The sequence below is a fragment of the Acinetobacter sp. GSS19 genome, assembly GCF_028621895.1.
Lineage (GTDB): Bacteria > Pseudomonadota > Gammaproteobacteria > Pseudomonadales > Moraxellaceae > Acinetobacter.
The window spans coordinates 2,075,234-2,190,576 of the sequence record NZ_CP117520.1; the positions used below are offsets into that span (position 1 = coordinate 2,075,234).

A 115,343-nucleotide genomic window follows, 5' to 3' on the forward strand; every position below is an offset into this window, starting at 1 on the left:
TGCACTACGTCAAACCCCATCCGCAGTGGCAGCCGAATCATTTGAGTCAAACAGCTCCCGCGAATGAACTGTTGAGTGTTCCTGCGGGTGAAGTACGCCTGCAGAAAACCCATAAGGACACGATCTACGGTTGGGACAATGAGTATGGACAGCATCACAGCACGGTGAATGCCTTTATGGCCAGCCGTTATCTGGTCAGCAATCAGGAATATCGCGCTTTTGTGGAGGATCAGGGCTATAGCACTGCCGAGTATTGGGAAACGGAAGGCTGGCAATGGCGTGAATATAGTCAAGCGATGTATCCGACGTTCTGGCGGCAACGACAAGATGGATGGTATCTACGTCTGATGACCGAAGAAGTCCCGATGCCCTGGGACTGGCCAGTCGAGGTGAATTACCATGAAGCCAAGGCGTTCTGCAATTGGAAAGCCCAGCAAACAGGACAGAAAGTACGCTTACCCACTGAAGATGAATGGTACAGGCTCTATACCGTTTCCGGCCTAAACGCGATTGACCTCAGCCAACAGGCGAATATTCAACTCAACTATGGTGCTTCGTCCTGTCCAGTCAATCACTTCCAGCACGGTGAATTCTTCGATGTGCAGGGCAATGTCTGGCAATGGACGGAAACCCCAATTTATCCGTTTTCCGGTTTTGTGGTGCATCCAATCTATGATGACTTTAGTACCCCGACTTTCGATGGACGGCATAATCTGATCAAGGGAGGTTCCTGGATTTCCTGTGGTAATGAAGCCCAAGCCTCCTCACGTTATGCTTTCCGTCGGCATTTTTTCCAGCATGCCGGTTTTCGTTATGTGGTGTCTAATCAGGAACTGCAACCGATGGTCTCACAATATGAAAGCGACAAACTGGTCTCGGAATATCTGGAATTTCAGTATGGCGCTGAATATTTTGGTGTAGCCAATTTTGCCCAGCGTGTGGTGCAGTTGGCACTCAACACGCTGTTGGATCAACCAAAACGTAAAGCACTGGATCTCGGCTGTGCCACTGGACGGGCCAGTTTCGAACTAGCACGCAGCTTTGATGAAGTCGTGGGAATTGATTTTTCTGCACGCTTTATCCAGAACGGCGTACGGCTGGCCCAAGGAGAAACCCTGCATTACACCATCCCGACCGAAGGTGAACTGGTCGAGTACAAGGCCTGTCATTTAGATGATTACGGCCTGCTCGACATTCGGGATAAAGTGCAGTTCTATCAGGGGGACGCCTGCAATCTAAAAGCCATCTTCCGGGGTTATGACTTGATTCTGGCTGCCAATCTCATTGACCGCCTGCATCACCCGGCACAGTTCTTGAGCAACATTCATGAACGTCTGAATATGGGTGGTGTACTGATGCTGACCTCACCATATACCTGGCTGGAGGAACACACCGCACGCAGTGAATGGATCGGTGGCTTTAAAAAAGATGGGGAAAGCCTGACCACCCTCGACGGGCTCAAGCTCTTACTGGCACCGTATTTCCGTCTAATGGCCGAACCTCAAGAGCTCCCTTTTGTGATTCGGGAAACCCAGCGTAAATTTCAGCACACCTTAGCACAAGTCACCTTTTGGCAACGTATTGCTTAACTCTAAGCAACAAGCCGGTTGTCGATTACAAACCGCTCTGTGCTGCAACAAAAAACGGTGCCTCAGCACCGTTTTTACTGACTGTACTGACCCTTAATGCTGATTAAATCGACCAGTCCTGAATTTCCCAACCCTGCTGCTGCGCCAGTTGTGCCAGCTGTTCATCAGGATTCACGGCAATCGCATGCGTGGCATGTTCTAGTAAAAAACGGTCATTAATTGAATCAGAATAGGCCCAGGATTCACAAACCTGACGACCTTCGAGCCACTGGTCTAAACGGTCCAGCTTACCTTTTTGATAACAGGCAAGCCCCGCAACCTTACCTGTATATTGACCATCAATGACTTCCGCATTGGTGGCAATAATTTCACTGATGCCAAACTCCCGGAAAATCGGTGCGGTAATAAAGTCTGAGGTGGCTGTAATACCCACAATTTCATGACCCAAATCTTTATGTTTCTGAATCGCTGCAAAACCCTTCGGACGCATTTTGGGACGAATCACTTTTTGCATGAACTGGTTGTGCAAATCGCTCAGATAATCATTGTCATGCTGGGTGAGAAACTGGAAAACAAATTCGTTATAGGCATACGGATTCAGTTGACCGGCTTTGTAGTCTTCATAAAACTGGTCATTGATTTGACGGTGTCGAACCGGATCGACCAAACCTTCGCTGACCAGAAACTCGCCCCAAGAATGGTCGGAATCGGTATTTAACAGGGTATGATCTAAATCAAACAAAGCCAATTTCATGAAAATTCTCGTACAAACTGAAAATAAAGAAAAAAAATGTAAATCTATCTCCGCTAGTCGATAGAAATTCGTTAAGATCATAGCAATTTTTTCACATTTTACTTTGATCTTTTTCGAGCTGGAGACAGATATTGGTTCTCCCCGATTTCAAAGTCAACGAAATAGATAAATTTTAGGTAGCCAGATGATCGACTCCGAAGGTTTCCGACCCAACGTCGGGATCATTTTGGCAAACGATGACGGACAGGTTTTATGGGCAAAACGCATTGGTCACAATGCTTGGCAATTTCCACAAGGAGGTATCCAGTATGGAGAAACCCCTGAACAGGCACTTTACCGTGAACTGAGAGAAGAAGTCGGCTTGTTGCCCGAACATGTCCAAATCATTGCGCAAACCAAAGGCTGGTTGCGCTATCGTTTGCCGCATCGATATATCCGGTCTGATTCAGATCCGGTATGTATTGGACAAAAACAGAAATGGTTTTTATTAAAGCTGACCGCCTCAGTAGGTCATATTCAGCTGGATCTGGCCGATCCGCCTGAATTCGACCAGTGGCAATGGGTCAGTTACTGGTATCCACTGGGCCAGGTGGTCAATTTTAAACGTGATGTTTACCGCCGCGCCATGATGGAACTCTGTATGCAGTTACCGCAGCAATCGTATTAAGAATCATCACTTTGGTGAATGCTTTTTAAAACAACTGCTGCTATAACTACAGTATAAAGAATAGGTAAAAATTGGAGCGCGCTTCGATGTCGAATATGCAACTAGACACCCTCAGACGCATTGTCCAAGAGATCAATGCTTCGGTGAGTTTGCATGAATCTCTCGACATTATGGTCAACCAGGTGGCGGAAGCCATGAAAGTTGATGTGTGCTCCATTTATCTGCTGGATGAACGCAACCAGCGCTATCTGCTGATGGCATCAAAAGGTCTGAATCCGGAATCTGTCGGCAATGTCTCGTTACAGGTCGGTGAAGGTCTGGTCGGCCTGGTGGGTCAGCGTGAAGAAATTGTCAACCTCGACAATGCGCCAAAACATGAACGCTTCTTATATTTACCGGAAACCGGTGAGGAAATTTATAATTCCTTCCTCGGTGTCCCGGTGATGTATCGCCGTAAGGTGATGGGCGTGCTAGTCGTGCAAAAGAAAGAGCCACAAGATTTCAGTGAAGCGGCTGAATCTTTTTTGGTGACGTTGTGCGCGCAGCTCTCTGGCGTAATTGCCCATGCTCATGCTGTGGGTAATATTGACGTATTCCGTAAACCGAGCAGCTCTCCCCTGTATAAGACCTTCCAGGGTGTTTCCGGTGCCGGTGGTATTGCCCTCGGTCGTGCCATGGTGCTCTATCCCCCTGCAGATTTGGCAGCGGTTCCTGACCGTGAAGCCGATGACATCAGCGAAGAGCTCGAATTGCTCGATCATGCAGTCGAATCCGTACGCGAAGAAATCGCTTCCCTCGATGACAAAATGCAAGACTCTTTGATGTCTGAAGAGCGTGCCCTGTTCAGCGTGTTCTTGCGCATGCTGGATGAAAATGCACTACCATGTGAAATCAAAGAACTGATTCGTGCAGGCAACTGGGCACAAGGTGCGGTGCGCCGCGTCATCGACAAACATATTGCTCTGTTTGCACAAATGGAAGATGACTATTTACGGGAACGGGTCTCGGATTTAAAAGATCTGGGACGCCGTATTCTGGCCTATTTGCAAGAAGCCGATGCCAGCCATCGCGAACTCAGTGTGGACAGCATCCTGATTGGTGATGAAATCAGTACTGCTGCGCTGGTCGAATTACCCGTAGATAAAATTGCCGCGATTGTCACCTCAGAAGGGGCAGCCAACTCGCATATGGTGATTGTGGCACGTGCCTTGGGGATTCCAACCGTAGTGGGTGTAACGGAACTTCCTGTGAACACCCTGGATGATGCGGAAATGATTGTCGATGCCTATCAGGGGCGTGTATTTGTCAATCCGCCACGGCGTTTACGTCAGCGTTATAAAGAGATCCAGAAAGAAGAAGAACAGATCGCCAAAGATCTGAAACAATACGAAAGCAAAGATGCGATCACGCCGGATGGTGTTGCGGTACAACTGTACGTTAATACTGGCTTGATGATTGATGTGGTGCGTGGTGTACAGCGCGGCGCCAAAGGAGTCGGCCTGTACCGCTCAGAAATTCCGTTCATGCTGCGCGATCGCTTCCCGGGTGAAGAAGAACAACGTGCCATCTACCGGCAGCAGCTCAGTCACTTTGCCAATAAACCGGTGGTGATGCGTACCTTGGACATTGGCGCGGATAAAGATTTGCCCTACTTCTCGATCGAGGAAGAAAACTCGGCCTTGGGCTGGCGTGGTCTACGCTTTACCCTAGATCATCCGGAGATTTTCTCCTCACAGATTCGTGCCATGCTAAAAGCCAGTATTGGCCTGAACAATCTGCATATTTTGTTGCCGATGGTGACCAGTGTCAGTGAAGTTGAAGAAGTACTGTATTTGCTGGATCGAGACTGGCATGCGGTGCAGGAAGAAGAACAGGTCAAGATTAACAAACCGAAACTCGGCATCATGGTTGAAGTTCCGAGCGTCTTGCTGCAGATTGATGAATTTGCCCAACTGGTAGATTTCTTCTCGGTCGGTTCCAATGACCTGACACAATATTTACTCGCGGTAGACCGTAACAATCCGCGTGTGGCCAACGTCTACTCGCATTTCCATCCGTCGGTATTACGTGCCTTGCAACGTCTGGTCGGCGAATGTCACAAGTATCAAAAACCTATCAGTATCTGTGGAGAAATGGCCGGTGATCCATTATCAGCGGTTTTATTGATGGCGATGGGCTTCAATACCCTGTCCATGAGTTCGAGCAACATTCTGCGGGTACGTAAAGCCATCTGCCATGTGCCGATGAGTGATGCCAAACAACTGCTAGACCATGCCTTAACAATGAATAATCCACTGATTGTGAAGAGCTGGATTGAGTATTACTTTAAAACCCATGGCTTGGGTGACATGGTGAAGACCTCACGTCTGGTCAATGCCTAAACCTTAGCAAGATGAAATGACAGAGCATAAAAAAGGGCGATCTTCCATGGAATCTCGCCCTTTTTTATGTTTTTCATAACCGCGTTTCAGGTTCTTTTTGCGATCCACAAAGACCTGACTGCGCTGGACTTCATGCATGTGTTTCGCGACAAAATTCGGAAGTGGTTGCGGCCCAACGGACTGACGTTTTGCCATCTTTCGGTTTCTCCTCAATCAGCAAGCGTATTGATAAAGCAGGATTGCTGAATTCAATATGCGCTCGGCTGCTGAATTTTAAAGCATCTGAAGGCAATTTTTACAATAATTCGCTCGTGGATGAGCTGCTCCTATCTACATTCCCTACAAAGATCAAATCAGCAGCGGTTAAAATATTGTCGTTTCCAGTCTTTCCAGAAATACATCACGATGCCGAGCATCACGATACTGATGCCGATAAAGGCGCCTGAGGTAATTTTTTCCTGATTTAACATCGCACCCAGTACCAGTGCGATCAGAGGTGTCATCACGTTACTCAGGGATACCGTGGAGGCGTTCAGACGTTTGATCAGCCAGAAATAGCACAGCATCGCCACAATGGACGACATGACCATGGTAAACAGAAAACCGATGATGGTTTTCATGCCCGGCATCTCCGTTGGCATGTGCTGATAGACAAACGGGATCAGCAGGCAGGAACCCAGTGCCGAAACCATCAATGAACCGGTCGATTGCGTCATCGGGCTTAACGGGGCATTGATCTGTTTCACCCAGAAAATCGAGCTGATATACGACACCATACTGATTAGCATCAGCACAATCCCCAGCGGATTGACCCGACTATCCGCTGAATCGGCGAAGACAAAACTCAACCCGGACACCGCCACCAGCATGCCCAACCATTGCAGCGCCACCAGCTTTTGGGTTTTCAAGATCAAATGCCCCATCAGTCCGGCCACTAGCGGTGAAAAGCCGAACATCAATGCCATCAAGCCCGAAGTCAAATAACTGGCGGCCAGATAAATAAATAACTGGGCACCAATCAGGTTCAGGCTGCCCGCCAGATAACTTTTCAGGGAAATCCGGTCAAAAGGCAAAGGCTCACGCAGCAGCTTCAGGATTAGCAAAGCCAATAAAGAGGCACCGAAATAACGGATGATCAGCACCCACATGGCATGCACTTCCGCCACACTCCAGACAATCGCCAAGGGAGTGGTCGCCCAGATCAGCACCAGCAAGGCATAAATGGAAGAGGTAAACACCATGGAAGGAGAGGTTGATTGCATAAAAATACTATGGAAAACGAGACTGAATAAAAAACAGACCTATAACGCGAGGCTATAGGTCTGTTCAGGAATGGATTGAAGCAGTTTAAGCGGCTTTACGCAAATCCAAACCTAAATCCAGATGCTTTTCAACTTCAAACGATGCAGCTTTAGCAATCATTTTTTTTAAATGACGCATGTCTTTGGCAGAATTTACGGTAATACCTGCAACAATCACGCCATCGGTCACACCAAACAGCACGAATGAAGCGGCAGAACCTTGCGCTACATCCATATCACCACGAACGTGCCATTCTGCTGCAGCCATATCACCAACAAACTGGAAGTTGATGTCGAGCTGATCGGTCCAGAACCAAGCTGGATTAGCTTTTGGCTGTTCAACGCCCATCACATGACGTGCAAACACACCCGCCTGGTTGTTGGCATTTTCCCAGGTTTCGATACGACGGTATTCACCATCTTCACGCAGTTGCGTCGCCACATCCCCGGCTGCATAAATATCCGGATTTGAAGTCTGGCAGTTTTCATTCACTTTCACCGCGAAGTCCACATCCAGACCTGCTGCAACAGCAAGCTGAGCGTTTGGCACAATACCGATTCCGTAAATCACCGCATCTGCCACCAGCGCTTCACCGCTGTCCAAAGTGATCACCACTTCTTCACCGCGCAGTTCTGCTTTTTGCAATTTGGTTGACAAACGAACGTCGATGCCACGTGCACGGTGCTGTGCCAACAGGAATTCACTCAAGATACTTGGTGAACTGCGACCCATCACCATCGGGCCCTGTTCCAGAACAGTGACCTGGCACTCTTTATAACGTGCACTAGATGCCAGCTCCAGACCGATCACGCCACCACCCACAAGGATGATGCGTTTGCCCGGTTGCAACACCGGAACGAGGGCTTGAGAATCTTCCAGATTGCGCAAGGTATAAACGTGTTTACCCAAGGCATCAAGCTCTGGTAAACGGCGCGCTGCACCACCTGTCGCCAGCAATAATTTGTCATAGGCCACAACTGTACCGTCTTTCAGCACGATGTTGTGTTGTTCTGCGTTGATTTGCTCAACACCATTACCTGTGATGACCTCAACACCAAGATCCGCCAATTTCTCAGCCGATAAAATTTCGATCTTGGTCTCGGAAGGTTTTAAAATCACGTCTTTTGACAAAGGTGGACGTTCATATGGCAGGTGATTTTCATCACCGACCAAAATGATTTTACCTTCGTATTTGTTAGCGCGAAGCTCTAGAATCGCACTTGCACCAGCTTGACCAGCACCAACGATTACGATGGTTGAAACGCTCATTTGCTTAAATCCTTATTACTTCAGTTCAGCAGAAACGATGCCAAAGCCCGCGATCCATTCACTGATCGCTTCGTAGCAATGGGTCGTCATTTCGTAAGCCCCGAGCTCATCGAGTGCGGCAAATGCTGCCATCCAGGCACGAACTTCCTGGCCACCACGACCGCCATCACGACGGATTTCAGCTTCGGTCATGGCTTCAAGTGCCGCAAAGTCGGCATTCTTGAATTTTTCCAGCAGTGCGATATCCCACTCTGGATTCAACGGTACAGACACTGATGTATCACCCGCTGCCAGCTTTTGACCGACCGCAATCACTTTGGCCTGACGTGCAGTACGTGCTTCAGGGGTTGGGTTACGACCACAGATCAGGAATTCTTCCACTTCTGGTGGTACTGAACCCATTTGTGGCGTTGGTGGATCATGTGATAAACCGCCGGTACCCAATACCAAAACGCGCTCGTTTTCCAGGTTCAGTGACTTGATGAACTGACCCACGGCACGACCTAAAGCGATGGTGCGCTTGGTGGTTGGCATTGGCGCAGCGGCACCATTGATGAACACGGGAATGGTTGGATAACGATCCAATTGGCCATCACACAAGAAGTGCAAAGGTTGAGTCACACCATGGTCGGCCTGCATGCGGTAAGAATAGGCAGTATCCACACCTTCATCCAGTACACGACGAACCATTGCCAAAGCAGTTTGTTCCGGCACATTCAATGCGCCCGGACCATAATCCCAGTCCCCTGCCGCAGTCGCGCGAATGCCCACGCAGAAACTTGGCATCAGGTCGTAGAAGAACCCATTGAAATGGTCTGGACCAAAGGTAATGATCAGTGTCGGATCAAAGGCTTTGACTTCTGCAGACAATTTTTTGAAGGCTTCACGAACTTTTTGTTCTTGGGCAGAATCTTGCGGTGAGGCAAATTCCATCAGAGGGCTGTGCGATGCACAAATAAGTTTAACGGCCATAGGTGACTCCTAAACGGAAGGCAGCCCAAAGGCTGCCGAGGATAGTCCTTTCAATGTTAAAGGCGTTGCTTACTCGTCAAAGAAACCGGCACGAGGCTGACGTAGGCCTCGAATACCCAGACCACATTCCGCATTAATCAGAACACCAGTCAAAGGACGGTTATTTTGGCGAGAAGCCAGTAACACATAGGAACCAGTCATTTCTTCAGGTTCGGGTAAGAAGTTCAGCGGCATACCGCGTGCGATCTTCTCGGGATCACGCGCATCCAACAGGCCAAGATTTTCCTGACCCAAGGACGCAGCGCCTTTGATGTTCACATTCATACCCGATGGGGCAACCGCGTTCACTCGTACTTTAGGTGCAAGTTCATAAGCCAGTTCTTTCATAATCCCGACACCCGCATGCTTGGATGCTGTATATACGGGGCCTCCACCGGCTGAGTACAGCGCGGAATTAGACAAAGTAAATATGATAGAACCTTCAGAAGCTATCAATGCATCCAAAGCCGCCTTTGCACCCAGGATGAGCGCCTTGGTATTAATGCCCATGATTTCATCAAAGGCCTTATCCAGTTGCTCACCCGAAGTGTTGACGATATCGGCATAGTGATCCCAGATCCCGGCATTGCCGATGAAGCAGTCCAGTTTCCCGAAACGCTCCACAGTCGCCTGAACGGCACGGACGTTGTCTGCATAGTTGGCAACATCACCAGCGACAGCCACAATTCGATCACCAAAACGTTCTTTCAGAGCATCGACTTTTGACTGTGAGCGCTGTAACACGCCCACATGTGCACCTTCTTCAAGAAAGCGCTCCACCAAAGCCCAACCGAGACCTGAACCACCACCGGTAATCAGGGCAACTTCGCCTTCTAGCCAACCCATGATTACGCTCCTGCCATCTCGACGTACAACGCACCATCTTCAACCACTACAGGGAATGTTTGAATTGGATCCGTTGCTGGTAAACATAATGCTTGACCAGTTTTTAGACAGAAACGGGCGGCATGTAATGGACATTCAACGGTGCCATCTTCTTCAAGATAGCCTTCAGACATCGATGCATTACCATGGCTGCACTTATCATTCATCGCGAAGAATTCACCGCCATTGTTAAATACAGCAAGCGCTTCGATACCGTTTACGCCGCAATCCACTTTCAATGCTTCGCCTTCGTCTAATTCGTCAACTTGGCAAACAAAAATCTTTTGCATTAGAAAAACACCGTAATGTTGTGGGAAGTTAAAGTTGCCTGATCGAGCGTGATGTCACGTTTGGCAATCGTCCAACCTAGACGGCTCTCGTCATTTTTACGGATCAAATCAACCCGTTTCCCCACATAAATCAATACGTCTTTTTCTTTTTGCGAGCGATAAAGCATGTAGTTGCTATGGACTACATATTCATCTGCCTGCTCTGTTGGCTCGACACGAATATTGGTAATCAAATGACGGGTACGTGACGGAGGCTCTTCCGACCATGACATCCCGGTTTCAACTTTCGCAATACGGCGCTCTAATACCGCTTTCGTATCGTGGAAGATCCAGGTTGAAGGCGGTGCGATACTTTTACGACGGTCACGCGTCTGTGCATTGGTCACCGTTTTAAGGGTGTAGAGCATCTCTTCACCCAAAATATCGAGCCAGTCACGGAATTTCCAGTCATCTAACAATTGTGCTTCAGCATATAAGAACTGGCTAATGTCATGGTGGAGTTCCAAGCTAATCGAACGCCATGCTGGTTGTGGTTTTACTGCATCAACGGCATGATTCATTTCGCAATCTCCTTCTCATCTGCCATAGCGTCAGCTGAACGACCTTTCTCTAAAAGCTCTTGCTCATAGGCTGCTGTAGCTTTTTCTACATCTTCCCATTTTTCATGGATCAACAAGTTTGCCCAGTGGTTATACAAACTACGTGCTGCAGTTTCTGAGAAAATGTGGTTGGTAATGCCTGGCACGTCATCGCGTAGCTTTTCATTGCCCATACCCATTTCCATAATGAGTTTGCTATTACGTGCTTTGTAACCACGAAGAACTTTCTGAATTTCAATCCAGTTTTCGCCATCATCTGCTTCAGCAAAACCTGCAGGACCAAATGCGCGGCAAGCATTCAGCTCCATCGCTTCTTTAATGTGCTGTGGTGCAGCTTTGTCGGTAATACAGAATGCCCAAACTTCAGTTTTATCTGGACCACGTGGATGCCAAACGCGCATAGTGGTCATCCCATTGAGCCAAGATAAAGTTGGGAACATGGTGTTATGACCCGCTAAACGTAACGCGCGAATATCGCCCAAACGTTCTTTGGCTTCTTCATAAGTTTCACGGAAATAATCAGCAACCTGACCATCTACCCAGAAGTTAGCATCTGGCTTCTCGGTCAAGAAGAAACCTGAACCATGTCCACGTTGACCATATTGCACACAGTTTTTCACGGTTTCCCAAACTGGACGCGCAGTTTGCGCTGCACCAAGTGCTTTTGATGAATCATCACCCGGTTTACCACCTAACACTTGAACTGCAGAGGCATGTGAATACGGTGCATGGTATTGGTCTGAGGCAAACTGTTCTGCTGCGAATTTCCAGTTACAGTTGATTTCCCATTTATGGATCCCGCCAATGACTTCTGAACCACCTTCACGACGGTCAATCAATGCATCCAGATACCAAGCGATATCACCCATATAGGTGCGTAAATCAGGGGTGTCTTCTGCCCAGCAACCAAAGATCAAACCTTTATAGTTTTCAACACGGTTAACTTCTACTAGACCCCATTGCTCTTTGCATGCGCCTTGAGGGAAGGCAACATTTTCTAACGGGATGTCTTTGAGTGAACCGTCGATACCATAAGACCAACCGTGGTATGGACAAGTAAAGGCACGGGTATTACCGCAGTCTGCGTAGCTCACACGCATAGAACGGTGACGGCACTGGTTCAAAAATGCTTTAACTGAACCATCTTTTTGACGTGCCACAATAATCGGGTCTTCACCCATATAGGTATTGAAAAAGTCACCCGCCTTTGGAATTTGGCTTTCATGACAAAGGAACAACCAGGTACGGCCAAAAACACGTTCTAGTTCTAATTCGTAGATATCTGGATCTGTATAAATAGATGGTGAAATGCGACCATGTTGTGCATCGACGAGTGCATCGATTTCACGTACATCAATTTTTCCACTCATGAAAAGCTCTCCTGTGACCGTTAAGACAGCACAAAGTAAAGTGACTCAACTTGAGCAGGATGATGATTTTTTCACGGATTTTAGGGAAATATTTATTTTGTTTTAATTAATATCTTTTATGAATTATTTTAAGCATACAAGGCTATATTTAATCACTCTCTCTTCACATTGATTCATTTATTTTCTAAATGACAGAATAATCTTCACGCGATAGTTGTTTATAGATTATACTCCCTCTAAATGATAGTAAGACATTTTTTGGATTAGTCTTATGGAATTACGCCACCTGCGCTACTTTATTACGGTCGCTGAAGAATTAAATTTCAGCAAGGCCGCATTGAAACTTTACACCGCACAACCTTCGCTGAGCCAGCAGATTAAGGATCTCGAAGAGGATGTGGGCGTCAAGCTACTGCATCGCACCAAACGCAAAGTGGAACTCACGGAAGAAGGCGCGGTTTTTTTAGAGCAAGCTCGTCTAACGCTGGCTCAGGCAGATAAAGCCGTTGCCATGGCACGCCAAGTTTCTAAAGCCAAAGAACAATTGCTACGTATTGGCTTTGTGCCTGTGGCGGAGATGAAGATTTTTCCGTATGTTTTACCCAATCTGCGAGTACAGAATTCGGATTTGAAGATCGAATTGCTCAGTATGAACAATTCCGAACAAATGCGTGCCCTGAAGAAAGGCGAGCTGGATATTACCTTTACCCGGCACAACTTTCACAATGAAGAAATCGAAAGCCAGTTTGTATTACGCGAACCGCTGATTTTTATTTTGCCAAAAGATCATCCCTTGGCAAAATATGAGCGTATTCCGGTGAAAGCCTTAAATGGCATTGATTTTATTATTCCGGCAGCAGAACAGTCACACACTCTGCATCATGCGATTTTAGACTTTGCCAAAAATAATGGCATTGAATTCAATATCGTGCAAAAAGCGGATAATATCCTGTTCAATATCAATTCAATCGGGATCGGTCTCGGCTGTACCATTTTGCCGGGTTATATTGCACCGCTCACCATGAACAATACGGTCATCCGTCCCCTAGATGTTGAACTGCCGTTCCTCGACCTGTATGTCAGCTATCGCAAGAACAGCAATTCTGTTGCGGTACAAAAATTCATGGAACTGCTGACCAAAGTATTTTATTTGGACATTAATCGCGCAGAGTAAATGCTACTTTGTGCTATTCCTTCCCTAGCGATGGCCCACCATTATTTAGCAAAAAAATAATGGTTGTTTTTTCTTGAGTTGAATCCCCTACTTTTTGCAAGGTTATTGCTCAATTGGGCCATCACCCTCCATTCTTCAAAATGCAGAAACTTTCAACGATTTTTTCAATTTGATGAAATGCTGCAAAATTTGCACATAAATCCCGCAGATCTACAACTTAAGTCTAATAAGGCCGGATTGATATTTTTATGCTCTGAGTCTGGTTGAGCATCCAAGGTCACATCATCATTTTCAGGATAAATCCAAAGAGCTCACTACAGCCTATCCGGCATTCATTCGTCCGGAATGATCTATATAAAAAAAGGATGACCGAAGCCATCCTTTTAAGTCTTAAAACACGTGTTTAAGCAACGCCACGCGCTTTTAAATACTCTTTAATCACGGTGTTAAATTCATCTGCTTTTTCAACCTGTGACCAATGGCCACATTGGCTAAAGATGTGCGCATCCGCATGTGGAACCGTATTCAAGATATCCCAAGTACGCGATACTGGAATCACTACATCCTGTACACCATGAATCAATAACACAGGGACAGTGATGTCTTTCATTTTCTCAAAGTCTAACGGGAACTCAAAACGGTCACGGTCACGCGCACCTACCACTTCCATCAAGCGATCAGATGCATAGTCATTTTTTGCCGCTTCAAAACGCACTTTGACCAATTCATCAGTCACAAGATCTTTGTTCACAACAAACATCGAAAGCGTTTTCTTGATGCCTTCAACGGTCAATTCTGGATTCGCATGGGCTTTCAATGCCGCAGTTTGCTTGGCACCACCTGTACCCATGGAAACAATCCCTAAAACACGCTCTGGATAATCCAAGGCCAACTGGAATGCCAACCAACCACCGAGTGAGTTACCCACTAACCAGGTTTTTTCGATGTTCAAAGCATCCAATACACGGATCGCATGGTCTACCCAGGCACGAATACCATATTGTGTGCCTGGAGCAACCACAGTCTGGCCATAACCAATCGAATCAATCGCGATACAACGTGCCTGCTCACCAATTTGTGGCAGGTTGAGCCACCAGTTTGCCGCAGCAGATACACCTGTACCTGAACCATGCAAGAATAGAATTGGGGTACCTTGACCAATTTCATGGTAATGGGTTAATTCGCCTTCTGCAGTTTCAAGCCATTTGTCTTCCAAACCAAAAAAAGAATCCGTTGTATAGTCAGGGATCTGAACTGTGCTCATACTTGCTCCTCGTACAGCGTATGCTGCCTTCAAAGCCCAGCAAAATCGGGGCTTGTATCCGGCCAATATTGAATAAATCGACTTTTATGCTTGCTCATATTAACCGTTCAGAAGCCGCAAACTGATACAAAATTACGATGATTTTAAATAAAAAAACGATAATTCAAACTATTGTTTTATAATGATTTATTTTAAATAAAACCACTTTATCCCCTTTGAGTTTTATGAAGCTGTATTGTAAATAAAAAGAGCGGTCATCAAGACCGCTCTCTTCACAACACATAGGATTAGAATTTATAAGTATAAGTGGTTGCAATACGGTGTTCTTGCAGATCACTAGTTTGTCCATTGATATTGTCAAAGTTGACATCAATAAACATCCATTGGAATCCGAGACCTTTTAACTTCCCTTCAGGAACGACATAATTCAAAATAAAGTTGAATTCGTTTTCCTTTCCTTCACCAGTTAAAGTATTTACAGATTCATAAGCTGAATCCACATTCCAGCCATACCAGTATTTCGCTGTCGCTTTTAATCCATTGATACCTGCATCCTTAAAGTCATAACTATAGGTAGCTCCCACGGATTGCTCATCCTTACGGATAAAGCTCGCTACACCCCAGTTATCCAGATAAGGCTGCGGCACCCAACCAGCTAATGTAGGGAAGTAAGGCTCTCCCGTCTTCGCGCTTGGATTAGAGCCATGATCACCAAACATTTGCTGGTAGCCCAAACCAAAACTATGTGGACCATAATTCAGATTCGCACCCAGTGACAACGCCTGGTTATCAATTTCACCATACAATGCATCACCATTTTCACGGTTATCAAATACGCGCACATGGGTATCAAACTTAGCCTGGTTCTTGAATGCTGTTTTATAATTGATTCCTAAATAATTTTGGCGATAAAGGTTATCAACATCAGCATAGAAATAGCTGGCTGACCAGTTTGGATTGAATTGATAATCCACACCCGCCACGTACATGCCATCGACCTTACCATCATTGTTTAATGCTTTTGGCCAAAGCCCCAAATCCATTGGCTGGTTTTCATAACGTGCATTAATGCTATCGATATAACCTAGGGTTAATTTAGTGTTTTTAATATCTTTTGATTCTAACCATGCACCATTATAGGTTGTGAGTAATTGACGTGATGGATCAAAGAAGAGTACCGGTGTCATCGGCAACAATTCACCAATGCGTAACTCAGTCTGACTCACTTTGGCTTTTAACGTTGCACCCACTTTACCAAACTGGCGCTCTTGTTTTTTCTCAGCCTTATTATATGGAAGCACATAGTCATCAGTATCACGACCATCCAAACGAACCGCATACTGTGCCAACAGATCAACCCCTACCTGGATACCAGTATCACCAATTTCGCTATACCCAGATTTAGCATCCAGAGTCACTGCTTGTGACCAGCTTCCCCAATTCTTAGCAGGAAGATCATCATATTGACGGTCTAAATAAAAATTCTTAAATTTTAACTGCACATTGCTGTCTTTCACGAAGTCTGCATGAGCCGCTGTTGCCAATGTGGCTGAAGTGCAAACCATTGCTATCCATAATGAGTGACGACGCATCGCTAAATTCCCTAATGATTGAAACAATACAGGACGACATGATGCGCAACTCAAGTCTTTGAAAAAATCCGACCACAGTCTGAAGATTTGGCCAATTCCCCAGTGAGAAGCTCTGATTTTCTTTTTACGAATTGTTTTTAAGTGTTTTTAACAATAAGAATTTTTTATTTTTTAAAAAAAAATATTTACAACATACTGTTTAATATTAATTTTTATAAAAAATCACTATATTTTTCACACTTTATGACTTCCATTAAGTGTTTTTAAGTTTAAGTCAAATTTTAAGCTTTAATAGCCAGAACTTAGCTTCTTTATAAAAAAAAACTACTAATTAAGTCACTAAATTTAAATAAAAAAATCGTAATTCAAAGAAAAAAAGCACCCCTTCTCAGGAGTGCTTTTTATCAAATTGTTTGCACTTAGATTAGGCTTGCAATTCTTTAGCTTTTGCCATGGTTAATGCCAAATCTTCAATCATGTCTTCCTGACCGCCAACAGTACCACGGCGGCCCAATTCCATCAGGATTTCACGCGCAGATACGCCATATTTGGCTTCAGCACGTTTGGCGAATAACAGGAATGAAGAATACACACCCGCATAACCTAATGTAGCAGCATCACGGTCGGCACGAATCTGATGCGTCATCATTGGAATAATCAGGTCTTCAGCCACGTCCTGAACCTTGAACAAGTCCACACCGGTTTCAATCTGCATACGATTGGCAACCGCAACGAACAATTCAAGTGGTGTATTGCCTGCACCTGCACCCAAACCGGCAGAAGCTAAATCGACACGTGTAGCACCCGCAGTCACTGCAGAAACAGAGTTGGCAACACCCATACCCAAGTTATGGTGACCATGGAAACCAATTTCCACTTCAGCAGGCAAGTTAGCACGCAAGATACCAACGCGATCCGTCACATCTTGCGGCAACATGTAACCTGCTGAATCCGTCACATAGATACAGTTTGCACCGTAGGACACCATTTTTTGTGCTTCTTCGAGTAGTTTCTCCGGGGAAGCCATGTGCGCCATCATCAAGAAGCCCACGGTATCCATACCCAATTTACGTGCAGCGGTAATGTGCTGTTCAGAAACATCGGCTTCCGTTGAATGGGTTGCCACACGAATCGTCGCGACACCCACATCATGTGCCATTTTTAGATGATCAACAGTTCCAATACCTGGCAGTAACAGTGCAGATACTTTGGCCTGTTTCAGGTTTGGAATGACTGCTTTTAAGTATTCTTCATCGGTAGCAGCAGCGAAACCATAGTTCACTGAGTTACCACCCAGACCATCGCCATGGGTGACTTCAATTAAAGGAACACCTGCATCATCCAGGGCAGTTGCAATCGCAACCATTTGCTCTGGTGTGGTTTGATGGCGCATTGGATGCATACCATCACGCAAGGTCATATCATTAATAATAATCTTAGACATGTGGTATTCCTTTTAAGCTTCAGCGGTTTCGAGTAAACGTTCTGCAAACATTTCTGCGGTACGTGCAGCGGCTGCAGTCATGATGTCCAGGTTACCGGCATATTTCGGCAGGAAGTCACCCAAACCTTCCACTTCAAGGAAGATGGACACACGGTTGCCATCAAAGACTGGGCCATTCACCAGTTTGTAACCCGGTACATATTTCTGTACTTCTTTGATCATGGCGTCGACTGATGCAATGATCGCAGCCTGATCCGGCTCACCTTCCACTAGGCAGTGTACGGTGTCACGCATGATCAATGGTGGCTCAGCCGGGTTAATGATGATGATGGCTTTACCCTGTTTAGCACCGCCAACTTTCTCGATCGCGCCTGCAGTGGTACGGGTAAATTCATCAATGTTTTTACGCGTACCCGGACCCACTGATTTGGTCGATACGGTCGCAATAATTTCGCCGTAATTCACTGGTTGTACCCGTGAAATCGCAGCGACCATTGGAATGGTTGCCTGACCGCCACATGTCACCATATTTACGTTTGGCAAATCACCCGCTTCAAGCAATGCTTCAAGGTTGACAGGCGGTACACAGAAAGGGCCAATCGCTGCAGGCGTCAAGTCAATCATTTGTACGCCAAGTTCATTTAGCTTGCGGCTGTTTTCCGCATGTACATAAGCAGAAGTTGCATCAAACGCAATCTTGATGTCATCGGCAATTACGTGTGGCAATAAACCATCCACACCTTCCGCTGTGGTTTTTAGGCCCATTTTCGCTGCACGCGCCAAACCTTCTGAAGTTGGGTCAATCCCCACCATCCAAACCGGTTCCAAAAACTCGCTGCGTTGCAATTTATACAGCAAGTCTGTACCGATGTTACCCGGTCCGATCAATGCACATTTAATCTTTTTCATGAACAATTCTCTTAAAAGCGTTCTGGTAAAATTCAGACTTATTCCGCAGCAAAAGCAGCTGTCACTGAACCAAAGCCTTCAATTTCCACTTTGAATTCGTCACCCGGTTGCGCCACCACCATTGGGCCAAGCGCACCAGTCAAAATAATGTCACCCGCCAACAATGGACGGCCGCGGCGTACCATTTCATCTGCCAGCCAAATGGCTGCATTCAATGGATTGGCTAGGCATGCTTTGCCGACACCTTGTGAAACCACTTCTTCACCACGGGTCATGACCATTTTGCAGTTCACCAGATCCAGATTTTCCAGTTTTACTGGACGTGAACCTAAAACAAAGGCAGCACTTGACGCATTATCAGCCACGGTATCGATCAAGCTGATTTTCCAGTTCTCAATCCGGCTATCCACGACTTCAATCGCTGGCAACGCATAATCGGTCGCGCTGATAATGTCGGCATAAGTATGTTTGTCTTTGGTCAGATCAGATTTGATCACCAGGGCGATTTCAGCTTCAACTTTCGGTTGAATCAATAAACCGGCAGGAATGGCTTCTCCATCGCCATAGGCCATGTCGGCAAACAACATGCCAAAGTCCGGTTGATCCACACCCAATTGCGCCTGAACCACTTTAGAAGTCAGACCAATTTTGCGACCCACCAGGCGACGGCCTTCAGCCAGCGCGCGCTGGGTATTGATTTCCTGAACCGCGTAAGCAATATCCACATCTGCGCCTTCACCACCCAATTGCGGGCGGATTGGAGCAATCGCAGTTTGTGATAATTCAGCATCCCGTAGGGCTTGAGCAACTGACTCAACAACAGCAGAATTCGACATCAATGTTTCCTTAAACTGCAAAAAACGAGCGTATACCGTTCCAGATGGCGACATGATTACACTAGAGCATCAAGAAAAGATCTGACAGATTGGATCCACCTGTACAGCTGTACTGCACCGGACCATCGTGGGGAAACGTGTATCTATATAAACTGATTAAGGATGAAAAAAACCGGCCTTGAATGCCAATACTTATTTTATTTTTTACAATAGCTAATACCTATAAATTCTCTGGCACATTTTGACTCAAAATCAAACAACCAGAAGCATTTAGCCAGTATTTCACATTTGGACCATAACAGATCATTTACTGTCAATGGCTTTAATTTAAAGCACATAAGACCAAAAGACGACACAGATCTATTTTACTGAAGGGAAATAGAGAAATGATCCGGCACTAGCCAGATCACCTAAAAAGCTTATAACTCACGATGATTTTCCATCAAGGGGATATTGCTTAATCGCTTTATTCCGCCAAAGCCAGACTGGCAACGGATTGGAATAACTGCTGCTGTAACGCCGGGACATCATCCACAATCGCAATCGGGGCGAATTGCTGCAATACTTCCCGGCTATGCACGCCATAACTGACCCCTATTCGTGGCATGTCAATCGCCTGAGCCATTTCGAGGTCATAAGAAGTATCCCCGACCATAATGGCTTGGGCACTGTGCAGACCGGTGTACTGTAAAATTTCTTGCAGCATCAGCGGATGCGGTTTGGATCGGGTTTCGCTCGCTGCACGGGTAATGTCGAACAGGTCATGGCTGTTGGTCTGGCTCAGGACACGGTCAAGTCCCTTACGGCTTTTGCCTGTAGCCACTGCCAGTTTAAACCCCTGCTCTTTCAGACCATAGAGTAATCCAGCGATTCCATCAAACCAAGCATCGGATTTTGAGTTGGCCACATAGTGATCGGCATACACCTGCAAAATCTCCTGCTGCAAGTGTGGCACCTGTGGGAACAGAATCTGCATCACTTCCGGCAAGCCCAAACCGATAATGCTTTTTGCCGCCTCATCGGTTAGCGGTTGCTCAAACTGCTGCGCTGCATATTGCAAACTGGCCACAATCTGACCTACCGAATCAAACAACGTGCCATCCCAATCAAACACCACCAATTCTACATTCTGACTCATTTCGATTGTGCTCGCAGTTGGGCAACTAGACTTTGCATATCTTCAGGTAAAGGCGCTTCAATCGGCGCATAACCCGGGATCTCCAGACGCATCGCATGCAGACATAAGCGACGTGGTGCCGGACCTTTATATTCAGTCTGATGACCGTATTTATCATCACCCACCAAAGGATGACCAATACTTAAACCATGCACACGGATTTGATGGGTACGACCGGAAAGCGGTGATGCATAAACCAATGTTGCATGCATAAAACGCTCTGCCACATTCCACTGGGTCTTGCTGTCTTTACCTTCTTTCGATACGCGAACACGACGCTCGCCATTGGCCAGCTCATAGCGGTGCAAAGGTGCATCAATCAACTGTTGATCCAGACTCACCTGACCTTTCACAATCGCGGCATAGGTTTTTTTAATCTTGTGTTCACGCAGTAAATCTTGCAGATGCTTCAGGGTACTGCGTTTTTTACTGACCATCACCAAACCGGAAGTATCCCGGTCAATACGGTGAATCAGCTCCAGGTATTTTTTCCCGGTTGCCGCACGCAAACCTTCAATCAGACCGTAAGCCACGCCACTACCGCCATGCACAGCAATGCCTGAAGGCTTATTGACCACCATCAGGCCTTCATCCTCATACACCACGCGCGACAACAAACCTTGTGCCACTTTATCTGACACCGGTGCCGCGGTTTCATCTTTTGGCTCATAGCGGATCGGTGCGACACGAATCTGGTCGCCAATCGCCAGTTTGGTTTCTGCCTTAATACGCTTTTTATTCACCCGTACCTGACCTTCACGGATCAAACGGTAAATCCGGCTTTTCGGTACGCCTTTGAGACGGCTAAACAGAAAGTTATCAATACGCTGTCCCGCTTGATGCTCATCCACGTCAAACCAAGTGACACTTTGCCATTGTTGTGTAGAATTCATACAGTTACTTCGATCCCAAAAACACGAAATTCGATTAAAAATTGATCATTTAGGCTATTCGTTTCACAAGAAACATAAGCTTAGCCCATAGGCAGATGATGCAAGGTTTGATATAGTCAGCGCACGGATACCGCCGTTCAGTGGACGCCAAGAGGTTCCAAGCAGTCTTAGATTGCAGCCGAACATGGATTGACGCTTCTACTCGCGCGGAAAGGTCCTAAAGGATTATGCCGACGCCGAAGGCTTATTATATCGGCAAAACAGCAAACTGTTGCGTTTAATTGTGCTTTTGTACAGAGATCAGTTTGCTGAAAAAAATATGTTGCCAACACTGTGTTGGCTTTTTAAACGTTAACTGATACACATCAGACCAGTCGCACCCTGAGGTCGTATTCAGGCTAAAGCGTTGATGTATTTGGAACTGCACCTCTCAAGCAGCGATACGATGATCATTCCGTATCAAGACCTCTAAAGAAGGATCTTCCAGCGATGTGACAGTGAAAGCTCTCCATCCAGTACACCGCTAGTTTGCCAGTGAATCACCCGGGAGACTTTAATCGTTTAAAGATTAAAGCGTATTGCCAGCATCAATACGAGAATCAAAACCGTTGCCTTTGGCCGGTCACAAACGCTCAGACCACAATCGGTTTATTTGAGATCTGAGCATTGATCCGTTATGTTCGATGTTCGCCGGGCAATCTCTCGCGACTTGTTGATGTGGGTCACTATTAGGTGTTACACCCATGAAACGTATGTTGATCAATGCGACACATGCTGAAGAAGTACGCGTTGCCCTCATTACCGGTCATCGTCTTTACGATTTCGACCTTGAAAACCGCACCCGTGAACAAAAGAAATCCAACATCTACAAAGGTCATGTGACCCGTGTAGAACCGTCTTTAGAAGCGGTGTTTGTTGAATATGGCGCCAATCGCCAGGGCTTCTTGTCCATGCGTGAAATTGCCAGCTCTTACTTCCAGGCCGACCCACGCCAAACTTCAAACATTCGTGAATTGATCACTGAAGGCACTGAATTGTTGGTTCAAGTTGAAAAAGAAGAACGTGGCAACAAAGGTGCTGCGCTTTCGACCTTCATTTCACTTGCTGGCCGTTATCTCGTTCTCATGCCAAACAACCCGAAAGGCGGTGGTATCAGCCGTCAGATTTCAGGTTCAGTCCGTGAAGAACTGAAAGAAATGCTGGCATCTCTTAACGTGCCACGTGGTATGAGCGTGATCGTACGTACTGCCGGTATTGGCCGTTCACAAGAAGAATTGCAATTGGATTTGCAACACTTGCTCGACCTATGGGCACAAATCCAAAATACGGCTAGCTCGGGTCCATCACCAATGCTGGTGCATCAAGAAGCCGGTGTCGTGACCCGTGCGATCCGTGACTATCTGCGTGATGATGTTGCTGAAATCCTGATTGACTCTGAGCAAGCTTATAACGAAGCGTATAACTTCGTGAAAGCCGTGATGCCACGTCAACTCGACAAGCTAAAAACCTACACCCTGAATGAACCTCTTTTTGCTCATTTCGGGATTGAAAGCCAAATCCAGACAGCTTACGAACGTGAAGTCAAATTGCCATCGGGTGGCTCAATTGTAATTGACCAAACCGAAGCACTGGTTTCAATCGATATCAACTCAGCCAAATCGACCCGTGGTCATGACGTTGAAGAAACTGCGCTTTCAACCAACCTAGAAGCAGCGGAAGAAATTGCTCGCCAGCTACGTTTACGTGATATTGGTGGTCTGGTAGTCATCGATTTTATCGACATGACCAAAGACCGCAACCAGCGTATGGTTGAGGCAAAACTGCGTGAAGCAACACAAAGTGACCGTGCACGTATCCAGTTTGGCCAGTTGTCACGTTTTGGCCTGATGGAAATGAGCCGTCAGCGTCTACGCCCATCGCTTGAAGAAGCCACGGGCTATGTCTGCCCACGCTGTCATGGTACCGGTATGGTACGTGACTTGCGCTCTCTTTCTCTTTCGATCATGCGTAAAGTGGAAGAAATCGCACTGCGTGAACGTCACGGTGAAGTTCAGGTTGAAGTGCCAGTGGAAATCGCAGCCTTCTTGCTGAATGAAAAACGCCATAGTTTGGTCTACCTGGAACAAACCTCGAAAGTGCGTGTGACCGTATTGCCTCACCCACACTTGGAAACACCACACTACGAAATCTCCTATAATCCGGAAGGCTTTGCACCAACCAGCTACGAACGTACGGAAGCCACACGTTCAAGTGAAAAAGAACTGGGTTATGAATCTTCTGAATGGCATTTAGAAGAAACGGAAGCCGCTGCTGCTCCAGTTCAAGCTGCACAACCAAGAAGAAACGGCGATAAGAAAACCCAAGCACCAGCCGCTCCTGCGATGGTCGCTGCGCCAGTCGCAGAAAAATCAGCCAGCCCATGTGCATGGCTAGAGAACCTGTTTGTACAAAAACAGGCACATACCGTCGATCAAGCACGTACTGCCAACAATGCAGCAGCTGCGATTGAACAGATGGTCAATAATGGCGCAGTAAGCCGTGGCCAGTTTGGGCAGGTCAACCACACTGCAGAAGTCGCTGTCGCTACAGCACCCGCTAGCAGCAATGTCTACCTGTCGAATGCACCTGTTGTCACCAAACAAGAAGTGCGTGAACCGATTGAGAAAGAAGATCGTCCACAGCAACCACGTCACAACAAGAAACGCAGTAACCGCGACAAGAATCGCGAACCACGTGACAATGCTGTAGAAACCTCGACTCAGGTTCACGAAGAAGTTGTACAACTGTCGCGCCAGGAAATCCGTGAACAGAAACGTCAGCAAAAACGCCAGCAGCCAGAGCCTGTAGCTGAAAGCCAAAACGTCGATGCACCTGTTCCACGTCGCGACCGTAACCAGCAGCAACGCCCACAACGACCAAACCGTCATCGTGACCAGAGCGTTTTAAATGAACAACCAGCGGCACCGACACCGGTCGTAGTTGATCAGCAACAGGTTAAAGTTGATCTTGTCGATGTGCCACATGATGAATTCCTGCCAACAGCTCTGGTGGTGAATGTTGATCAAGCCAAAAGTGAAATCGTCACTTTAGCAGCAACTGCAGCGACCGAAGCCAGTGTGGTTGAAACAGCTGCAAGCGCAGTTGAAGCAATCAGTGAACCTGTTGCACCCGCTGTGGTTGAAGTAGAAGTCGCTGAGGCACCTGTTGTAGAAGAAAAGTTGACTCCAGCAGTACAACAGCAGCCAAAACGTGCCAGCAACGATCCGCGTATGCGTCGTCGCCAACAGCGTGAGGGGCAACGTGCAGCACAACAGTCAACACCGAAGCTCAACCCGTCTCAAGTGCCTTTACTGGCGCAATATACGATCGGTAGCTTGATTCGTCATGTCTACGGTGAAGACTGTAAAGTCTTGATCGAGCAGTTTGGTTTAGTGCCAACCTTCAACCGTGCCTTGATGAAGTTCACTGAGCAGTATGCAAATAGCCTCGTGCAACAACCTGCTACTGTTGAGCAGGAGAAAAAGCCGGTCACGCGTGATGTTGAGTTACCAAGTAAGGCTGTAGCAGAAGCTGAGCCGGCTCCGGTACTCCCACTCACACCACCGCAGGCGCCTGCTCCACGTGTAGCCAACGACCCGCGTGAGCGTCGCCGTTTAGCCAAGCTTGCCGCTGAGCAAGCACTCGAACAGGCAAAACAGGCTGCACAGCCTGAAGAGGCAAAAGAGCAAACTCTTGCTGCCCCTGCAGAAGTCGCTGTAGTAGAGCCGGAAAATACGGCACCTGTGGTGGAAAGTGTAAGTACAGCTCAAGTGGCCGAACCAGCACTCGAGGCATCACCGGAAGTTGAAGTTGCAGCGCTTGTAGAGCAAGCACCTGTGGCCGTTGAACAACTGACGCTCGATACAGAAAGTACAGAAGTTGCAGCAGAAGTGGCCGTGCCTGAGCAGAGCGACGATGCTGCATCTGCAGAGGCTGCTGACAAGGACAAACCGGTTCGCCCGCGCCGTCCACGTGGCCGTCCACCGAAAAAAGCCAATCCTACCGCTGAATAAGCTGTAGATCTAAAAAAACCTAGTCTTGATGGCTAGGTTTTTTTATGTCTCATTTTAATGTCTAATCTTTCTCAGGATTCATGAACTCAAGCCGCTCACCAGAGTTAAGCAATCAACGCTTTTAAATCACTGTACCTTCTATCATTCCTGAACGCGATTCTGGGTTGATGTCGCAAACTAAACCCTTTAGATTTTAAAAAAATAGGAAATCAATGATCGAGAACGTCTCAAACATCATGATATTTCTCCGATAAAACGTCTCTCGATTCCAATTTTGTTCCGGGTAATTTTGACAAGCGTTTGACAAACATGAGGCATCGCCCCCATTTTTCGCTTATTTTTTAGCTCAATCTGCAAAAATCGCATTTTTTATAAACAGTCAGGTGAAAGTTTTTGAATTTTCGCTTGTGTTAGCTGAAGATCTTGCTAGAATACGCTTCATCAAAACGAGATGGGTCGTTAGCTCAGTTGGTAGAGCAGCGGACTTTTAATCCGTTGGTCCCGCGTTCGAGTCGCGGACGACCCACCACTTATTTTGATCCCCGATGGGTCGTTAGCTCAGTTGGTAGAGCAGCGGACTTTTAATCCGTTGGTCCCGCGTTCGAGTCGCGGACGACCCACCAGATTCTAGAAAAACCTCTCAATTTGAGAGGTTTTTTTATGCCTATTATTCAGTACCTTTTTCAATCCTGTTTTGATTCTTTCAAATGGCTTAGTTTAAGCAGAAAACAACACTACAGCTCCAAATGCCATGAAATTATTTGTGCTCAGCCTCAACCGGATCTTTCAGTAACACATAATCTTGTGAAGGTACAAAAAGTGGTGGATTAAGTACAGCGGGTGAATTTTCAGCGACAGATAGAATTTTTTCCACATTCATTACCAACCGCTGGTTATTTTCAATCCGGTAAAAAATCGGATAACTGTCTTTCGGATAAACCACCACTTCATTCAGTTCACGGTTGACGGTCCAGGTGGCTGCACGATTATAGCGGCTACTCTGCTGTGAAGTATTTTCCGCGTACACCTTGCCGTAATGCACAATCATGCGATGTGCCGTACCATCCGGGAGTAAATTAAGAATATATTCAGAATTCCCATGTTCACAGTCAGTCAGACTGTCTTCACAAGACATTTTAGTATGATAACGCCCAACAAACTGCTGTTCATATTCGCTGAGCCGCGTGGCGCCGCTATCAATTGAGATCCGTTGTCGTGGCAAATTGGCCTGACCGGCAACATCTGACAGTTTGCGTCCTTCAGATGAAGGAGTGGCTTGCGGGGTTTTCTCTTCATCAGAATGAACAGCCTCACTAGACATCAACTGTTCGTGGGGTGGTTGCCCGGTATCACAGGCGATCAGCCCCAGGCTCAACCCAAGACTACACCCTAGCGTCAATACACTTCGCTTTATACGCATCATACCACCATCCTTATCACGCCGGACGCTACCCGTACCACACCTGAACCGCTATTCGACTTCAGATCAACTCTTGTTGCTATTCTAGTTTTATATAAGCTTTGCTTCCGTTTGCTTTTGTATTCATTGCTCAGAGATATTAAATAAATCGCCTACAAATTGTGTATTCAATAACCCGCTTATTTTAAGCAGTGATTGGATTACATAAATTAACGGTTCCTTGCCCCGACTCCCCTTTAAAAAATAGCTGCAGCGCCCAATAAAAGATTAAGACAGTGGATTTTTTTCTTTAGGAGAACGCAATGGCTACTTCCGGTTTGTATCGCTCAAATCGTCAATCCATGATTGCCGGAGTGATGGGAGGCATTGCGGAACGCTTTGGTTGGAATCCCAATTTACTGCGGATTATCTTTGTGTTGGTTTCTGTTATGAGTGCCGCATTTCCAGGCATTTTGGTGTATTTGGTGTTATGGCTATTAATCCCTAAACAAGCAAATACGTTTAGTTTTTCCGAGCAAGCAGAACCGCCGGTGATCCGTACCATCAAGGATGACCGCGAAATCCAACGTCGCTAACACAATATACTTTTTGGTCGCTACGGCTGTTTCCCTAATGCAGCCGTAGCTTTTTTTTACATATTGCGCTGCTGATGAAGCGCTTGTTGTAATGCTGCGATCATATCGGCACGGCTCACAATACCCACCAAATGCTGCTGTTCCACCACGGCAATATAATTAAATGATCTTTCGACAAAATAAGGCACCAGATCATCAATCGGCTGTTGAGGCTGAACAGTTACGACTTGCCGGTTCATAATTTGTTGCACTTCATGTTCCCACGATGCCCGCGGATCTGCTGCCCTCTTGAACCACTCGACGATTTCGTACAATGCCAACGTACCGACCAGCTGATTCTCTGTATTCACCACCGGCAAACTCATCAGATTAACCTGTTTAAATTTATCCAGTGCCAGATGGATATCATCCTGTGCATGTAGCCGGATCACATCTTTACTCATAATGTCCTGACAGGTAAATTCACTCACAGCACGAGCATTGGCCTGTTCCTGAGCCTGCAAGATGATGTTTTGTAAATCGTATTCGCTAATGTCGAGCAGTTGGGTTTGATGTTCCAATACATTCTGGATGTCTTGTGGCTGAATGGTAACTTTCTGGGTCGGTGTAGGATCGGCAGAACGCGGATTGAGTTGCCCGGGATGCGGATAATGTTTGCCACGTAAATGATTAAAACCGATGGCAAATAATAATAACAATACGGAATTGAGCAATACGGGATAAAAAACAAAGTGATAGCCCAAGGCATGTACCGCATCGCCACCTAAAACGGCGGTAATTGCGACGGCACCACTCGGTGGATGCAAAGAATCCGTACTGAGCATTAGAAAAATCGCAACGCCAACTGCCACACTAAATGCAGCGGTCAGATCCGGCAACCATAAAGCACAGCTGACACCGAGGATTCCCGCCAAGGTATTGCCGACCAGCACATTCCAGGGTTGAGCCAGTGGACTGCTCGGTACAGCAAACAGTAACACCGAAGACGCGCCCATCGGTGCGATATACCAGACATTCAGACCATCCAGTGCATACCAGCTGATCAGGGACGAAATCGCCAATCCCAGTAAAGCACCCAGCGCACAGAGCAATCGCTCCCGAAGCGGCAAGATTTTAAAATCCGGCTTAAGCCGATTTAACCACTCCCAGTCTGCTGTACGCATGCTGATACTGTCCCGTTATGCTGACCTCAATTTATGGTTCAGTATAAAGCGATGGCTTTATAAGGTGTATTTATTTTACATCTTTAAAATATTAGCTTTGCTGTTATAGCCGGCAATAAAAAAGAGCTGCCCAGATGAGAAGAAAATACCCTCGTAAATGCTCCCTATCCATGCAGGAAAACTTTGTCATTGCCATGCAAATTCCCTATACTTAGCAGCAATTTTTTCTCATTTTTAATGGATGCACCATGAGTCGCGCCATATCTCATATTGATACATTTCAAGGCTTAATTCTTGCCTTACAAAATTACTGGGCCGAACAAGGCTGCGTCGTTTTACAACCTTACGACATGGAAATGGGCGCAGGGACGTTCCACACAGCAACTTTCTTGCGCGCACTGGGACCTGAAACCTGGAATGCCGCTTATGTGCAGCCTTCACGCCGTCCAAAAGATGGCCGCTATGGCGAGAACCCGAACCGTCTACAACATTATTACCAGTTCCAGGTGGTGCTCAAGCCAAACCCGGACAATATCCAACAGCTGTACCTCGACTCACTAAAAGCCATCGGCATTGATACCCTCACCCATGACATCCGTTTCGTGGAAGACAACTGGGAATCTCCAACGCTAGGCGCTTGGGGTTTAGGTTGGGAAGTCTGGCTGAATGGCATGGAAGTGACCCAGTTCACCTACTTCCAGCAAGTGGGTGGTGTGGAATGCTACCCAGTGACTGGTGAGATCACTTACGGTCTGGAACGTCTGGCCATGTATCTGCAAGGTGTTGATTCCGTATATGACCTAGTATGGACCAAAGGCCAATTTGGTACTGTGACTTATGGCGATGTGTTCCATCAAAATGAAGTGGAACAATCGACTTATAACTTCGAATATGCACCAGTCGACAAGCTGTTTGAACTGTTCGATTTTTACGAAACTGAAGCCAACCGTTTAATGGAAGCAAAACTTCCACTGCCAGCGTATGAGCAAGTGATCAAAGCCTCGCACAGCTTTAACCTGCTCGATGCGCGTGGGGCGATTTCTGTGACTGAACGTCAGCGCTATATCTTGCGTGTACGTACTCTGGCGCGTGCCATTGCACAAAGCTATGTACAAGCGCGTGCTGAACTCGGTTTCCCAATGGCAGAACCTCATTTGCGTGATGAAGTCTTGGCGCAACTCAAAGCACAAGCGGAAAGCGAAGCAGCCCAAGCAGAAAAAGCAGCGGAGAGCAAATAATGTCGAAACATACTGTTTTATTCGAACTTGGCTGTGAAGAACTGCCTCCTAAAAGCCTAAAAACCTTACGTGATGCATTAAAAGCAGAAACGGAAAAAGGCTTAAAAGATGCAGGCTTAAACTTCTCTGCAATTGAAGCCTATGCAGCACCCCGCCGTTTGGCCCTGAAAATTATTGATGTCGATGCTGCACAAGCTGACACACAAAAACGCTTCGACGGCCCTGCCGTGCAAGCTGCCTATGATGCCGAAGGCAAACCGACCAAAGCGCTTGAAGGCTTTATGCGTGGTCAAGGCATTACGGTTGATCAGGTTTCAACTTTCCAGGCAGGTAAAGTCGAGAAAATCTGCTACCTGAAAGATGTGAAAGGTCAAAGCCTCGATCAATTGCTACCGCAAATCTTGCAAAACGCATTGGATAACCTGCCAATCGCGAAACGCATGCGTTCAGCCGCCAGCCGTACCGAGTTTGTACGTCCGGTGAAATGGGTAGTATTACTAAAAGATGACCAAGTCGTTGATGCAACCATTCAGGACCACAAAGCAGGTAACGTGACTTATGGTCACCGTTTCCATGCGCCAGAAGCCATTACTTTGGCTAATGCCGATGCTTATCTGGATGCACTACGTGCTGCAAAAGTCATTGCCAATTTTGAAGAACGCCAGGCCATCATTGATACACAAGTGAAACAGCTTGCTGATGAAGTAAATGCCACGGCGATTGTACCAAGTGACTTGCGTGATGAAGTGACCAGTCTGGTTGAATGGCCTGTGGCATTACGTGCAAGCTTCGAGGAACGTTTCCTTGCGGTGCCACAAGAAGCGCTAATTACTAGCATGCAGGACAACCAGAAGTATTTCTGTCTGGTCAATGCTGAAGGCAAATTACAGCCTTACTTCATTACCGTATCCAATATCGAATCGAAAGATCCGCAGCAGATTATCGAAGGTAATGAGAAAGTGGTTCGTCCACGTTTGTCGGATGCCGAGTTCTTCTTCCTGCAAGACCAGAAACAGCCATTGGCTTCACGCAAAACTAAACTGGCCAATATGGTTTTCCAGGCACAATTAGGTACGCTTTGGAACAAATCTGAACGTATCGCCAAACTGGCGGTTGAACTGGCAAAAATCACCGGTGCAACGGCTGCCGATGCTGAAAAAGCAGCACTTCTAGCGAAGTGTGACTTGACCTCTGAGCTGGTTGGCGAATTTCCAGAACTGCAAGGGATCGCGGGCACCTATTACGCACGTCTTGAAGGCGAAAATGATGAAGTCGCTGAAGCCTTGGGCGAACAGTACTTGCCAAAATTCGCCGGTGATATCTTACCAAAAACCAAAACCGGAACCACGATTGCCCTTGCCGACCGTCTCGATACCTTAACCGGTATTTTCGGTATTGGTCAGGCACCAACCGGTTCAAAAGACCCGTTTGCGTTACGTCGTTCTGCAATTGGTATTTTGCGTCTAGTCACTGAAAACAATCTGGATGTCTCGATTGAAGCACTCATCAAACTGGCGCTTGCGGCGTATGGCGATGTACTGAAAGATCACGACAAGACTTTAGCGGATGCAGTGGCATTCCTTGAAGGTCGTTACCGTGCCAAGTATGAAGACCAGGGCGTTGCAGTAGATGTGATTCAGGCCGTTCAAGCCTTGTCACCAAAATCGCCACTGGATTTTGACAAACGTGTGAATGCGGTGAATCACTTCCGCAACTTGCCAGAAGCGGCTGCATTGGCTGCTGCCAACAAACGTGTAGCGAATATTCTAGCGAAAGAAGCCACACCTGAAGGTGCGGTGGTTGAAGCCAACCTGGTTGAAGATGCTGAAAAAGCATTATTTGCTGAACTTGCGAAAATCACACCTGTGGTTGAGCCATTATTGGCAGCCAAAGACTATACCGAAGCACTTTCTAAATTGGCTGCCCTGCGTGCACCAATTGATGCTTTCTTTGATGGCGTGATGGTGATGGCAGAGGATGCTGAACTGAAAGCCAACCGTCTGCGTTTATTGGCACAGCTCCGTGGCTTGTTTACTAGCGTTGCGGATATTTCAGTGTTGCAGCACTAAGACGAATAATTGCAATATAAACCCGCTTTAGAGCGGGTTTTTTATTTAAAAACAAACAAATACGTTTATTAAAAATTATATTTATAGTATAAATCACATTTTTATTTGATCATATAGATGAGGGGAAAATATATGAAAAATTATATACTTGCATTATCCATTTGTATTTTATCTGTTGGACAATATGGTTGTGCTGCTGTTATGGCAGCAAAACAACCACCGAAAAAAGATTTATCTGTTTTTGCAACTGGAATGCCAAGAAATGCAATTATTGCAGAGATTGGTGCACCAGTCGCCTCAGAAGTCAAAGCTGGGAAGCGTGTTGAAATTTTTACATTTAATCAAGGCTACAGTACAGCCAATCGTGTGAGCAGAACCATTTTTCATGGTGTAGCAGATGTAGCGACTTTAGGTCTATGGGAAGTAGTCGGAACACCAACTGAAGCTGCTTTTGATGGTAAACAGAAAGCATTTGAAGTTACTTATGATCATAACGATCGGGCTGAAACAATCATTCAATTACAATAATTACATCATTTAAATTTGATAAACCGTAGATTGAGGTTATCTACGGTTTTGATAAATTTACTTTTATTCAACAGCGTTATTTTACTTTTGTTTTCTATACTAAATTCTATTAGATCTAAGAAAAATTGTATTATGAAATTTAAAAAACTCCTCCTTTTGAGCCTTTCTTGCCTCACCTTCACCGCCTGCACCCAGCTTCCAACCCAGTCCCAAAATGCACAACTCCTGGCACAAGTGCATAATATCGAAGCCTTCCCTGAAGCACATAGCAACCAGGCCAATCTGCTAAAATATACCAACCATTGCACCATCGAATTTAAAGCCAATCTGGGCACCGGTCAGGCCACCGAGCACTGGTCCTTTAAAGGCAATCAGCTACTCTCTGCAAGCACCCAGGTCACCACAGAAAATGGCCTGCGCAAGGTGACACATTTTGATCTGCATGACCCGGCCAAACAGGCTAATTTTGTTGCACTGAGAAACAATTTTTCAGCCGAGCAGCTTGTTGCCTGTGTTTGATACACCATAGCGTAGAACACTTAGGCTTAATAAAAACATTTGAGATAATCGGGTTAAAATGTAGTTATTTGTTGGCAAGTCATAAACAGTTCCAACGCCATCGGCTACACTTATGACTTCAACCCAAGGTGTATCAATCATTGTGGAGTGCCCATTGCGTATGAATATTTGCAAATCTGTCCTTCTGGTTTCAGCCCTGCTCGCAACTCCCTCACTCTGGGCGCAATCCTCTTCCCATCATGAGAAAAAGGCACCACCTTATGGGGATAATCCTAATCTGCTGGAGGTTTTAGGCTATAAAACTGCACAAAAAGTGCAAGAAACCGCAGAGAAAGTGGATACCGCAGCACAAAAAGGCATCGCTAAAATCAAACCGAAAGTTGATCATGCTTGGGAAAACAGTAAAACCTATACAGCAGAACAGGCTGCAATCGCCAAGGAAAACAGCCAAAAAGCGGCACAAGCCGTCAACCAAAAATGGCAGGAAACCAAACAGGCCGTCATCGGTGAACCCAATGCTGCACCCGCACCAATCATTCAGCAACCCTTGAGTCAGTCTTCGTCCAACAGCACAACGACCAACGCTCCAGTTATAGAACCTGTTCCCGCTCAAACCATAACTGAAGATCCTGCCGTACTCCGTCTATAAACTGAAGAACATTTAACGCAAACGCAGCTTAAGTTCAGATGAAGTAAAGCCTCCATCCCAAAATGTAAGAGGCTTTCTGCTGACTATTTTTTGAAATGTTAAAGCGGGATGTGATGACCGCTTTGATCATGGTCTTGTCCTGAAAAACAGGCTAAGGTGATCATCCATTCAATGCGCTGAGCTGTTATGAAGCTGTTACCCGGTATTTTACTGATCCTGCTTGCCAGCGCTGTGATGGCCAGTCATGATGCCCTGTCCAAATATCTCACAGCCAGTTTACCCATCCTGTTGATTGTCTGGTTCCGTTACTTTTCTCAATTTAGCCTGCTTTCGCTATTCGCCTTACCAGTTCAGGGTAAGACCCTATATCAAACCCGGCATTTGGCCTTACAGATTTATCGCGGTCTGGCACTTTTGGGGCTGAGTATTTTTGCAATGATCGGGTTCAAGTATTTACCCTTACCTGAAACCGTTAGTATTATTTTTACAACGCCAATTTTGGTTGCGGTGCTTTCTGCCGTTTTATTTAGAGAACGTTTTAGCTGGCAATACTGGGCGCTGTTGCTGCTTGGTTTTTGTGGCGTCTTGCTGATCATTCGCCCTAGCAAAGAGATCATTTCCTGGATGGTGGTTTTCCCATTTTTGGGTGCGGTGAGCTTTGCGGTGTACCAATTATTGACGCGCCGTCTTAATGGTGTGGATTCAGTCATCACCTCGAATTATCTGACCAGTCTGGTGGGGACGATTGTACTGTTACCCGCGTTATATCTGTTTTGGCAACCGCTTTCCTGGCTGATGTTGATCTTGCTGATGTGTGTTGGTGCTTTGGGAACAGTCGGGCATCTGGCCATGACCCAAGCCTTCAAATTTGCACCCGCCGCTGTGCTTTCCCCATTTTCTTATAGTCAGGTGATGTTTGCCTGTCTGCTCAGCCTATGGCTATTCCATTATCAACCGGCTTTTCTGGACTATGCCGGAATTGGTCTGATTATTCTCAGTGGACTGCTGCTCGCCCTATACAACTATTACAAAATGCATGAGCTCAACGCTGAACAAAGCTAACCACAGGAGTTACGCTGATCATAAAAAAGCCCAGGCAATTGCATGGGCTTTTTAAATTTCACGATTTAGTGCAATTTAAACCACACGGAATTTTTCCGTATCCTGCACCGGACTTTCTACAAAACTGCAGATACCATGCTCACTGCTACGTACATTCAAATCTTTATAGCTCAGCACATAAAAATCTGGGTACTTCTTCACCACGATCGGATTCATATCGGTCGATAGGGCATCTTCATCATTGATCAAGCGCATCACACGGCGGTCATTCATCACAATCAGGTAGCGTTCCTGATTCACATCAATCTTGGCCAAACCACTCGATTCCGCCTGTAACGGGATCAGATACTTATAGTTCAGATCAATCGCTGCTTGCGGGTAACTTTCCAGTTTCTGACTAATCAGGTTAAAGACCAGGGTATTGCCAAAATAGTCCTGCAACTGGTTACGGTTATCCTGCGGCAAATTCACCTTGATGCCTAACTTCTGTAAATCCTGCTCAGTTACTTGGCGCTTGCTTAACAGAGTACGGGTAATCAGCTGCTTGAGATTAGCATCGAGATACTGGTCATCCAACTGTAGATTATTGTGCTTTAAAATCCGACCCAAGGCTTTGCTGTGCGCTGGCAGGAAATTGGCAATCACGTTACGGTAATAGAACTTGCTGTTCTTTTTCACCTCACGCATCTGTTTGTAAAAATACGGCGCATCAAACGGATGACGGATAAAGTCGTTCAACAGGCTGGAACTGGCCAGAACCGACAAGGCTTCATGTCCAGTAAAAGGCAAATGCAGCGTATGGATATCTGGAATCACCGCCTTGATTTTTTCATAATGCTCGCGATCCTGGTCAAAATAAGGATCGTAAACCACAATATATTCAGCCTCTGGATGAATATCATCGCCCTGAATACGCATGTCTTTATTGACATCTTCCTGATAAAACTCGGTATAGCGGATATCCGTGACTTCATCTGGATCAATTGAATATTGGGGAACAAACGCAACCACGCGATCCATCTGCAGCAATTTGGAATATTTAATCGCGGCATAGCCCCCCATAGAGCCGCCATAGCCGACAATACGCTGGAAACGTGCCAGAATCGGGGCAATCGTGGTCGCCATCTCGGCCATACTGGTCGCAGGGAACCAGGACTTCTGCTTCGGCATAATGCCGATCGCATTATACTCATACTTCATCAGCGACTTTTCAGCATTAATGGATAAGCCTTTGGCCCGAGTAATCAGGTCACCAAAAGACAACACCAGTTCAGACGAATTGCCTGGTAATAAAATGACTCTGATATGTTCATCTTCAAAAAGAATTTGCTTATCCATTTGCGACACCGACCTGAACGATAGCCCTGCTCACTGGGCCGAAATTACAGTAAATCGTCTGTTTGCCGATTCACTTTTGCGAGGTATCTTATTTTATAGATGCCCGGCCAATTAAACAGCACAAAATATGACACAAATTCATCCAACTGCACAAAAAGGCTTCAGCTCGGCTGCTGAACTTTATCAACAAGTTCGCCCAAGTTATCCACAGGAGCTGATAAATTGGTTAAAAGATCAGCTACAGATCCAAAAAAATGACATTGTGGTGGATCTCGGTGCTGGTACTGGCAAGTTTATTCCATATCTGCAGGACGTGTTCTCACAGGTGATTGCCGTGGAGCCTGTTGCAGAAATGCTGAGCCAATTACAGCAATATTATCCAGATGTTCAGGCTCTGCAGGCTAGCAGCCAAGATTTGCCGCTGGCCACGGGCACAGTCGATGCCGTCATATGTGCACAATCCTTTCACTGGTTTGCCGATCTCACCAGCCTGCAGGAAATCCATCGGATCCTAAAACCTGGCGGACATTTAGGTCTGATCTGGAACCAGCGCGATATTGGTGTGGACTGGGTGAAAGCACTGGCCGATCTGATTGAGCCTTTTGAGGGCAATACGCCTCGCTATCATCGCGGTCAGTGGCGAGAGGTTTTGACACAGCAGACCCTGTTTCATCATGAAAGCTTACAGATCTTTGAGCAGAAGCATGTCGGTAGCGTCGAACAGGTGGTCTCAAAACGTTTACTTTCGACCAGCTTTATTGCCGCCATGCCAACTCATCAGCAGCAACAATTCAAACAACAGTTTGAAAAGATCGTGCAGGATTACACTGGAAAATCTGCCCAAGACCTGATTGAATTTCCTTATGTCACCTATGCCTATCACTGGCAAAAAGTGTGACATTTAATTTTTAATTTTAACAACAATAGATAACACTAGGAAATTTCAGCATGAAGAAAGCGGCGGTGATCCTGAGTGGCGTATTGGCGAGTTGTAGCCTTTTAACAGGCTGTGAGCAGCCGATCTCCCCAAAAACTGTGGAAACTCCACAAAATGAGCGTACGAGCCACCCGACAGAAAAAAGTGTCGCAATTCGTGACTTTCCAGCACAGCCAACCGATGCACGAGATATTGCCGCTTTGGAGGATTTTCAACAGCGTTTGGCGGCAGTCCATCAGGAGCTGAGCAGAGAATTAAAACAGCTACAGCAAAAGGGTGAGCTCACCCCAGAATTTGCCCTGAACCGGCAACGTGATCATGCACAATCCGCTTTAAAAATGCTGCAAGGCCTAGAGCTCAGCACAGAACAGGGACGTTATATTCAGGGCTTGCTCTATCAACACTGGGAACAACAGGCAAAAAATTTAAAATCCAGTGCGACTGAAACATCGGCCTCAGCTCCTGCTGCAACAGACTCGAATGAACAGCAACTTGCCGAAGCCCAGCTCCAGCACTGGAAAGCACAACAAAATAAAGCACCTTAAAGCGATTGCCAACCTGAGGATAGGCTCAGACTCAACAATGCTTTTTTATGACCTGTACCTGCTATCTATTTAAGTTCAGAGACAGAAAACCCCTTAACTTTTGACTTTTTCAATCCACTGAATTGAACGCACACGGAAAACTTCACAGGCACCATCGCCTACATCAGTCGGTGTCAAAGATGAAATCCAGACCAGATCTTTGTCTTTCACCTTGACCAGTTCGCCCTGTAAACGGACCAAGTCACCACGTTTAACTTGCTTGATCTGTTGGGCGATAGTTGGATCTGCAGGAATGATGTGCATATTCGACACCATCTGCATGGCCTGCTCCACAGGAACCGGCAGTTGGTCAATTTTCCAATTTAAATAACGGTCATATTGGTTCACGGAAATACGGCGGGCAATTTCAGGCTCAGCAAATAGCCCCCAACTCACCGCGTAATCAATCGGAGAGAATTTAGCCTGTTCATCCTGAGTATAAAGTTTAGAACCCAAAATACGAAAATCACCATGAAAAGGCTGTAACACCTCAATCGACTGGTTTTTCACGATCGGTGCCAAGCCTTTGGCAATATTATATTCCGCCGAGCTCGAAGCACTTGCCTGCACGGCCGCCAATACGGATAGCCCGATTGCCAGTACGATTTTCTTCATCGTCATCCCTTCATAAATGTCTCTTTTCTCGTCAATATGCCGCAGTATGCACTGATATAAAATAGAATTTTGGTAACTGATTAGAGAGGTGAACTACACCACTGCGGCATAGCATTAAAAGATAAAAAGAAGGTTGCTTGCACACGATCGAGCATCAAGACTTTTATCCAGAGGCTTTTAACACTACCTCTTGCACCAAAAAAATTTCACAGGCACCTGCTCCCGTGTCTTCCCGACTCAGAGAGCTTTTCATGTAGCGTCCATCTGTGAGATACAGATTGACCAATTGACCTTTTAACAGCACCAGATCATCAACATCCAGCTGTTGTAATTGTTTGGCAATCCTAGCATTCGCTGCCAGCATATGTGTATTGGCAGACTGCTGACTAATCTCATCGACACGCAATGGCGTATGAGCGCCCACCTGAAAGCGATACCAGCGGTTGGATTGACGAATATCAATTGTTTGATAAATCTCCGGCCGGCTCATTTGTCCCCAACCCAAAGCCAAATCCAGCCCGGAGAGCTGTTCAAAAGCGGGGGTATTAAAAACATAGCTCAGCATACCCAAGGGATAACGTTGCTTCGCTAAAATCCTAAATTCCCCCGCATAGGGTTCAACTACCTCGAGACGGTATGGAGTGCTCTGCTGTTGCTGGATCTCAGCGACATTTGGCAAAGGAGCAAACCACATCAACCAGCTCTGTAATAATCCAATCAGCACTACCAATATGATCACAACCGGCATGACATGCTGCTCCTCAATTTGCTATATAAAGCAGACTAGTCGAAATCAATCCGGATGGTTTCGAAACGCACGCGCCCATCACGGATCGCCTGGGCAATCGCCTGTTGCCCTTTGGTCAGACGCGCACCACCACTTTTAATATCGATCAGCACAATTTCAATTTGATCAGCACCCACTTCCCCTTCACGGAAATCACTGTAGCCATTAAAAACCACATAATCGACTGGATCACCTAAAAATTTGGCATCACTCGGCAGATACTGAAATTCCGGCAGGATAGGTGCCAGCTGCTCGGCCATTTTCCCTTTGAGTACCGCCCGACTGGTATTCACACTACGTTTTTGTGCTTGAGCCAATGCCTGCTGATGCTCAAGTTCCAGCTCTGCAATGTAGCGTTCATATTCGGCCTTGATCCGACCATTGCGGCTACTGGACAGTATCAGGGTCGTCACGACCACACCGATACACAGTCCAATTAACATCGCCATCCAGATCGACATGTATACATCCTATTATTCAATTGCGACACAATTTAACCAAGCTTTAAACTTTTGTCATGTGTCATATTCTGGAGATAAAAAGATGGTAAGCTAAGGTTGAGAAAAATATATATTGATGAAACATGAAAACCATACTCATTGCGAACCAGAAAGGTGGATGCGGAAAAACACTCACAGCAATAACTTTAGCTTCAGCGCTGGCACAAAAAGGCTATCGGGTGGCTTTGGCCGATGCCGACAATCAAAAATCTTCTCTGCAATGGCTGAAACATCGTCCTGAACACGCAGCTCCAATTCAAAGTCTGGACTGGCGTCCTGGAAAGTCGGTCGGTGATGCACCTAAAAATATTGAATATCTGATTATTGATGCACCAGGTGCACTGTCTGGGGAACAGGCGGAACAGCTGATCAGCGAAAGCCATGCCATTATTACCCCTTTGCAGCCTTCGTTTTTTGACATCGACAGTACACGACGTTTTCTCAAAGATTTACAAGACATTAAACGCATCCGCAAAGGTAAGGTGCAGACTTTACTGCTGGCCAACCGCATGAAAGCAAACAGCAGTCATCAGAAAGATATTCAGCAATTCTTTGAAAAAGTTGAACAGTCGCCATTGGCCTACATTTCTGAACGCAGTGCTTATGGTCAGCTGGCCATGCAAGGTCTGAGTATTTTTGACAAAAGCCAGAAAAATTTTCTGTCCTTACAGCAACAGTGGCAGCCTGTACTCGATGCGATTATCGATGATCCGACCGAATGGTTCTAATGCAGCACCCTTTGCATAAGCCTTAAGCAAAAACAAATCTAAAGTGCGACACAAGCATTCGTTTCCGGATGCTTTTTTTTCAGTTAATATGAAAAGCGACGCAAGAAGAACATAGATCAGAGAATTCAGTGCAACAGTACACGCCGACTTTACAACGAGTCTTATTATTTGGACTGTTTTTTGTCCTGATGTTTTTGGGCTTTCATGTGCTCAAATACTTTATTGTACCGGTACTGTGGGCCTGTATTATTGCCTATATGACCTGGCCGCTATATCTCTCTGTACAGCGTTTTTGTGGCGAACAGCGGCGTAGCTTGGGCGCAGGCCTGATGATCACCCTGATTATTCTGGTGATTGGCGTTCCGCTGACCTTTGCTATTTTCATTCTGCAGCATGAAGGCCGTAACCTGTATTATGAACTGCAAAAACAGATTTTCTCGGGTCATCTGAATGTACCGCAGTTCATTCGTGACCTGCCCTTGATCGGCAAGGAAATCAATCGCACCCTGCGTGAAATCAATACCAATCCCAATAGCATTACCCAGAATATTGCCAACTGGATTCAAGGACATCTCGGTTACGGCCGTTTCGTACTGAATGAAATCAGCAAAAATCTGGTCAAACTTGGCTTCGCTTTACTTTCTTTATTCTTCTTCTATCGTGATGGCCAAACCATTTTGCATCAGGTCAGCAAGGCACTGGAGTTGATCATTGGACCGCGGATTCATCACTACCTGGACACCATTTCAGAAACCACACGAGCGGTGGTCTATGGCGTAGGGTTAACGGCTATTGCACAAGCGATTTTGGCGGGTCTTAGCTATTTTGTGGCAGATGTCCCGAACCCGATGGTGCTAACTATTGCGACTTTCTTGTTGGCACTCATTCCTTTTGGTACTCCACTGTCTTATGGCTCAGTTGCCCTCTGGCTGTTCTCGCAAGGACAAACCATGGAAGCGATTGGTGTCTTTGTCTGGGGTGTCTGCATCGTCAGTACCTCGGACAACGTGATCCGCCCACTGGTGATTTCGGGTGCCACGCAAATTCCCTTCCTACTGATCATGTTCGGTGTACTCGGCGGGATCGCCAGCTTTGGTCTGGTTGGTCTGTTTATTGGCCCAGTCATCTTGGCAGTATTATTAGCCATCTGGCGTGAATGGTTACATGAAACCACCGAACCGGAACCTATTCCGAAAACCACCCTGGCCTACGATTTCGATGATGAAGAAGAAGCGCCTCCATCTCATCCACGCTAGGCTAGATGCAGTAAAGAAACTGATACAATCGCTTGCGTAATTCCCTTGAGTCCCTCTCCGCAGTTTGCTTGAATGGAAAAGAACAATAATAAGGATAGGGTCTCATGTCATCATTTTTCAAAATTTCTTTGTTATGCAGCCTGAGCAGCCTTTTGCTATGGGGATGCAGCAGCATGCCGGCTGGAACGGCACAACCCGGCACCAGCATTCACAGCGTGACTGCCGAAGGCATAGGTGCCAGTCTCGGTAAGGTTTATTTCCAAGATAGTTCCCGTGGTCTGGTCATCACCACGGATTTACACCAATTACCGCCAGGTGACCATGGCTTCCATATCCATGAACAGGGCTCCTGTGCCCCGGCCGAGAAAGATGGAAAAATGCAGGCCGCCCTCGCTGCGGGTGGGCATTTCAATCCGACTCAGGTTGCCCATCATGGTACGCCAATGACCGGTCACCTCGGTGATTTGCCCGTACTGCATGTTAATACTCAGGGAGAAGCCAAAACCGTGCTCCTGGCACCGCGTTTGAAACTTGCTGACATTCAGGGACGTGCCATCATGATCCACGCTGACGGGGACAATTATTCCGACCTACCGAAACCCTTGGGTGGTGGCGGAACACGCATTGCCTGTGGCGTAATCTGAAAATCCTCAATCGAACTAGACAAATCCCTCCAGATGAGGGATTTTTTATTTTCATGTAAAGATCATAAAAGGCTGAATACAAATAGATCAGATCAAGCACTTCAATTAAGATATATAAAAATGAAAAAAGGTTTTAAAATGAAAAAAGGTTTTAAAATGAAAAAACTAATTTTACCTAGTCTGCTGATGCTGATTTCAATCCATGGCTTGCATGCAGCGGAAATCGCTGCACAACCCACAAGCTAACCGGTATCCAACAGTAAAGATGTGCAAGCCGAACCGCCACACATTCCAACACAAAATTTAACTACAGAAGAAGTGAAAAACTCAGTCGCTCACCCAATAGAACAACACGCGGAGCATGCTATAACCAAGAAGAATGGACAGGTCTATCAGGAGCCCTTTATGCCACTGTCCTTACGCAGCCGCTAAAATCTTGCTCGATGCATTGTCAAATACAAACTCGCTGCTATTCAGGGGCATATGCTTCCAATTCAGCAATTGCACTGCGTAATTCCGAATTCCGGGTATTGGTCATTTCAGTCTCACATGCCAGCCTTTCAACTTCAGCATAACCCGGCTCTGCATCCTGTGCTTTAAGACGACATTCCAGATCCCGTTTTTTCAGCCACAGACGTTGTTCAGCCAATAGTTCATCGCGTACATCTTTGCGTGCTGCCTTCCAGACCAGATTTAATTTATTATTGGCAACATCCAGTTTCTGCTTGGCTTCCGCCTGCTGCAACTGCAAATATTCAGTTTGCACACGTGCCTGTTCACTGGCTTCTGCCGCTTCTTGTTGCGCCTGCTCCTGTTGCTGCTGCACTGCAAGGGTATATTCATTTTGACGAACATTCTTTTGCAGCACATCTAGCGTGACTGTACTCAGGTAGTCAATTACGGGCTGAGCATTGTCTAAGGTTGCATAGACTTTTTTTCCATCATCGGTCGGTTGTACGGCATAGCTCACCTCATAGTTCAAAACAGAATTTTCCAGGTTCAGGTCATTTAATATTGCCAGCTGCTGGATATCAGGCAGGTTGTAAAATGTTCTGGATTGATTGGCTTGCTGGATGAAACTGGCGGGCAAACTGACAGAAAGCACCGCTTCACAGAACTTTTTACTGCTTTGCGGATCGTCTTTACTGGTTCGCACATCAGCCACATTCATCTCAAGCTGTGTGATCGTATTTCTTAATTGAGCCATATCAACCGCTTGCCCACCTGAAGCAATCAGCTCTTTGACACTGGCACTGGTTTTATGTTGCAACTGCTCGACAACAATTTCTTTGACTAAGGTTTTGCTATTTTCATCGTTGCACTGGATCTTTGATTTGCCCATCGGCAGCTGGTCACACCCCACCAGAATCAAGCCCGTACCCAGTACAATAGTTGTTGTTAAATTCATCACCGCTCTCGATTTTGTTCTATTTTGAATCAACCCTATAGTTTTAGTTATAGGATAAAAATCAGAAATATAAAATGATTTTATGCACAACAACAGGCAAGATCTTCAGCAGCAGCTAGCCTCATCATTTCCGTTCCAGATCAAATGATGATGAATTCCCTATGAAGAATAGGGATAAATCCGTTACACTCAGATTTTTCACCTTTTAGTTGAAATTTACATGAATATTAAAACATTACGTTTTGTGGGGTTACTCGAAGGCATCTCGTTCTTATTGTTATTGTTCATCGCCATGCCAGTAAAATACGTTTGGGATAACCCGATTCTGGTGAAATATGTCGGCATGGGACATGGTGTGCTGTTTATCGCTTTTTTAGTGGTGTTATTTACCGTCTGTGAAAAACAGAAATGGTCACTCACTACTTTTTTACTGGGTCTGATTGCCTCAATTTTGCCATTTGGGCCTTTTATCTTTGACCATAAATTGAAGAAGCTAGAACAATAAAATCGCTGCACAAATACTGAAAGTCTGAGATCAGTTAAAAGCCCTTCTTTTTTAAAAGGCTCATTAAATAAAAAAGCATAGCCTGGATAGACTATGCTTTTTCACAAATCCGATGGCTGGTTCAGCCATCATGATCTCATCTTAGAGATCGAACAACTTACCTGGGTTCATGATGCCATTTGGATCGAACACTTTTTTCAAGGCTTTCATGTATTCGATTTCTTCTGGCGAACGGCTGTATTCCAGATAAGGTTTCTTGGTCATGCCCACGCCGTGTTCAGCAGAAATTGAACCGTCATATTTCTTCACGGTATCAAACACATACTTGTTTACTACCTGACATTTGGCAAAGAATTCATCTTTAGTTAAATTTTCAGGTTTCAAGATGTTCAAGTGCAGGTTACCGTCACCAATATGGCCAAACCAGCAGATTTCAAAATCCGGATAGTTTTCGGTCACAATCGCATCAATTTCTTTAATGAAAGCTGGTACGTGTGTAATCAACACCGAAATGTCGTTTTTGTATGGGATAAACGGCGCGATCGATTCAGAAATATCTTCACGTAAACGCCATAAGTTTTGTACTTGTTCCAAGCTTTGGCTTAACACGCCATCCAGCACCCAGCCCTGTTCCATGCAGTGCTCAAAGATTTCCATGGCCTTGTCCATGATTGGTTCATAAGGCGCTTCAAACTCAAGCAATACATAAAACGGACATTCGGTTTCAAATGGACGTTGTACATGACCATGATCCAGCACTTTCTGCATTGCCAATTCACCGAAGAACTCAAAGGCGGTCAGGTCAATCTTGCTTTGGAAAGCATGCAGTACCGGCATCACCGCTTCAAAATCTGGTACACCCAGTACCATCACCTGCAATTCTTGCGGTTGGCGGTCCAGCTTCATTTCAGCTTCGGTAATCAGCCCCAAAGTCCCTTCACCACCGATAAATAAATGCTGCAAAGCATAACCGGTTGCATTTTTGATCATGCCTTTGTTCAGACGCAGGATATCGCCTTTACCAGTCACGACGGTCAAACCCAACACCCAGTTACGCGTCATACCGTATTTAATGACTTTAATACCGCCTGCATTAGTACCAATATTACCGCCGATTTGTGAAGAACCTGAAGAGGCAAAATCTACCGGATAATACATGCCTTGCTCTTCTGCATAGCTTTGTAACTGCTCAGTCACTACGCCTGCCTGAACGCGAACCATACGGTCTGCCGGGAAGAATTCCAGAATCTGGTTCATCTTGTCCATGCTCACCACGATCTCGCCATTCGCTGCCACAGCACCTGCAGATAAACCGGTACGGCCGCCACTTGGAGTAATCGCAATATTGTTGGCATTGGCAAATTTTACAATGGCTTGCACCTGCTCTGTGCTCGATGGGAAAACCACAACCGATGGATTCGGATCAAAATGCTTGGTGTAGTCTTTGCCCCAGGCATCGAGACTAGCGGCATCCGTTTTAATGCGGTTTTCACCCACGATTGCAGTGAGTTGAGCTAATAACTCAGGTGATAAAGTAACTGGAGCATTCATCGTTTACAGACCTAGCAAGAAATAAACAAGTTGTAAGTGGTATATGTTATCATACTGCAACTAAATTTGGCCTTTGTAGCGGAGCCGTAATGAGCCAACATCTTTCACTACCTAAAGATAAAATCCGTTTCTTGTTGTTAGAAGGCGTGCATCAAAATGCCATCGACACATTAAATGCTGCCGGATATACCAACATCGACTATCGTAAAACAGCGCTTGATGGTGAAGCGTTGAAAGAAGCGATCAAAGATGCCCACTTCATTGGTATTCGTTCACGTACCCAATTGACTGAAGAAATCTTTGAAGCGGCGAACAAACTGATCGCTGTTGGCTGTTTCTGTATCGGCACCAACCAGGTGGATCTTAAAGCTGCGATGGTACGCGGTATTCCAGTATTTAACGCACCTTACTCAAATACACGTTCGGTTGCGGAATTGGTTCTTGCTGAACTGATCCTGTTGCTTCGTCGTGTACCTGAAAAATCTGCAGCCTGTCACCGCGGTGGCTGGGACAAGTCTGCAGTGGGTTCGTATGAAACACGTGGCAAGACTTTAGGTATCGTGGGTTACGGCTCAATTGGTTCACAACTTTCTGTTTTGGCAGAAAGCTTGGGTATGCATGTCATCTATTACGATGCCGTCACCAAATTGCCAATGGGTAATGCACGTCAAGTCGGCTCAATGGCTGAATTGTTGGCAAATGCCGATGTGGTAACGCTGCATGTTCCAGATGTACCATCTACCCGTAACTTCTTCGGCAAAGACCAGTTTGCGCAAATGAAAAAAGGTTCAATCTTCCTGAACGCGGCACGCGGTACCTGTGTGGTGATCGAAGATTTGGCTGATGCGATCAAATCTGGCCATATTGCCGGTGCTGCGGTTGACGTATTCCCGAAAGAACCAAAAGCCAATGGTGAAGAATTCGTTTCTCCACTGCGTGGTTTGGACAATGTGATCCTGACTCCGCACGTAGGCGGTTCAACCATGGAAGCGCAAGCGAACATCGGTCTTGAAGTGGCTGAAAAATTTGTTGCCTATTCTGACAAGGGTATGACGCTTTCTGCGGTGAACTTCCCAGAAATCGCATTGCCATTGACGGAAGGCAAACACCGCTTGTTGCACATCCACAAAAACATTCCAGGTGTTCTGTCTAAAATCAACAACCTGTTTGCTGAGCAAGGCATCAACATCTCTGGTCAAACTTTAATGACTAAAGGCGATGTCGGTTACTTGGTGATGGACGTTGACGCAACTGCATCACAAGAAGCACTCGATATGCTGCATGACGTTGAAGGCACGATCCGCGTACGTATCTTGTTCTAAGATCGGCTGCAACATCAAAAACCACGGTTTTAGCCGTGGTTTTTTATTGCTTCCATTCCCCCGTTTTATACAGCGATTTGACTATAATCAAGCTTCCACTTCCATCTGAGCCCTTCTCAGCTTTAACCATGCCGCTCATGCCCCATACCCGTCTGATTGCAGTTCTGTTCATGGTGCTCTCCATGATTTCCTACCAGATCAGTGCTTCGTTTGCGAAGCAACTGTTTACGGTATTGGATCCGCTGACGGTCACCATTTTAAGGCTATGTTTTGCTGCCATTCTGGTCGGGTTAATGTTCCGTTCCTGGCGGATTCTGTCTCGGCTGCCTTACCTGAAATGGCGTGATCTGTTGCTGTATAGCGCATCACTCGGCTGTATGAATGTGCTGTTTTATTTTTCCTTGGGAAAATTGCCACAGGGCATTGCCGTGGGGCTGGAATTCGTTGGGCCGCTGGGGTTGGCCTTACTCTCGATTAAACAGAAAACTGACTATTTGTGGGTGTTACTGGCCATTGCAGGTATTGCGCTAATGGTGCCGTGGCAGCAAGCAAGCCATGGGAATTTTTCCCTCTGGGCAGCAGCCTGTGCCTTGGCTGCTGGACTGTGCTGGGCTTTTTATATCTATTTTGGGCAGAAGGTGGTACGGCAAAATATCGGCATGCACGCCCTGACCATTGCCATTAGCCTGTCCGCCTTAACCTTGCTTCCCATCGGACTATGGCACAATGCCCCAGCCCTACTAGAAACTCAGTATTGGGGGAAAGCTTTGGTGATCGCAATTCTTGCAACTGCTATTCCCTATGCACTCGACCTCATGGCACTCAAACAACTGAGCAAACTTAGTTACGGCACCTTATCCAGTCTTTCCCCTGCCTTAGCAGCGCTCACCGGACTCCTCTTGTTGCATGAACAAATCAGTGGGTTGCAGTGGGTGGCTCTTGCCTGTGTCATGTTTGCCTCGATTGGTGTGTCCCTACGCAAAGAACAAGCCTAAACTCAACAAGTGAGTAGCAAGCAACTTACAGGCTGGTTTTCTCTTTCTGTTGATAAGCCTGATATTCTTTTAAATATTGCTGCGCCAACACTTCTTTTTGCTGGTCATCCAGAATTTTTCCGGCCTGCTGAAAAAAGCCATGTTCCTCTTCCTGCAAATGATGATGGACTTTTTCCGATAATTTTTTCGCAATCATCAGCCAACTCGGCTGGCTCATTTCCAGTGCTTGCAACTGCTCAAGTAACTCATCAATTTCATGGTGTTCTGAGAGGGCATGGCGGGTAATCCCTAGCCCGGCATCGGTCATCATCAAAGGAATATAAAAAAAGCGGTCTTCTGCAACCCCATGGGCAAATAATTCATTTTTTAGACATGCGAAAAGTTCAGCACGCTCAACGCTCGAACCATGTGTCTGAACCAGCTGTTCAGCTAAATCACGCTGCCGTGCATGACTTTCACGTAGCGCTTCAAAGATATTCATGTCCAGTTTCCCCCTTTTTATCTCAATAATCACACCATCATGACGAAAAATCGCAAAGTGCATCTTTATAACGATCTGCTGGATGATTTTTGAGTTTAAGGGGCATGGGCTTAGCACTCTGCAACCAATTGTTTCTATTTTTGTATCGGCGAAGTAAAATAAAGGTGAGCCAGCCAGCTTTGCCAATGGTATACATAAAAAAGGAGGCTATATCAGCCTCCTATTCCGTCTTAAAGTAAAACATAAATGCTCAATTCATATGAGTAATGTATCGTTAGTTATAAATTTAGAATACGTTTTGGCACCAGACGTTTTTTATCAGTAATTTCAGCCAGCCCCAGACAACGCTCGCCACTAAAGACCAGCACCTGATCACAGGCAGGATGCTCAATATTGCTTTCCAATCCATTGCTAAAATACTTTTCCCGGCCTTCAGGCACCTGAATCTGTGGAAAATGTTGCACAGGTGCGTGGGCCGGTAACAGCAAAGCCTCACGTTCCTGTTCAGACAGGTTTTCTAGATACTCAATGGTATATTCAGGAATTAAATGAAACGGCCCAGTCTGGATGCGATGCAAATAAGTTAAATGTCCATAGGTGCCCAACGCCCGGGCAATATCTTCCCCCAGAACACGAATATAAGTGCCTTTAGAGCAAGTCACATCCAACGTGATACTGTTCTCTGTGAATGACAACAATTCAATCACTTCAATGGTAATCGGGCGAGCTTCTCGCTCAATTTCAATGCCTTTGCGTGCCAGTTCATATAATGGCCGGCCTTCTTTTTTCAACGCCGAATACATCGGTGGAATTTGTTGAATCTCACCTCGAAATTGCGCCAGCACTTGCTGGATGCTTTCCGCAGTCAATTCTGGCACGGGAGCTTGCAATAACACTTCGCCTTCTACATCACCGGTGGTTGTGCTATGCCCTAACTGGACTGTGGTCTGATAACGCTTGGTGGAATCTAATAAATAATGGGAAAACTTGGTCGCCTCCCCCAAACAGATCGGTAATAGCCCCGAGGCTAAAGGATCGAGTGCACCGGTATGCCCCGCCTTTTGCGCCCGATACAACCAGCGGACTTTCTGTAATGCCCCATTCGAGCTAATCCCCAACGGTTTATTCAGTAAAAATACACCACTGATGTGGCGACGCTGGATTTTTGGAGACTTTTCCGCCATGACCCGATCAACTACTACAAGATAAAAATTGCTGCCATATTAGCAAAAGCCCTTGGCTTTTTTTATGCTAATTTTGAGATGAAAGACTTCTTAATTTAAACAAAGAGAAACAACCAATTTTCCTCAACAGCGCGATGATTTTCCAGGCATAAAAAAATGCGCCATTCGGCGCATTTTTTAACTCGTGTAAAAACTTAAAATTAAGCTTTAACTTTACGAGCTGGCAATTTTTCACGAATACGTGCAGCTTTACCAGACAATTCACGAAGATAGTAAAGTTTAGCACGACGCACGTCACCACGACGTTTCACTTCGATACCAGCAACGATTGGCGAGTGAGTTTGGAATACACGCTCAACACCAACACCGCTAGAAATCTTACGAACTGTGAATGCAGAGTTCAAGCCACGGTTTTTCTTCGCGATTACAACGCCTTCAAACGCCTGAAGACGCTCACGGTCACCTTCTTTTACTTTTACTTGAACAACTACAGTGTCACCTGGAGCAAATTCTGGAAGATCTGTTTTTAACTGTGCATTTTCAACAGCTTGAACTAAAGGATGTTTACCACTCATTGTGGGAATCTCCAATATGTGCGGGGTCAGAAGAGGTCTGAACGGCCGCTGGGGATAGAGGCTAAAAACGCATATCAACCCGGTTATCTTTCCCTTTATTGTTGACCTTCTCAAGCAATAAAGAGCCTATTGAGGAATACTTAAGAGTCGCTCTTAAGCATCTAAATCTTTGAGCCATTTCTTTTGCTGCTTGCTCAGCTCGACTTTTTCCACCAACTCTGGGCGACGTTCAAGTGTACGCTGATAACGCTGCAAAAACCGCCATTTCTCAATATTGCCATGATGTCCCGATTTTAATACTTCCGGTACATCCAGCCCTTCAAAATGGTCTGGCTTGGTATATTGCGGGCAATCTAAAAGACCATCCACAAAAGAATCTTGCACGGCGGACTGCTCATCAGACATGGTACCCGGAAGCCTCCGAATAATACTGTCCAACAACACCATCGCAGGCAGTTCACCACCCGACAATACGTAATCTCCAATCGACCATTCCTGATCAACATAATGCTGGATCAAACGCTCATCGACCCCTTCATAACGTCCACACAACACAATCAGGCCATCATATTCGACAAACTGCTGCACTGCCTGTTCATTTAAGGTCTTTCCTTGCGGCGACATATACACCACAGGAACCTGAACACATCCTGCTTGCTGCGCAAGCTGTTTGGCATGCTGGATTGCTTTTGCCAGAGGCTCAGCCATCATCACCATACCCGGGCCACCACCAAACGGACGTTCATCCACCCGACGGTAATTCCCTTCAGCAAAATCCCGCGGATTAATACAAGTGACTTGTACTATGTCGCGTTTTGCTGCACGCCCGCTAATCCCATACGCTGTGATCGCTTCAAACATTTCAGGAAATAATGTAATGACTGCAAAAAACATCGCAGACTCCTCTATTTTCCTGCGCTTAAAACCGAGGTTTCAAGATTAGTAATCTACGCCCCAATTGACATAGATACGACCTGCGTCCAGATCAACGCGTTGCACCACATCTTTATGCCATGGAATCATGCGCTCTTCAGAGTCAACGCTGTCTGGCGTGGCGCGAACCACCATGACATCATTTGCTCCGGTCTCAAACAGTTCATGGATTTGACCGAGATTGACTTCCTGCTCATTCTCATCCAAGCCCAACACGGTTAAGCCTTTCAGATCTGACCAGTAATACTCGTCCATGCCTGCTTTCGGAAGTTGCGATTTTGCAATCCAGATATTAGCGCCAACCAAATTGTCTGCTGCGGTACGATCACTCACACCTTTCAGGCTAACAACCAGGCCTTTGCCATGCGGTTTCCAACGTTTTACATCTGCTGTCTGCCAACCCGCTTTGGTCTCAATGTACCAAGGAAGATAGTCAAACATATTGCTCATTGGTTCAGTATTGGAATAAACCCAGAGCCACCCATTTAATCCATATGCTGAACGTAACTGTCCAATCTGAATACGATCTTCGGGAACATTCTGTGTTGGTGTCATGGGCTACCTACTACTTAATTCGCAAAAATTATGCAGTAGCTGCAGCTTTCTTAGCTTGAGCAGCTAAAGAAGCAACACGTTCAGACGGTTGAGCGCCTTGAGCAACCCAGTGTGCAAAACGGTCAGCATCCAAACGAAGTTTTTCTGCTTTACCTTGAGCGGTTGGGTTGAAGAAACCAATACGTTCGATGAAACGACCGTCACGCGCATTGCGGCTATCAGTTACGATAACTTGATAGAACGGACGTTTTTTAGCACCACCGCGTGCTAGACGAATTACGACCATGTTAATACTCTCACATGTTAAAAAAGCTTTTTAAGTTCGAATGAACTAAAAAGGCGAATATTTTACGATATATTCGCCAGAAGGGAAAGATCAAAAAATGAGTTATCCACATTTTGAATTTATATTTAATTTCCAGTACGCCCATCCCAATTGTAATCAGTGTCTTGGTCAACTAGATTTGTATCCTGAAGCTCTTTCGATGTAAGCATCGTACACGCTGTACCGCTATTAATATCTGTCGCCTTTTTCCAGCAACGATCGCCTCGATAATTCAACACAATATGTCCATCACCTTCTTGTGGTGAACCGGGAATTGGCGTGGCTGTCAAAGCCCAGGCTTGTGAAGTCAAGGCAGCAGGTGTTCCACTTACTGGACTCAGGCTCACTGTATACAATGCTGTGCCTTGGGTGGGATAAGAAGCAGCAATTCCAACATCTGTAGTGGTTGCACCCGTCACTTTAAAATTGGCAATCTTATAACGTTGTATTCGCTCAGCGATATCCAATAAAGAAGTCTGCATCTCCACACGTTTAGTCTTGCGTACATGTTCTTGATAAGACGGGTAAGCAATCGCGGCCAAAATTCCAATAATTGCAACAACGACCATCAGTTCGATCAAGGTGAAGCCTTTTTGTTGTTTTACCATGCTTCACCTCCTGTACCACAGCCAGTGTAAGTCACATTTACTGCTGTCGTATTTTTACAACGTACTCCTGAACTAGTCAGCAAATAGTTAAAGTTTTTTGCATCCGTTGTCGTCGCCTTGAGTACCCAAGAACGACCTGAAGCATCGGTCGCTGTCAGATCTTTAACCACTTCAGTACCATTCAGCATATTGACTTCTTTTAGTTGAAAACTATAAGTTCTGACTGTTGGAGTTATTAAAGCATATCCTTTATAACTAAAATTTCGCGCTTTGTGCCGTTCAAGTAATCCTGCAATCTTCTGCATTTCCTGCTGGGCTTGAGATGCCTCTGCACGTCGAACATAGGTCTGATAGGAAGGTATGGCAATTGCGGCAAAAATTGCCACAATCACCACCACCACCATCAGTTCAATTAAGGTGAAACCATTTTTATTCATAGATCACCTATTATCGTTCATACCAGCGTTGTGGGATAAGTTTCACTTTAGTGGCATATTGATCATTCAAGTTACCACCAAGAATAGCTCCACCAATTAAACGGGTTGTGCCATCACCATTACTTGCAATCGCATGATTTTGGATACCAGGACCATGGTCATCACTCGCTGTTGTCTCATTTGTGAATGGACGCGCTGTTGAACATTGACCAAATGGCATACAGAATAAACGAACTTTACTGACTCCTTGTACACCCCCACCACACTTACCGGTCAATCCCCAACGGCTTGAGTCATAGGTACTGATGTATAGATCATAGTCAATAACAGTTGGAGAATAGAAAGCTTTTTCTTGCTGGATTTTTCCGTTCCCACCTGTAAATTTAAAATACCATCCTGCAGAACTAGCATATGGCGCAACTGGAGCTGCTAATTGCGTTGCTGTTTGCTGAAAGCGATTCGCTGTCGTAATCTCATTTAATGCTAGTAACGTATTGGTGTTTCCTACAGCAGTATCTTGAGTATACAAGCTGGTCAAAGTGTATAAATCTGGTCGTGTTACATCCTTATCATAAACTGTATACAAAGCATCATAGTCTCTACCTGATGTATATTCAGCCAAAGGATGACTTAAATTACCACTGCCAATCGAAATCGCTGCAAATAAGTTACCACTATCGGCATCCTTATAAATCGAGAATGAAGGTGCCGCATAAAAACGAGGACTCTTAGAACCATCTGTTGCATGGTGCATATTCAGAATACGTGTTGACCGTGTAGCAAAATTGCCAATTGTTGCCGCATTATTGTTTAAATCAATACGGAAAACCTGACCACTGAGATCACCAAAATAAAGATGATCAACCAACCCATCATTATTACGATCAACAGTTTTAATGTCACTCACGACACTATATTTGAGGTTAGGATCTTTTAATGCTATCACCCCACTCGTCGTTGTCGCTTGAGTAGTAGCAGTTGCATTGTTACTTGCCCACCAGAGTAATTCACCACTCAGGGCATCAAACATGTAAACACCTGCTCCCTTGCCATTAGTCTGGTTATAGGTATCACTTTCATATCCAGAGTCATAACCACCACCCACAAACATGACTAATTTACGTTGCCCCCCCCAGTTAACCCAAGTAATTTTAGGTTTAGACCAACTTTGTCCCATATGACTTAATGGACCCGTGGTTGCAGCATCTGGATTAATATGGAATTTTAATTTAGGGCTAGTCATATCTTGTAAATCAAGTGCGTAATAACTACGTCCTCCCATACGCAGTCCACCATAAACAAGTTGTTTACCTTGTAAACTAGTCGTACTACCATCAACTGTAATAGATTTTCCTGTACCAACTGTTAGTGTGCCATCAGATTTCGGCACATATTCTGTGTAAGCTGTCCACGGCGCATCAATACCGTAAAATAAATTCGCTGTACCACCAGTGGTTTGCTCTGAGTTTAAAAATGCCTGATTTTGTTTCTCAATCATTTCATGGGGAACAAAAGCAAAAACTTCTTTACCCCCACCATTGTTAGTAACAACACCATCCGTTAGGGTTTCAGCATAGTCCGGTGCTTTCACGACATGTAAAAGGCCTTGTGTACTACCAAAAAGAACATAGTCTTCACGGTTGCTTGACTCGATCTTTTGGGTTGTAGCGTTGTAGGACATTTTCCCTTCATTTGAAAGCAGTAACGGTGATGAATGCATCACTGCACCGATCTGGCGAACTTCAAGTAATTGCATAAGCTGCGAACGTTTTGGATCATTCGCTGGGTAATTCAAATCGATTGTTGTTAACCCAGTACCCTCACTCACAGTACCATCACTTGCTACAATACGATTCGTCAGCAATTTACGGTCAACTACTCTTGCAGTACCAACAATTGATGTTAAAGGCAATTGAGATTTCATCCCCCCCATACGTGCATAAAGCTCACTCCCCCAAGTACTTTCATCGGCAATCTTAATCGTTTCATTTGTACTGACAGGAGGAGCCCAAAAATCATGTGTACCAATTTCTAATCGGCCCAAGTCATCTAAAACAGCACTATTATTTTTACCAAGCAAGCGCCCTAAATTATCAACATGATACTTTTTCATATTCCCGGCCCAAAGACTATTACCAACATTGGGATCAGTCGTTGGTGTGGGTTTAAACTGAGAATAATAGGCGTTGTTCTGTACTAAAGCAGAGTTTAATGGGTCTTGCGGAATGGTTGGTGCACCAGTAGTCAAATATGGGATATCAGCTTTAGAAACATCTGCAATAAATTTTTTGATCGTATCCGTAAGTGCATTCGTATCTTTTACAGAATAATATCCCCCACCACCTCTCACACCAGCAATTGCAGCATCTCGTTTATTATTGAATAAAGCTTTCTCACTATCAGTTGCACTCGCCAAAATTTCATTAGTGACTTGTGTGATCATTTGTGCAGTAGTCAGTTTAGGATCATAGTCTGACAGATGTTTAGAAAAGGCAAAGCTTGAGCCAAAACTTACGACCACAGATTTGACCGGCATCGCGATTTTGGCTTTACTTGCGGCTAAATAGTCTGCAGCTTTACCGATACAGCGCCAAGCCCGACCATCATCTAACGTCCCTGTTGTTGGACATTGATCGGTGGTTAACTGAAAATTAGATTGCAGGACACTATTCAGATTCGTTCGAGCAACCTCCATCTCCTCATGCAGAGGAAGGCCTGCTGTCATTGAGAAAATCCCATACCCCGAACACTGATCGGCGGTCAAATCTCCGCCATTCTCATTCGTCAGTAATGTTTTTGCTGCAATCCCATATGCCTTGGCCACAGGAACTAGTTTAGAAGCATCGATATCTGTAACAGGTGCGGTAATTTGATGAATTTTTTCATTCAAGATATCGCGACCATACAAACAGCCTGTTGTATTGTCTGATGGACAATTTATGAGTCGACTACTATCATTCGGATCTACTTTATACCAACCTAAAGGTATCGGACGTTGAAGCGATCCAAAGAATGGGAACATCGAAATACCAATCGAGACTTTATCTCCTAAAGCTGGATCATTTACCACGCTATATAAACTACGACGTGCTAAAGTGAATCGATCAAAACAATGATAAGTGTAAGTCGTACCAGTTAATGTCAACTCACAGGAGTTTTCAATTTCACTCCATTTTAAACTACCACTATTATTTGCTGCTTTTGCAGCATCAACGTCAGTCTTTAGTGCTGTACAGTAATATTCATCATCAACATATTGTTTACCATTGTAGGTACGGGTAATTTGTTGGGTATAATATTTTGTATTGCCATTTGGACACGTAATTCCTGTCCCATAATCCTCGGTAATCGAGGTTGCACCGCCACTGAAACCGCCGGGTGCACCTGCCATTAACGATGAGTTATCTAAATTCAACATGATCCGAGCTTTACCATCAGCCGCAGTCGGAGCTTTATAAATTTCAATATCACTTGCATAGTTATTTGCGGTCACACACAGCATAAGTGTGGATAGCACCGAGAGTTTAAATGCTGCGATTTGAGATGTTTTATTCATTTTCATTAATCTCTCAAAATTAAGTTCGATCAAATGCTTGTGTCAGATTGTATTCAGTGACCTGCGTATTTACAGGGACACCTAAGCTCTGCAAACATTCAGAAACGCTTTTATCCATATTTGCATCTGGCGTAACGCTACTCGGAATCACAACTTGGTTCATATGTGTTGAGAAACAGGTGTCAATTGCTGCGTCAGAGGCTGTACTCAACAAAGGAAAAATTGAAGTTGCTGTTACTAAGATTTTTTCAGTATTGTCAATTTTGGCTGACTCTACATCTGTGCCACGTTGCATATGTTCGAATGGATTCTCAATACCGACCGACAAACTTGTATTATCTGTTCTTACTTTTACGGCAACCTGAGTCATCACAGCTTTGCGACCACTGGTAAAAAAGTTATTAGAGGTATTTATCTTACAGTAACCATCTAAACTCAAACTGCTATTCAATGGTTTTGTGCCCGACTCCCACATCATCACACTTGCTTGAGATAAGTTAAAAAATTCGCTTTGTGTACCCTTATAGCAGAATACCAGTTCCTTACCGCGGTTATTAACCTCTTTGATGTAGCCAAATAAGCCATCAGAAGCCAGGTTTCGGGTTAAAAGCGCAGGATTCTCCACATTAAAAATCGCTGCATCCGAGTTTTGCACCAACAATTGTTGGGCTTGACTATTGGTCGCGATATTTAGTGCGGTTAGACTATTTTTTACTGCAAGTGTTCCGATTACAGTTATTATCAATAATAAAATAAGCACGACTATTAGAGTTGCACCTTGTTGATTTCTTATCATTATTCGCGCTCCCCTAATGCATTTCGTAATGCGATAGTTTGTGACACGACTTGTCGAATATATTTAGGGTCTGTTGAAGCTTTAACTTTGACTGTTTGATCTAGTACTTGAAAGGACTGATCAGCTTTGACAGCAGAGTCTGTTCCAACAGATTGAGTTGAGCGAACCAATGCTCCTAATTGCAGAGACAGAATACGTGGACGTGGTGCAGTTAAAGCCATATAGTCTGCTATAGAAAGATAACGAAGATTCCCATTAGCATATTGCACGCCAAGTAATACTCTAAAATGATCTACCCTTTTCATGATAATCTCACCAGCATCACCATATCTAGAGATCGCATTTGGACTATCTACCGGATAAAAACCTGCATCACAAGCTAAAGCCAAAGGCGCACTTTCATTATTGGCTTTATTAGTATCAGATCTGAGGAAATAACGCTGCACAACCATCTGCAACCCATCAGATTTATTAAAACGTAATTCATTTCCTTCACAATCAAACCCTCCAACAATTTGGTCATCACTTTGATTGGTTGGTGTGTTTTTGTTATCCAAAATATATTGCGGCAAATATTGAATCACCAACTGATCGCTAACCAGCGCGGTACCACTTGTATTGTTCACATTAGAAGTACCTGTCCAGCTATTAGCCGAACCCGTTGCAACCCGACTACCACTTTGTGACAGGAGCGTATCAGCAATCGTAATCCCAACAGGCAAATTCGGATATTGAATCGTTGTTGTTGTGCCATCTGCTGCAGTTTTGGTCGCACTAACAACATCGGTAGAATCCTTTGACGTCAACACAACACCACCATACAAAGTACTGTCATTAATTACGGCATCTTTAACATTCAAATTAGTCAGACGAATATCTTTAGTAATGTAGTTCAGACCAAAATTGGCGTTGTCTTGCAACTCTGCAACACCCTTTTGCATCGCGACACTTCTTTGACCCGTCAAGAAAAGTAAAATTGCTGCAGCTGTTACAATCAACCCTAGCGTTAGAGAGATCATTAATTCAATTAAAGTGAAACCTACTTGTGTTTTTTTCATTTTAATAGGTCTCCATAATTACACAGGTTGACACACTGCTGTAAATCATGTCATTGGCACAATCACCCTCGGTTGTACCCTCAGTTGCACTAGTATCTCCCCATGCAACATAGAGACAGTTACGATTTTTTATTACGGTATTGTTTTCACCAGGGCAATTAAGCATATTAACTGTCATCCCTAAAGTTGCAGCTTTACTTGTCACCTGAGATACATCAAAGTCTGCCAATTCGGCTGCACTACAGGTTACAGTCATACAATTTTTTGCTGAAGCGGACTGATTCGCTGCTGTGGAAGTCTCTGTTTTATAAGTGTTCAGTCCATCGCGATTGGCTCGAATTCGCTCTGCCATATCACGGGCAACATTAATCGCTTGCACACGGTTAATGGCTTCCGAGGTCGCCTCTACAGATCGATATTGCAGCGCAATAAACCCCAAGATTCCGATAGCTAGCACCAATAAGGCCACTAGGATCTCAATCAAACCAACCCCTTTCTGACTAGATATTGTTTTCATGTGCATGTTCCTTCAACGATCTGTTGAATTGTCCCCATTCTCGAAATACCGACAGTTTTAGACAGGCTTCCTGCTGACTGTTCACAAATTATAAAGTTCGTATCTGTTGTGGCATTTTTTACAAGGCCATTCGGTAAAAATACAAGACTGGTGGGAGAACCGGATTTCAAAATAGCCTTACCTTGTGGCATCCAGTTCAATTGTGTATTGGTATCGGCCGTTGCAGTAGTATTTAATTGCACTGTAATTTCTCTGCGATCTAATGCCGCTTTTGCACGCGCTTGTGTCAACACGAGCGTCAATTCATGAGTACTTTTATTTAGATTCTGTTTTAAAAGTATATTGTTAAAAGAAGGGGCAGCGAGCGTCGCAATAATTGCTAACACTGCAATGGTGACCATGAGTTCAATCAGGGTAAAACCACGCTGAATTTGCATGACAACCTCTCTTCCATAAAAAACGATTTCTCATTTAAAATGATATACGTTCGATTTACAAAGCAAATACAAAGCAGATAAAGGGTATAAAAAAACGGATAATTGCACACATCACAACTATCCGTTTAATTTAATAAAAATCAGTATGTTAATTAAATCACATTTTACGCTTGAGTTACCGGAATACGTAACTCTTTCGGCAGACTAAAGGTGATATTTTCTTCACGTCCTGCCAGCTCTTTCGGAACTTCAGCTCCCCAGTCCTGTAAACGCTGAATAACCTGCTTGATCAGAATTTCTGGGGCAGATGCACCGGCAGTTACCCCAATTTTACAATTTTCTGTAAACCATTCGGCCTGTAGCTCATTTGCGTTATCCACCAAATAGGCTTGTTTCCCCATACGTTCAGCCAACTCCCGTAAACGGTTAGAGTTAGAAGAGTTTGGCGAACCTACCACCAAAACAACATCACATTGCGCAGCTAAATCTCGCACAGCATCCTGACGATTCTGAGTGGCATAGCAAATATCATCTTTACGAGGCCCCTGAATATGAGGAAATTTTTGACGCAATGCTTCGATGACTTTCGCTGTATCATCAATCGACAAGGTGGTTTGGGTAACGAAGGCCACATGTTCTGGATCTCTCACTACCAAGGTAGCAACATCCTCTTCATCCTCAACCAGATAAATCTCTCCACCCTTAGATTTATCATATTGTCCCATTGTGCCTTCAACTTCCGGATGGCCTTGATGACCAATCAGAATCGCTTCAGTTCCTTCACGTGCATATTTTGTGACTTCAATATGCACTTTTGTGACCAATGGGCAGGTTGCATCAAAGACTTTCAGACTACGGCGTTCAGCTTCTTGCTGAACCGCTTTAGACACGCCATGCGCACTAAAAATCACGATATTGCCATCAGGCACTTCATCCAGCTCATCGACAAAAATGGCGCCACGCTGGCGTAAATCATCCACTACAAACTTGTTATGCACTACTTCATGACGCACATAAATCGGCGGCTGAAAACACTCTAATGCACGATTGACGATCGCTATGGCACGGTCTACACCTGCACAAAAACCACGTGGATTGGCCAACACAATTTCCATAAAATCCTCAATCGTTGATGTCAATACAATCGACTATTTTGAACAAAGCAGCGCTCTCTGGCATTTAACTATTTAGTTTAAGCGCCTGCTACTCTAAAATAGAAAAGATATTTTATCATATCAGGAAAAATATCATGTCGGGTCTCTTGTTTGTCGTTTCTGCTGCTTCGGGAACAGGCAAAACATCTCTGGTGAAAGCCCTACTTGAACGTGTTAATAATTTGCACGTTTCTGTTTCGCATACTACTCGCAGCCAGCGTCCTGGCGAACTAAACGGTGTTCATTATCACTTCACCAGCAAAGAAGAGTTTCTTGGCAAAGTTGAACAAGGCGGCTTTATTGAATATGCCGAAGTGTTTGGCAACTATTATGGGACCGCTCAAGCGACCGTTGAAGAACAGCTGCATAAAGGCCATGATGTGTTGCTTGAAATTGACTGGCAAGGTGCTGAACAAGTCCGTAAAATTTTTCCAAATTCCAAACAGATTTTTATTTTACCTCCAAGCCAGTTTGATTTACGTCAACGTCTATCCAACCGTGGCACGGATGCAGTAGAGGTGATTGAACACCGTCTGAGCTGTGCGGTAGAGGATATGCAGCAATATATCAATTTTGACTATTTAATTATCAATGATGACTTCAACAAGGCATTACATGATCTAGAGTCTGTGATTACAGCCAACCGCCTGGTTCTCAATCAACAGGTTCACCGCCATCAACAGTTGATAGAAAAACTGATCACGCCTGAATCATGATTCAACTTGAGTCTGCACTGAAAGCATTTTATACTGCACAGTCTGTTTAAATTTACTATTCAAACGAGAATTCTTATGGCACGCGTCACCGTTGAAGATTGTTTAGACCATGTAGACAACCGCTTTGAGCTTGTACTAGTGGCAAGCAAACGCGCGCGTCAATTGGCACGTCAAGGTATTGAACCGACTGTAGAATGGGACAACGATAAACCAACCGTTGTTGCACTTCGTGAAATCGCATCAGGTCATGTTTCTAAAGACATTTTGAAACAACGTGAGCAGGACTACCAAACCTCTAGTCTTGATCTAGCACTTTCTGCAAACAATTTGAATCTAGATGGTTTCTCTTTCCAATAAACCACCTATCTATAAAAAAGCCTAGTGAATTCACTAGGCTTTTTTATACACGGCTTTTATGCTCTATATGAGTGCAAACCTTACAGATCCGGTGCTGCTTTAGAAAAAAAATTCATTTTTTTCCCTGAAAAAATTGACAAGTTCAGCAAGATGCATTTCATTAAGAGGTTCATCACTGTTTATTTTTATTTATGCAAAAAGGGTGTTCTATGCCAGGCGAAGAGGTCAGCCAAGCCAAGCAGCAACTTCACATCATCATCGAAGCTTATCTAAAAGCAAGCGATGTCGAGCGTGTGCTTGCTGCCTGTGATTATGCCGATCTCGCACATGAGGGTGTTACTCGAAAAAGTGGTGAACCCTATATTCTGCATCCCATTGCAGTAAGCTGCATTTTGGCACATATGCGACTTGACCCTGAAACCCTCATGGCTGCTTTGCTACATGATGTCATCGAAGACACCGACTTTAGCAAGGAAGACCTCACTGAAAAATTCGGTCGTGTCGTCGCAGAACTAGTCGATGGTGTCACCAAACTCAGTCACTCCAGTGACAAAGAATATAATAAAGCCGCATCTTTCCGAAAAATTCTGCAAGCGACCTTACAAGACCCACGTGTCATTATTATTAAAATGGCGGATCGCTATCATAATATGACCACGCTCGATGCCCTACGCCCGGATAAACGTGCACGCATCGCCCAAGAGACCTTTGATATTTTTGTACCGATGGCACGTCTGGTTGGCATGAATGAAATGGCCGACAACTTGGAACATCTCTGCTATCAAAATCTTGATCTGGATATGTTCAACAATGTGCAAGAAGCCTTGTTGCAAACCAAACCTAAACGTTGCCAGTACCAGACGATTTGGGAAACCAACCTGACTGACTTACTACATACTTATCAGCTCTCAGGTCGTATCAAAAAGAAGAACAATAATATCGAGCTGTTGCGCCATTTCGTCAAAAATGAAATGGATTTACAAGAGTTGACCCATAGCCATGCCTTTGAAATTATCCTGCAAAGCATCGCCGATTGTGACCGTTTAGTCGAAGCCTTGCGAGAAAGTTTCCAGGTGCTGCATTTTGAGGATCATATTCGACGTCCGCTCCCGGGAGGCAACCAGTTCCTGCTGATCAAATTAAAAGGTGAAGAGACTACCCTATCACTGACCATTCAAACTGAATTGATGCGTAAGGCTGCACGTTTTGGTGTCGTCCTCGGCGACAATGCACCGCAAGCCTGCCGTTCAGCTATTCAAGCCTCCATGCAGAATTTGAATATGCTGATTGATGATGACTGTGCAAAGACGACTTTCAATGACCTGCTCGACTATCTGCATCAGGAAAAAATCTGGGTTTATACCCCCCATGGTCATTTGCATGAACTTCCTCAAGGGGCGACGGTCGTTGACTTTGCCTACGCAGCGAGTTTATTTCTAGGTAACCATGCGGTCGGTGCCAAGATCAATGGTGAAATGCGCCCACTGTCTACACCTTTGTATAGTGGTCAGGTCGTAGAGATTATTACCGATGTACTCGCTACCCCGAATCCGGATTGGCTCAGCTTTATTAATACCCAAAAAGCCCGTCGTGCAATTCAGAATATTCTGCGTGACCAGGATATTGAAGATCAACGTTTGGTCGGTCAGCAAGCACTCAACCGCGCATTGAAACTCTTTAATCGCTGCATCAACGACTTATCCAATGAAGATTGGATTGACCTGCTGCAATGGCGACATATTGAATCCAAAGATACGCTGTTTGAACAAATTGCTGTAGGGGACTTGTTACCGCAACTGGTTGCCAATCATCTCTTCGTGAAGAGCCAGGGTGAAGAAACACAGGCTTCTTCCAACCGTTTGATTCAAGGTACTGAAGGGATTGATGTTAAATATGCCCACTGCTGTAATCCAGTCTTTGGTGACCCAATTCAAGGTAATCTCTCACGCCGTGGTTTAATCGTACACCGTGCGCGTTGCAATAACCTCTTGCACGAACAGCACCTACATCCTGAAAATATCATGCCACTGCAATGGAATAACGAAGAAGCTGATGAAGTCAGCTTTACCGCTTATCTATGTATCGATCTCGGGATGAATGACGAGCAAATTTCTGACCTGATCTACCAATGCCGTAAAGCGAAAACTGGTGTAGAAATGGTACGCTCCGAAGGTGAGAAAACCTATGTCAATATCGTGGTGAATAACCGTAAACAAATTGCGAAAATTATCCGTGACCTGCGCATGCACTATGGTTTTCCACGAATCGAACGCCTCAACAAAGGCAAAACCGAGATGGCTCGGGTAAGTTGATCAATTATATCGATGCTGCTTTTGTCGGTCCGCAGCATCGATTATGATGTGACATGATGATATAAGGAGAAATCGATGTCCCGCCAAGTAATTCATACTGAAAATGCCCCTGCTGCGATTGGTACCTATTCACAAGCGATCCTCGTGGGCAATACGTTGTATCTTTCCGGCCAAATCGGTCTTGATCCGTACAGTATGGAATTGGTTGATGGCATTGAGGCACAGATTCGCCGTGTGTTTGACAATCTAAAAGCGGTCTGTGAAGCTGCCGGTGGCTCACTGGCAGATATCGCCAAATTAAACATTTTCCTGACCGATTTAAGTCATTTTCAATTGGTCAACCAGATTATGGGTGAATACTTTGCCCAACCTTACCCAGCGCGTGCAGCGCTTGGTGTGGCAAGCTTGCCTAAAGGTGCACTGGTTGAGATGGATGGTATTGTGATTATTAATCAATAAGTTAATACCAAAGAAAAAACACCACCGATAAGGTGGTATTTTTTTATTCAAAACTTCAATCATGACTACTGCTATTTTAAATGAATTTCATTGACAAACGATAATAATTATCAATAATATCACTTATCGCATTACAACTTACCCTTTCGAGGTGACAGATGTACGTTTGTTTATGCCGTGGCATTACTGATCAAGATATTAAAGATGCTGTTGCAAACGGCGCTGAAAGCTACCGTGAAATTCGCGACCGCCTTGATTTAGGAACCTGTTGTGGCCGCTGTGCACCTGAAGCCCGCAGCATTATCAATGAAGAACTTGCTGCAATTGCTGCCAAGATTTCTGTCGCCGCCTGATTTTTATTCTACTTACCCCTCAGATGATTTTTTTTGACCGCTTAATCGACTAAGCGGTTTTTTATTGGCATTTTTCGCTAGATTTTGAGGGCGATTTTCATTTGCTGTTCTATAAATTACTCGCCACGGTAAATTTTGTTGTTTAAGATATTGAAATAGATTGCCTTAATCCCATTAAGGCATCAATTGTTGAGGGAGAGTACAATGCAAGGCAATCGTGACGTTATTAATCAGCTTAATCAGGTGTTGTATCATCAACTTACCGCTATTAACCAGTATTTCCTGCATTCACGCATGTTTAATGACTGGGGTATTGAGAAGCTAGGCTCGGCTGAATACAAAGAATCTATTCACCAGATGAAACATGCGGACAAAGTGATTGAACGCATCTTATTCCTAGAAGGTTTACCTAACTTGCAGCATTTGGGTAAATTGTATATCGGTCAGCACACTGAAGAGGTGCTGAAATGTGATGTACGTAAAGTCAAAGAAAATATCGAAGCCCTACAAAAGACCATTGCGTTAGCAGAAACCGAACAGGATTATGTAACACGTGACCTGATTCAGGAAATTCTGGAAAAGGAAGAAGAATATTGGGATTGGCTTGAAACCCAACAGGATCTGGTAGAAAGCATTGGTATTGAAAACTATATCCAGAGCCAGATTTAATTCAATTGACTCACACATAAAAAAGCCAGCAAATGCTGGCTTTTTTATGTTTCAGATTTAAGTTTTAGGCTGCTCTTCTACGATTGATGCATAACTTACATCGACATGCCGGAGCTGCTTTAAACGCCACAATTGATGCTTAGCTTCCTGCTCATGACCGTTAAATGCCAGTAATTTTGCATATTTCAACAAATCATACTGTGTTGGATAATTCAGTACCATCTCATCAATTTCTTTCAACTGCTCTGAATTAACAGAAGTATAAGGACTCATACGAATCCACTTGGCACGACGGTCGAGTTCAGACAGCAAATAAATCGGCTGATGATTGCTGATGGGTTGTTTGTATTTCTCATATCGCGCCGCTTGGTTAATCTGTTCCACAGCCACAGAATAATCGCGCATAATCATCAAGAACAAAATCACAGATAGTGCATAGAACACTCGCATGTAATTTGGAGATAAACCAATCTCTCTTGTTTGAGTATTTTGTGACTGCACCAACCCGATAATAAAACCCAATGGCAACAAGAAATAAGCATAATTCTGCGGGAATTCAAACATCGCATGGATCAGTACAGCACTGATCATAACAATGCCAATTACGGATTCGGTCGAATTGACCTGACGATGCAGTCGATAGCCCCAATAAGCAAAATAAGCCAAGAATGGCAAACCCACAACAAAACCATTCCACAACAGGAAATCCAAGATAAAATTATGTGCACTTCTGATCCAGACCGGGCCTGAAAAATATTCACTCACCAACACATAAGCCACACTCGTCTGGTGCCAACCATAGCCAAACCACGGTCGATCAGCAATTGCATGGACCATCTGTTGCCAGATCGCTAAACGGGACATATCTCCTGTTGCACGCTGTACCACTTCACGCGTTTGTACCGGTGCATCCATCAGTTGGGCGATCCATTGACTCGCAGATGGCAGCAACCAGATAAAACCAACAAATATAGCGAACCAACCAATCAGGTAATACCACTTGGTCGCAATATAGCCCTTATAATACTGATAAGCCAAATAACCCAGAATAAATAAGCAAGCAACCCATGATGTCCGTGATTGACTGAGTGCCACAGCCAATAGCACGATCAGGGCTGAAGGAACTAAAATCCATGTTTTTGCCTTGTGCTTTTCATACAAATATAAGCAGGCAAGCAAGGACATGACCAAAAATGTTGCCATGTTATTGGGCTGAGCAAAATTGGCGAAGGGACGATTCCCCCTGAGATTTACCATCAATCCAGTGAGGTATTGATCGATCGTCAACCATTGGCATATCGCCATTAATCCCGTTAAGCTTCCAGCGATCAGAAAGACATAACTTAAACTCGTAAATGCCTTCTCTCGGGCAATTTTTTCTTTAGAAAGGTTATAGCCCACCACAATACTAAGCCAGAAACCCAAAATAAAAACACAGGACATCAAGGCCTTACTAAAAAAAAACTGTTCGCCCGCACCTAATTGCAACAGAGGAACTAAAGCCAAACCTGCCAAGGGTAAGCTTATCAACGGCAAACTTATTTTTTCTTTTAGATAAATGGCTGTAAGGGCAAACAGCGAAAGAAAGGCCAATGTTTCACCTGTATAGGTAACCCAAGGGCGATAATGAATAGGCAATAGCCAAGCCAGTGCAATCAGGACACTAGCGAGGAGGGAAAGAAAAAATTTCATAGAGCAAGCGCAAAATAATTTTGAGCTATGTTAATGGCCTCTTACAGAAATAACCAGTTTTATAAAACACCAAAACAATTAGCAATAGAATGGAACTTTTGCATTTTTGAAATGATAAATCAGTATGGATGCGTTATTTCCAAGGTCTTAGATCTACAATTTTTATAACTTCCGCCGTATCTTTCTTGAGCAAAACTACCATATCTACTGCATTGGCTTTTAAAGGCACCCAAGCATCCGCTTGCGGATATTTAGCCAACTCTTTTTTAACTTCAGCTTTGTCATTAAATTGCTCAAGCACTTTTAAAGACTGGGCACGTTGTTGCATCTGTTGCCCAACTTGAGTCAATGGCACATAACGTTCAGGACGTTGCGCAATAGAGATTCCAGAAAAGACTTCTGCATACATATCACTATTATATTGCTTAACATCTTTAGAAAATTGAGCAGCAACAAATTGCGGTTTGAACCATGAAGGTTGCTGGTAGGATGATTGAGCTTGCTGAATATTTTTTTGAATCAATTCATTATTACGTATCAATTCAAATCGATCAATATTATATACGAGCCAAATAGGACGCCCCTGAGCAATACTATATACGCCGTAACACAGTGCTGAAAGCTGAATAAAAATGATGATGGCTAAATCAAACTTCAGTGTTTTTTTGCCTTCTTTATAGATAACAAAGCCAAGTACAGGTCCAATAATGACATCAATCGCAATTAACGTAACAAAGATTTGAGCCACACCCACTGCTTTTACTAGGGGTACTGGATACCAGACAAAAAACACTAACACTATAACGAACAGAGCAATAAGGAGAGAAATTACTAAATGAGAAAGAAAAAATTTAATAGATTTTTTCATAAAAAATTACAACTTATATCTTAATTTGTTTAAATAAGAAAAATTAATTAGCTTGATTAGAATAAGTCAAATGCCCAGCCGCACCAAATTCCCAAAAATTGGGTGCCATTCTCCCTCCACTACTAATACACCCCCAACACGTCAGATCTTGATAGAAGTATATCAATGTAATATATATAAATATACTCCCCCATACAATAAAAAATAATTTCGAAGTCCACAGCTCAGCATTAAAAATAATTTTTTCTTTATTTAAATATCTCTGAGAAAAAATGAATGAAATAAATAAAATACATGAAATTTGTGAAAGTGGATATACCATATTCCCTGAAAAAATTGCATCTACCAATAAAGCAATCAAACCTGTTTTTAAAATGATATTTACTGATTTATCTTTAAACAATAAAACAACCTTATAGAATGCCCATAACAAAAATATTAAACCTATAACCCCCCATTCAAAAATCATTCTTAAATAAAAATTATGTATATGATGGCCATATGGGTATCCTATTTTAGCTAAATATCCGCCCCCTACTCCCCAAAAAGGATCCTGCTTCCATTGCTCAAACATAAACAGCCACATTTCAGCCCGTAAGGAAGAACCTGTTCTTAAAATTTCCAGATTTCTAGCTACTATAGGGTTTTGAGATTCACCGATTTTTTTATCTGTCAATTCAACTGTATTTACAAGAGATACGGTATTAAATTCCGTAAACAAAACAAAAATACCTTTATATAACGCGAAAGCTAAAAACATGTATAAAAAAGTAGAAAAAACTAGACCACGCTCTGCCTTTGAGAATAAGAAAAGCACAATTAATCCTAAAATCACACTAAGTAATGCTGATCTTGCCCCATCAAATAACCATACTAAAGTAAATAAGAAAACAACAGCAGGGAAAAAAAATTTAGAATATGGATAATTTTTATTTTTTAATAGAATCAACAAGAAAAACAAGGGAACAATTACACTATCATAAATTCTGATAGAACCAGAATTAAATTGCCAATCTAACCATTTTTGCTCTGTAATGAAATAAAATAGAGAAGGAAAAATAAATAAACAGGGAAGAGTTGCAGAAAAAATTAAAACTGCTGAAGCATGATAAAAATATTTTTTATAATATTGATCAGTGATCAGTGCAACGAGTATGAATAACAAAATAAGCACTGAGCACAATTCTTGTAATTGAAAAATCCCATACCTAAGACAATTAAAAAATATCACCAATCCAATTAAATAAAAAGTTAATTGAGTTTCCCATGATAATACAATTTTCCTGAAGAAAATTGTTATTAGTGCCAATAGAGCAATAGGAAACTGTAACAGGCGCAATTCATCATATTGATAAACGGCCCATCCAATTTGGTATCCCAATATCCCTAAGACTAAATAAATAATAATTAAAAAATAGAACATATTATTTTAATTCTAATAAAAATAAAAAAGAGAGGACTAACCTCTCTTTTTCACGCGATCAAATTAAGAACCACGACAGTTTGCTGGCAAAAACTTCGCTGGTGCAGTACCGCCAGAGCAAGTCCATGTCACACCTGCAGCTGAACCTGTAGCATTCAATTGAACTGTTTTGGTATTAACATCAGCATTAATATTTTGTAATGTAGCAGCAATATTAGCTTCTGTATCGCTTACTTTAGCATATGCAACAGATGTTACATAAGTACCCAATGCAGATGTACTAATACCTGCCGAAGTAGCATTAGCGGGCATAACACCCTGAGAAGTATAAAATTCAGATACACTTGTTTTTGCAGCAGCCAATGCACCAACAGCTTCTGTAACCTTCGCACGAGCCGTATAATCTGAATACGCAGGAATCGCGATTGCAGCCAAAATACCGATGATCGCTACAACGATCATCAATTCAATTAAGGTAAAACCCTTTTGTGCGTTCATGAACATTCTCCACAAATGTGTTGTTTATTTATAAGCTTTGTAAGCCAATTTATAATTAGCAGTAAGTATGCCAGAACTTATTATATGCAAATTTACCAAAAAAACAGCAGTTTATTCATCTCAATCGAGTGTTAAAAAATCTAATTGTTAATTTTGTGTAATCAACTGACAATTTTTGTCACTTTTATACAGTGATCTCCTCCCAGCTTATTTCATCATAATTGGAGCATTATCAAGTTCATTTGCCTGATCAGTGACAGAGTTTGCATAATAAAAATTTAGCTCTTTTCCAATCGCTTCAACACCTAAAATCACTGCATCACGATATTGATGCTGTTGAAACCGAGCAATCATCGCTTGGCAGATCTCATTCCAAACCTGCTGCTCAGTTGAATGACAAATTCCACGATCGACTACAATCTCAACTTTTTGTTCGCACAAATTCAAATACAGCAATACACCACTATTGAATTCCGTATCCCATACGCCCAACTCTGCAAATAACTGACGTGCTCGCATCTGGGTATTTTGCCAATAAGCTTGATGGCAAGGAATATGTCCTTCTATCACGACCTGAATCTCACCCACATGGCCTTGTTCTGCTTTGTGTACGGCTTGGGCAATCTCTTGCTGGTCCCGTGAACTAAAATAGCGTTTGCTCAGCGGGAGATAAAAAAAGTGTTTGAGCCAGCGCTTTAAACTCGGCTGGACGGGTTCAGCAACTTTAGGCTGAGTCAAAATGCGAGTCGTATCCGTTGTTGTTACCATGAGCCTGAAGCACCTCCTCCGCCAAATCCACCACCGCCACCGCGATAACCACCTCCGCCACCAAATCCACCGCCTCGCCCGCTACCACGCCCCACTCCAGCTAAAAACAACTGAAATATGAGCTGAGCAACTGAGCTAATGAGCAGAATAAAAATGCCCACTCCCAATAAAAGACTCGAAAATAATCCAATACCGTTGACTATTCCTGCAACCGTCGCCGCTACGCTCGCTGTCGCTGCACTTAATCGGTTTCCTACCACATAGGAACCAATCACGCCAGCAATCAGAATGAATAAGGCAGCACCCCAAGTTTTCTGCTGTGCCTGTTGTTGGTGCAAGGCTTGCTCCTGCTGCTGTTTAAGTTCTTGTGCTGCCTGTTGGGCAACTTGAGGATCCAGATTTAAAATTCGTTCAATTTCATTTACGCCAGACTCAATCCCTTGGGCATACTGATTTTTCTTAAAATAAGGAGTCATCTGATTACGAATAATTCTACCCACGACGATATCCGGTAACACTCCTTCCAATCCATAACCGGTCAAAATCTGGATACGATGATCATTGACCGCGATGACCATCAGTAAGCCATTGTCACGCTGTGCAGATCCCAGCTGCCATTTTTCAGCAATGTGCATCGCAAAATCAAAAATATCCTCTTGTCCCGTACTCGGAACAATGACAATACCGATTTGTGCCTTGCCCTGCTGATATAGACCTAGAATTTTAGCCTGTAAAGCCTGTTGTTCTGGAACTGAAAGTAACTGTGCCTGGTCAATAATCGGCTGATTTAGATCAGGTAAATCCTGGCGAATATTGGCAGGTTGCTGTTCCGGGTTTTGTAATTCTGAGTCAGATGGGGCAACGCTAGATGTACCCGTAGTCGTAGCCCTAAGCGGCTGCCCCACCACAGACTCATTGACCGCTTGATTGAGCGTAGGTTCACTCCAGCTGAGTGGACTAATCAACATCAGCAGGACAATTATTAGACCTTGGCAACTCAAAGACCGATCAAAAAGAGCTTTTCGCCTACCCCGGAATTGTTGTGCCATGAGTAGCCTCCTGACTTATTCAAAAGTCACTTTGGGTGCCTGTTGAGCGCTAGCTTCAGCTTTAAAATTTGGTTTGGGCTGCATGCCTATCACTTTTGCCGTCATGACTTGTGGGAATTGGCGTGAATAGCTATTAAAATCCTGTACGGAAGCAATATAACGGTTGCGTGCCACAGCAATACGGTTTTCCGTACCTTCAAGCTGTACTTGTAAGTCACGGAACTGTTCATTGGCTTTTAAATCTGGATAATTTTCCGAAATGGCAATCAAACGGGATAAGGCACCATCCAGCTGACTTTGCGCCTCTTGATAACGTTGAAAAGCCGCAGGATCATCCAGCACCGCTTTATCCACTTTCAAGCCTGCCACATTCGCTCGTGCCTGAGTGACTTCAGTCAGTACTTTTTCCTCATGTTTGGCATAGCCTTTTACCACATTCACTAAATTAGGCACCAAATCAGCACGACGCTGATACTGGTTTTCAACCTCAGACCATGCAGCAGTTACAGCTTCATCTTTCACTTGCAGCGTGTTATAGCCACATCCAGATAAACTTAAGCTGCTAACAAGCAGTGAAGTGATCACTAGTTTTTGTACTGTCTTTCTCACGCCAATCTCCCCTATTTTTATCATTGTTCAGTCTTTAAATTCATTCTAACGCCAAATTTCGTGATCTGTGTTGCTTTTGCTTAATAATGCTCTCCACAAAACATCACCTAAAGACTGGCTAGACACATCCAGTTAGTTATTCACAAAATCCCATTATTTTCAAAATCTTATATTTAAAAATATACAGGCATAAAAAAAGCCCGTCGTAACGGGCTTTTTTGTTTTGGGATTATTATACGTTGAGATAATCCAAAATGCCTTCAGCAGCTTGACGGCCTTCCCAGATCGCGGTAACGACTAAGTCAGAACCACGTACCATATCACCACCCGCAAAGATTTTCGGGTTTGAAGTCTGGAACTTAAATGCTTGTTGTTCAGGTGCGACAACACGACCAGAACCATCCAAGTTTACGCTCACATCAGCAAACCATTCTGCCGGGCTTGCACGGAAACCGAACGCTAACAATACAGCATCTGCAGGTAAAATTTCTTCAGAACCTGGAATTGGCTCAGGGCTACGACGACCACGGCTGTCTGGCTCACCCAATTGTGTCGTAACGACTTTCACACCAGTCACTTTGCCGTTTTCACCGACAATTTCCACTGGCTGGCGGTTGAAGAGGAAGTTCACCCCTTCTTCACGCGCATTGGTCACTTCACGACGCGAACCTGGCATATTCGCTTCATCACGACGGTAAGCACAAGTCACGTCCAAAGCACCTTGGCGAATTGAGGTACGGTTACAATCCATGGCAGTGTCACCACCACCGAGAACGATGACCTTTTTACCTTCCATGCTAATGTATTCAGAGGCATCTTTTTCCCAACCCTGGCAACGGTTTACGTTGGCAATCAGGAAATCAAGCGCATCATAGACACCGTTCAGGTCTTCACCCGGGAAACCACCTTTCATATAGGTATAAGTTCCCATGCCCATGAACACGGCATCATACTCAGCCAACAGCTGGTCGATGGTCACATCTTTTCCAATTTCGGTATTCAGACGGAATTCAATGCCCATACCCGTGAAAATTTCACGGCGGCGTTTCATCACATCTTTTTCCATTTTGAATTCTGGAATACCAAAAGTCAGCAAACCACCAATCTCTGGACGTTTGTCAAAAACCACCGGTTTAACACCGTTACGCACCAAGATATCTGCACAACCCAAACCTGCAGGGCCTGCACCGATGATGGCAACTTTTTTATCTGTCCAGTTCACACTCGACATATCTGGACGCCAGCCCAATGCAAACGCAGTATCGTTGATATATTTTTCAGCATTACCAATCGTCACCGCACCAAAACCGTCGTTCAGCGTACATGCGCCTTCACATAAACGGTCTTGTGGGCATACTCGACCACAAACTTCTGGCAAGGTGTTGGTTTGGTGACACAATTCAGCTGCCTGGAAAAGACGACCTTCCGCAACCAGCTTTAACCAGTTTGGAATGTAGTTATGTACTGGACATTTCCATTCGCAATACGGGTTGCCACAACCTAAACAACGATGAGTCTGGTTTGCCGCAATTTCCGCGGTAAACGGCTTATAGATTTCCACAAACTCTGCTTTGCGGACAGTAATATCTTTTTTCTCTGGATCTTGGCGTGGTACATCCAGAAATTGAAAGTCATTATTTAGGCGCTCTGCCATGTCTCTCTCCGTGGGTAGGCGCAGTTTTTGCCCGCGCCAGCCTGATTATATGCAGTAGTGGAATTATTGTGGATCAGCTTGAGTTGTTTTCAAAAGCGACGATAAGCTCGCTGCTTTTGGTTTTACCAGCCAGAATTTGCGGCTGTAGTAATCGAACTCATTGCGAATCTTGTACGCCCAAGCACTACCTGTTTCTGCAATATGCTCATCCAAGATGCGAAGTAGATTTTCTTTGTGATCTTCCATCGACTCAGTTGAAATACGGGTTAAATCGATCAATTCATGGTTGTAGTAATCTACAAAGTCATTGTCGAGATCTAGTACGTAAGCAAAACCGCCGGTCATACCTGCACCAAAGTTGTGACCAACTTTACCCAGTACAGTGACCACACCGCCAGTCATATATTCACAGCAGTGATCGCCAGCACCTTCAATTACGGCAAAGGCACCTGAGTTACGTACTGCGAAACGCTCACCAGCTGTACCAGCAGCAAAGAGTTTACCACCAGTTGCACCATACAAGCAGGTATTACCGATAATTGCAGTATTTTGTGTTTGGAATGGCGAACCTTTTGGTGGGAAGATCGAAATACGACCACCCGCCATACCTTTACCCACATAGTCGTTCGCATCACCTTCCAGTTTGATATGAAGACCACCCGCGTTCCAAACACCCAAAGACTGACCTGCTGTACCCGTCAAGTTCAACACCACCGGATGCGCTTCCATATCCAGGTTGCCATAACGGCGTGCAATTTCACCAGAAATACGCGCACCAATAGAACGGTCACAGTTGCCTACTGTATAGCTAAACGTGCCAATTTCGCCTGCTTCGATGGTTGGCAACATGTCAGCCACCATCTGTTCAGCCAAGACACCTTTATCAAACGGTGCATTGCCTTGAACTTGACAGTACTGCGCTTTACCTTCAGCTGCTGGATGTGAAGTCAACAAGGCACTCAAATCCAAATGTGCATGTTTTTCAGTTTCGCCTGGCAATACTTCAAGCAAATCAACACGGCCAATCAAGTCTTTCAGTGATGCAACTCCTAAAGCAGCCAACCATTCACGTGTTTCTTCCGCAATAAACTGGAAGAAGTTGATCAGCATTTCTGGCTCGCCAATATAATGCTCTTTACGTAAGTGATCCTGCTGTGTCGCAACACCTGTCGCACAGTTGTTCAAGTGACAGATACGCAAGAATTTACAGCCCAACGCGATCATTGGAGTTGAACCGAAACCGAAGCTTTCTGCACCCAGAATCGCAGCCTTGATCACATCTAGACCAGTTTTCAAGCCACCATCCGTTTGTACACGGACTTTGCCACGCAGGTCATTAACACGAAGGGCTTGATGCGCCTCAGATAGACCCAATTCCCATGGTGAACCAGCATGATGGATAGAAGACAACGGAGATGCCGCAGTACCACCGTCATAACCAGAAATGGTAATGAAGTCTGCATAAGCTTTCGCAACACCAGCAGCAATTGTACCCACGCCTGGCTCAGAAACCAGTTTCACCGAAACCATCGCTTGCGGGTTCACTTGTTTCAAGTCGAAGATCAATTGTGACAAGTCTTCAATCGAATAAATGTCGTGGTGCGGTGGAGGTGAAATCAAGGTGACGCCCGGTACTGAGTAACGTAGACGTGCGATCAGGCTGTTCACTTTACCACCTGGTAACTGACCACCTTCACCCGGTTTTGCCCCCTGAGCGACTTTAATCTGCAGGACTTCAGCAGAAGTTAAGTACGCAGGAGTTACACCAAAACGGCCAGAAGCGATCTGTTTGATTTTCGAGTTACGGATTGTGCCATAACGCGCTGGATCTTCACCGCCTTCACCTGAGTTCGAACGACCACCGATCGTGTTCATCGCAATCGCAATCGCTTCATGTGCTTCCGGTGAAAGTGCACCTAAAGACATACCCGCAGAGTCAAAGCGTGGCAGAATCTCTTTGATCGATTCCACTTGCTCTAATGGAATAGAGTTAGTAGTTTTTAGTTTGAATAAGTCACGGATCGTCGCAATCGGGCGATTGTTGACTAGCTCAGCATATTCTTTAAAGTCTTGGTAGTTGCCTGAACGTACCGCTTTGTGCAATGAATTGATCACGTCTGGGTTAAAGGCATGATATTCCTTACCAAACACGAATTTCAGCATACCACCCTGGTCGATCGGTTTACGATTTTGCCAAGCCACAGTTGCCAGTTTTTTCTGGTCATTTTCAAGGTCTGTAAATGTTGCACCCTGAATACGGCTTGGCACACCGATAAAGCATTTATCTACAACTTCTGAAGATAAACCTACCGCTTCGAACAACTGACCGCCACGGTAAGAGGCAACGGTAGAAATACCCATTTTAGAAAGGACTTTCAACAAGCCTTTTTCAATCCCTTTACGGAAATTCGCTTGTGCCTGAATCGGATCACCTAATAGCTCGCCTTTGGCAACCAAATCATTGATCACGTCATAAGCCAAGTATGGATAGATCGCAGTCGCACCAAAACCAAGTAAAACGGCAAATTGGTGTGGATCACGTGCAAGACCGGTTTCGATCAACAGGTTAGCATCTGTGCGCAGGCCTACTTGAATCAAGTAATGGTGTACAGCACCTGTCACCAACACCGCATTGGCTGGCAAATAGCCCTGACGGATATTCTTGTCAGACAATACTAATAAAGTCTTACCGTCACGAACGGCTTGCGCAGCTTCTTCACAGATACGGTTGAGGGCAGCTTCTAGACCTTCATCTTCAGCATAGTTCAAGTCGATATCTGCAATTGCATAACCTTCACGATTTAGATCGCGAATTTGCTGCATTTTAGAATTTGACAGTACTGGGCTTGAAATAATCAAACGATCTGCATGATCCGGGCTTTGTTCGAAAACATTTTGTTCACGACCTAAGCAAGTCTCAAGCGACATGACTATCGATTCACGTAATGGGTCGATTGGCGGGTTAGTTACCTGAGCAAATTGCTGACGGAAATAATCAGATACGTGACGCACTTGACGTGACAAGACCGCCATTGGCGTATCATCACCCATCGACCCGACTGCTTCCTGGCCGCTTTCAGCAATTGGACGTAGCAGTTGATCACGTTCTTCGAACGTCACCATAAACATTTTTTGTGCGGCTTTTAATGCATCGCCAGCAAGGCCTTTTTCAACCAGTTGCTCTTCAAGCTCTGGGCTACCTTGTAAACGTACAGCACGCTCACGCAACCATTCACGGTAAGGACGCATGTTTTTCAGATGATTGCTCACCGCTTGAGTATCAAGCAATTTACCAGTCTGAGTATCAATCACCAGAATCTGACCTGGACCAACACGGCCTTTCGATACGACATCTTCAGGTTCATAGCCCCAAACACCAATCTCAGAAGCCAAGGTGATATAACCATTTTTAGTGATCACCCAACGTGCTGGACGTAAACCATTACGGTCCAGCATACAGATCGCATGACGACCATCCTGGATCACTAGACCTGCAGGACCATCCCATGCCTCCATGTGTTTGGAGTTGAACTCATAGAAAGCACGTAAATCTGCATCTAAAGTTTCAACATTTTGCCATGCTGGTGGAACAAGCATACGTAGGGCACGGAATAGATCCATGCCACCGCCGACCAGGATTTCCAGCATGTTATCCAAACTTGAAGAATCCGAACCCGTACGGTTTACGATTGGATTAAGATCGGTCAAGCCTGGAAGCAATGGGTTTTCGAATTTTGGTGTACGCGCCATTGCCCAGTTACGGTTGGCGGTAATGGTGTTGATTTCACCATTGTGTGCCAAGTAACGGAACGGCTGAGCCAATGGCCAGCGTGGTAATGTATTCGTAGAGAAACGTTGATGAAACACCACAATGTGCGAAGTTAAACGTTCATCAGCCAAATCTGGATAGAAGTCAGCAATCGCTGCTGGCATCATCAAGCCTTTATAGCTGATTACAGTCGTAGCTAAAGTTGTGACATAAAATAGCGGGTCATTTTGCAGCTGTTGTTCTGCACGGCGACGTGCCATGAAAAGCTTACGGTTAAATTCAACCTCAGACAAACCAACTGGACAGTTCACCAGAATCTGTTCAAATGCTGGCAAAGACTGTAGTGCAATTTCGCCTAATGCATCATTATTGGTTGGTACCACACGCCATGCTGCAACGCTCAAGCCTTCTGCTTCAAGGGCTTTGTTCAGAACATTTTTTGCATTCTGTGCGAGCGCCGGATCAATATTTAAGAATACCGTACCTGCAGCAAACACATCGCTCAGTTCAGCACCTAATTTTTGTGCTTCATCACGAAAGAATTGTTTTGGCATAGCCAACAGCAAGCCGCATCCATCGCCCGTTTTTCCATCGGCGGCAATACCCCCACGGTGCGTCATGCAACTTAAACTGTGAATCGCGGTCTTGACTAAGTCATGGCTTGCATCCCCTTGCATATGGGCGATCAAACCGAAACCACAGTTATCTTTAAACTCATCCGGTTGGTATAAACCTTGAGCGGGAGCTACAGTATTAGGCGATGGCATGTGCATAGCGTACCCTTCTTTTTAACATGGCTCTTACGAGCATAAAAACAATCAACAGGCTCTTTGCGATTTTGTCTGTTTACTCTCATTCAGGTAAATGTCGAGTGAAAACATAGAGGCTTGAGCAAAATATACGCTGTTTTAATGACAAATGGCGTAATTTCAGCTCAAAAATGTTTTTTTGCTTTTCCTGTGCACTATCTTGAAGCTAGGAAAAATGACGATTTCGCACACTAATTGCCGCTTTTAGCGCCAAAATGGGGACTCTTAGCAGAATTAGCACATCATTAAAGCAAAAGTCATGCCAATATTTAAATTTGTTTAAAATCAAGTTTAATTCTATGAAAAACAATAAATTTATAACAAAAAACCCAAAAGTAGGCAAAACAAATTCGCACTATTTTTGTGCAAAATAAAATCTTATTGTTTTTATGTTGCGCTATTTTAGACCACTACTGATCACCGACCACAGTTTTATTTATTCCTCTTGATCAGAAGATATACGAGGGGAAATAGTCGAACCTTGTGAACGTTGCACATCAACCACATTCCCATTCTGATCACGGCGAGTAATGGTCGTGACTGTTGTTGCATTGCCAGCAGAATTTGACTGAGGAGAACGTGGCAAAGAAATTGCACGATTAAATAACAGTTCTGTTTCCTTCGGTAAAGGTGCTGGTTTTAATTGAATAGCGTATAAACTTGCGCTTTTCACTTCTTCTGCTCCCAAATCGTTTACGTAGGGAACATAATCGGCAATAGCTTTCGCCTGTGGTTGAATAGAGCCAGGCAAATTTAAATTTAAGCTTTCAAGTTTTTCTTGTGCAGCAGCCTGACTGTCAAATAATCCATAACTTAATACATATTGCTCAATTTGGTTTTGTCCACTAAGACGAAAATAGATCCAATTCTTGCGATCAGGGCGCTGCTGTAAAAAACCTTTAATCACATCTTCTTCGGCAGCCCGAAACAGCTCAATGGTCCATTTCTTTTGCTGCGCTTGTATGAACTTGGTACCGCGAAATTCTGATTCATGCTGACCCACGGTAACCACCCGAGAAGTCAAATCCAGCGGTTGTACCTCCCGTGTTAATGCACCAAGTTGGGTCATCACTGCCACTTTTTCAGGCTGAATCTGTACTTGGGCTGTAGATTCCTCTGATGGGTGAACTTCTACCACCTCATCACGATCCGTCATGGCCCAGAAAATCAGCGCGAGCACTAGGCATGACAATCCACCAATCCACCAAATATAAGCCTGTATATTTTGCCGGGACTTGCGGACTGCCATCATAACTTTACCCTATACCTGTTGTTGATTGGCCAGAATGGCGTGCTGCATGCTTTCCACATCAAACTCTTTGGTAATGATCGCCTTACCTAGCTCACGCAATAACACCAAACGTAGCTGCCCATTCAAAACTTTTTTGTCATGCGACATATAGGTCAAAAATTCATCCAGTGGAATATGCGGACATACTATCGGCAAATTGGCCCGTTGAATGATATTTTTTGTACGCTGCACATCCTTATCAGAAATCCAGCCCATACGTTTGGATAAATCAGCCGCCATTACCATACCAGTCGCAACAGCTTCACCATGCAACCATACCCCATACCCTAGATAGGATTCAATCGCATGGCCAAAAGTATGACCTAAATTCAGCAAGGCACGCTCACCCTGCTCTTTTTCATCATTCGCTACAATTCGCGCCTTATGTGCACAAGAACGATACACAGCTTCAGCCAGCAGTTCAGGATCACGGGCAACCAAGGCTTCCATATGCTGCTCAAGCCAGGTCAGAAACTCCAGATCACCCAACAAGGCATATTTAATGACTTCCGCCAAACCAGCAGACAATTCACGATCAGGCAAGGTCTTTAATTGCGACATATCCGCCAGTACAACTTGTGGCTGCTGAAAAGCCCCAATCATATTTTTACCCAGAGGATGATTGATACCGGTTTTTCCGCCCACGCTCGAATCAACTTGAGACAATAAAGTTGTCGGCACTTGGATAAAATACACGCCACGCTGAAAACATGCAGAAGCGAAACCTGCCATATCCCCGATCACACCACCACCTAAAGCCAACACCGTACAATCACGGTTAAAACCGGCTTCCAACAATGCATCAAAGATCAGATTGAGATGTTGAATGTCTTTATACTTTTCACCATCCGGCAAGACACAACTAGCAACCTTTTTACCCAGTGCCTGAATCGCATCGACATAGTGCTGTAAATATAAAGGTTGAATGGTTGTATTGGTCACAATCATTACCTGCTGACCTTTAATATAAGGTGCTAGCAGTGATTGAGGATCTAGATCACTACCAATAAAAATGGGATAACGACGATCACCTAATTCAACATGTAGGGTTTGCATGACAAGAGAACCAGTAAAATTTATTTAAGAAAGTGTTTGTGCAGCAATCATCTGTAAGATTTTTTGTGCTAAATCTTTAGCTGCACCTTGATGGGTTTCAATAATATAGTCCGCCACTTCTCGATACAAAGGATCACGGACATTTAACAAGTCGCGTAATTTTTGTTCGGGGTTTTCTACTTGTAATAAAGGACGGTTTTTATCGCGATAGGTACGCTGTAATTGAATCTCAACAGGCGTATAAAGGTAAACTACAATACCCCGCTGTTTTAAAAATTCGCGGTTCGGTGCTTGGGTGACCGCGCCACCACCCGTCGCCACAACCAAGCCTGATCGTTGTGTTAACTCATCAATCACACTCGTTTCACGACTACGGAAACCTTGCTCCCCTTCTTTTTCAAAGATCCAGGGGATGGTTGCACCTGTTTTTCGCTCAATTTCGTGATCACTGTCTAGGAACTCTCGCCCTAAAAGCTCAGCCAAATGGCGCCCAACCGTTGTTTTTCCCGCCCCCATGGGCCCTACCAAATAGATATTTGGTAGGGTTTCAAACTCTTTGCTTGGCAAGGAGTCACCTATTGTATTGCTTGAATTAAAATTATATTAATGATTTCCAGTCACACTGTCATTAACAATTCGTGGTGTCACAAAAATCAGTAATTCACGCTTATTATCGGTCTTACTATCTTTACGGAATAAGCGCCCTATTCCAGGTAGATCACCAAAGAAAGGAACTTTCGTCTGCTTATTAACATTTTCTTGTTCAAAAATTCCGCCCAGAACAACAGTTTCCCCATTATTAACAAGAACATTAGTATTGATTTCATTTTTATTCAAAATAATCTCGCCATTCGGAGCCACTCCCCCAGGACTATCACTCGTAATAACTAATTCCATTTGCACTTTACCATCAGGAGTGATACTCGGTGTCACCTCCAGACTTAATAAAGCCTCTTTAAATTGAGTATTCGCAGTGGAACCAGAGGCAGAATTAGTCGTCGTTTGATAAGGAATTTGTTGACCAGAAGCAACTTTAGCAACTTGTTTATCTGCTGTCAGGACTTTAGGCGTAGAAATCACTTCACCATAACCATCAGCCTGCAAAGCAGATAATTCTAAATCCAACATAAAATCTGACATACTAATTAAACCGAAAGCAATTCGACCAGCCGGGTTTGTTGCGCCCAAATCCACATTTAAATTTTGAGGTCTTTCGATCGTATATTTGGATTGACCTGTGGTTGTATTCACTGTTGGTGTACGCAAATTCCATAAAGTTGTATCACTACCACCAACGAGTAAGTCATTATTTTCGTTAATTCCCTGAGATAATACACCCCACTTCACCCCCATTTCCTTAGTGAAATCAGTTGTTGCACGGACAATTCTCGCCTCTACCATGACTTGTTTCACAGCCACATCAAGCAGATCAATCATTTTACGGACTTTATCAATATTTTTTGCCGTATCATTAATAATCAGAGTATTAGTTCGTGTATCTGCCACCGCACTACCACGTGGGCTTAATAAACTCTCCAGAGCTAAAGAATCTGTACTAGTTGTTCTATTTAAAATGGCACCTTTAGCATTACGCGTTTCTTCAATCAACTTCAATACATCGGCAGCTTTTGCGTAACTCAGACGAATATATTCCGTTTGTATTGGAGCGAGCTTCATACTCTGTTCAACAGCTTTAGCCTCATCTTCTTCAGCCTTAATCATTTCTGTAACAGGAGCAATCCAGATCACATTACCATTACGGCGTTTATCTAAACTTCTAGTTTTTAGAATAATATCAAGTGCCTGATCCCAAGGCACATCTTTCAAACGCAGGGTAATATTACCTTGTACGCTATCTGCAGCCACCATATTGATGCCCGTAAAGTCTGCCAACAACTGCAATACACGACGTACTTCAATATCTTGGAAGTCCAGAGAAATCTTTTTGCCGGTATAGAGATTGCTGTTACGTGCTTTTACTGTGTTCTTTTCTTCCGGACGTTTAAGGCTAATTGTTAGCTTATTTTCAGCCTGATAGGCCATATATTCATAACTACCATTCGACTGAATAGTAATCACACCATTACCACCATCATTATAAGCATCTACAGTTGCAACAGGGGTTGCAAAGTCATTCACATTTAAACGACGGGCTAGATGTGCTGGAATTTTATTTCCCAGCATCCGCACAACAATCTTGCTACCTTGCTGCTGTACATCTGCTGGTGTATTTGATCCTAGCAGGTCAATCACAACTTGACCCTCACCTTGGCTACCACGTTGAAAGCCAATATTTGCAATCCCTTGTGCAGCTTTCTTTGCGGCTGGAGCCAACGTAGGTAGTGTTGGCTGTTGTGTAAGATTATTAATTTTTAGAATAAAGGTATTACCTTCTACGCGTGTGGTAAAGGTACCCGCCTCTTTTAAATTAACAATCAAACGTGAACGCTGCGCATCAGAAGCGACCTCAACAGAGCTGGCTTCTTGCGTTGCTACAGGAATAGTCGATTGATTTAAAGATTGTTGAGCCTTGTCAAAATCCAGAATGAGACGTGAAGGTTGTTCTAACTGATACGCTTGCGGCTGTGGCGGCAAGCCATTAAACATCACACGAATTTCTGTGCCCTGCCCAGGAATCTGCATTGGAACCACATTAGTGATACTCACCTGTGCACTGGCGGCTTGCATCACAGCCGCAGCAACAACACCGAGAGAGAATTGACGACATAAAGGGTTCATTGTGCTATCCCCAATTAAAAATTCTTTAAAACTCTTTTTCATTGTTATTCCCTTGATTTTATGGTGCTGGGCCAATCAACACGAGACTTCTTGGACGTTCGACATAGCCATCACGCCCATCGGGAATGATCTCAATCAGATCAATTTGCGTTGGACCAATCTTGATAATACGGCCATGGTTCATGCCCATATAGCTTCCCACCTGGACACGCTCAATCTCACCATCAGGTGTTTGTATCAGTGCCATGATCTGACCATTTTGACCACGCATACTGCCTTTCATATTCAAGGTTTCAATGGCATAGCTTTCTAATGGCTGTTGTGGGCGAGAGAGGTTCGGATAAACTCGCTTACCAGCCATGATTCGTAGTTCGGTTGCCAGAGAAGTAGGCAAAAATGGACTTCTTAACTGTTGAGCGGCGTAATCAAATGTCGGAACAGGTGTAAAAACTGGAGCGGGGTCAATCGCCAATGGAGGCTGATTACGGATGACTGCCATTTGCTCATTAACCGCATCAATTCTTGAATCACATCCCACCAGGACAATTCCTAGCATGAACATTGCCGAGAGCTTTATCTTCATCATTTTGACTGCCCTCCTTGACCATTCTGCTGCGCTTGTTGTTGATTTTTCGCCTGCTCTTCTGCACTGATATAACGGTAGGTTTTTGCTTTCACTGAATAACTTACTTCAGGAATATCAGCATTTTTCTTATCTGCACTCGGTTTAGCTTCGATAGTAAAATCATGCAAAGTCACAATACGTGGCAAGGCTGCAATGCCGCTCGCAAAGGCACCAAAGGAGTGATAATCACCGCTGGCCTGAATATCAATCGGCTGTTCAATAAAGAACTCTTGTTTGATTTCTTCTTCAAGGCGAATGTTTTTAAATTTCAGACCTGCATTCACACCAGTCACGTTAATATCTTCCACCAAACCCGGAATTTCAGTTTCTTTTGGCAATTGCTCTAACTGCTGGTTAAAGTTCGCCTCCATTTCCTGCAGTTGTGCTTGGTATTGCTGTAGATTTCTTAATTTTGAGTCTTTCTCGCGAAACTCGTTCAGCAAGTTCTGTTCTTGCGCTTGAGCATTACTAATCGCTTCAAGCTTTGGCTTAATTGCCAAGAAATAACCAACAGCACCCACCACGAGAAAAATAAAAATCCAGCAAGTCACCTTGACTGATAAAGGCCAACTACCGTAATTGTTAGGATCTAATGTATTAAACTGCTTAATAAATTGATCCAGCGTCATTTTCTTTTTAGTCGGTACAGCAGCTTCATACTCTACTTGGTCAAATTCATCACGGCTCATTTTGCTGCTCCCACTTCTGAAGCACCTTGTGTTTCTGTACCTGCAGTTTCTGTTGTTGCAATTTCACCCAAGTCAACGGTTACAACAAAACTGCCATAACTTTCTTCCACACGTGGCACAAGTGAACTTGGTGCCTTATCTTTTCGTTCTTCAGCAGCCAAGAAAGAGTTCATAAAAGCATTGCGGTACCACGGCGAGGCTTCTAAAGAACGCAAAAGTTCTGCCACAGTATTTGGACTTTCCGCCTTACCTTCAATGGTAAATTTATCGCCTGCACGGGTAAATTTCGTCAGGTACATATTGGCAGGTGTTACACGCACAATTTCATCAATTAAACGCACTGCAATCGGACGCTGACTTTGTAACCCTTGGATCAGCTTCATGCGCTCAATCACTGCATTACGGCGCTCTTGCAAACCTTGCAGAGATTTTAACTGCACATCCAGATTTTGATTGGTACTCATCACCAACTGATTGGCCTGTTCCTGATCGGCAAGTTTGTGATCATAATAAAACCATGCCCCCGCTACTGCTGTCGCCCCCAACAACACGACAGCCAAACAGATCATAATAAATTGTTTTTTTCGTTGTTCCCTGAGCTCATCACGCCAAGGCAGCAAGTTAATCTTTGCCATTAATCAAAACTCCTCAATGCGAGACCACATGCCACCATGAGGGAGGAAGCATCATTTTCGATTTTCTTAATATCAATTTGGGGTGAAAAACCCATTTGCAGAAATGGATTGGCGGTTGTCACCCGATAACCCAATTTTTGTTGTAATAATTTTGGCAAACCCGGAATATTGGCATTCCCGCCTGCCAATAAAATATGGTCGATTTCATTAAACTGCGAAGAGGAGAAAAAGAACTGTAATGAGCGTGCAGCTTGTTGTACCACTGCTTCTAAAAATGGCTCAAGCACTTCGGTTTCAAAATCATCAGGCAAGGTACGCTGCTTCTTGGCACGTCCTGCTTCTTCAAAAGACAAACCATAGCGGTTTTGCACATCTTGGGTTAACTGCTTACCACCAAAAACCTGCTCACGAGTATAAATGATTTTACCGTTCTGCATCACCGAAAGTGTGGTCATGGTATGACCGATATCCAAGATACCCACGGTATTCGCACCCATCGGTAGCGTATCCGCAAATACACTAAAGGCACGCTCCATCGCGTAGCTTTCAACATCAACGATTTTTGGAGTCAAACCGGCTAAATCTAGAACTTCAACACGTGCATCGACGTTTTCAGTACGGGTAGCGACAAGCAACACATGAACTCGATTCGGATTTGCCAGACGGTCAGGTAAGACTTCAAAATCGAGACTGACTTCATCAAGCGGGAAAGGAATATATTGTTCTGCATCCATCCGGATCTGAACTTCACGCTCATCATCGCTCATATCCGCATCCATTTCGATCACCTTGTTGATGACCATGGACGTCGGCACAGCAATTGCTGCATTAGTTGCATGAGGATTCGCAAGATTAATCACGCGTTCTAATGCATCACCAACCGCTTCCGGATTCATGATGTTTTTTTCGACCACACTGCCTTCAGGTAGAGGAACAAGCGCATAGCTTTCGACAATATATCTACCGTTCTTTACAGAGAGCTCTAATAACTTAACAGAAGTAGAACTAACATCTACTCCTACTAACCCCTTATTTGGTTTACGATATAACCTGTTGAGCACAATACTCTTCCTATTATTTTTTTATCCCCAAAAGCACCCAGTAATCAGTCTCGGTCTTTAATTTTTCGCGGATACAATAACTCATCTAACAATCCGCTGGTCTAAAGGCTATACTGACCATCTATTAGTTTGCCATTAGCTCTTATTAAAACTTACTTGTTATGAAAAAGCTATCTCGTTCGGGCCAAGTTCATCCATTTTTTTTGGCCATAATTATGCTACTTGTCGCAATTCCAGTAGGTTTTTATGGGATGTATCTCTATATCGCTCCATCCTTACCCGAAATGAGCTCACTCAAAAAAGCACCTTTATTAAAACCCTTACAGGTCTATACAGCAGATAATCAGCTAATTGCAGAATATGGTGGCAAACTTTCCGTTCCGGTTGAATATTCACAAATTCCGCCAAGTTTTATCCACGCTTTTCTGGCCGCAGAAGATTCTTCTTTCTTTGAGCACAGTGGAATCAGCTTCAAAGGCTTAGGACGAGCACTCAGTGAAAGTCTGACCGGCTCTGATGTGCAGACAGGTGGCTCGACCATCACCATGCAGGTGGCAAAAAACTATTACCTTTCGCCTGAACGAACCCTGAAACGCAAACTGACGGAAATTTTTCTGGCGCGAAAAATTGAGCAAAACCTAAGCAAGGAAGAAATTCTCACCCTGTATGTCAACAAAATTTTCTTGGGGAAAAATGCTTACGGCATCGCAGCAGCAGCCAAAATTTATTACAACAAGACACTAGATCAGCTCAGTATTGCCCAGATGGCGATGATTGCTGGTTTACCTAAAGCTCCTTCAAAATACAATCCTGTTGTAAATCCGGAACGCGCACTAGAACGCCGCAACTGGATTTTAGGTCGTATGCTGCAACTGGGCTACATCAATCAAAGGCAATACCAGCAAGCCGTAGCCGAACCCATCAACCTAAATATGCCAGATCGCGGCATCAGCAACCGCTTTCCTTATGTCGGTGAAATGGTTCGCGCCGAATTAATCGAACAGTTTGGTGAACAAGCAATCGACTCTGGTTACAAAGTCTATACAACCATTAACAGCCAGCGTCAGGCGTATGCAGAACAAGCTGTACAAGCGGGTCTGGAAGACTATGACCGGCGTCATGGCTGGCGTGGTGCTGAAGCACATGATCAACCTCTAGAGAAATTTGTGGCTTATGCCAACACCTATCCAGCCAAAGTGAATAAAGTCAAAAGTAACTCCTTTGAAGCTTTTTTGCAGGATGGTTCTAGCGTAACTGTACCTTGGGAAGGTATGGCTTGGGCACGCCCCTATCGCAGCGCAAATAGTGTTGGAGCTGCACCCAGTCGCGCTGCTCAAATCGTAAAAATCAAAGATATTGTTCGTTTACGTCCGAATGAAAACAAAACCGCCTGGTCCTTGGTGCAGATCCCCAAAGTGCAAGGCCAACTGATTGCCCTAAATCCCAACAATGGCGCGATTGAAGCCGTTGTGGGTGGCTATAATTTTTACCAGTCTAAATTCAACAGAGCCTTTCAGGGCTGGCGTCAACCGGGTTCAACCATCAAGCCCTTTATCTACGCACTGGCGCTAGAACGCGGCATGACCCCTTATAGCATGGTTAATGACAGCCCAATCACCATTGGCAAATGGTCACCGAAAAATTCAGATGGTCGTTATCTCGGCATGATTCCGTTGCGTCGCGCTTTATATTTATCCCGTAATACGGTTTCAGTACGTTTACTGCAAAATGTAGGGATCGAGCGGGCACGACAGTTATTGATGGATTTTGGCTTACAAGAAGAACAGATCCCTCGCAACTACACCATTGCGCTTGGCACCCCACAAGTTTTACCTGTGCAAATGGCCACTGGTTATGCCACTTTCGCCAATGGCGGTTACCGCATTCAGCCGCATTTTATTGACCGAATAGAGGATGCTTATGGCAAGGTCATTTTCCAGTCCAATCCTGAATATGCCTGCATTCCCTGTATCAATGAGCCTGATCAGCCAGAATCAACTGAGCCTGTGACACCCGATGATGAGGCATTTGAAACCACTGCACCTGCTTCAGGGGTGCAAGTACCTGCACAAGAAAAGGTACAGCCACAAAGTGAATACAAACAGGCACAACGTATTTTAAAATCCAGCTCAGCCTATGACATGGCCAATATCTTGCGCGATGTGATCCAGCATGGTACCGGTCGTGCAGCCCTACAAATTGGCCGAAGTGACTTAGGTGGAAAAACAGGTACCACCAATGATGCTAAAGATGCTTGGTTTGCTGGCTTTAATGGCAAACTGGTGACAGTGGCCTGGGTTGGATTTGACCAACCAACCACATTAGGACGCAGAGAGTACGGTGGTGTAGCCGCTTTACCAATCTGGATTAATTTCATGGATCAAGCGCTGAAAGGTACAGCACCTGCCTGGGTGCGCCTAGATAAAAATGCCAAAGCACCGATTTCACGCAACAACACAGTCATGATCAACAATGAATTACAGGATCGCAGCTCACCACCTATGGCGCGCCCATTATATCGCCCAGCCCCAGTAACAGCACCACGTTCTGTAAATAATGATTTTGCGGATTTACCCGGTGAAGAAATTCTGATTCCAACAGAAAAAGCACCACCACCGATGAATTCCAATTCTCAACCTGCACCCAAACGCGATGCAATTGAAAATCTGATTCAGGAAGTACAGTAAACCGAAAAAATGCCGTCAAATGACGGCTTTTTTCTGAAACAGATAAATCTGAAAACTGGCTGTCAGACTAAAATTTGCCTGATTTTCCAGAGCAGTACGCCGTTCCGGTTTAGCTTTATAAGCATATGGGGTCATCGCGATCAGATTTTTCAGCTGAGTCTGATCTAAGGTAAAGTGATTTTCCACAACAGGTTGAGCCATCAGCTCAAAGTTTTCCTGCAACTGTTCCACAAACTTGTCCGGAACATGAGGATTGACCTGCTCAAACAAAGCTTCGCGCATGGCATATAAATGCTGTGGCGCAGGTGTGACCACCAGAAAATATCCTTCCGGCTTGAGCACACGTAAAATTTCCGCCTGTGGAATCGGGCTGAACAGACTGCTACACAAATCAACGGAACCATCCAGAACCGGCAGAGTTGCACCAGTTCCCACCACCCAAGTCACCTCTGGATTGAGCTTTGCTGCTCGCTGCACTGCCGTCTTGGCAATATCTACCCCGACACATTGCTCAACAACCGCTTGCATGGCACTGGTGTAATAACCTTCTCCACAGCCAATATCCAGCAAGTTTTTTACTTCGAGTTGTTGAATCAGCTCAACAACCGCCTGCTGTAGAGGCTGATAAAAGCCACTATTTAAAAACTCTCGACGCGCCTGGACGGACTCGGGGGTATCGCCCGGATTTTTACTATGTTTATGCTGTACCACATGCAAGTTGACATAGCCCTGCTTGGCCACATCATAATTATGTGCCTGCTCACAACGCCAAGTTTTGCCATCCAAGGTTAAGGCCTGTCGACACACAGGACACATCAGCATGCTCATCAGTTTCTCCATGCAATAAAAAAGCCGGCAAATGCCGACTTCTTTCAAAATGCTTTGCTTAACGCAATTTTAAGGTCATTAGACCCAAAACCACCAGCATAATCGTAATAATCCAGAAGCGGATTACCACCTGGGTTTCACGCCAACCTTTTTTCTCATAATGGTGATGCAAGGGTGCCATCAGGAACACCCGCTTGTTACGCATACGCAACGAACCGATCTGCAAGAACACTGAAATCGCCTCAACCACAAACACACCACCCATAATGGCAAACACGATTTCCTGACGTACCATCACCGCAATCGTACCCAGCATTGCACCGAGAGCCAATGCCCCCACATCACCCATGAAAACTTGAGCTGGATGCGCGTTGTACCAGAGGAAAGCCAGACCCGCACCAATCATCGCGGCGCAGATGACCACCAGTTCAGAGGAATATTTGACATAGGGAATATGCAGATAGTTGGCAAAACGCACATCACCTGCCAAGTAAGCGAACACCCCCAGACCAGCCGCCACCAGCACGATCGGCATAATGGCCAAGCCATCCAGACCATCCGTCAGGTTGACCGCATTGGAAGCACCGTTGATCACCAGATAGGTAAAGACAATAAAGCCAATCCCGAGTGGAATCGCAGAAAGCGGAATCGACAAGTTCTTAAAGAATGGGATCAGCAAATCCAGCATATTACTGGTATGTAGCGGATTAGCCTGCTGGGTTGCTATCACATATAAGGCAATCCCGGCACCGAGTGAAGCAAGCGAAGTCCAGAAAAACTTCTTGCGTGCCGGTAAACCCGCATTGTCTTTATAACGGATTTTAATCCAGTCATCTGCCCAGCCCACGGCACCAAAGATCACCATCACCGCCAGCACAATCCAAACATAGGGATTGGATAAATCCGCCCATAACAGGGTACTGATGCCAATCGAGAGTAAAATCAGCACCCCACCCATGGTCGGGGTCCCCATTTTCTTGGCATGATTTTCTGGAGCAAACGAGCTGACGGCCTGACCGTATTTCAGTGCCCGTAATTTTCGGATCATCACCGGGCCCAAAACCAGACCAATGGTCAATGCCGTCAAGACACTGAGCAAGGCACGTAATGTTAAATAACGAACCACCTGAAACGAGCTATCAAAGCCCGCCAGCTGTTCAAACAACCATAACAGCATTTAAAGTTTCTCCATCAAATCAGCCATCAACGTTTCCATATGGGTATAACGAGAACCTTTAAACAGGAAACTCATAGATTGGGGTTGATGTGTTTGAATCAGATTAAGTAAATAATTCAGCGCTTCAGCCTGATTCGGGAAAGCCCGCAGTTTGTCTGAGGCCGCACCTTGTGCGGTAGCCGGCGCAAATTCCCCGACAGCAACCAGATAATCAAGCGGCAACTGTGCCAGATCACGCCCCAAATCATGATGTTCTTGCCAGCTACTTTCACCTAACTCACCAATATCGCCCAGCACCATGACTTTAATGCCAAATTGTTGCGCTAAAACTTCACCGGCAGCACGCATCGAAGTGGGATTGGCATTATAGGTATCATCAATGAACAAATGACCCTGATGCTGGATAAAGTTCAGACGACCTTTGGCACCTTGTGCCTGTTCAAGACCCGCTACGATATCATCCAGAGCAATCCCTAAAGCGAGTGCAAAAGCCGTGGCAGCTGTGGCATTTTGTACATTATGCACACCAGCAAACGGCAAATTGACCGGACGTGAACCTTGTGGCGTATGCAGAATAAATTTTGCCGACTGGGCCAACAGTTCAACTTCTGTGGCAAAAACATCACCACCTGCTCCAAAACTCAATACTTTTTCAGTACGGACCGTCTGACGAATCATATTGGCAAAATCATCAGCTGCCGGGACAATCGCAGTCCCCTCTGCCGCGATATGCGCATAAATCTCAGATTTGGCTCGACAGATGCCTTCACGACCACCAAACTCACCCAAATGTGCTGTACCAATATTCAGGATCCCGGCAACATGGGGCTGCACCAGATTCGAGGTGTAATCGATTTCGCCCTGATGGCTGGCACCGAGTTCCATGACCGCATACTGATGCTCAGCACGCAGTTCGAGCAGCATCATTGGTACACCCAGGTCATTGTTTAAATTACCACGCGTAATCAAGGTCGGCGCCAAGCGTCCGAGAATACTGCCGAGCATTTCTTTGGTGGTAGTTTTCCCACTGCTGCCGGTCAGGGCAATCACTTTCAGTTGCGCATGATGCTGACGACGATACGCCCCAAAATGTCCCAGTGCCAAACGGGTATCCGGCACGACCAGTTGTGCAATATCCACGTCCAGTGGACGTTCCACAATCGCAATCTGACAGCCTTTTCCCGCCACCTGAGCTACGAAATTGTGAGCATCAAAACGCTCACCCTTCAGGGCAAGAAAAGCATCTCCGACTTCTGCATGACGCGAATCGGTCAGGATGCGTTTGATTGCCCCCTGCGGTTGACGTTGCTGATACCAATAACCCCGGGTGGCTTCCGCCAATTCTGCGGCAGTCCAAGGCTCAAGCACACTGGTGCTGGTAGTTGAAGTATGCATAACAATTCCTATTCAGCAGGATAAGCGGTGCTCGGTTGGCAATGCTGCGCATCAATCGCAGCCTGCACTTCTACCACATCATCAAACCAATGACGCACGCCTTCTATTTCTTGATAATTTTCATGGCCTTTGCCCGCAATCACCACAATGTCGCCCGATTGAGCATGTTGCACGGCGTACTTAATCGCTTCACGGCGATCACGAATTTCGAGCAACTCGGACGGACTAAACGTTATGCCTTGAAGCATGTCGGCAAAAATCTGTTCTGGATCTTCGGTGCGCGGATTATCAGAGGTCAAAATGACCTGATGTGCCCCATCCAGTGCAGCTTTGGTCATTAACGGACGTTTTCCGCGATCACGATCGCCACCACAACCAAAGACCGCCCACAATTCATGATCGACATGGCGTTTCAAGGTTTTTAACACCTGAGTTAAGGCATCTGGGGTATGCGCATAATCCACCACAAACAGGCGATCACCATCACGCAGCACCTGCATGCGTCCCGGCGCACCTTTCAAATGCGGGATCTGCGCAATCAAATCCGGCAAAGCAAAACCGGCGCATACTGCAGCTATCAGGCTGGCCACCAGATTTTCCACATTAAAATGTCCCAGCAACGGGCTTTGGATGTCAAATTCGCCTTGTGGACTGATCAGGGTAAAGCTCGCCCCTTTCAGGCTGTAGCGTAAATTGCTGACATGATAGGCCGCATCCTGACGCAAGGCATAAGTGATAATTTTAGGCTTGGCCGGATTATTCTTAGCCGCTTCCAGCATCACGGTTGCATGCGCATCATCCAGATTAATAATCGCCGACTTTAACGAAGCAAACTGAAACAGACGGGCTTTGGCTTCCGCATAGGCATCCAGCGTGCCATGATAATCCAGATGATCACGGCTTAAATTGCTATAGACTGCCACCTGGATTTCACAGCCATTTAAACGGCCCTGCTCCAGACCATGTGAACTGGCTTCCAGTGCTGCAAACTCAGCACCCTGTTTGGCATAATCATGCAAAGCATTTTGCAACTGTAGCGCATCCAGGGTGGTATGCGTCGAAGGAGTTAAATTGGGTAAAATCCCGTTCCCCGTCGTGCCCAAAACCGCGCAACGCTTCCCCTGCAATAAAATCAATTCTGCCACCAAGCGAGAAATGGTGGTTTTACCATTGGTTCCGGTTACAGCAATCAGTTTGGCTAAAGGCTGCGGATCGGTCGCTTGCAAATACTGTTTCTGCCATTGGCCCATCAACTGACGCACATCAGGACAGATCACAGCCTGTTCCAACCCCAGATCTGCTTCACTCACGATGCCTAATGCTCCATTTTCTAGAGCAGCATGGGCAAATTGCAGCGTTTTTTCAGGCTGGGAAAAGCTGTTGAGGGCAATAAAAATCTGTCCTGGGCTCACCTTACGGCTATCAAGACAAAAACCATGAAAGGGCTGATTCACCCATCCAGCGGCGGTCTCAACAGGATAAAGATCTTGAAAACAAAGAGACATAGCTCACCTTAATTACTGGACTTTGGGAGTATCAAGTGGTTTATCGAGAGGCACATTCATCAGGCGTAAAGACTCCTGCATGATACGTGCAAATACCGGAGCGGCCACCAGACCACCGTAGTATTGGCCTTTTGGATTTTCCACCACAATCACCATCGCCAAACGTGGATCACTCACTGGTGCCATCCCCGCAAACAGGGCACGATATTCACTGTCCGAATAACCACGACGGTCAGCACGCAGCTTATGGGCTGTACCAGTTTTACCCGCAACGCGATAACCTGGAATATTAGCCTGAGTGGCCGTTCCGCCTGGCATAGTCACAGCTTCCATCATTAACAGTACCTGATCGGCAATTTTAGGTTCTAGTACCTGCTCACCTTTTGGTGGTTCTTGCAGTTTCTGCAGACTGAGCGGCACACGTACGCCATGGTTGGCCAACATGGCATAAGCCTGAGCCAATTGCAGAACAGTCGCATTGATACCATAACCGTAAGCCATGGTAGCCACTTCAGAGACATTCCATTTACTCGGTGGCAAAATCAAACCGGAACTCTCTCCCGGGAATTTCACTGCAGAACGCTGACCGAAACCAATACGCTTATAGAACGTCGGCAAGGTTGGATACGGTAGGGATAAAGCCAGTTTCGCCACCCCAACGTTAGAGGATTTCTGGATAATCCCGCCCAAAGTGAGCGCACCATAACTATGCGTATCACGAATGGTGTGATTACCCACTCGCATCGAACCTGGTGAAGTGTTCACTACACTGTTTGCCGTATACTTGCCACTTTCCAGCGCCATCGCCACCGTGAGCGGCTTCATGGTCGAGCCGGGTTCAAACATGTCAATTGCCGCACGGTTACGCATGGCATCTTTATTACTCAGACCATTTTTGTCATTCGGGTTATATGATGGCCAGCTGGTCATCGCCAGGATTTCACCGGTTTTCACATCCACCGCAATCGCTGTTGCCGAGCGAGCATTGTTCGCCACACCTGCCGCAGTTAACTCACGGTACATAATATATTGCAAACGTGAATCGATACTCAGTGTGATATTTTCACCAGCCTCGACTTCTTTAATCACTTCAGGGTCTTTCACCCGGTTGCCTTTTTTATCGCGGACAATTTTCTGTTCACCGTCTATACCGGACAGGCGTTTATTCCACTGCATTTCCAAGCCTTCAACACCGACACTTTCACTATTAGTCAGGCCAATGATCTGGGCATTCGGTTGTGGTTGTGGATAGTAACGCTTGTAGGTTTTCTCGGTATAAACCCCCTGAAAATCGCGTTTTACAATCATTTCTGCCTGTTGCGGTGGCACTTCTTTTTTCAAAATAAGATAACGTGAACGTGGACGATCATAGATTGCTTTGCGTAAAGCTGCACGGTCCATACCCACCGCATCCGCCAGTTCATCCAGGTTGAGGTTTTTATCGGGCAACTGACGCTTTAATTTACGGTTATGTGGGTCGTTTTTCAGTTCAGCAGTAATGTCGTCATAGAGCTTTTTATTGTCGACATAATCCCGTGGATCAATCACGATTTTCATCACTGGCGTACTAATCGCCAGCGGGACACCATGTCGGTCACTGATGACGCCGCGCATCGCCCGAATTTTTTCCGTACGCAAGATATTGGCATTGGCCTTATTTTGCAGGAAATCGGTATTGATCACCTGAACATAAAAGGCACGCCCGACCAGCAGCAAAAATGCCAGCAGGACAATCCCCCACATGAGGTAAAAGCGCCACATATCGACCGCGAGGGTTGGCTTTTCTGTAATAGACTGTTTTTTTCGCGCAGGTTTGATTCGCTTATCGACCATACAGCAAGCCTTATTGTTTTTTCTCAGAGTTCATCGGTAAAGAAATCACCACCGTTTGTGCTGCAGGTGGCGAGTACATGCGCAATTGGGTCACGGCACGTGTGCCAATCTGGGCCGTCGCACCGAAGGTTTGCTGCTCGATCAATAGACGCCCCCACTCCGCATTCAGATCATCCTTTTCACGCATAAAGGCACTGAGCTCTCGATAATCATGGCGATACTCAAAGACCTGAAACACCACCATAATCGCACTGATAAATACCAATGCCAGTAAAATGGCATAAGTAATTGCGCGTTTTAATCCTGATGCTTGTAGGCTTTCGTTTTTATTGACAACATTTGCTTTCATGAGGTGCCTTTCAATTCTAAGCGTTCCGCAACCCGAAGCCATGCACTACGTGAACGAGGATTTTCTTTCACCTCAGCATCACTGGCACGAACCCGCGAAATTTTCTTTAAGCGGCGGGTATCCTGCTGTGCCTGTGGCATACCCCAACCATGATCTTCAGGCAAAGTTGATTCTTTTTGAATAAATTGTTTAATCAAACGGTCTTCTAAAGAATGGAAGCTAATCACCGCCAATCGCCCGCCTGGTTTTAATACCTCTATCGCTTGCGGTAAGAAGGATTCAATATCTTCTAATTCTTTGTTGATCGCAATACGGATGGCCTGGAAAGTGCGAGTTGCCGCATGTTTATTTTTTTCCCATTTAGGATGCGCCACCTTCACAATTTCAGCCAGCTTCGCGGTAGTTTCAATATACCCGGCCTGCTTAATCGCGCGGGCAATACGGCGGCTATAACGTTCTTCTCCATACTGGAAAATCACGTTCGCCAAATCCTGCTCATCAATCTGAGTTAACCATTCTGCAGCGGTCGGACCTTGCGAATTATCCATACGCATATCTAAAGGTCCATCCTGCATAAAGCTAAAACCGCGCTCAGCTTGATCCAGCTGGGGTGATGACACGCCTAAATCAGCCATCACGCCATCCACCTGTTCGATGCCGAGCTGAGCCAGTGCCAACTTTAAATCGGCAAAGCTAGCATGAATGATTTTAAAACGTGGATCTTCCTGTTCAAGCTGTGCAGCCACCGCCAAGGCTTGTGGATCTTTATCAAAGGCATAGACACGCGCATTTTCATCAAGTTTAGAGAGTAACAAGCGGGTATGACCACCACGCCCAAAAGTGCCATCCACATAAATTCCTGTATTGCGATCTGCCAACAAGGCATCAACAGTTTCGTGGAGTAATACAGAAATATGGGACATAAGGCGCTTTTAACTGGATGAAAAATGTAACTGCACATTATCACCCTGTTTCAGCCAAGCTCCAAACGACTTTTTGTAGGAAAATATTATTTTCGATTGAGAAAACCGTTTTGAAACGAGGTTTTTTACAGAACTGTAGCTTTATCACCTTTTAAGCAAGTAGATTACAGCACACTCTAACCAAGAGGAGAAAATTGGTATTGATCATTAGCCACTCACCTCTTCAGAGACAAACCAGCAAAATCACAGATGCTTTATTCATGCATCCGGTAAATTCTCTCAAAGCTTCCCTTCGGGGAAAAATGAACATGCTCGGCTTGATCCCAACCCCCAAACATTTCCTCCACCGTAAAAGTTCTAATTGCCGGAAATTGAGCCTGATATTTCTGCCAGATTTTAGGATGACGTGGCCGATAGAAGTGTTTGGCTGCAATTTCCTGTCCAGCCGGCGAATATAAATAGTTGAGATAACCTTTCGCGAGCCAGATCTGGCCATTCTTTGCAACGGTTTTATCGACAATTGCGACCGAGGGCTCCGTCACAATCGATATAGATGGATAAACCAACATAAAGTTTTGATTCTTCTGCCCCTTTACCACCATTAAGGCTTCACTTTCCCAAGTAAGCAATACATCACCAAAGCCATGTTGCGTAAAGGTGATCAAGGATGCACGTGCTGCCGAGTCCATGACCTTAACATTACGGTATAGCTGAGCGACCCAGTTCTGTGCTTTCTGCTGCGTAGTGTGCGGTTGTTTCAAGGCATATCCCCAAGCGGCCAGATAAATCCAGCGCGGCAATCCCCCTACCTTAGGATTAGGGGTAATAATCTGTACCCCGGGTCGAGTCAGATCACTCCAGTCTCTGATGTTTTTAGGATTCCCCTTCCGTACTAGAAAAACAATGGTCGAGGTATACGGAACAGACCGGGAAGGAAATTCTGTTTGCCAACCCGGCTGGATATGGCTGGACTGCACCAGTTTGTCGATATCCGGAGAAAGCGCCAGCGTAACAACGTCTGCCTTCACCCCCTCCTGCACAGCGCGTACCTGTTTTCTCGAACCCTGATTAGACTGCTCAAAATGCACCACTTCTCCTGTACGTTGCTGCCAGTAACGTGCAAAAGAGGGATTGAATTCTGCATAAAACTCACGGGTCACATCATAAGACACATTGATCAAATGTCGATCTGCAGCGAATCCACTCTGTGAAAACACCCCCCATAGCAGGAGAACAACACCCGATTTTACCCAGCTCTGCAATATCATATCGCGCTCTTGTCTTCCCTCTGATTACAGTACGCAATATAACCAAGCGGGGAAACAGAATGCCAATCAAAATCCCCAATACTGTTTAACACAATTCTCAATAAAGAGAGACTCTGCTCTCATCATCAGAAATTTATGGACGTTGCTGGTAAATCTGGTCAAAGATCGCTCCATTGGCAAAATGGGTCTGCTGTGCCTTCGCCCATCCACCAAAAACATCCTGAATAGTAAACAGTTTGATTTTTGGAAATTTCGCAGCGTATTTGGCAGCGACCTGAGCATTACGCGGACGGAAATGGTATTTCGCTGCCAGTTCCTGACCTTTTGGCGAATACAGATAATTCAGATAACCTTTGGCCAAGGCACGATTGCCATTTTTATCGACGGTTTTATCCACGATCGCCACAGATGGCTCGGCCAAAATAGAGATGGAAGGATAAACGATTTGGAACTGGTCTTTATCCAACCCTTGCGTGGCGAGTAATGCTTCATTTTCCCAAGACAACAATACATCCCCAATGCCGCGCTCAGCAAAGGTCGTCAGTGAACCACGCGCACCCGAATCCAAGACTTTAACATTATGATAGAGTTTTTGAACCAAGGCTTTGGCTTTCGCAGGATTACCTCCCGGCTGTTTCAGCGCATAACCCCAAGCTGATAAATAAATCCAGCGTGAGGCACCGCCGGTTTTCGGGTTAGGGGTAATAATCTCGATACCCGGTTTGGTCAGGTCATTCCAGTCCTTAATCTGTTTAGGATTACCTTTACGGACCAAAAACACCACCGTTGAAGTATAAGGCGCTGAATGTTGTGGAAATTCCTGCTGCCAGTTTTTATCGATATAACCCGCTTTGACAATTTCCTCAATATCATTGGATAAAGCCAGTGTCACGACATCGGCTTCGAGACCAGAGACCACAGCACGCGCCTGTTTACCCGAACCGCCGTGTGACTGTTTAAAATTCACCGTCTGACCAGTTCGCTGCTTCCAGAATTGCGCAAAGTTCTGATTATATTCCTGATAGAACTCGCGGGTCGGATCATAAGAGACATTCAGAAAATCAGTGGCAGCCTGACTCAGGCTGCTCACAGCCACACTTGTGAGAACCAAGCTGTAAACAAGTAATTTTTTCATAGGGAAGCATCTCCATCATTTTCTTCTCACTATAATGACTTTAGCTCACCCAGGTTATATGAATAAAATGATATAAAATCATAATGTTATATATCATAAAAACCGATTTTCTTAGATATTTAGAGCAATATCGGCGGAGAGCATAGAATCCAAAAAAATGTGATGCTCTCCACTTTCTCTACATATTTGTTTGTTAAATATGTAGATCTGTAGATTTTGCGTGCTTTCTTGGATATGTTTGAACAAAGATGGAGAGAATGAGAGCTACTCTCAATAATTTAGTTCTGGATTCGCCAGGTAGATTTGGCGAATTATTTTTTCAGAACGCTTCACGCAACAAAATCAAATAATACGATTCAATCAGGAGGAAAGATCAGCCATGAACAGCCTTTTTTTGAAAAGTGCAACATTGAGTATCTGCTTGGGTATGATGATCCCTGTCAGCCATGGCGCTGCAATTCAAACCTCCAATAAAACAGTGAAAAGTAAAGCTTCGGCTCAGCGAATTTCTACAACAGAAAAACCTTCTCTGATTGAAAAAGCACTCAACCAACAAAAACGTAGTGACTCAACAACCTCACCAAGTGCCGATGAAGTGAAGGTGCTTAATGCGATCCGTGAAGCCTCAACACAAAACTTTTTCGCAGCACAACACGAACGTTTTTCCCGTCTGGTACAGTCTTTATTCTTGAGCCACAGCTCTTAACTTCTTTTTTTATTGCCCACTTTTCTTGGCCTGGCCGGTTGATGTTGAATTAAACATTAAGCGGGCAGGCTTTTTCGCTATAATAGTTCGCATTTAGACTCAGCACATAAATTTACCTATGAAAGTCCGTACCCGTATTGCTCCTTCTCCGACTGGTTTCCCCCATGTAGGAACTGCTTATATTGCGCTATTTAACCTGTGCTTCGCTCAACAGCACGGCGGCGAATTTATTCTGCGTATTGAAGATACTGACCAGCTGCGTTCGACCCCTGAATCAGAAAAAATGATTCTCGACTCATTACGCTGGTTGGGTCTAAACTGGTCAGAAGGTCCGGATATCGGTGGACCACATGCACCGTACCGCCAATCTGAGCGTATGGACATTTATAAAAAATACGCCTTGGAACTGGTCGAAAAAGGCCATGCTTTTTATTGTTTTGCGACCGCGGAAGAACTAGATCAGATGCGTGCAGAACAGCAGGCACGTGGTGAAACACCACGTTATGATGGTCGCGGCTTACAGCTGACCCAGGACGAAGTACAACGCCGTCTGGAGGCAGGTGAGCCACATGTGATCCGTATGAAAATTCCAACGGAAGGCGTGTGTCAATTTAATGATTTATTGCGTGGTGAAGTGGAAATTCCTTGGTCACAGGTGGACATGCAAATCCTGCTCAAGACCGATGGTTTACCAACCTACCATTTGGCCAATGTGGTAGACGACCACTTGATGGAAATTACCCATGTGATCCGTGGCGAAGAGTGGATTCCATCCGCACCCAAACACCAGTTGTTGTACAAATATTTTGGCTGGGAAATGCCAGTGCTGTGCCATATGCCATTACTGCGTAACCCGGACAAGTCAAAACTGTCCAAACGTAAAAACCCGACCTCCATTAACTATTACAAAGACATCGGCGTGTTACCCGAAGCCCTACTCAACTACTTGGGTCGTATGGGCTGGTCAATGCCAGACGAGCGTGAACAATTCACGTTGGCTGAGATGATCGAACATTTCGACATCAACCGCGTCTCACTCGGTGGTCCAATTTTCGATGTTGAGAAACTCAACTGGCTGAATGGTCAATGGATTAAAGGCATGACCCCGGGCCAATTGTTGGATACCATTTTGGCCTGGAAAGGCAACCGTACCACACTGGAAGAGATCGCCGCTGCCATTCAGCCACGGATCAACTTGCTTTCTGAAGCAGTGAACTGGGCAGGTTTCTTCTTTAACCACATGCCACAGATCAGCAAGGAACAGTTTGAAAACAAAAAAATGAGCGAAGAGCAAGTACGCCAAAGCCTGCAATTTGCCATTTGGCGTTTAGAAAGCCTGTTCAGCTGGAATCAGGATACGGTGAGCCAAGTGCTAATGGATCTGGCCAACCAGATGGAAGTCAAGCTGCGTGACTTTATGCCAACCTTCTTTATTGCGATAGCAGGTTCGACTTCGTCCACACCCGTGATGCAATCCATGGTGACGTTAGGCCCAGATTTGACCTTTGCACGTTTGCGTCATGCGCTTGAAATTGTTGGTGGACCAAGCAAAAAAGAATTGAAAGTGTGGGAAAAACTCAATGAAAGCCTAAAATTGCCGAAAAATGATGCAACTGACGCAGTTTAATTGATTTTCTTATTGACGGGTGAGCGCAATCCCCCTAATATTGCGCTCACACGAACACTGGGGTCATAGCTCAGTTGGTAGAGCGCTACAATGGCATTGTAGAGGTCAGCGGTTCGATCCCGCTTGACTCCACCAAGACTTGCTCTATCGTGTACTTGCCTCATAAGTCCCTATCGTCTAGAGGCCTAGGACATCGCCCTTTCACGGCGGTAACCGGGGTTCGAATCCCCGTAGGGACGCCAGATTCTAAAAAGCCACTGAGCACTTCAGTGGCTTTTTTATTGCCTGAATATTTTTGATTTCAGTCTGCTTCGTATAGCATAATGCAAAAAAGAATTGTGGAGTTTTCATGCAATACCGTTGTCCGAAATGCCAAAGCCCGAAAATCATGCCGGTCAGTCAGGGGACCAACACCCCTCGTCCAGTCGTACCAAAAAGTCTGGTCATCTTGGTGCCTGCCATTTTCATTCTGCTGCTGTTTGTGGTGATCAGTATCGCCATGTGGGTTTTCGGTGACGGCGCTGGCCAAACCCTACAGATTTTAACTGTCGTGGCGTTTGTGGTTTGTGTGATCGCAGGTTTCTTCTTTTGGCGTGATTTACCAGACTTTAAAATTTCCATGCAATCCTTCATGCAATCGCAAAAACACTGGAAATGCCGTGACTGTGATCACGAGTGGCAACTCTAAGATCAGATTCAACTTCACATCGGCCTTCTCTTTAGTATGGCCGATGTGAACATTTTTCATTTTCCCAGACCCTGTTATTCGCCCCATTCTTGCAAAGAATTACTTTCGCCCTTAAGTATAGTCCTATACATTTAAAGTCCAATCTTCACGTCTAGTCAGCATGAATCGGGTTAAAATCATTTGTTAATCCTACGAAAATCATAGCATTCAACCTGATCACTACACCGTTCACGCAACGCAGCATAAAAATTACAAAATCCTCTATGCATGATTGGCGTATTTTTTGCTAAATCTTTCAGGTGCTATGCACCAAAGTCGAATGCTTGAGTCCAATATTTTTATTTGCATTTTCGACTTTTTAATTTAGATTAATTTTTGAACTTAACTTTTGTTAATGGATTTAACAAGGAGTTTTCCATGATGCCAGCAAAAATCAAAACAATTTGGGATAAGTTTGTCCACGGCTCATTGCGCTATACCAGTGAACAGACCCATTTGCTTAACCTGTCGGTCGCGAATGCAGAATACGCACAAGGTTTGGCATTTGAACAGCAGCAACACACGCATAATGCTCTCTGGTTTTATCTGCGTGCTGCTTCGCATGGTGACTGCAACGCACAGTTCAAACTTGGCATCAGTTATTTAAAAGGTGAACTTAACGTACAGCAAGATCTGCGAGAAGCCAAAAAATGGTTAATGCTTGCTGCCGAACAGGGGCATCAGGAAGCTCGTTTATTGTTGTCTAACTTTGTCTCCTCTTTGCAGTACTCTTAATTCTTGTGATTTAAAGTTTATCTATAAAAAACCAGCCATTCTGGCTGGTTTTTTATGAATGCTGATTTAAATGGATCAGTTGCACACTTTAAGTGCATTGATAAAAAGTAAATTTTTATCACTTATTGTTTTTCAGATCAGCCGATCAATTAAAAAAGATTGATGGAGTAGCTCCTCTATTCAAATCCATTTGAATATTTTTTATTTGGAATAGCCTTTAAATATGATATTTAGATGTTTACACATGCTAAATTACAATAAATCGCTTTGCACCACCTCTATTTCCGGATAAAAATAAGAATAAAAGTCATTCCACATGATCACAGGAGGTGACATGATGCGTTTACAGCAACTAATCCGATGGTTAATTGTGCAGCTGAGCCAGCTCAACATTCCCACACCCGCCATTACAAAAAGTGAAGCCTCCACTGAATACCGTTTAGCTCAACGTTCTGAGTTTTTTGCACTCAATACCTATACGACTTACCAGACACAGCTGCGTAATGGTTTGACGCCACTCAAACTGAGTCAACTCGAATTAAAATATCAAAAGCAGATCGCGAATGCGAAATGGTATCTCCTGCGCGCAGCATTACGAGGACACGCTGAAGCACAGTACAAATTAGGGCTTTGTTACTTAAAGGGCGACCTAGGACTTGATCGCAACTATGCCCAAGCTGAAAGATGGTTAAAAAAAGCCACTCAACAAGGCCATCATCCCGCACAACAGGCTTTATGTCAGGCCTATGCAGAACTCGCATTTTCCTAAAACCGATTCCTCGTGTAATAAAAAACCAGCCCGAAGGCTGGTCTTTTATTTAGATGGGATCAACCACCAATTTTGCGATATTTTTGACGCTTGGCAACCAGATCATCACCATCACGTTTACGACGGTATTCTTCAAATTCAGTATAATTACCTGTGAAGAATTCAGGTGTTTCACCTTCAAATGACAAGATGTGTGTTGCAATACGATCCAGGAACCAACGGTCATGCGAGATCACCATAACAGTACCTGGGAATACAAGAATTGCATCTTCAAGTGCACGTAAAGTTTCGATGTCCAAGTCGTTTGATGGTTCATCTAGCAAGATCACGTTCGCACCCATTTGCAGGATTTTCGCAAGTTGTAAACGGTTACGCTCACCACCCGATAATTGACCTACGCGTTTTTGCTGATCTTGACCTTTAAAGTTAAAGCGACCGATATATGCACGTGATGAAATTTCATAGTCACCAATCTTCAAAATATCTAAACCGCCAGACACTTCTTCCCAAACAGTTTTGTTGTCGTCTAATGTGTCACGGATCTGCCCCACATACGCCACTTTTACTGATTCACCAAGCGTTACTGTACCTGTATCTGGTTGCTGTTCACCAGTCATCATACGGAATAACGTTGTTTTACCTGCACCGTTCTCACCCACGATACCCACAATCGCACACGGTGGTACTGTGAAAGTTAAATCTTTATACAGGGTACGATCACCAAACGACTTACTAATACCTTCAACTTCGATAACCTTGTTACCTAAGCGTGGACCAGGTGGAATATAGATTTCTGAAGTTTCGTTACGTTGTTGGAACTCACGTGAGTTAAGCTCTTCAAAGCGTTCCATACGTGCTTTGTTTTTCTTTTGCTGGCCTTTCGCATTTGAACGAACCCATTCAAGTTCTTTTTTCAATGCCTTAGCAAAAGATTCTTCTTGCTTCTGTTCCTGCTCTAGGCGGGCATTTTTCTGCTCTAACCAAGAAGAGTAGTTACCTTGATATGGAATACCCATACCGCGGTCAAGTTCCAGAATCCACTCAGCCACATTATCCAGGAAGTAACGGTCGTGCGTAATCGCAACGATTGTGCCCGGAAAGTCTTTCAAGAAACGCTCTAACCAAGATACAGATGAAGCATCTAAATGGTTCGTTGGTTCGTCAAGCAACAACATGTCTGGCTTGGAAAGCAACAGACGGCAAAGTGCCACACGACGACGTTCACCCCCTGAAAGCTTAGATACATCTGCATCCCAAGCTGGAAGGTTAAGTGCTGCAGCAGCCTGGTCCATTTGGTTGGCAAGGTTATGTGCATCCCAAGCATGGATAATGGCTTCCAGCTTTTCTTGTTCTTTCGCTAAAGCATCAAAGTCTGCATCTTCTGCTGCATATTCAGCAAAAACTTCATCAAGACGTGCTAAAGCATCAAGAGGTTCACGCAAACCATCTTCAACGTTACCACGAACGTCTTTTGTATCATCTAAAGGTGGTTCTTGCTCTAAATAACCAATTTTAATACCCGGCTGTGCACGTGCTTCACCAGAGAAATCTTTATCTACGCCCGCCATAATACGGAGCAGGGTCGATTTACCCGCACCGTTTAAACCGAGCACACCAATTTTGGCACCCGGGAAAAATGACAAAGAGATGTCTTTCAGGATTTCGCGCTTAGGCGGAACCATCTTCGACACACGGTTCATCGTGTAAATATATTGGGCCACGTAGGACTCCTCAATTGAAAAATCAAAACATCGCGTGAGCGAAAAATTAATCACGGCATTATACGCGGAAAGCGAGCAAAACATAAGGCATCTCCAATCCGTTCTCAACAGATTGTCATCACACATCAAATCACAGCGTTGAATGAACAGACCGAATGACATGCCTACAACACATTCGCCTTATAAAGTAAAAAGATAATAAATCCAGAATAATGCGGCTTTATTGCATAGGTTTTGCTGCTAAACTGAGCAAATACTTAACTCACGAAGATGACGTTCTCATGACTTATAAAGATGAAACCCTTGCCATTCATGCCGGCTATTCACCAGAACCAACAACAAAAGCGGTTGCCGTTCCAATTTACCAAACGACCTCTTATGCATTTGATAATACGCAGCATGGTGCAGATCTTTTTGATTTAAAAGTCGCCGGGAACATTTACACCCGCATCATGAATCCAACCACCGCTGTACTAGAGCAGCGTGTGGCCGCGCTTGAAGGCGGTATCGGGGCACTAGCATTGGCCTCGGGTATGGCCGCAATTACTTACGCCATCCAAACCATTACCGAAGCTGGCGACAATATTGCCTCAGTTTCGACCTTATACGGCGGTACTTACAATCTGTTTGCCCATACGCTGCCAAAACAAGGCATTGAAGTACGCTTTTTTGACTATCAAAATCCAGAAGCATTACGTGGTTTAATTGATGAAAAAACCAAACTGGTCTTTGTCGAATCGATTGGTAACCCACTTGGCAATATTATTGATCTAGAAGCAATTGCTAAAATTGCCCATGAATATGGTGTTCCAGTGATTGTCGATAATACCGTGGCCACACCTGCCCTGCTAAAACCTTTTGAATTTGGTGCCGACATCGTGATTCACTCACTCACCAAATATATTGGTGGTCACGGCAACAGCATCGGCGGGATTATTGTCGATAGCGGTAAGTTCCCTTGGGGCGAACATGCTGAACGTTTTCCGGTTTTAAATACGCCCGATCCAAGTTATCACGGTGTCAATTATGTCGAAGCTTTAGGAGCAGCAGCTTATATTGCACGTGCCCGTGTGGTGCCGCTACGCAATACAGGTGCTGCTATCAGTCCACTGAATGTGTTCCTGATTTTACAGGGTTTGGAAACCCTGAATCTGCGTATGGAACGTCATACTGAAAATGCCCAGAAAGTTGCCGAATACCTGCAACAGCATCCTAAAGTGCAATGGGTAAATTACGCAGGTCTTAAAGACCATCCACAACATGCTTTGGCACAGAAATACGTCAAAGGCAAACCATCAGCCATTCTTTCCTTTGGCGTCAAAGATGGTCGTGATGGTGGAGCACGCTTCATTGATGCGTTACAGCTGTTTACCCGTCTGGTGAATATTGGTGATGCGAAAAGTCTGGCTTGCCATCCCGCCACCACCACACATCGCCAACTGAATGCCGAAGAGCTGAAAGCCGCAGGCGTCAGTGAAGATATGGTTCGCTTGTCGATCGGCATCGAACACATTGATGACCTGATCGCCGATCTGGAACAGGCACTTGCTGCTGTTTAAGCGAAAAAATTTAATAAAAGCCCCAATTTTGGGGCTTTTATTTTTATGTAAACGCGAGTTTAATAAAACTCAACAGCCATGCTAAAAAAACTGAAGAATTGCAAAGAGTTATAATGCAAAAATTTAGAAATAGATTTGTAAATTCAACAACTTATTTTTATAGCTTTTTTTGGCATATTCGCTATCATATGGCCGAGTTAATCACTCAACCTCATTTATCATTTGAAAACCTGTTGCATCAAAACCAATAATGACAATCCAGGATTTGTTAGATTCAGAGACTAGGGAATAAAGCGTGAACTCTAAACTTGAAAACCAATTCAAAAAACGTGTAAACGGCAAAGTGGTCTTAATTACCGGCGCTTCTAGCGGTATTGGTCTGACAGTTGCACACAAACTTGCAGATGCGGGTGCCCATGTTCTTCTGGTTGCACGAACGGTCGAAACCTTAGAAGAAGTACAAAAAGAAATTGAAGCCAAAGGCGGTAAGGCCTCAATCTTTCCATGTGATCTTAATGAGATGGAGGCGATTGATGACACCTCCAAGCAAATCTTAGCCTCTGTCGACCATATTGATATTCTGATCAATAATGCCGGTCGTTCGATTCGTCGTGCGGTGCATGAATCCTTTGACCGCTTCCATGATTTTGAACGCACCATGCAGCTCAATTATTTTGGTGCTGTACGTCTGGTCATGAACATCTTGCCGCAAATGATGGCACGTCGTGACGGCCATATTATCAATATCAGCTCGATTGGTGTTTTAGCCAATGCGACCCGCTTCTCGGCTTATGTGGCTTCTAAAGCCGCACTTGATGCCTTTAGCCGCTGTCTGGCTGCTGAGGTGCACTCGCATAAGATTGCGATTACTTCGATCTATATGCCTTTGGTGCGCACCCCAATGATTGCACCGACTAAAATTTATAAATACGTTCCGACTCTTTCGACCGAGCAAGCAGCTGATCTGGTCGCCTACGCCATTGTGAAACGTCCAAAGAAAATTGCCACCCATCTGGGCTACTTGGCATCATTGACCTATTCGATTGCACCTGATGTCAACAATAAACTGATGTCGATTGGCTTTAACCTATTCCCAAGTTCAAGTGCATCCGTAGGTAAGCAGGAAAAGCTTAATTGGGTACAAAAAGCGTATGCACGCCTGTTCCCGGGTGAGCACTGGTAATCAATGATTGACTAAAATAAACCGCCGCAAGGCGGTTTTTTACTATCTCAACTTCAGGTATAAATCTACCTCCAACCCTTTCGTATATGTATATAACGACTACCAGATTAAAAGAAAAATTAAAGGCCTTTCCGCAATGACCAACCTGATTCTACTTTTGATGTTTTTGGGCTTAGTCCTGAGTTTTTTTGGCTTTCTATTCAGTACTTTTTATTTTCACGACAAATTACCCGATCATAAAATCCTGCTGGTCGCACTGTTCTTCACCTTACCCGGGATCCTCATTTTCACGACAGCCAATCATTACAGAAAAACCATTCCCCTGATTATTTCTGAAGGCTGTGGCACAGTCCAACAGTACAAACAGTATTCCATCAAAGGAACGCGTTACGAGCGTCTGGAAATTGTGATGGATCACTCAGGTTACCAGTATTCCTTTGCTTTTGACCCCAAGCTAACTCGGTTCCAGGAAAAACAGCATGTCTGTTTTAAATTTTATGATCGTTTTAAAAACAAGGGCATGGCGAATTCCAAACTCATAGAAATACGATCCTCTACTAAAGACCCTCAACAGCCCAGATAGTCACACTGTATGGCGTAAACACTTTCTCTTTCCATTAAAAAAACCTCCCGCAGGAGGTTTTTTATTTAAGAATTAAAACTTACTTGGAACCTTTAATCCCAGCTTGTAACAATAACGCACCTAAACCACCAATTTTGTTTTCTTGTGGTTTTGCTGCCGGTTTTTGGCGTTGTGGACGTTCAATTTGGCCGTCTTTACGCGCTGCCTGTTGTGGACGTTTATTTTGTGGCTTACGTTCACCACGTTGCTCGTTGTCGCGACGTGGCTGACGCGGCGCTTTTGCCGGTGTCTCAGAACCTTCAGGACGCATACTCAAATTGACACGGTTACGTTCAGCATCAACCTGAATCACACGTACCTGTACGATTTGGCCCGGTTTCACCACTTTGTGCGGATCAGCGACAAATTCATTCGCCAACTCAGAGATATGCACCAAACCATCCTGATGCACACCCACATCAACAAAAGCACCGAAGTTGGTCACATTGGTCACTACGCCTTCTAGCATCATACCTTCATTCAGATGTGCCACTTCGGTAATATCTTCACGGAATTTAGCCGTACGGAACTCAGGACGTGGATCACGGCCCGGTTTTTCCAGTTCAGAAAGCACATCCTGAATAGTTGGTAGACCAAATTGCTCATCGACAAAGTCTTCAGCCTTCACCTGACGGATAATTTCAGTGTTGCCAATGATGTCTTTCACCGTTGTACCTTTCGCGGCCACAATCTTTTCAACCAGTCCATAACTTTCAGGATGCACAGCAGAGGCATCTAAAGGTTCAGCACCATTTTGAATACGCAAGAAACCGGCTGCCTGTTCAAAGGTACGCTCACCCAAACGTGGCACTTTTTTCAATTCCTGACGCTGCTCAAAACGGCCATGTTCTTTACGGTAATCCACGATTTGCTGTGCGATCGCTTTATTCAAACCGGCGATATAACCCAAAATCGCTGAAGAAGCCGTGTTGACATCAACACCCACGGCGTTCACACAGTCTTCAACGACTGCATCTAGCGTTTTCACCAAACCTGCCTGATTCACATCGTGCTGATACTGCCCCACGCCGATAGATTTCGGATCAATTTTAACCAATTCAGCCAATGGATCTTGCAAACGGCGTGCAATCGATACCGCACCACGAATCGAAACATCCAGTTCCGGTAATTCTTGTGAAGCCAATTCACTTGCAGAATAAACTGAAGCACCAGCTTCACTCACCGTAATACGCGTCAATTTCAGGTCAGCATTCTGTGCCATCATCTCAGCCACAACAGCTTCAGTTTCACGGCTTGCCGTGCCATTGCCAATCGCTATCAATTCGACATTAAACTCGCGACACAAACGTGCCAACTCGGTAATCGAACCCTCTTTGTCTTCTTTCGGTGCAAATGGGTAAATGGTGCTATGTGCCATCACATCACCGGATGCATTGACCACTGCAAGCTTCACGCCGGTACGGATGCCCGGGTCAACCCCTAAGGTACAACGTGCACCTGCTGGCGCAGACAAGAGTAAATGACGTAGATTTTCAGCAAACACCTGCATCGCTTCCGCTTCCGCTGCGAGGCGTTTTTCAGTCAGTAAAGAGTGTTCAATCTGAGGACGCACTTTACCGAGCCAGAACAATTTTGCAGTTTGCTTGAGGAAATCCTGACGGGCTTGTGGCTGAACCGACTCTAACTGATATTCAGCTTCAATACGTGCCAGTGCTGGCTCATTTTCGCCATCCACTTTCAAACCAAGTACATTCTCCTGACGACCACGCAACATCGCCAATAAACGATGTGATGCCACCTTGTTCAGGCTCTCAGAAAAGTCAAAATAATCACGGAATTTTTTACCGACTTCTTTTTTCTCTTCAGAAGCAACCGTACTTTTTAACACGGCAGTCTTGGCAAAACTGGCTTTCAATTCGGTAGTTAGCGCAATATTTTGTGCCCAGTCATCAATCAGAATATGCTGAATGGCATCAAGCTGGCTGTCGAGATCAGGATAGTCTTCATGGCTAAATTCAGCCAAAGCTGCGCTTGGCTCAACATTTTCCTGAAAAATCCGTTCAGCAATTGGTCCTAATCCAGCTTCTTTGGCTTTAAAGGATTTGCTGGTACGTTTTGGACGATACGGCGCGTAAATTTCTTCTAGTGCATTTTTGGTTTCTGCAGCAAGCACTCGTGCTAATAAATCATCGCTTAATTTATTTTGTTCTTTCAGTGATTCGATTACTTTCTCACGACGTTCAATCAAATCACGTAAATACGATAAACGCGTATCTAATTGGCGTAATTGCGTATCGTCTAAACCCTGGGTCACTTCTTTACGGTAACGGGCAATAAAAGGAACACTGGCACCTTCATCGATTAAACGAATGGCAGCTTCTACTTGATTTGGACGTACGGCAAGCTCACTTGCCAACTGCTGAACTAAGTCAGTCATCGTGTTAGATTCCACAAGGATAAATACTAAAAGCTGTGATTATAAAGACCGAGACCATAAAATCCACAATTGTTTTTGCTTAATTTAGTGCACTGAAATCCCGGCTGAAGACAGACTTTCACGCTTTTTGTCTAAATTGAACACAAAAGCCAACTGAATCACCAAAAATCTATTCCATCCTAAGACTTTAACCTGTATATATTTAGTATCTAGCGCTTGATTTTACATGCAATATTTGTTGCTTTAGAACATGGTAAAAGTATTCAGATCAATCGTATACTGATCTTATAGATACTGAATTGAATACGATCACAATAAAGAATAAAAGGAGCACATCATGAGTTTAGTTGTACCTGCAGAACACACCGATGCCGTACATACCGAAACTGATCGCGTCGAACGCATTCTCGTTGTCGATGATGATGTGCGTTTGCGTACCCTGCTACAACGCTTTTTAGAAGACAAAGGCTTTGTGGTGAAAACCGCACACGATGCGACGCAAATGGACCGTTTACTACAACGTGAACTGTTCTCCCTGATTGTGCTTGACTTCATGTTACCCGTTGAAGATGGCTTGAGTATTTGTCGCCGTCTACGCCAGTCCAATATTGATACTCCAATTATCATGCTCACTGCACGTGGTAGTGATTCAGATCGTATTGCCGGGTTAGAAGCAGGTGCCGATGATTACCTGCCAAAACCATTCAACCCGAATGAATTGTTAGCCCGTATTCGTGCTGTGTTACGCCGTCAGATCCGTGAAGTACCCGGTGCACCGAGCCAGCAAATGGAAGTGGTGAATTTTGGCCCATGGGCACTGGATTTATCGACTCGCACCTTAACCCGCGAAGGTCAGGTCGTAACACTTACCACGGGCGAATTTGCCGTATTAAAAGCACTGGTTCAGCACCCACGTGAACCTCTCACCCGCGATAAACTGATGAATTTGGCTCGGGGTCGTGAATGGGGCGCGATGGAACGTTCAATTGACGTACAAGTATCCCGTCTGCGCCGTTTGATTGAAGAGAATCCGGCACGTGCCCGCTATATTCAAACGGTATGGGGTGTAGGCTATGTGTTTGTTCCAGATGGTGCTGAATAACGCCAGATTTGCTTTCTAATCACAATACCCAGCACAGGAACCACCTGGCGTGAAACTTGACCCGATTGATCCACAAGAACTGCTTGAAATTAACAGTTATATCCAGCGTAAACGCACACCTTGGGAGCGTTTCATGGATAAGATCAAACCGCGGTCAGCTGCCATGCGAACCACGGTGCTGGTCGGTTTTACCGTCGCATTCAGCCTAATCATGTCACTGTGGTTTTTCTGGCGAACCTTATATTTACCTGAAATCCAACAACATGCCCGCTATTTGGCCATGGAACTGGAAATGGTGAATAACCCCGAATTACGCATTTATCACGGTCAGGCTGAACTGGATATTGATGTTTGGTTGAAAAACCGGATGGGCATTGAATATGTCACCAATCCCAAAGAATATCCGAATGTTCGCGACAAGGTGATTGCGGAATTCTTTACCAATCACATTGAAAAAGCCTTAGCCAAAGAGTTAAAAGTCAAAGAAGTCAGCGACGTTACCGTCTACTTCCAGTTTAAGCCCAGTCCCCGCATCTGGATTCAAACTCCAGAAATGCAAGGTAACTGGGTACGTGAACCCCTCAATACCTATGCCAACTATAGTCCAGAACTGGTATTCGGTTGGTTACTCGGCGTGCCGCTCATTTCCTCGATTATTATTCTCACTTTAGTCCGCCAGCTGAACCGACCTTTACGCCGTTTACAGAATGCAGCCAACAGTTACAGTAAAACCGGTAAAGCCCCTTATCTGGAAATTAATCACGGCCCACTGGAAATCCGTCAGGTCAACCAGGCTTTTAATCACATGATTTATACCCTGGAACAGATCGAACGCGACCGACGCATCATGCTGGCCGGGATTTCTCATGATTTACGCACCCCACTCACCCGCATTCGCTTGACCGCAGAGATGCTGCCTGATGATTTCTTCCGTGAAGGACTGATTTACGATGTCGATGATATGGATGCAATTCTCAATCAGTTCATTTCCTATATGCGGGATGGCTCGGATGAAGAACTCAGTGAAACCAATATCAATACCTTGCTGCAAGAGCTGGTGGTACAGTTCAAACCACTGGACATTCGCTTTCATCCTGAAGATCTACCGATTATCCCGGCCCGCAGTTTGTCACTGAAACGCCTGATCGGTAATTTAATCAATAACTCCAAGCGTTATGGTGCAGAGCCAATTGAACTCAGTGCCAAAGTTGCCGATGAGCATATTTTAATTAGTGTGGCCGATCATGGACCCGGTATTCCAGAGGATCAAATTCAGGATTTGATGCAACCGTTTGTCCGTGGCAATGCTGCGCGGACGGTGCAAGGCAGTGGCTTGGGCTTGGCGATTGTGAAACGTATTGTCGACATTCATCAAGGTGAACTGCTGATTCATAATCGCGAACAAGGTGGATTAGAGGCAATTATTGCCCTGCCTTTAACACAAGCCAAATCGGATGAAAACCCTCCAGCGACACCACTGGAAAAAATCAAACAAACTTTGAGCGAACATTTTTAATAAATTGGCGATACTTTAATCAAATAATTCCATTTATTGAATGTTTAACAAATAATTTAATACTTAAAATCAATAAGTTGACACCTATTAATTTTTTTTATACCCACATTTCATGAAAAAATTAGACCTTAGCCTAACACAGATGCACAATTTAATTTTTGAGCGTTACAATCCCTAAAGATTGACGCAAAATTTGAGAGCAAATCATGTCTTTAGAACGTATTCGTTTAGCGAGCCTACATAACAAGGTAGTTAGTGCAGAACAGGCTGCTGCTTTAATCCAAGACGGTATGACTGTCGGGATGAGTGGTTTTACCCGCGCGGGTGAAGCCAAAGCCGTTCCATTGGCTCTTATTGAGCGCGCTAAAACCAACCCACTTAAAATCTCTTTGATTACCGGCGCAAGCTTGGGTAACGATCTAGACAAAAAAATGACAGAAGTTGGCCTACTGTCACGCCGTATGCCATTCCAAGTGGACAATACCTTACGTAAAGCCATCAACCAAGGCGAAGTAATGTTTATTGATCAGCACTTGTCTGAAACTGTTGAACAAATGCGTGCTGGCCAGCTTAAACGTCCAGAAATTGCAGTGATTGAAGCCGTTGCCATTACTGAAACAGGCAGCATCATTCCAACGACTTCTGTGGGTAACTCTGCAAGCTTTGCTGAATATGCAGATCAAGTGATTATTGAAATCAACACTGCGATCAGCCCAGAATTTGAAGGCGTGCATGACATCTATCTACCAAAAGCACGTCCAAACCGCGATCCAATTCCATTGACCTATACTGAACAGCGTATCGGTACACTCGGGATTGAAATAGATCCAGCAAAAATTGCTGCAATCGTTTTCAATGATACGCTGCTCGACTCTCCATCGAACGTGACGGATCCAGATGAAGAAACTCAAGCAATTGCAGATCACCTGATCGCCTTCTTTGAAAAAGAAGTAGAGGCAGGCCGTTTACCGAAGAACCTTGCACCTTTACAAGCAGGTATCGGTTCAATT

General features: G+C 44.8%; 103 protein-coding genes, 4 tRNA genes and 1 pseudogene (2 of these 108 running past the window's edge). 42 read left to right on the plus strand and 66 right to left on the minus strand.

Going from position 1 to position 115,343, the window contains the following annotated elements; all coding sequences use genetic code 11:
* On the plus strand, window positions 1-1,589 hold the 3' portion of the coding sequence (ovoA, locus tag PGW99_RS09955) for a 5-histidylcysteine sulfoxide synthase (RefSeq protein ID WP_273777530.1). Its footprint begins 595 nt before the window's first position; only the last 1,589 of its 2,184 coding nucleotides appear in the window; the start codon falls outside the window, past its left edge; its stop codon occupies window positions 1,587-1,589.
* 103 nt (window positions 1,590-1,692) lie between these two features.
* Here the strand turns inward: ovoA and PGW99_RS09960 are convergent, their stop codons facing one another.
* Window positions 1,693-2,343, minus strand: a complete 651-nt coding sequence (locus PGW99_RS09960; RefSeq protein WP_273777531.1) for an HAD family hydrolase — start codon at window positions 2,341-2,343, stop codon at window positions 1,693-1,695.
* A 184-nt stretch (window positions 2,344-2,527) separates the two neighbouring features.
* On the opposite strand from PGW99_RS09960, the gene PGW99_RS09965 reads away from it, so the two are divergent.
* Window positions 2,528-3,010, plus strand: a complete 483-nt coding sequence (locus tag PGW99_RS09965) for an RNA pyrophosphohydrolase (protein ID WP_273777532.1) — start codon at window positions 2,528-2,530, stop codon at window positions 3,008-3,010.
* Window positions 3,011-3,096: 86 nt separating this feature from the next.
* A complete protein-coding gene (gene ptsP, locus PGW99_RS09970) occupies window positions 3,097-5,391 on the plus strand; it encodes a phosphoenolpyruvate--protein phosphotransferase (RefSeq protein WP_273777533.1) in 2,295 nt (764 codons plus the stop codon).
* 3 nt (window positions 5,392-5,394) lie between these two features.
* Here ptsP and PGW99_RS09975 read toward each other — a convergent pair whose 3' ends face one another.
* From PGW99_RS09975 to hcaE, 8 genes are all read right to left on the minus strand, one after another.
* Window positions 5,395-5,586 (minus strand): DUF7230 family protein, encoded by a 192-nt coding sequence (locus PGW99_RS09975; RefSeq protein ID WP_273777534.1) that lies wholly within the window; start codon window positions 5,584-5,586, stop codon window positions 5,395-5,397.
* A 158-nt stretch (window positions 5,587-5,744) separates the two neighbouring features.
* A complete protein-coding gene (locus PGW99_RS09980) occupies window positions 5,745-6,653 on the minus strand; it encodes a DMT family transporter (protein ID WP_273777535.1) in 909 nt (302 codons plus the stop codon).
* Between the two features lie 85 nt (window positions 6,654-6,738).
* Window positions 6,739-7,962 carry a 3-phenylpropionate/cinnamic acid dioxygenase ferredoxin--NAD(+) reductase subunit gene (gene hcaD, locus PGW99_RS09985; protein WP_273777536.1) on the minus strand — a complete coding sequence of 408 codons (1,224 nt, stop codon included), beginning with the start codon at window positions 7,960-7,962 and terminating at the stop codon, window positions 6,739-6,741.
* A 15-nt stretch (window positions 7,963-7,977) separates the two neighbouring features.
* Window positions 7,978-8,934, minus strand: a complete 957-nt coding sequence (locus PGW99_RS09990; protein ID WP_273777537.1) for a 3-carboxyethylcatechol 2,3-dioxygenase — start codon at window positions 8,932-8,934, stop codon at window positions 7,978-7,980.
* Between the two features lie 69 nt (window positions 8,935-9,003).
* Complete coding sequence (gene hcaB, locus PGW99_RS09995; RefSeq protein WP_273777538.1) at window positions 9,004-9,819, minus strand: 3-phenylpropionate-dihydrodiol/cinnamic acid-dihydrodiol dehydrogenase; 816 nt, start codon at window positions 9,817-9,819, stop codon at window positions 9,004-9,006.
* Window positions 9,820-9,821: 2 nt separating this feature from the next.
* Window positions 9,822-10,148, minus strand: a complete 327-nt coding sequence (gene hcaC / locus PGW99_RS10000) for a 3-phenylpropionate/cinnamic acid dioxygenase ferredoxin subunit (protein WP_273777539.1) — start codon at window positions 10,146-10,148, stop codon at window positions 9,822-9,824.
* Window positions 10,148-10,708 (minus strand): 3-phenylpropionate/cinnamic acid dioxygenase subunit beta, encoded by a 561-nt coding sequence (gene hcaF / locus PGW99_RS10005; RefSeq protein ID WP_273777540.1) that lies wholly within the window; start codon window positions 10,706-10,708, stop codon window positions 10,148-10,150. The genes hcaC and hcaF overlap by 1 nt, the downstream gene beginning before the upstream one ends.
* Window positions 10,705-12,117, minus strand: a complete 1,413-nt coding sequence (hcaE, locus tag PGW99_RS10010; protein WP_273777541.1) for a 3-phenylpropionate/cinnamic acid dioxygenase subunit alpha — start codon at window positions 12,115-12,117, stop codon at window positions 10,705-10,707. Before hcaE ends, hcaF begins: the two co-directional genes overlap by 4 nt.
* Window positions 12,118-12,388: 271 nt before the next feature.
* On the opposite strand from hcaE, the gene hcaR reads away from it, so the two are divergent.
* Entirely contained in the window at window positions 12,389-13,291 is a 903-nt protein-coding gene (gene hcaR, locus PGW99_RS10015; RefSeq protein WP_273777542.1) for a DNA-binding transcriptional regulator HcaR, read from the plus strand.
* Between the two features lie 403 nt (window positions 13,292-13,694).
* Here the strand turns inward: hcaR and PGW99_RS10020 are convergent, their stop codons facing one another.
* The 7 genes from PGW99_RS10020 to PGW99_RS10050 all read right to left on the minus strand — a co-directional run bounded on the left by PGW99_RS10020 (window position 13,695) and on the right by PGW99_RS10050 (window position 21,406).
* Entirely contained in the window at window positions 13,695-14,555 is an 861-nt protein-coding gene (locus PGW99_RS10020) for an alpha/beta fold hydrolase (RefSeq protein ID WP_273777543.1), read from the minus strand.
* 287 nt (window positions 14,556-14,842) lie between these two features.
* Entirely contained in the window at window positions 14,843-16,147 is a 1,305-nt protein-coding gene (locus tag PGW99_RS10025; protein ID WP_273777544.1) for an OprD family outer membrane porin, read from the minus strand.
* 424 nt (window positions 16,148-16,571) lie between these two features.
* The gene (gene dmpG, locus PGW99_RS10030; protein WP_273777545.1) at window positions 16,572-17,591 is read right to left on the minus strand and encodes a 4-hydroxy-2-oxovalerate aldolase; all 1,020 of its coding nucleotides are present in this window, start codon (window positions 17,589-17,591) and stop codon (window positions 16,572-16,574) included.
* A gap of 12 nt (window positions 17,592-17,603) precedes the next feature.
* Complete coding sequence (locus PGW99_RS10035; protein WP_273777546.1) at window positions 17,604-18,500, minus strand: acetaldehyde dehydrogenase (acetylating); 897 nt, start codon at window positions 18,498-18,500, stop codon at window positions 17,604-17,606.
* A gap of 38 nt (window positions 18,501-18,538) precedes the next feature.
* The gene (locus PGW99_RS10040; protein ID WP_273777547.1) at window positions 18,539-19,336 is read right to left on the minus strand and encodes a 2-keto-4-pentenoate hydratase; all 798 of its coding nucleotides are present in this window, start codon (window positions 19,334-19,336) and stop codon (window positions 18,539-18,541) included.
* A gap of 466 nt (window positions 19,337-19,802) precedes the next feature.
* Window positions 19,803-20,474, minus strand: a complete 672-nt coding sequence (locus tag PGW99_RS10045; RefSeq protein ID WP_273777548.1) for an HAD-IA family hydrolase — start codon at window positions 20,472-20,474, stop codon at window positions 19,803-19,805.
* On the minus strand, window positions 20,471-21,406 hold the full coding sequence (locus tag PGW99_RS10050) for an RluA family pseudouridine synthase (protein WP_273777549.1): 936 nt from the start codon (window positions 21,404-21,406) through the stop codon (window positions 20,471-20,473). The genes PGW99_RS10045 and PGW99_RS10050 overlap by 4 nt, the downstream gene beginning before the upstream one ends.
* A 743-nt stretch (window positions 21,407-22,149) precedes the next feature.
* On the opposite strand from PGW99_RS10050, the gene PGW99_RS10055 reads away from it, so the two are divergent.
* The 3 genes from PGW99_RS10055 (at window position 22,150) to PGW99_RS10065 (ending at window position 26,081) form a co-directional block, all read left to right on the plus strand.
* A complete protein-coding gene (locus tag PGW99_RS10055) occupies window positions 22,150-25,458 on the plus strand; it encodes an Rne/Rng family ribonuclease (RefSeq protein ID WP_273777550.1) in 3,309 nt (1,102 codons plus the stop codon).
* Window positions 25,459-25,911: 453 nt separating this feature from the next.
* Window positions 25,912-25,987: transfer RNA gene (locus tag PGW99_RS10060), tRNA-Lys, on the plus strand.
* An 18-nt stretch (window positions 25,988-26,005) separates the two neighbouring features.
* A tRNA-Lys gene (locus PGW99_RS10065) sits at window positions 26,006-26,081 on the plus strand.
* 134 nt (window positions 26,082-26,215) lie between these two features.
* On the opposite strand, the gene PGW99_RS10070 is transcribed toward PGW99_RS10065, so the two are convergent.
* Window positions 26,216-26,881 carry a hypothetical protein gene (locus PGW99_RS10070; protein WP_273777551.1) on the minus strand — a complete coding sequence of 222 codons (666 nt, stop codon included), beginning with the start codon at window positions 26,879-26,881 and terminating at the stop codon, window positions 26,216-26,218.
* 299 nt (window positions 26,882-27,180) lie between these two features.
* Here PGW99_RS10070 and PGW99_RS10075 point away from each other — a divergent pair.
* A pseudogene (locus tag PGW99_RS10075) lies at window positions 27,181-27,373 on the plus strand (PspC domain-containing protein); the annotation flags it as partial.
* Between the two features lie 136 nt (window positions 27,374-27,509).
* On the opposite strand, the gene PGW99_RS10080 reads toward PGW99_RS10075, so the two are convergent.
* On the minus strand, window positions 27,510-28,616 hold the full coding sequence (locus tag PGW99_RS10080; protein ID WP_273777553.1) for an HPP family protein: 1,107 nt from the start codon (window positions 28,614-28,616) through the stop codon (window positions 27,510-27,512).
* A 248-nt stretch (window positions 28,617-28,864) separates the two neighbouring features.
* On the opposite strand from PGW99_RS10080, the gene glyQ reads away from it, so the two are divergent.
* The 6 genes from glyQ (at window position 28,865) to PGW99_RS10110 (ending at window position 34,681) form a co-directional block, all read left to right on the plus strand.
* A complete protein-coding gene (glyQ, locus tag PGW99_RS10085; RefSeq protein ID WP_273777554.1) occupies window positions 28,865-29,854 on the plus strand; it encodes a glycine--tRNA ligase subunit alpha in 990 nt (329 codons plus the stop codon).
* On the plus strand, window positions 29,854-31,923 hold the full coding sequence (glyS, locus tag PGW99_RS10090) for a glycine--tRNA ligase subunit beta (RefSeq protein WP_273777555.1): 2,070 nt from the start codon (window positions 29,854-29,856) through the stop codon (window positions 31,921-31,923). Before glyQ ends, glyS begins: the two co-directional genes overlap by 1 nt.
* Before the next feature lie 132 nt (window positions 31,924-32,055).
* On the plus strand, window positions 32,056-32,451 hold the full coding sequence (locus PGW99_RS10095; RefSeq protein ID WP_273777556.1) for a hypothetical protein: 396 nt from the start codon (window positions 32,056-32,058) through the stop codon (window positions 32,449-32,451).
* 132 nt (window positions 32,452-32,583) lie between these two features.
* Complete coding sequence (locus tag PGW99_RS10100; RefSeq protein ID WP_273777557.1) at window positions 32,584-32,970, plus strand: hypothetical protein; 387 nt, start codon at window positions 32,584-32,586, stop codon at window positions 32,968-32,970.
* 160 nt (window positions 32,971-33,130) lie between these two features.
* Complete coding sequence (locus tag PGW99_RS10105) at window positions 33,131-33,619, plus strand: hypothetical protein (RefSeq protein ID WP_273777558.1); 489 nt, start codon at window positions 33,131-33,133, stop codon at window positions 33,617-33,619.
* Between the two features lie 186 nt (window positions 33,620-33,805).
* Window positions 33,806-34,681: a DMT family transporter gene (locus PGW99_RS10110; RefSeq protein ID WP_273777559.1), complete on the plus strand. Its 876-nt coding sequence runs from the start codon at window positions 33,806-33,808 to the stop codon at window positions 34,679-34,681.
* A 75-nt stretch (window positions 34,682-34,756) separates the two neighbouring features.
* On the opposite strand, the gene PGW99_RS10115 is transcribed toward PGW99_RS10110, so the two are convergent.
* Window positions 34,757-36,019, minus strand: a complete 1,263-nt coding sequence (locus PGW99_RS10115) for a hypothetical protein (RefSeq protein WP_273777560.1) — start codon at window positions 36,017-36,019, stop codon at window positions 34,757-34,759.
* Window positions 36,020-36,146: 127 nt separating this feature from the next.
* Here PGW99_RS10115 and PGW99_RS10120 point away from each other — a divergent pair, with 127 nt between their 5' ends.
* Both PGW99_RS10120 and PGW99_RS10125 read left to right on the plus strand, forming a co-directional pair.
* On the plus strand, window positions 36,147-36,917 hold the full coding sequence (locus tag PGW99_RS10120) for a class I SAM-dependent methyltransferase (protein ID WP_273777561.1): 771 nt from the start codon (window positions 36,147-36,149) through the stop codon (window positions 36,915-36,917).
* A gap of 50 nt (window positions 36,918-36,967) precedes the next feature.
* Window positions 36,968-37,501 carry a hypothetical protein gene (locus PGW99_RS10125; protein WP_273777562.1) on the plus strand — a complete coding sequence of 178 codons (534 nt, stop codon included), beginning with the start codon at window positions 36,968-36,970 and terminating at the stop codon, window positions 37,499-37,501.
* Between the two features lie 93 nt (window positions 37,502-37,594).
* Here the strand turns inward: PGW99_RS10125 and PGW99_RS10130 are convergent, their stop codons facing one another.
* The 3 genes from PGW99_RS10130 to PGW99_RS10140 all read right to left on the minus strand — a co-directional run bounded on the left by PGW99_RS10130 (window position 37,595) and on the right by PGW99_RS10140 (window position 39,403).
* Complete coding sequence (locus tag PGW99_RS10130) at window positions 37,595-38,155, minus strand: hypothetical protein (RefSeq protein WP_273777563.1); 561 nt, start codon at window positions 38,153-38,155, stop codon at window positions 37,595-37,597.
* A 163-nt stretch (window positions 38,156-38,318) separates the two neighbouring features.
* Complete coding sequence (locus PGW99_RS10135; protein ID WP_273777564.1) at window positions 38,319-38,903, minus strand: hypothetical protein; 585 nt, start codon at window positions 38,901-38,903, stop codon at window positions 38,319-38,321.
* 35 nt (window positions 38,904-38,938) lie between these two features.
* Window positions 38,939-39,403: a Holliday junction resolvase-like protein gene (locus PGW99_RS10140; RefSeq protein WP_273777565.1), complete on the minus strand. Its 465-nt coding sequence runs from the start codon at window positions 39,401-39,403 to the stop codon at window positions 38,939-38,941.
* A gap of 122 nt (window positions 39,404-39,525) precedes the next feature.
* Here PGW99_RS10140 and PGW99_RS10145 point away from each other — a divergent pair, with 122 nt between their 5' ends.
* From PGW99_RS10145 to sodC, 3 genes are all read left to right on the plus strand, one after another.
* On the plus strand, window positions 39,526-40,170 hold the full coding sequence (locus PGW99_RS10145) for a ParA family protein (protein ID WP_273777566.1): 645 nt from the start codon (window positions 39,526-39,528) through the stop codon (window positions 40,168-40,170).
* Window positions 40,171-40,298: 128 nt separating this feature from the next.
* Window positions 40,299-41,426, plus strand: coding sequence for an AI-2E family transporter (locus PGW99_RS10150; RefSeq protein ID WP_273777567.1), 1,128 nt, complete (start codon window positions 40,299-40,301; stop codon window positions 41,424-41,426).
* A 104-nt stretch (window positions 41,427-41,530) separates the two neighbouring features.
* Window positions 41,531-42,070, plus strand: a complete 540-nt coding sequence (sodC, locus tag PGW99_RS10155; protein WP_273777568.1) for a superoxide dismutase [Cu-Zn] SodC — start codon at window positions 41,531-41,533, stop codon at window positions 42,068-42,070.
* A 469-nt stretch (window positions 42,071-42,539) separates the two neighbouring features.
* On the opposite strand, the gene PGW99_RS10160 is transcribed toward sodC, so the two are convergent.
* Window positions 42,540-43,478, minus strand: coding sequence for a lysozyme inhibitor LprI family protein (locus PGW99_RS10160; protein ID WP_273777569.1), 939 nt, complete (start codon window positions 43,476-43,478; stop codon window positions 42,540-42,542).
* A 220-nt stretch (window positions 43,479-43,698) separates the two neighbouring features.
* Between PGW99_RS10160 and PGW99_RS10165 the strand changes: the two genes are divergently transcribed.
* Window positions 43,699-43,983: a DUF3817 domain-containing protein gene (locus tag PGW99_RS10165; RefSeq protein ID WP_273777570.1), complete on the plus strand. Its 285-nt coding sequence runs from the start codon at window positions 43,699-43,701 to the stop codon at window positions 43,981-43,983.
* Between the two features lie 141 nt (window positions 43,984-44,124).
* Here the strand turns inward: PGW99_RS10165 and PGW99_RS10170 are convergent, their stop codons facing one another.
* On the minus strand, window positions 44,125-45,534 hold the full coding sequence (locus PGW99_RS10170) for an FAD-binding oxidoreductase (RefSeq protein ID WP_273777571.1): 1,410 nt from the start codon (window positions 45,532-45,534) through the stop codon (window positions 44,125-44,127).
* An 89-nt stretch (window positions 45,535-45,623) separates the two neighbouring features.
* Here PGW99_RS10170 and serA point away from each other — a divergent pair, with 89 nt between their 5' ends.
* Together serA and PGW99_RS10180 are read left to right on the plus strand one after the other, a co-directional pair.
* A complete protein-coding gene (gene serA, locus PGW99_RS10175) occupies window positions 45,624-46,856 on the plus strand; it encodes a phosphoglycerate dehydrogenase (RefSeq protein ID WP_273777572.1) in 1,233 nt (410 codons plus the stop codon).
* A gap of 137 nt (window positions 46,857-46,993) precedes the next feature.
* Entirely contained in the window at window positions 46,994-47,851 is an 858-nt protein-coding gene (locus tag PGW99_RS10180; RefSeq protein WP_273779496.1) for an EamA family transporter, read from the plus strand.
* A gap of 25 nt (window positions 47,852-47,876) precedes the next feature.
* Here PGW99_RS10180 and PGW99_RS10185 read toward each other — a convergent pair whose 3' ends face one another.
* From PGW99_RS10185 to ispH, 14 genes are all read right to left on the minus strand, one after another.
* On the minus strand, window positions 47,877-48,332 hold the full coding sequence (locus tag PGW99_RS10185; protein WP_273777573.1) for a hemerythrin domain-containing protein: 456 nt from the start codon (window positions 48,330-48,332) through the stop codon (window positions 47,877-47,879).
* Between the two features lie 278 nt (window positions 48,333-48,610).
* Window positions 48,611-49,516 (minus strand): tRNA pseudouridine(55) synthase TruB, encoded by a 906-nt coding sequence (truB, locus tag PGW99_RS10190; protein WP_273777574.1) that lies wholly within the window; start codon window positions 49,514-49,516, stop codon window positions 48,611-48,613.
* A gap of 200 nt (window positions 49,517-49,716) precedes the next feature.
* On the minus strand, window positions 49,717-50,091 hold the full coding sequence (gene rplS, locus PGW99_RS10195) for a 50S ribosomal protein L19 (RefSeq protein ID WP_273777575.1): 375 nt from the start codon (window positions 50,089-50,091) through the stop codon (window positions 49,717-49,719).
* A gap of 153 nt (window positions 50,092-50,244) precedes the next feature.
* Complete coding sequence (gene trmD, locus PGW99_RS10200; protein WP_273777576.1) at window positions 50,245-50,985, minus strand: tRNA (guanosine(37)-N1)-methyltransferase TrmD; 741 nt, start codon at window positions 50,983-50,985, stop codon at window positions 50,245-50,247.
* Between the two features lie 45 nt (window positions 50,986-51,030).
* Window positions 51,031-51,579 (minus strand): ribosome maturation factor RimM, encoded by a 549-nt coding sequence (rimM, locus tag PGW99_RS10205; protein ID WP_273777577.1) that lies wholly within the window; start codon window positions 51,577-51,579, stop codon window positions 51,031-51,033.
* A 28-nt stretch (window positions 51,580-51,607) separates the two neighbouring features.
* Entirely contained in the window at window positions 51,608-51,865 is a 258-nt protein-coding gene (rpsP, locus tag PGW99_RS10210) for a 30S ribosomal protein S16 (RefSeq protein ID WP_004718284.1), read from the minus strand.
* Between the two features lie 125 nt (window positions 51,866-51,990).
* The gene (locus PGW99_RS10215) at window positions 51,991-52,512 is read right to left on the minus strand and encodes a type IV pilin protein (RefSeq protein ID WP_273777578.1); all 522 of its coding nucleotides are present in this window, start codon (window positions 52,510-52,512) and stop codon (window positions 51,991-51,993) included.
* Window positions 52,506-52,949, minus strand: a complete 444-nt coding sequence (locus PGW99_RS10220; protein ID WP_273777579.1) for a type IV pilin protein — start codon at window positions 52,947-52,949, stop codon at window positions 52,506-52,508. Before PGW99_RS10220 ends, PGW99_RS10215 begins: the two co-directional genes overlap by 7 nt.
* A 10-nt stretch (window positions 52,950-52,959) precedes the next feature.
* A complete protein-coding gene (locus PGW99_RS10225) occupies window positions 52,960-56,505 on the minus strand; it encodes a hypothetical protein (RefSeq protein WP_443098221.1) in 3,546 nt (1,181 codons plus the stop codon).
* 19 nt (window positions 56,506-56,524) lie between these two features.
* Window positions 56,525-57,301, minus strand: a complete 777-nt coding sequence (locus PGW99_RS10230) for a PilX N-terminal domain-containing pilus assembly protein (RefSeq protein WP_273777581.1) — start codon at window positions 57,299-57,301, stop codon at window positions 56,525-56,527.
* Entirely contained in the window at window positions 57,301-58,359 is a 1,059-nt protein-coding gene (locus PGW99_RS10235; RefSeq protein WP_273777582.1) for a PilW family protein, read from the minus strand. Before PGW99_RS10235 ends, PGW99_RS10230 begins: the two co-directional genes overlap by 1 nt.
* 1 nt (window position 58,360) lies before the next feature.
* Window positions 58,361-58,876: a type IV pilus modification protein PilV gene (gene pilV / locus PGW99_RS10240; RefSeq protein ID WP_273777583.1), complete on the minus strand. Its 516-nt coding sequence runs from the start codon at window positions 58,874-58,876 to the stop codon at window positions 58,361-58,363.
* Window positions 58,873-59,313 (minus strand): pilus assembly FimT family protein, encoded by a 441-nt coding sequence (locus tag PGW99_RS10245; RefSeq protein WP_273777584.1) that lies wholly within the window; start codon window positions 59,311-59,313, stop codon window positions 58,873-58,875. The genes pilV and PGW99_RS10245 overlap by 4 nt, the downstream gene beginning before the upstream one ends.
* A 164-nt stretch (window positions 59,314-59,477) precedes the next feature.
* Window positions 59,478-60,428 carry a 4-hydroxy-3-methylbut-2-enyl diphosphate reductase gene (ispH, locus tag PGW99_RS10250; protein WP_273777585.1) on the minus strand — a complete coding sequence of 317 codons (951 nt, stop codon included), beginning with the start codon at window positions 60,426-60,428 and terminating at the stop codon, window positions 59,478-59,480.
* A gap of 134 nt (window positions 60,429-60,562) precedes the next feature.
* Between ispH and gmk the strand changes: the two genes are divergently transcribed.
* The 6 genes from gmk (at window position 60,563) to bfr (ending at window position 65,333) form a co-directional block, all read left to right on the plus strand.
* A complete protein-coding gene (gene gmk / locus PGW99_RS10255) occupies window positions 60,563-61,183 on the plus strand; it encodes a guanylate kinase (protein ID WP_273777586.1) in 621 nt (206 codons plus the stop codon).
* 75 nt (window positions 61,184-61,258) lie between these two features.
* Complete coding sequence (rpoZ, locus tag PGW99_RS10260) at window positions 61,259-61,540, plus strand: DNA-directed RNA polymerase subunit omega (RefSeq protein WP_273777587.1); 282 nt, start codon at window positions 61,259-61,261, stop codon at window positions 61,538-61,540.
* Between the two features lie 209 nt (window positions 61,541-61,749).
* Window positions 61,750-63,852 (plus strand): RelA/SpoT family protein, encoded by a 2,103-nt coding sequence (locus PGW99_RS10265; protein WP_273777588.1) that lies wholly within the window; start codon window positions 61,750-61,752, stop codon window positions 63,850-63,852.
* A gap of 75 nt (window positions 63,853-63,927) precedes the next feature.
* On the plus strand, window positions 63,928-64,311 hold the full coding sequence (locus PGW99_RS10270; RefSeq protein ID WP_273777589.1) for a RidA family protein: 384 nt from the start codon (window positions 63,928-63,930) through the stop codon (window positions 64,309-64,311).
* Window positions 64,312-64,469: 158 nt separating this feature from the next.
* Window positions 64,470-64,664 (plus strand): bacterioferritin-associated ferredoxin, encoded by a 195-nt coding sequence (locus PGW99_RS10275; protein ID WP_273777590.1) that lies wholly within the window; start codon window positions 64,470-64,472, stop codon window positions 64,662-64,664.
* Window positions 64,665-64,868: 204 nt separating this feature from the next.
* A complete protein-coding gene (gene bfr, locus PGW99_RS10280; RefSeq protein ID WP_273777591.1) occupies window positions 64,869-65,333 on the plus strand; it encodes a heteropolymeric bacterioferritin subunit Bfr in 465 nt (154 codons plus the stop codon).
* 57 nt (window positions 65,334-65,390) lie between these two features.
* Here bfr and PGW99_RS10285 read toward each other — a convergent pair whose 3' ends face one another.
* The 17 genes from PGW99_RS10285 to PGW99_RS10365 all read right to left on the minus strand — a co-directional run bounded on the left by PGW99_RS10285 (window position 65,391) and on the right by PGW99_RS10365 (window position 86,568).
* Window positions 65,391-67,025 carry a PglL family O-oligosaccharyltransferase gene (locus PGW99_RS10285; protein WP_273777592.1) on the minus strand — a complete coding sequence of 545 codons (1,635 nt, stop codon included), beginning with the start codon at window positions 67,023-67,025 and terminating at the stop codon, window positions 65,391-65,393.
* A gap of 133 nt (window positions 67,026-67,158) precedes the next feature.
* Entirely contained in the window at window positions 67,159-67,893 is a 735-nt protein-coding gene (gene tfpZ / locus PGW99_RS10290) for a TfpX/TfpZ family type IV pilin accessory protein (protein WP_273777593.1), read from the minus strand.
* Window positions 67,894-67,936: 43 nt separating this feature from the next.
* Window positions 67,937-69,316: an O-antigen ligase family protein gene (locus PGW99_RS10295; RefSeq protein WP_273777594.1), complete on the minus strand. Its 1,380-nt coding sequence runs from the start codon at window positions 69,314-69,316 to the stop codon at window positions 67,937-67,939.
* 63 nt (window positions 69,317-69,379) lie between these two features.
* Window positions 69,380-69,814 (minus strand): pilin, encoded by a 435-nt coding sequence (locus tag PGW99_RS10300; RefSeq protein ID WP_273777595.1) that lies wholly within the window; start codon window positions 69,812-69,814, stop codon window positions 69,380-69,382.
* Window positions 69,815-70,021: 207 nt separating this feature from the next.
* Window positions 70,022-70,582 (minus strand): TPM domain-containing protein, encoded by a 561-nt coding sequence (locus PGW99_RS10305; protein ID WP_273777596.1) that lies wholly within the window; start codon window positions 70,580-70,582, stop codon window positions 70,022-70,024.
* Entirely contained in the window at window positions 70,576-71,550 is a 975-nt protein-coding gene (locus PGW99_RS10310) for a TPM domain-containing protein (RefSeq protein ID WP_273777597.1), read from the minus strand. Before PGW99_RS10310 ends, PGW99_RS10305 begins: the two co-directional genes overlap by 7 nt.
* Window positions 71,551-71,646: 96 nt before the next feature.
* On the minus strand, window positions 71,647-72,216 hold the full coding sequence (locus tag PGW99_RS10315; protein WP_443098222.1) for a LemA family protein: 570 nt from the start codon (window positions 72,214-72,216) through the stop codon (window positions 71,647-71,649).
* 256 nt (window positions 72,217-72,472) lie between these two features.
* Window positions 72,473-73,894, minus strand: coding sequence for an FAD-dependent oxidoreductase (locus tag PGW99_RS10320; protein ID WP_273777599.1), 1,422 nt, complete (start codon window positions 73,892-73,894; stop codon window positions 72,473-72,475).
* A gap of 63 nt (window positions 73,895-73,957) precedes the next feature.
* Window positions 73,958-78,430, minus strand: coding sequence for a glutamate synthase large subunit (gene gltB, locus PGW99_RS10325; RefSeq protein WP_273777600.1), 4,473 nt, complete (start codon window positions 78,428-78,430; stop codon window positions 73,958-73,960).
* 478 nt (window positions 78,431-78,908) lie between these two features.
* Window positions 78,909-79,724, minus strand: coding sequence for a hypothetical protein (locus PGW99_RS10330; protein WP_273777601.1), 816 nt, complete (start codon window positions 79,722-79,724; stop codon window positions 78,909-78,911).
* A 9-nt stretch (window positions 79,725-79,733) separates the two neighbouring features.
* Complete coding sequence (gene aroB / locus PGW99_RS10335) at window positions 79,734-80,819, minus strand: 3-dehydroquinate synthase (protein ID WP_273777602.1); 1,086 nt, start codon at window positions 80,817-80,819, stop codon at window positions 79,734-79,736.
* Window positions 80,820-80,843: 24 nt separating this feature from the next.
* On the minus strand, window positions 80,844-81,386 hold the full coding sequence (gene aroK / locus PGW99_RS10340; protein ID WP_273777603.1) for a shikimate kinase AroK: 543 nt from the start codon (window positions 81,384-81,386) through the stop codon (window positions 80,844-80,846).
* Between the two features lie 36 nt (window positions 81,387-81,422).
* Window positions 81,423-83,558, minus strand: a complete 2,136-nt coding sequence (gene pilQ, locus PGW99_RS10345; RefSeq protein ID WP_273779497.1) for a type IV pilus secretin PilQ family protein — start codon at window positions 83,556-83,558, stop codon at window positions 81,423-81,425.
* Window positions 83,559-83,616: 58 nt separating this feature from the next.
* Window positions 83,617-84,144 carry a pilus assembly protein PilP gene (locus PGW99_RS10350; RefSeq protein ID WP_442784397.1) on the minus strand — a complete coding sequence of 176 codons (528 nt, stop codon included), beginning with the start codon at window positions 84,142-84,144 and terminating at the stop codon, window positions 83,617-83,619.
* Window positions 84,141-84,872 carry a type 4a pilus biogenesis protein PilO gene (locus PGW99_RS10355; protein WP_273777604.1) on the minus strand — a complete coding sequence of 244 codons (732 nt, stop codon included), beginning with the start codon at window positions 84,870-84,872 and terminating at the stop codon, window positions 84,141-84,143. The genes PGW99_RS10350 and PGW99_RS10355 overlap by 4 nt, the downstream gene beginning before the upstream one ends.
* Window positions 84,869-85,507: a PilN domain-containing protein gene (locus PGW99_RS10360; protein ID WP_273777605.1), complete on the minus strand. Its 639-nt coding sequence runs from the start codon at window positions 85,505-85,507 to the stop codon at window positions 84,869-84,871. Before PGW99_RS10360 ends, PGW99_RS10355 begins: the two co-directional genes overlap by 4 nt.
* The gene (locus PGW99_RS10365; protein ID WP_273777606.1) at window positions 85,507-86,568 is read right to left on the minus strand and encodes a pilus assembly protein PilM; all 1,062 of its coding nucleotides are present in this window, start codon (window positions 86,566-86,568) and stop codon (window positions 85,507-85,509) included. The genes PGW99_RS10360 and PGW99_RS10365 overlap by 1 nt, the downstream gene beginning before the upstream one ends.
* Before the next feature lie 161 nt (window positions 86,569-86,729).
* Between PGW99_RS10365 and ponA the strand changes: the two genes are divergently transcribed.
* Window positions 86,730-89,255: a penicillin-binding protein PBP1a gene (ponA, locus tag PGW99_RS10370; protein WP_273777607.1), complete on the plus strand. Its 2,526-nt coding sequence runs from the start codon at window positions 86,730-86,732 to the stop codon at window positions 89,253-89,255.
* A gap of 15 nt (window positions 89,256-89,270) precedes the next feature.
* Here ponA and PGW99_RS10375 read toward each other — a convergent pair whose 3' ends face one another.
* From PGW99_RS10375 to PGW99_RS10415, 9 genes are all read right to left on the minus strand, one after another.
* Complete coding sequence (locus PGW99_RS10375; RefSeq protein ID WP_273777608.1) at window positions 89,271-90,083, minus strand: putative RNA methyltransferase; 813 nt, start codon at window positions 90,081-90,083, stop codon at window positions 89,271-89,273.
* A gap of 58 nt (window positions 90,084-90,141) precedes the next feature.
* Complete coding sequence (mraY, locus tag PGW99_RS10380) at window positions 90,142-91,260, minus strand: phospho-N-acetylmuramoyl-pentapeptide-transferase (protein ID WP_273777609.1); 1,119 nt, start codon at window positions 91,258-91,260, stop codon at window positions 90,142-90,144.
* A complete protein-coding gene (locus tag PGW99_RS10385) occupies window positions 91,261-92,655 on the minus strand; it encodes a UDP-N-acetylmuramoyl-tripeptide--D-alanyl-D-alanine ligase (RefSeq protein ID WP_273777610.1) in 1,395 nt (464 codons plus the stop codon).
* Between the two features lie 8 nt (window positions 92,656-92,663).
* Window positions 92,664-94,160 carry a UDP-N-acetylmuramoyl-L-alanyl-D-glutamate--2,6-diaminopimelate ligase gene (locus tag PGW99_RS10390; RefSeq protein WP_273777611.1) on the minus strand — a complete coding sequence of 499 codons (1,497 nt, stop codon included), beginning with the start codon at window positions 94,158-94,160 and terminating at the stop codon, window positions 92,664-92,666.
* 12 nt (window positions 94,161-94,172) lie between these two features.
* Window positions 94,173-95,993 (minus strand): penicillin-binding protein PBP3, encoded by a 1,821-nt coding sequence (gene ftsI, locus PGW99_RS10395; protein ID WP_273777612.1) that lies wholly within the window; start codon window positions 95,991-95,993, stop codon window positions 94,173-94,175.
* A 10-nt stretch (window positions 95,994-96,003) separates the two neighbouring features.
* Window positions 96,004-96,342, minus strand: coding sequence for a cell division protein FtsL (ftsL, locus tag PGW99_RS10400; protein ID WP_273777613.1), 339 nt, complete (start codon window positions 96,340-96,342; stop codon window positions 96,004-96,006).
* The gene (gene rsmH, locus PGW99_RS10405) at window positions 96,339-97,265 is read right to left on the minus strand and encodes a 16S rRNA (cytosine(1402)-N(4))-methyltransferase RsmH (protein ID WP_273777614.1); all 927 of its coding nucleotides are present in this window, start codon (window positions 97,263-97,265) and stop codon (window positions 96,339-96,341) included. The genes ftsL and rsmH overlap by 4 nt, the downstream gene beginning before the upstream one ends.
* A 254-nt stretch (window positions 97,266-97,519) precedes the next feature.
* A complete protein-coding gene (locus PGW99_RS10410) occupies window positions 97,520-98,533 on the minus strand; it encodes a sulfate ABC transporter substrate-binding protein (protein ID WP_273777615.1) in 1,014 nt (337 codons plus the stop codon).
* 133 nt (window positions 98,534-98,666) lie between these two features.
* Window positions 98,667-99,668, minus strand: coding sequence for a sulfate ABC transporter substrate-binding protein (locus tag PGW99_RS10415; RefSeq protein WP_273777616.1), 1,002 nt, complete (start codon window positions 99,666-99,668; stop codon window positions 98,667-98,669).
* A gap of 379 nt (window positions 99,669-100,047) precedes the next feature.
* Between PGW99_RS10415 and PGW99_RS10420 the strand changes: the two genes are divergently transcribed.
* From PGW99_RS10420 to PGW99_RS10450, 7 genes are all read left to right on the plus strand, one after another.
* Complete coding sequence (locus PGW99_RS10420) at window positions 100,048-100,374, plus strand: hypothetical protein (protein ID WP_273777617.1); 327 nt, start codon at window positions 100,048-100,050, stop codon at window positions 100,372-100,374.
* A gap of 118 nt (window positions 100,375-100,492) precedes the next feature.
* Window positions 100,493-102,001 carry a glutamate--tRNA ligase gene (gene gltX / locus PGW99_RS10425; RefSeq protein ID WP_273777618.1) on the plus strand — a complete coding sequence of 503 codons (1,509 nt, stop codon included), beginning with the start codon at window positions 100,493-100,495 and terminating at the stop codon, window positions 101,999-102,001.
* A 59-nt stretch (window positions 102,002-102,060) separates the two neighbouring features.
* Window positions 102,061-102,136, plus strand: a tRNA-Ala gene (locus tag PGW99_RS10430).
* Window positions 102,137-102,167: 31 nt separating this feature from the next.
* A tRNA-Glu gene (locus PGW99_RS10435) sits at window positions 102,168-102,243 on the plus strand.
* A gap of 107 nt (window positions 102,244-102,350) precedes the next feature.
* Window positions 102,351-102,689 (plus strand): hypothetical protein, encoded by a 339-nt coding sequence (locus PGW99_RS10440; protein WP_273777619.1) that lies wholly within the window; start codon window positions 102,351-102,353, stop codon window positions 102,687-102,689.
* A gap of 417 nt (window positions 102,690-103,106) precedes the next feature.
* Window positions 103,107-103,463 carry a tetratricopeptide repeat protein gene (locus tag PGW99_RS10445; protein ID WP_273777620.1) on the plus strand — a complete coding sequence of 119 codons (357 nt, stop codon included), beginning with the start codon at window positions 103,107-103,109 and terminating at the stop codon, window positions 103,461-103,463.
* A 334-nt stretch (window positions 103,464-103,797) separates the two neighbouring features.
* Window positions 103,798-104,232: a tetratricopeptide repeat protein gene (locus tag PGW99_RS10450; protein WP_273777621.1), complete on the plus strand. Its 435-nt coding sequence runs from the start codon at window positions 103,798-103,800 to the stop codon at window positions 104,230-104,232.
* Between the two features lie 59 nt (window positions 104,233-104,291).
* Here PGW99_RS10450 and ettA read toward each other — a convergent pair whose 3' ends face one another.
* Entirely contained in the window at window positions 104,292-105,953 is a 1,662-nt protein-coding gene (gene ettA / locus PGW99_RS10455) for an energy-dependent translational throttle protein EttA (RefSeq protein ID WP_273777622.1), read from the minus strand.
* Window positions 105,954-106,234: 281 nt separating this feature from the next.
* Here ettA and PGW99_RS10460 point away from each other — a divergent pair, with 281 nt between their 5' ends.
* From PGW99_RS10460 to PGW99_RS10470, 3 genes are all read left to right on the plus strand, one after another.
* On the plus strand, window positions 106,235-107,512 hold the full coding sequence (locus PGW99_RS10460; protein ID WP_273777623.1) for a bifunctional O-acetylhomoserine aminocarboxypropyltransferase/cysteine synthase: 1,278 nt from the start codon (window positions 106,235-106,237) through the stop codon (window positions 107,510-107,512).
* A 295-nt stretch (window positions 107,513-107,807) separates the two neighbouring features.
* Window positions 107,808-108,695 (plus strand): SDR family NAD(P)-dependent oxidoreductase, encoded by an 888-nt coding sequence (locus PGW99_RS10465; protein WP_273777624.1) that lies wholly within the window; start codon window positions 107,808-107,810, stop codon window positions 108,693-108,695.
* A 7-nt stretch (window positions 108,696-108,702) separates the two neighbouring features.
* Complete coding sequence (locus tag PGW99_RS10470; protein WP_273777625.1) at window positions 108,703-109,278, plus strand: hypothetical protein; 576 nt, start codon at window positions 108,703-108,705, stop codon at window positions 109,276-109,278.
* Between the two features lie 79 nt (window positions 109,279-109,357).
* Here the strand turns inward: PGW99_RS10470 and PGW99_RS10475 are convergent, their stop codons facing one another.
* Window positions 109,358-111,715 carry a Tex family protein gene (locus tag PGW99_RS10475; protein WP_273777626.1) on the minus strand — a complete coding sequence of 786 codons (2,358 nt, stop codon included), beginning with the start codon at window positions 111,713-111,715 and terminating at the stop codon, window positions 109,358-109,360.
* A gap of 337 nt (window positions 111,716-112,052) precedes the next feature.
* Here PGW99_RS10475 and ompR point away from each other — a divergent pair, with 337 nt between their 5' ends.
* From ompR to PGW99_RS10490, 3 genes are all read left to right on the plus strand, one after another.
* Window positions 112,053-112,817 (plus strand): osmolarity response regulator transcription factor OmpR, encoded by a 765-nt coding sequence (gene ompR / locus PGW99_RS10480; RefSeq protein WP_273777627.1) that lies wholly within the window; start codon window positions 112,053-112,055, stop codon window positions 112,815-112,817.
* Window positions 112,818-112,866: 49 nt separating this feature from the next.
* A complete protein-coding gene (locus PGW99_RS10485; RefSeq protein WP_273777628.1) occupies window positions 112,867-114,333 on the plus strand; it encodes an ATP-binding protein in 1,467 nt (488 codons plus the stop codon).
* Window positions 114,334-114,539: 206 nt separating this feature from the next.
* Window positions 114,540-115,343 carry the 5' portion of an acetyl-CoA hydrolase/transferase family protein gene (locus PGW99_RS10490; protein ID WP_273777629.1) on the plus strand. Its footprint extends 708 nt past the window's final position, so only the first 804 of its 1,512 coding nucleotides appear in the window; the start codon lies at window positions 114,540-114,542; its stop codon lies off the right edge, out of view.

Bases quoted from the DNA above. Each gene is read 5' to 3' on its own strand.
- PGW99_RS09960 (WP_273777531.1), bottom strand. From the start codon at position 2,343: ATGAAATTGGCTTTGTTTGATTTAGATCATACCCTGTTAAATACCGAT.
- PGW99_RS09965 (WP_273777532.1), top strand. From the start codon at position 2,528: ATGATCGACTCCGAAGGTTTCCGACCCAACGTCGGGATCATTTTGGCA.
- ptsP (WP_273777533.1), top strand. From the start codon at position 3,097: ATGTCGAATATGCAACTAGACACCCTCAGACGCATTGTCCAAGAGATC.
- PGW99_RS09975 (WP_273777534.1), bottom strand. From the start codon at position 5,586: ATGGCAAAACGTCAGTCCGTTGGGCCGCAACCACTTCCGAATTTTGTC.
- PGW99_RS09980 (WP_273777535.1), bottom strand. From the start codon at position 6,653: ATGCAATCAACCTCTCCTTCCATGGTGTTTACCTCTTCCATTTATGCC.
- hcaD (WP_273777536.1), bottom strand. From the start codon at position 7,962: ATGAGCGTTTCAACCATCGTAATCGTTGGTGCTGGTCAAGCTGGTGCA.
- PGW99_RS09990 (WP_273777537.1), bottom strand. From the start codon at position 8,934: ATGGCCGTTAAACTTATTTGTGCATCGCACAGCCCTCTGATGGAATTT.
- hcaB (WP_273777538.1), bottom strand. From the start codon at position 9,819: ATGGGTTGGCTAGAAGGCGAAGTTGCCCTGATTACCGGTGGTGGTTCA.
- hcaC (WP_273777539.1), bottom strand. From the start codon at position 10,148: ATGCAAAAGATTTTTGTTTGCCAAGTTGACGAATTAGACGAAGGCGAA.
- hcaF (WP_273777540.1), bottom strand. From the start codon at position 10,708: ATGAATCATGCCGTTGATGCAGTAAAACCACAACCAGCATGGCGTTCG.
- hcaE (WP_273777541.1), bottom strand. From the start codon at position 12,117: ATGAGTGGAAAAATTGATGTACGTGAAATCGATGCACTCGTCGATGCA.
- hcaR (WP_273777542.1), top strand. From the start codon at position 12,389: ATGGAATTACGCCACCTGCGCTACTTTATTACGGTCGCTGAAGAATTA.
- PGW99_RS10020 (WP_273777543.1), bottom strand. From the start codon at position 14,555: ATGAGCACAGTTCAGATCCCTGACTATACAACGGATTCTTTTTTTGGT.
- PGW99_RS10025 (WP_273777544.1), bottom strand. From the start codon at position 16,147: ATGCGTCGTCACTCATTATGGATAGCAATGGTTTGCACTTCAGCCACA.
- dmpG (WP_273777545.1), bottom strand. From the start codon at position 17,591: ATGTCTAAGATTATTATTAATGATATGACCTTGCGTGATGGTATGCAT.
- PGW99_RS10035 (WP_273777546.1), bottom strand. From the start codon at position 18,500: ATGAAAAAGATTAAATGTGCATTGATCGGACCGGGTAACATCGGTACA.
- PGW99_RS10040 (WP_273777547.1), bottom strand. From the start codon at position 19,336: ATGTCGAATTCTGCTGTTGTTGAGTCAGTTGCTCAAGCCCTACGGGAT.
- PGW99_RS10045 (WP_273777548.1), bottom strand. From the start codon at position 20,474: ATGAGTCAGAATGTAGAATTGGTGGTGTTTGATTGGGATGGCACGTTG.
- PGW99_RS10050 (WP_273777549.1), bottom strand. From the start codon at position 21,406: ATGAATTCTACACAACAATGGCAAAGTGTCACTTGGTTTGACGTGGAT.
- PGW99_RS10055 (WP_273777550.1), top strand. From the start codon at position 22,150: ATGAAACGTATGTTGATCAATGCGACACATGCTGAAGAAGTACGCGTT.
- PGW99_RS10070 (WP_273777551.1), bottom strand. From the start codon at position 26,881: ATGATGCGTATAAAGCGAAGTGTATTGACGCTAGGGTGTAGTCTTGGG.
- PGW99_RS10080 (WP_273777553.1), bottom strand. From the start codon at position 28,616: ATGCGTACAGCAGACTGGGAGTGGTTAAATCGGCTTAAGCCGGATTTT.
- glyQ (WP_273777554.1), top strand. From the start codon at position 28,865: ATGAGTCGCGCCATATCTCATATTGATACATTTCAAGGCTTAATTCTT.
- glyS (WP_273777555.1), top strand. From the start codon at position 29,854: ATGTCGAAACATACTGTTTTATTCGAACTTGGCTGTGAAGAACTGCCT.
- PGW99_RS10095 (WP_273777556.1), top strand. From the start codon at position 32,056: ATGAAAAATTATATACTTGCATTATCCATTTGTATTTTATCTGTTGGA.
- PGW99_RS10100 (WP_273777557.1), top strand. From the start codon at position 32,584: ATGAAATTTAAAAAACTCCTCCTTTTGAGCCTTTCTTGCCTCACCTTC.
- PGW99_RS10105 (WP_273777558.1), top strand. From the start codon at position 33,131: ATGAATATTTGCAAATCTGTCCTTCTGGTTTCAGCCCTGCTCGCAACT.
- PGW99_RS10110 (WP_273777559.1), top strand. From the start codon at position 33,806: ATGAAGCTGTTACCCGGTATTTTACTGATCCTGCTTGCCAGCGCTGTG.
- PGW99_RS10115 (WP_273777560.1), bottom strand. From the start codon at position 36,019: ATGGATAAGCAAATTCTTTTTGAAGATGAACATATCAGAGTCATTTTA.
- PGW99_RS10120 (WP_273777561.1), top strand. From the start codon at position 36,147: ATGACACAAATTCATCCAACTGCACAAAAAGGCTTCAGCTCGGCTGCT.
- PGW99_RS10125 (WP_273777562.1), top strand. From the start codon at position 36,968: ATGAAGAAAGCGGCGGTGATCCTGAGTGGCGTATTGGCGAGTTGTAGC.
- PGW99_RS10130 (WP_273777563.1), bottom strand. From the start codon at position 38,155: ATGAAGAAAATCGTACTGGCAATCGGGCTATCCGTATTGGCGGCCGTG.
- PGW99_RS10135 (WP_273777564.1), bottom strand. From the start codon at position 38,903: ATGCCGGTTGTGATCATATTGGTAGTGCTGATTGGATTATTACAGAGC.
- PGW99_RS10140 (WP_273777565.1), bottom strand. From the start codon at position 39,403: ATGTCGATCTGGATGGCGATGTTAATTGGACTGTGTATCGGTGTGGTC.
- PGW99_RS10145 (WP_273777566.1), top strand. From the start codon at position 39,526: ATGAAAACCATACTCATTGCGAACCAGAAAGGTGGATGCGGAAAAACA.
- sodC (WP_273777568.1), top strand. From the start codon at position 41,531: ATGTCATCATTTTTCAAAATTTCTTTGTTATGCAGCCTGAGCAGCCTT.
- PGW99_RS10160 (WP_273777569.1), bottom strand. From the start codon at position 43,478: ATGAATTTAACAACAACTATTGTACTGGGTACGGGCTTGATTCTGGTG.
- PGW99_RS10165 (WP_273777570.1), top strand. From the start codon at position 43,699: ATGAATATTAAAACATTACGTTTTGTGGGGTTACTCGAAGGCATCTCG.
- PGW99_RS10170 (WP_273777571.1), bottom strand. From the start codon at position 45,534: ATGAATGCTCCAGTTACTTTATCACCTGAGTTATTAGCTCAACTCACT.
- serA (WP_273777572.1), top strand. From the start codon at position 45,624: ATGAGCCAACATCTTTCACTACCTAAAGATAAAATCCGTTTCTTGTTG.
- PGW99_RS10180 (WP_273779496.1), top strand. From the start codon at position 46,994: ATGCCCCATACCCGTCTGATTGCAGTTCTGTTCATGGTGCTCTCCATG.
- PGW99_RS10185 (WP_273777573.1), bottom strand. From the start codon at position 48,332: ATGAATATCTTTGAAGCGCTACGTGAAAGTCATGCACGGCAGCGTGAT.
- truB (WP_273777574.1), bottom strand. From the start codon at position 49,516: ATGGCGGAAAAGTCTCCAAAAATCCAGCGTCGCCACATCAGTGGTGTA.
- rplS (WP_273777575.1), bottom strand. From the start codon at position 50,091: ATGAGTGGTAAACATCCTTTAGTTCAAGCTGTTGAAAATGCACAGTTA.
- trmD (WP_273777576.1), bottom strand. From the start codon at position 50,985: ATGTTTTTTGCAGTCATTACATTATTTCCTGAAATGTTTGAAGCGATC.
- rimM (WP_273777577.1), bottom strand. From the start codon at position 51,579: ATGACACCAACACAGAATGTTCCCGAAGATCGTATTCAGATTGGACAG.
- rpsP (WP_004718284.1), bottom strand. From the start codon at position 51,865: ATGGTCGTAATTCGTCTAGCACGCGGTGGTGCTAAAAAACGTCCGTTC.
- PGW99_RS10215 (WP_273777578.1), bottom strand. From the start codon at position 52,512: ATGGTAAAACAACAAAAAGGCTTCACCTTGATCGAACTGATGGTCGTT.
- PGW99_RS10220 (WP_273777579.1), bottom strand. From the start codon at position 52,949: ATGAATAAAAATGGTTTCACCTTAATTGAACTGATGGTGGTGGTGGTG.
- PGW99_RS10225 (WP_443098221.1), bottom strand. From the start codon at position 56,505: ATGAATAAAACATCTCAAATCGCAGCATTTAAACTCTCGGTGCTATCC.
- PGW99_RS10230 (WP_273777581.1), bottom strand. From the start codon at position 57,301: ATGATAAGAAATCAACAAGGTGCAACTCTAATAGTCGTGCTTATTTTA.
- PGW99_RS10235 (WP_273777582.1), bottom strand. From the start codon at position 58,359: ATGAAAAAAACACAAGTAGGTTTCACTTTAATTGAATTAATGATCTCT.
- pilV (WP_273777583.1), bottom strand. From the start codon at position 58,876: ATGAAAACAATATCTAGTCAGAAAGGGGTTGGTTTGATTGAGATCCTA.
- PGW99_RS10245 (WP_273777584.1), bottom strand. From the start codon at position 59,313: ATGCAAATTCAGCGTGGTTTTACCCTGATTGAACTCATGGTCACCATT.
- ispH (WP_273777585.1), bottom strand. From the start codon at position 60,428: ATGGAAATTGTGTTGGCCAATCCACGTGGTTTTTGTGCAGGTGTAGAC.
- gmk (WP_273777586.1), top strand. From the start codon at position 60,563: ATGTCGGGTCTCTTGTTTGTCGTTTCTGCTGCTTCGGGAACAGGCAAA.
- rpoZ (WP_273777587.1), top strand. From the start codon at position 61,259: ATGGCACGCGTCACCGTTGAAGATTGTTTAGACCATGTAGACAACCGC.
- PGW99_RS10265 (WP_273777588.1), top strand. From the start codon at position 61,750: ATGCCAGGCGAAGAGGTCAGCCAAGCCAAGCAGCAACTTCACATCATC.
- PGW99_RS10270 (WP_273777589.1), top strand. From the start codon at position 63,928: ATGTCCCGCCAAGTAATTCATACTGAAAATGCCCCTGCTGCGATTGGT.
- PGW99_RS10275 (WP_273777590.1), top strand. From the start codon at position 64,470: ATGTACGTTTGTTTATGCCGTGGCATTACTGATCAAGATATTAAAGAT.
- bfr (WP_273777591.1), top strand. From the start codon at position 64,869: ATGCAAGGCAATCGTGACGTTATTAATCAGCTTAATCAGGTGTTGTAT.
- PGW99_RS10285 (WP_273777592.1), bottom strand. From the start codon at position 67,025: ATGAAATTTTTTCTTTCCCTCCTCGCTAGTGTCCTGATTGCACTGGCT.
- tfpZ (WP_273777593.1), bottom strand. From the start codon at position 67,893: ATGAAAAAATCTATTAAATTTTTTCTTTCTCATTTAGTAATTTCTCTC.
- PGW99_RS10295 (WP_273777594.1), bottom strand. From the start codon at position 69,316: ATGTTCTATTTTTTAATTATTATTTATTTAGTCTTAGGGATATTGGGA.
- PGW99_RS10300 (WP_273777595.1), bottom strand. From the start codon at position 69,814: ATGAACGCACAAAAGGGTTTTACCTTAATTGAATTGATGATCGTTGTA.
- PGW99_RS10305 (WP_273777596.1), bottom strand. From the start codon at position 70,582: ATGGTAACAACAACGGATACGACTCGCATTTTGACTCAGCCTAAAGTT.
- PGW99_RS10310 (WP_273777597.1), bottom strand. From the start codon at position 71,550: ATGTTGATTAGTCCACTCAGCTGGAGTGAACCTACGCTCAATCAAGCG.
- PGW99_RS10320 (WP_273777599.1), bottom strand. From the start codon at position 73,894: ATGGCAGAGCGCCTAAATAATGACTTTCAATTTCTGGATGTACCACGC.
- gltB (WP_273777600.1), bottom strand. From the start codon at position 78,430: ATGCCATCGCCTAATACTGTAGCTCCCGCTCAAGGTTTATACCAACCG.
- PGW99_RS10330 (WP_273777601.1), bottom strand. From the start codon at position 79,724: ATGATGGCAGTCCGCAAGTCCCGGCAAAATATACAGGCTTATATTTGG.
- aroB (WP_273777602.1), bottom strand. From the start codon at position 80,819: ATGCAAACCCTACATGTTGAATTAGGTGATCGTCGTTATCCCATTTTT.
- pilQ (WP_273779497.1), bottom strand. From the start codon at position 83,558: ATGAACCCTTTATGTCGTCAATTCTCTCTCGGTGTTGTTGCTGCGGCT.
- PGW99_RS10350 (WP_442784397.1), bottom strand. From the start codon at position 84,144: ATGATGAAGATAAAGCTCTCGGCAATGTTCATGCTAGGAATTGTCCTG.
- PGW99_RS10355 (WP_273777604.1), bottom strand. From the start codon at position 84,872: ATGAGCCGTGATGAATTTGACCAAGTAGAGTATGAAGCTGCTGTACCG.
- PGW99_RS10360 (WP_273777605.1), bottom strand. From the start codon at position 85,507: ATGGCAAAGATTAACTTGCTGCCTTGGCGTGATGAGCTCAGGGAACAA.
- ponA (WP_273777607.1), top strand. From the start codon at position 86,730: ATGAAAAAGCTATCTCGTTCGGGCCAAGTTCATCCATTTTTTTTGGCC.
- PGW99_RS10375 (WP_273777608.1), bottom strand. From the start codon at position 90,083: ATGAGCATGCTGATGTGTCCTGTGTGTCGACAGGCCTTAACCTTGGAT.
- mraY (WP_273777609.1), bottom strand. From the start codon at position 91,260: ATGCTGTTATGGTTGTTTGAACAGCTGGCGGGCTTTGATAGCTCGTTT.
- PGW99_RS10385 (WP_273777610.1), bottom strand. From the start codon at position 92,655: ATGCATACTTCAACTACCAGCACCAGTGTGCTTGAGCCTTGGACTGCC.
- PGW99_RS10390 (WP_273777611.1), bottom strand. From the start codon at position 94,160: ATGTCTCTTTGTTTTCAAGATCTTTATCCTGTTGAGACCGCCGCTGGA.
- ftsI (WP_273777612.1), bottom strand. From the start codon at position 95,993: ATGGTCGATAAGCGAATCAAACCTGCGCGAAAAAAACAGTCTATTACA.
- ftsL (WP_273777613.1), bottom strand. From the start codon at position 96,342: ATGAAAGCAAATGTTGTCAATAAAAACGAAAGCCTACAAGCATCAGGA.
- rsmH (WP_273777614.1), bottom strand. From the start codon at position 97,265: ATGTCCCATATTTCTGTATTACTCCACGAAACTGTTGATGCCTTGTTG.
- PGW99_RS10410 (WP_273777615.1), bottom strand. From the start codon at position 98,533: ATGATATTGCAGAGCTGGGTAAAATCGGGTGTTGTTCTCCTGCTATGG.
- PGW99_RS10415 (WP_273777616.1), bottom strand. From the start codon at position 99,668: ATGAAAAAATTACTTGTTTACAGCTTGGTTCTCACAAGTGTGGCTGTG.
- PGW99_RS10420 (WP_273777617.1), top strand. From the start codon at position 100,048: ATGAACAGCCTTTTTTTGAAAAGTGCAACATTGAGTATCTGCTTGGGT.
- gltX (WP_273777618.1), top strand. From the start codon at position 100,493: ATGAAAGTCCGTACCCGTATTGCTCCTTCTCCGACTGGTTTCCCCCAT.
- PGW99_RS10440 (WP_273777619.1), top strand. From the start codon at position 102,351: ATGCAATACCGTTGTCCGAAATGCCAAAGCCCGAAAATCATGCCGGTC.
- PGW99_RS10445 (WP_273777620.1), top strand. From the start codon at position 103,107: ATGATGCCAGCAAAAATCAAAACAATTTGGGATAAGTTTGTCCACGGC.
- PGW99_RS10450 (WP_273777621.1), top strand. From the start codon at position 103,798: ATGATGCGTTTACAGCAACTAATCCGATGGTTAATTGTGCAGCTGAGC.
- PGW99_RS10460 (WP_273777623.1), top strand. From the start codon at position 106,235: ATGACTTATAAAGATGAAACCCTTGCCATTCATGCCGGCTATTCACCA.
- PGW99_RS10475 (WP_273777626.1), bottom strand. From the start codon at position 111,715: ATGACTGACTTAGTTCAGCAGTTGGCAAGTGAGCTTGCCGTACGTCCA.
- ompR (WP_273777627.1), top strand. From the start codon at position 112,053: ATGAGTTTAGTTGTACCTGCAGAACACACCGATGCCGTACATACCGAA.